We start from the raw sequence: 115,343 nt of genomic DNA, 5'->3' as shown, positions 1-115,343 counted from the left end.
TGAACTTCTGGATAGGCAGGTGTGGGGCGATGATTATAATAATGTACGTGCGCGTACCATAATTATAACGTTCTATGAAACCGGGATGCGACTGTCGGAACTCGTGAATCTGGATGACTGTGATGTCAGCTTCGTGAATTCGGAGATCAAGATAACGGGTAAGGGAAACAAACAGAGAATAGTGCCATTCGGTGACGAGCTTAAAAATACGCTCCGCGAATATCTTAAGTTGAGGGATGCAAGCGTTGAAGCTTCTTCTCCGGCATTCTTCCTTTCTGATAAAGGTGAAAGGATGCAGCCTGAAAAGGTAAGGGATATCGTGAGAACGAACCTCGCAAGGGTTTGCTCGTTGAAGAAAAAAAGTCCTCATGTGTTGAGACATTCGTTTGCTACGGCAATGCTGAATCATCACGTAGGAATTGAAAGTTTGAAAAAGCTGCTTGGACATGCGAATCTCTCGACAACCGAGATTTATACGCATACTACGTTCGAGCAATTAAAACGAGTTTATAATATTGCCCATCCTAGGGCGTAACCTTTTTAAAATTGGAGGTCACTATGGAAATTAAGATTCAGTCGATTCATTTCGACGCTACCGAGAAGTTACAGGCGTTTATCGAAAAGAAAGTCGCCAAGTTGGAGAAAACTTATGAAGATATACAGAAAGTAGAGGTGCAATTAAAGGTCGTTAAGCCTGCTACCGCTCTTAATAAGGAAGTTCACCTTGAAGTTGCTGTCCCTGGAACGACATTGTTCGTTGAGAAGACATGCGATACTTTTGAGGAAGGAATTGACCAAGCAGTGGACTCAATGAAGGTTCAATTGACCAAATTTAAAGAAAAAACAAGAAATCGATAAAAAATATTCCGAAAAATTTGGTGGAATGAAAAAATAGTTGTATCTTTGCAGCCGTTTTCCGATAGGTCGAAAACTTAGTCGCATTGCGGCTGTAAAGATTGCCTCTTTAGCTCAGTTGGCCAGAGCACGTGATTTGTAATCTCGGGGTCGTTGGTTCGAATCCGACAAGAGGCTCAGAAAAAGAAAGACCATGGGTAGTTACCAGAGTGGCCAAATGGGGCAGACTGTAAATCTGCTGGCTATGCCTTCGGTGGTTCGAATCCATCACTACCCACTTTCTTTGATAAGCGGAAATAGCTCAGTTGATAGAGCACTAGCCTTCCAAGCTGGGGGTCGCGGGTTTGAGCCCCGTTTTCCGCTCGATGTTGAAATGCTGTAATAGCTCAGTGGTAGAGCACTTCCTTGGTAAGGAAGAGGTCCTGAGTTCAACTCTCAGTTACAGCTCTGCTTCAAGCGGAAGTGAGAAGTAGAAAGCGTGGAGACAATATATTAATTAATTGATTATTCATTTATATAAATAAAAAGAAAAAGCTATGGCTAAAGAAGAATTCGTGCGTACCAAACCGCATGTAAACATTGGTACAATTGGTCATGTTGACCATGGTAAGACTACTCTTACTGCAGCTATCTCTAAGGTATTGAATGAGAAGCTCGGTACATCTGAGGCAGTTAAGTCATTCGATCAGATTGATAATGCTCCTGAGGAGAAAGAGCGTGGTATCACTATCAACTCTGCTCACATCGAGTATGAGACAGCAAAGCGTCACTATGCACACGTTGACTGTCCTGGACACGCTGACTATGTAAAGAACATGGTTACTGGTGCTGCTCAGATGGATGGTGCTATCTTGGTTTGTGCTGCTACTGATGGTCCTATGCCACAGACACGTGAGCACGTACTTCTTGCACGTCAGGTAAACGTTCCTCGCTTGGTCGTTTTCTTGAACAAGTGCGATATGGTTGACGATGAGGAGATGCTTGAGCTCGTTGAGATGGAGCTTCATGAGATCCTCGAGCAGTACGGTTATGAGGAGGATACTCCAATCGTACGCGGTTCTGCTCTCGGTGCTTTGAATGGTGTTGAGAAGTGGGTTAAGTCTGTTGAGCACTTGATGGACGTTGTTGATGAGTGGATTCAGGAGCCTGAGCGTGAGGTTGACAAGCCATTCTTGATGCCTATCGAGGATGTATTCTCAATCACAGGTCGTGGTACTGTTGCTACAGGTCGTATCGAGACTGGTCGTTGCAAGGTAGGTGACGAGGTTCAGTTGCTCGGTCTTGGTGAGGATAAGAAGTCTGTCATCACTGGTGTTGAGATGTTCCGTAAGGTTCTCGCTGAGGGTGAGGCAGGTGATAACGTAGGTTTGCTTCTCCGTGGTATTGATAAGGCAGAGGTTAAGCGTGGTATGGTAGTTGTACACCCAGGTGCTATTACTCCTCACGATCACTTCAAGGCTTCTATCTATGTATTGAAGAAGGAAGAGGGTGGTCGTCATACTCCATTCGGTAACAAGTATCGTCCTCAGTTCTATCTCCGTACTATGGACTGTACAGGTGAGATCAAGCTTCCAGAGGGAGTTGAGATGGTAATGCCTGGTGATAACGTAGAGATTGAGGTAGAGTTGATCTACAAGGTTGCTTTGAACGAGGGTCTCCGTTTCGCTATCCGTGAGGGTGGTCGTACAGTAGGTTCTGGTCAGATTACATCAATTCTTGACGATATCAAGTAATTTAGAATTTTCTAGATTTACTATATATGACTTCCGTTTCTGCGGAGGCGGAAGTCAACTTACGGGTTTAGCTCAGTTGGTAGAGCACTGGTCTCCAAAACCAGGTGTCGAGGGTTCGAGCCCTTCAACCCGTGCTAAATAGAAGATAATATGAATAAGATAGTAAGTTATTGCAAGGCATGTTACGATGAACTTGCGCATAAGACTACTTGGCCATCACGTGCCGAACTAACTCATAGTGCAATGGTTGTATTATCTGCTTCCCTAGTCATTGCATTGGTGGTGTTCGCGATGGATTCTGTATTCAAAGCCTTTATGGGTGTAGTTTATCCAGGTTAATTTTTAGAGGAAATGGCAGACACAGGAAATAAATGGTATGTGCTGAAGGCCGTAAGCGGCAAGGAGGCTAAGGTGAAGGAATACATCGAAGCTGAGATGAAGCACAATGATTTACTTGCAGCAAATGTTTCTCAGGTGTTAATACCACTCGAGAAGCATGCATCTGTACGTAACGGTAAGAGAGTCGTTAAAGAAAAGGTTTCTCTTCCTGGTTATGTTTTTGTAGAAGCTAGACTGAAGGGCGATGTTGCGCATACTCTGCGTTTCATGCCTAATGTTTTAGGTTTCCTTGGTGGTTTGGATGAACCAACTCCTGTACCACAGCGCGATATCAATCGTATGTTGGGTACTGTAGAAGAGACTGAGTTTGAGGAGAATCTCGATTGTCCTTACTTGGTTAATGATACTGTTAAGGTAATGGAAGGTCCATTTAGTGGCTTTAGCGGCGTTATTGAAGAGGTTAACTTGGAGAAGCGCAAGCTTAAGGTAACGGTTAAGATCTTTGGACGTAAAACTCCATTGGAATTAGGTTTTATGCAAGTAGAAAAGGAATAAGGCTCTGTTACGAGAACTTGATGTCCTTTTATAAGTTTCAATTTTAAATATTAACAAAAAAATGGCTAAAGAAGTTGCTGGATTAATCAAATTACAGATTAAAGGTGGCGCTGCAAATCCTTCACCTCCAGTAGGACCTGCATTGGGTTCTAAAGGTATTAATATCATGGGATTCTGCAAGGAGTTCAACGCCCGTACCCAGGACAAGGCAGGTAAGGTATTGCCAGTTGTTATTACATATTACACTGACAAGTCGTTCGATTTCGTAATCAAGACTCCTCCTGCTGCAGTACAGTTGAAAGAGGCTGCTAAGATCAAGAGTGGTTCTGCTCAGCCTAATCGTCAGAAGGTTGCTTCTCTTACTTGGGATCAGGTAAAGGTAATCGCTGAGGATAAGATGAAGGACTTGAACTGCTTCACTGTAGAGTCAGCTATGAAGCTCATCGCTGGTACTGCAAGAAGTATGGGTATTACTGTAAAGGGAGACTTCCCTGGTAAATAATTTAAAACTTCAATTAGAAAAATGAGTAAACTGACAAAAAATCAAAAATCAGTAGCTGATAAGGTTGAAGCAGGGAAGATGTACACTTTGAAAGAGGCTGCAGAGTTGGTAAAGGAGATTACTACTACCAAGTTTGACGCATCTCTCGATGTTGATGTACGTTTAGGTGTTGACCCACGTAAGGCTAACCAGATGGTTCGTGGCGTTGTTTCATTGCCAAACGGTACCGGTAAGGTTACTCGTGTGCTCGCACTCTGTACTCCTGATCAGGAAGCTGCTGCTAAGGAAGCAGGCGCTGACTACGTAGGTCTCGACGAGTATGTTGAGAAGATTAAGGGTGGTTGGACAGATATTGATGTCATCATCACAATGCCATCTTGCATGGGTAAGATTGGTCCTTTGGGTCGTGTTCTCGGTCCTCGTGGATTGATGCCTAACCCTAAGAGTGGTACTGTAACTATGGATGTTGCTAAGGCAGTTAAGGAAGTTAAACAAGGTAAGATTGACTTCAAGGTTGATAAGGCTGGTATTATCCACACATCAATCGGTAAGGTCAGCATGACACCTGAGCAGATCTACGGAAATGCTAAGGAGTTCATCAATACAGTTATCAAGTTGAAGCCTGCTGCTGCTAAAGGTACATATATCAAGAGTATCTTTATTTCAAGCACTATGAGTAAGGGTATCAAGATTGATCCTAAATCAGTTGAATAACTCTAAAAGTTTTGTAAAATGAAGAAAGAAGTTAAAGATACTATCATCACCGAACTTGGACAGAAGATTCAGGAATTCCCTCACTTCTATCTTGTAGATGTTACAGGATTGGACGCTGAGAAGACTAGCAATCTCCGTCGCAAGTGCTTTAAGAGTGAGATTAAGATGGTTGTTGTTAAGAACTCCTTGCTCCACAAGGCATTCGAGGCTTCAGACATCGATTTCTCTGAGCTTTATGGCAGCTTGAAGGGTACTACTGCAGTATTGTTCACAAATACAGCTAACGTACCAGCTAAGTTGTTGAAGGAATACGAGAAGGAAGGCGTTCCAGCATTGAAGGCAGCATACGCTGAGGAAAGCTTCTATGTAGGCGCTGACAAGCTCGCTGAACTCGCATCTCTCAAGAGCAAGAACGAGGTTATCGCAGAGATTGTTGCTTTGCTGCAGTCTCCAGCAAAGAACGTTCTTTCTGCTCTTCAGTCAGGAGGCGACACTATTCACGGTGTGCTTAAGACTTTGGGTGAGCGTCCTGAGTAAATACAACATTTCATATATTAATAGTATAAACAAATAAAATTTTTAGAATAAAATGGCAGATATCAAAGCTATTGCAGAAGAGTTAGTAAATCTTACTGTTAAGGAAGTTAATGAGTTGGCAACAGTCCTCAAGGACGAGTATGGCATCGAGCCTGCTGCTGCAGCTGTAGCTGTAGCTGCTGGTCCTGCTGCTGGTGGTGCAGCTGCAGCTGAGGAGAAGTCTTCTTTCGACGTAGTCCTCGCTGAGGTTGGTGGCGCTAAGCTCCAGGTTGTTAAGGCAGTTAAGGAGGCTTGTGGTCTCGGTTTGAAAGAGGCTAAGGATCTCGTAGACGGTGCTCCTTCTACTATCAAGGAGGGTGTATCTAAGGACGAGGCTGAGAACCTTAAGAAGGCTATCGAAGAGGCTGGTGCTAAGGTAGAGCTCAAGTAATTAGATTAATTACATCTCTTACATAATGGTTAGGATTCTCCTAGTAGGCGAGTCCTAACCTTTTTGTGTCTTTTATTATCATGTTAATAAAACCCCCATTTAATAACTTCTAATGGCTACAAAAATTGTTGATAACAGAGTAAATTTTGCCAGCGTGCATAATCCGTATCCATATCCGGATTTTCTCGATGTGCAGTTAAAGTCTTTTAAGGACTTCTTACAGTTGGATACTCCGCCTGAGGAACGCAAGAATGACGGTTTGTATAAGGTGTTCTCTGAGAACTTCCCTATCACCGATACTCGTAATAATTTCGTTCTTGAGTTCTTGGATTACTATATTGACCCTCCTCGCTACACCATCGATGAGTGCTTGGAGCGTGGTCTTACATATAGCGTACCTTTGAAGGCTAAGATGAAACTGTATTGTACTGATCCTGATCATGAGGACTTCGGTACTTTTATCCAGGATGTATTCTTGGGTACAATCCCTTATATGACTGATAATGGTACATTCGTCATCAACGGTGCTGAGCGCGTTGTTGTTTCTCAGTTGCACCGTTCACCTGGTGTGTTCTTCGGACAGGGTGTTCATGCCAATGGTACTGTGCTTTATTCTGCACGTATCATCCCATTCAAGGGTAGCTGGATTGAGTTTGCTACTGACATCAACAATGTGATGTATGCTTACATTGACCGTAAGAAGAAGTTGCCTGTTACTACCTTGCTCCGTGCCATCGGTTATGAGCAGGATAAGGATATTCTCCAGATTTTCGATCTCGCTGAAGAGGTGAAGGTGAACAAGAAGAATATGAAGGCTGCTATCGGTCGCAAGTTGGCTGCTCGTGTCTTGAAGAGCTGGAATGAGGACTTCGTAGATGAGGATACAGGTGAAGTTGTATCTATCGAGCGTAACGAGGTGATCATGGAGCGTGAGACAGAGCTTACTGCCGACAACATTGAGGAGATTGTAGAGAGTGGTGCTGCTTCTGTGCTTTTGCATAAGGATGTAGATGCTGCCAGCAAGTACACAATCATCTTCAATACTTTGGCCAAGGACCCAAGTAACTCTGAGAAGGAGGCTGTGAACTACATCTATCGCCAGTTGCGTAATGCAGATCCTGCTGATGATGCAAGTGCACGTGAAGTTTTCCAGAACTTGTTCTTCTCTGACAAGCGTTATGATTTGGGTGAGGTTGGTCGTTACCGTATTAATAAGAAATTAGGTCTCGATACCGATGTTGATGTCCGCGTTTTGACTAAGGATGACATCATCGAGATTATCAAATATTTGATTCAGCTCATCAACTCAAGTGCTACTGTCGATGATATCGACCACTTGTCTAACCGTCGTGTTCGTACCGTAGGCGAGCAGCTGGCTAACCAGTTCTCTATCGGTTTGGCACGTATGAGCCGCACTATCCGTGAGCGTATGAATGTACGCGACAATGAGGTGTTCACTCCAACAGATTTGATCAATGCCAAGACCATCTCTAGCGTTATCAACTCATTCTTTGGTACCAACCCATTGTCACAGTTCATGGACCAGACTAACCCATTGGCTGAGGTAACCCACAAGCGTCGTCTTTCTGCCCTTGGTCCTGGTGGTTTGTCTCGTGAGCGTGCTGGTTTCGAGGTTCGAGACGTACACTATACTCACTATGGTCGTCTTTGTCCTATTGAGAGTCCTGAAGGTCCAAACATCGGTTTGATTTCTTCACTCTGTATGTATGCAAAGATCAATGACCTCGGCTTTATCGTAACTCCTTACCGTAAGGTGAACGATAGCAAGGTTGATATGAACAACGATGATGTTGTTTACTTGACAGCTGAGGATGAGGAGGCTAAGATCATCGGTCAGGGTAATGCTCCTTTGACAGAAGATGGTGCATTTATCCGCGACGTGGTTAAGTGCCGTCAGGATGCTGATTATCCAGTTGTTCCACCTTCAGAGGTTGACTATGTGGATGTTTCCCCACAGCAGATTGCATCTGTTTCAGCAGGTTTGATTCCATTCTTGGAGCATGATGATGGTCACCGTGCGTTGATGGGATGTAACATGATGCGCCAGGCAGTTCCTTTGCTTCACAATGATGCACCTATCGTAGGTACTGGTCTTGAGAAACAGGTGTGCGAGGATTCTCGTACCATGATTACTGCAGAGGGCGAGGGTGTTATAGAGTATGTAGATGCTACAACCATCCGTATCCTCTACGATCGCACTGAGGATGATGAGTTCGTAAGCTTCGAGCCAGCCTTGAAGGAGTACCGCATTCCTAAGTTCCGTCGTACCAACCAGAATATGACCATCGACTTGCGTCCTATCTGTAACAAGGGTCAGCGCGTCAAGAAGGGTGATATCCTGACAGAGGGTTATGCTACTGAGAATGGTGAGTTGGCTTTGGGCCGTAACTTGCTCGTAGCTTACATTCCTTGGAAGGGTTACAACTATGAGGATGCTGTCGTTATCTCAGAGCGTATGGTTCGCGATGATGTTTTGACATCTGTTCACGTTGATGAGTATTCACTCGATGTACGTGAGACCAAGCGTGGTGTTGAGGAGTTCACTTCTGATATTCCTAATGTCAGCGAGGAAGCTACCAAGGATCTTGATGATAATGGTATTGTTCGCGTTGGTGCTCGTATCGAGCCAGGCGATATCATGATTGGTAAGATTTCACCTAAGGGTGAGAGCGATCCTTCTCCAGAAGAGAAGTTGCTCCGTGCCATCTTCGGTGATAAGGCTGGTGATGTGAAGGATTCTTCATTGAAGGCTAACCCATCATTGAGTGGTGTTGTTATCGACAAGAAGTTGTTCTCTCGTGCCGTTAAGACTCGTGAGTCTAAGAAACAGGATAAGATTATCCTTGCCAAGATTGATGAGGAGTACGAGGCAAAGGGCGACGATTTGAAGGATATCTTGGTTGATAAGTTGCTCACCTTGACTGAGGGCAAGACTTCTCAGGGCGTGAAGGATTACTCTGGTGCTGAGATCATCACCAAGGGTAGCAAGTTCACAACAACAGCTTTGAAGAACCTGGAGTATGATGGCGTACAGTCTAATGGTTGGACAGAGGATGATCATACCAATACTTTGATTCAGCGCCTGATCATGAACTATATCCGCAAGTATAAGCAGCTCGATGCTGAGTTGAAGCGTCGCAAGTTTGCTATCACTATCGGTGATGAACTTCCATCAGGAATTCTCCAGATGGCTAAGGTTTATATCGCTAAGAAGCGTAAGATTCAGGTTGGTGATAAACTTGCTGGTCGTCATGGTAACAAGGGTATCGTTTCTAAGGTAGTACGTCTTGAGGATATGCCATTCATGGCAGACGGTCGTCCTGTAGATATGGTATTGAACCCATTGGGTGTGCCTTCTCGAATGAACCTCGGTCAGATCTTCGAGTGTATCCTGGGGGCTGCAGGTAAGAAGTTGGGTGTTAAGTTTGCTACTCCTATCTTCGATGGTGCTCATCTTGAGGACCTCTCTGTATGGACAGACAAGGCAGGTCTTCCACGTTTCTGCTCTACTTACCTCTATGATGGTGAGACTGGTGAGCAGTTCGACCAGCCAGCTACCGTCGGTATGACTTACTTCTTGAAGTTGGGTCACATGGTAGAGGATAAGATGCACGCACGTTCTATCGGTCCTTACTCTCTGATTACTCAGCAGCCACTTGGTGGTAAGGCACAGTTTGGTGGTCAGCGATTCGGAGAGATGGAGGTTTGGGCCATCGAGGCATTCGGTGCTAGCCACGTATTGCAGGAGATTCTGACCATCAAGTCAGATGATGTTGTAGGACGTAGCAAGGCATACGAGGCAATCGTGAAGGGTGATCCAATGCCTACACCAGGTATTCCTGAGTCACTCAACGTATTGCTCCACGAGCTTCGCGGCCTTGGCTTGAGCATCAAACTTGATTAATTTTGAGAACCCCTAATTAAGATATAGAAACATGGCTTTCAAAAAAGATACAAAGGTAAAGAATAATTTTACGAAGATTACCATCGGTCTCGCTTCACCAGAGGAGATCCTGGAAAATTCGTATGGTGAGGTTACTAAGCCTGAAACCATTAATTATCGAACATATAAGCCGGAGCGTGATGGTCTCTTCTGCGAGCGCATTTTTGGTCCTACCAAGGACTATGAGTGCGCCTGCGGCAAGTACAAACGTATCCGTTATAAGGGAATCGTCTGCGACCGATGCGGTGTAGAGGTTACTGAGAAGAAGGTTCGTCGCGAGCGTTCTGGTCACATTGAGCTTGTTGTACCAGTGGCTCACATCTGGTACTTCCGTTCTCTCCCTAACAAGATTGGTTACCTTCTCGGTATGCCAACCAAGAAGCTTGATGCTGTTATCTACTACGAGAAGTATGTAGTGATCCAGCCTGGTATTCTTGAGGGTAAGACTGATGCTGACGGCATTGAGCTGAATGGTTCTCATAAGCTCGACCTCTTGTCAGAGGACGAGTACATGGCTATTCTTGATCAGTACGACCCAAATGGCGACAACGAGCGTCTGGAAGATACAGACCCTAATAAGTTTGTTGCCAAGATGGGTGCCGAGGCTATCTATCAGTTGTTGCAGAATGTGGATCTCGACTCTTTGTCATACGAACTCCGCGACCGTGCCAACAATGACTCTAGCCAGCAGCGCAAGACTGAGGCATTGAAGCGCTTGAACGTAGTAGAGGGCTTCCGTGCAAGCAAGGGAATCAACAAGCCTGAGTGGATGGTCATGAAGATCATTCCTGTTACTCCTCCAGAGCTTCGTCCTTTGGTACCACTGGATGGTGGTCGTTTTGCAACATCAGACTTGAATGATCTTTATCGTCGTGTAATCATCCGTAACAACCGTTTGAAGCGATTGGTAGAGATTAAGGCTCCTGAGGTGATCCTCCGTAACGAGAAGCGTATGTTGCAGGAGGCTGTTGATAGCTTGTTCGACAACTCACGCAAGAGCTCTGCTGTAAAGAGCGAGAGCAATCGTCCGTTGAAGTCTCTCTCAGATTCTTTGAAGGGTAAGCAGGGTCGTTTCCGTCAGAACTTGTTGGGTAAGCGTGTTGACTACTCTGCTCGTTCGGTAATCGTTGTAGGTCCTGAGTTGAAGATGGGCGAGTGCGGTCTTCCTAAGTTGATGGCTGCAGAGCTTTACAAACCATTCATCATCCGTAAGTTGATTGAGCGTGGTATCGTAAAGACTGTCAAGAGTGCCAAGAAGATTGTTGATCGTCGTGAGCCAGTTATCTGGGATATTCTGGAGAATGTGATGAAGGGTCATCCGGTTATGTTGAACCGTGCCCCTACACTTCACCGTCTCGGTATCCAGGCATTCCAGCCTAAGATGATCGAGGGTAAGGCTATCCAGTTGCACCCATTGGCATGTACAGCGTTCAATGCCGACTTCGATGGTGACCAGATGGCTGTTCACCTTCCATTGAGCAACGAGGCTATCTTGGAGACTCAGATCCTGATGCTCCAGAGCCACAACATTTTGAACCCTGCTAATGGTGCGCCTATCACCGTTCCTTCTCAGGATATGGTGCTTGGTCTCTACTATATTACAAAGATTCGTCCAGGTGCTAAGGGCGAGGGCTTGACATTCTATGGTCCTGAGGAGGCTTTGATCGCTCGTAATGAGGGGCGTTGTGATCTCCATGCCTTGGTAAAGGTGATCGTTGACGACTTGGTTGACGGTAAAATCCAGAAGCGTATGATTGAGACCTCTGTAGGTCGTGTTATCGTGAATGGTATCATCCCTGATGAGGTAGGCTTCTTCAACGACGTTATCTCTAAGAAGACACTCCGCGGCTTGATTTCTAATGTAATCAAGGCTGTTGGTATGGCAGAGGCTTGTGCCTTCCTTGATGGTATCAAGAATCTGGGTTATCGTATGGCATACGTTGCTGGTTTGTCATTCAATCTTGGTGATATCATCATCCCACCTGAGAAGGAGGAGATTGTTGAGCGTGGTCGCAAGGAGGTTGAGGAAATCACCAACAACTATAATATGGGTTTCATCACCAACAAGGAGCGTTACAACCAGGTAATCGATGCGTGGACTCACGTAAATACCGATTTGGGTAATATCCTGATGAAGGAGATGACAGAGGCAGATCAGGGATTCAATGCCGTTTACATGATGCTTGACTCTGGAGCCCGTGGTTCTAAGGATCAGATTAAGCAGTTGTCTGGTATGCGTGGTTTGATGGCTAAGCCTCAGAAGGCTGGTGCAGAAGGTGCGCAGATTATTGAGAACCCTATCCTTTCTAACTTTAAGGAGGGTATGTCTGTGTTGGAGTACTTTATCGCTTCTCACGGTGCTCGTAAGGGTCTTGCTGATACCGCGATGAAGACTGCCGATGCTGGTTACTTGACTCGTCGTCTTGTTGACGTATCTCATGATGTCATCATTACTCAGGAGGATTGCGGTACCTTGCGTGGCTTGGTTTGCACCGCTTTGAAGAATGGTGATGAGATTATCTCTTCTCTCTACGAGCGTATCTTGGGTCGTGTATCTGTACACGATATCATCCACCCTACAACAGGTGAGTTGATCGTTAAGTCTGGTGAGGAAATCACTGAGGCTAAGGCTAAGATCATCGATGAGTCTCCAATCGAGAGCGTTGAGATCCGTTCAGTACTCACTTGTGAGAGCAAGAAGGGTGTCTGCATGAAGTGTTACGGCCGTAACTTGGCTACAGCTCGTATGGTTCAGCTCGGTGAGGCTGTGGGCGTCATCGCTGCACAGGCTATCGGTGAGCCTGGTACTCAGCTTACTCTCCGTACCTTCCACGCCGGTGGTATTGCGTCTAACGCAGCTGCCAATGCTAAGATTGCTGCGAAGAACAAGTCTCGCATCGAGTTTGATGAGTTGAGCACTGTTCCATTCGTAGAGGAAGATGAGGAAGGCAACGATATCAAGTGCGAGAAGGTAGTAAGCCACTTGGCTGAAATCCGTTTCGTTGATCCAAATACAAACATCGTCCTGGCTACATTGAATGTACCTTACGGTTCTTCTTTGTATCACAAGGAGGGTGAGATTGTTGAGAAGGATACTGTGATTGCTCGTTGGGACCCATTCAACGCCGTTATCGTCAGCCAGTACGCTGGTACCTTGAAGTTCAACGACGTTCAGAAGGATCAGACCTACCGTGCCGAGGTCGATGAGACTACTGGTTTGGAGGAGAAGATCATCACCGATTCTAAGAATAAGGCGATGGTTCCTTCTTGTGATGTTATTGATGCAAACGGTGAGATTGTAGGTACATATAACTTCCCTGTAGGTGGTCACCTCGTTGTAGAGGATGGTCAGACTATTAAGACTGGTGAGGTCTTGGTTAAGATTCCTCGCGCCGTAGGTGGTGCTGGTGATATCACCGGTGGTCTTCCACGTGTAACCGAGCTTCTCGAGGCTCGTAACCCATCTAACCCAGCTGTCGTATCTGAAATCGATGGTGAGGTAACTATGGGTAAGGTAAAGCGTGGTAACCGTGAGATCATCGTAACCTCTAAGACTGGCGACCAGAAGAAGTATCTCGTATCACTCTCTAAGCAGATCCTGGTACAGGAGCATGACGCCGTACGTGCTGGTACTCCTCTTTCTGATGGTAGTGTAACTCCAGGCGATATCCTCGCTATCATGGGTCCTACCGCTGTTCAGGAGTACATCGTTAACCAGATCCAGGACGTTTACCGTCTCCAGGGTGTGGCTATCAACGATAAGCACTTCGAGGTGGTTGTTCGTCAGATGATGCGTAAGGTTCGTATCGACGATCCAGGAGATACTACATTCTTGGAGCAGGAGTTGGTTGATAAGCTCGACTTCGCTGAGGAGAATGACCGTATCTGGGGTAAGAAGGTTGTTACCAATGCTGGTGACAGCACTGAGCTCAAGCCTGGTCAGATCATCACAGCCCGTAAGTTGCGTGATGAGAACTCTGCATTGAAGCGTCGCGATATGAAGCTTGTTCAGGTTCGTGATGCCGTAGCTGCAACATCTACTCAGATACTCCAGGGTATTACCCGTGCCGCTCTTGGTACTAAGAGCTTTATGAGTGCCGCTTCCTTCCAGGAGACCACTAAGGTCTTGAACGAGGCTGCTATTCGTGGTAAGGTAGATTACCTTGAGGGAATGAAGGAGAATGTTATCTGCGGTCACTTGATTCCAGCAGGTACCGGTCTCCGCCAGTGGGAGAAGCTTGTTGTTGGTTCTAAGGAAGAGTACGAGCGCATGCAGGCTAACAGAAAGAATGTACTCGACTATGCAGATTCTCCAATCGTGGACTAATCTGAAGGTTAGAGTAACATATATATAATAAGGTATAAGAGCCATAGGTGAGTCATCATCTATGGCTCTTTTCTTGATATTGCCTGCCTGTTGATGATATCAAATCAACTTTTTAATATTTTTTCTTCTTTTGGGGTTGGGAATTTGATACCTTGATGTGTTCTTGGGATAAACAATACAGATAAAAATAGAAATGGAAAAGATAGAACAACTTTTTCGCCAGCATTATTCAAAGATGTTTCTCGTTTCGAGGATGATTCTAGGGGATGAAGAGACCGCAAGGGATGTGGTGAGCGATGTTTTTGCAGATATGCTTAGTGGAAAGCTGCGGATTCCGCCCAATAGTACGGAAGGTTACTTTGTCGTTCTTACTCGAAACCGATGTTTGAATTCTCTCAGGAAGATGACCCTTCATGAAAAGGTCAAGGCTGGTCTTAAGGTGGATCATGCGGTAGATATCGTGCATGATGAAAACCGAATCATTCGCGAGATAGACCATGAGATGAGCAAGGCTGATCAGATGCTTCGTTTTATAGACCGGGAATTGACGCTCCAAACACGTCGGGTAGTCAATATGCATTATTGCCAAAAGCTCACTTATCGTGATATCTCTGAAGAGTTAGGCATCAGTGAGGCTGCCGTCTATAAGCATCTTGCTCAAGGCATCAAACGAATAAAAGAACATTTTAATCCCAAGAACAATGGATAAGTTAACACAGGTAATCGACATGATTGAGCACCCAGAGCATTATTCTGAGTCTCAGATTAAGGAGATTCTTCAAGATGAGGAATCTCGCCAGACCTATCTCACAATGATGGAGATGCGTATGGCTTTTGATAAGGAAGCGACGGAGAAAGATTTGGATGTAGACAAGGAATGGCAATTGTTTGCAGAACAGCATCCGGTAGTGAAGTCCCGTTTTGATTGGCACAAACTCGCAGCTTCCTTTATTGGTGTATGTTTGCTGTCTGGTATCGCCTTTGCTGCCATTCATACATTCAGTTCGCATCGTCAGGTAGAAAAAACATCGGCAGGGGATACGTCTCAAGTAAAAATAGCATCCTGTCCAAATACTGCTGTTGTCAGTGATAAAGCTACGTCAACTGATGTCAAAAAGGAAATTGTGCATAAGACTTTCGACAATGTTTCCTTAGAAACGATGCTCGGAGAAATGGCAGAGTATTATGGAGTGAAGGTAGTGTTCCAGAACCAGGAAGCCAAGCAGCTTCGTTTCTATTATGAATGGAACAGCGAGAACTGTCTGCAGAGTGTAGTGGATGAATTGAATCATTCACAACAGATAATTCTCTCTTTGGACAATGAGCAACTTGTTGTAGAATAATCCTGTCGCTGACAGGTCTGTTTGCAAGTTGGCTTATTTGTAATATGTATCAAATCAATATAAAAAATATGAAGAAATATATGTTCGCTTTCCTGATGTGTCTGTTGGTACAGGCATCGTTTGGACAGCGCATCTCTCGAAGCTATAACAACCGTTCCATGTCTGAAGTTCTGAAGGATTTAGACAAGGCTACCCGTCGATATAAAATCAGTTTTATCTATAATGAACTGGAAGATTTCACCGTCACTACCTCTTTCCGTAATCTCGATTTGCAGGAAGCTTTGGGGCGGGTCTTTGGATTTTATCCGATGAAGGCTACGATAGAGGATAGCTTGATATTCGTGGAATGCACCCAAAAGGAACCTACTAAATTGATGGGACGGGTGATTGATGAACGTCATCGACCAGTGGAGTTTGCCAATGTGGCTTTGCTCAATCCCAGGGATTCTTCCTTTCTCACAGGTGGTGTGACCAATGCCAGCGGCAATTTCGTGATACCTTGTGGCATGAAGAAGGTTCTCGCCAAAGTAAGTTGCGTGGGTTATCACACCTTATATAATATATATAATGTGGGAAAAGTCGGAAATGTTGTGTTGAAGGAGAGTACGATGCATATCAATGGTGTTACGGTGAAGGCGAAATTGCCTTCTTTCAAGATGGGACGTGAAGGAATGCTCATAGACATACAGCATTCTGATTTGTCAAAAGTAGGAGATGCCGTTGATGTACTCCGACAATTACCTCGCATCAATGTAAGTAGTACCGATGTCATCAGCGTTTATGGCAAGGGTACACCTATTATATATATCAACAATAAGCAGGTGAGAGATTCCAGGGAATTGCAGCGCCTGAAGTCTGATGCCATCAAGAATGTGGAAATCATTACTTCGCCTGGTGCCAGATATGATGCCACGGTTAGCTCTGTCATACGTATCCGAACCGTCAAGAAGCAGGGCGAAGGGGTGAGTGAATCCTTGAATTCCATGGTATGGTATAATGGATATCTGGGAGGGTCAGAACAGCTTAGTCTCAATTATCAGAGTGAAAAACTCAACTTGTTTGGGTCTCTTTTGGGATATACAAGAGGGCATAAGGAGGCTACTTCGCTAATTCAGCATATTGAAGGAACGAAGAATGTTACCGTAAACCAGTATGATCCCTTATCCTATCGCAATACAATGGGAGAAGTAAACTTTGGTTTCAATTATGACCTCAATGATGAAAACTCTATCGGTGCTTCTTATGATTTAGAATGCGAACCCTATGCGAAAGGGCATGCTGATGGACAGCAGGAAATATTTAATGAGGGACAACCTGTGGATATCATCAAACAGAAAGTATTGGCCGATGATATAGGTGGACCTACCCATGAGTTGAATGCTTACTATGTGGGAAAGGTCAATAAACTGGGAGTAGATTTTAATGGAACCTATCTCTGGCAAAAAACTGGGCGGGATATGTTGGAAACAGAAGAGGCTACCGTATTGGAAAGTCGGGAAATCCATACTGCGAGTCGCCGCCATAATCAGTTGCTTGCAGGCAAATTGGTTCTTTCTTATCCCATAGCCAAGGGTCAGTTGGAGTTGGGAAGCGAAGTGAGCCATACCCACAGTAGCGGAGAGTATAGCAATGCTGAAGGCATTGTGGCAGATGCTTCCACCGATATGAAGGAAGATAATTTGGCGGGATTTCTTGCCTTTTCATATCCTTTAGGCTCGTTTTCAATGGATGCAGGATTGAGATACGAGTATGTGTCTGCCAAGTATTATTCTTTCGGAAAGTATGAAGAAGAGCCTAGCAGGAATTATAGCAATTGGTTTCCCAACCTGACCCTGTCATGGAATAAGGAACCATGGGCTGCATCTCTGGCATATACCTGCAAGACTAAGCGTCCTTCTTATAGTTCCTTGCGCAATGAGGTGCAGTATGATAATCGCTATATGTATGAAGGTGGCGATCCTTATCTTCGTCCTACCATTGCTCATGATGTATCATTGGATGTGATGTGCAACTGGATTTCGTTTGGTGTGGAATATCTTTATGAGGATAATCCCATCATCTGGTATGCTACCCTTTATAAACATCAGGATATAGCCTTCTTGAGGAATATGAACTTTTCCAGCAAGCAGACTATGACTGCGTATGTCATAGCTGCTCCCAAGTTCGATTGGTATCAGCCTACATGGCAAGTCTTCTTTCAGAAGCCTTTTTTTGATGCGGAAAAATATGGTGCTCCTCGTGGCTTGTCGAAGCCTGCCTTGGGTATTACATGGAACAACAAGTTTAAGGTGAGTTCTACTTGGACTTCATGGGTGACCCTTCATGCCAATACGACATCCTATAATGCCTTCCGCCGGTATCGCTCTGGTTATTTTGCCTCTATGCGAATGGTTAAGACATTCTTTGATGAAGCCTTGACTGTTAATTTCTATGCTGATGATATCTTCAGAAGTCAGAAAGACCAATGGACCATGTATGGCGACCATGCAACCTTGACGAAGGATAGTTATAATAGTGCCCGTGAAATTGGTGTCAGGGTGGTCTATAAATTCAATTCTGGTCATAGAAAGTATAAGGGTTCTGGTGCTGGTAATGCAGAAAAGAGCCGTTTCTGATAGCCCGGTTCTTCAGATAAAAAAGAAATTGTATTTCAAAAGTCCTTTCACACTAAGCTTATGTCTTTGTATTAGAAGCATTTTAGTGTGAAAGGACTTTTAACACAAAATAATTGGCAAATTATTCTTTTTTTTCAGATATTATGTGTAAATTTGCACTATCATTTAAAGTTTAATCCTATTAACTTAATAAAATTATGGAAGAAAATAAGAATAATCAACAGCAGCAGAATCAGTTCCAGATGGGCATCAGCCCAGAAGTAGCAGAGGGTACATACTCTAACTTGGCACTGATTACTCATTCTAGTTCAGACTTCATCTTGGATTTTGCATGTGCACTTCCAGGAATGCCAGCACCTCAGATCAAGAGCCGTGTCATCATGGCACCTGAGCATGCCAAGCGTTTGCTCCAGGCATTGCAGAGCAATGTTTATAACTACGAGCAGGCTTTCGGTAAGATTAAGTTGGCAGACGAGCCAGAGCGTACTATCGCTCCATTTGGCACACCAAAAGGTGAGGCTTAATGCATAACCACATACATACTAAGACTAAATTTCCTGCTAAAAGCCGCTTTTTCTTTATAATATTTGTTTTTAATAGTTATATAAAGTTAAAACTAGCCCTCGTTTTTTAAAAGTCTCCTTAATATTTAGGTAGTTTGCCGAAAAAGTCGTAACTTTGCACCCCGAAAAGCCCCATAAGGTGGTGGCTTATACGGAAATAAGACAATAATAAAAATAAAATAATAAATTAAAAAGTAAAATTATGCCTACTATTTCACAGTTAGTAAGAAAAGGCAGACGAGTATTGGTAGACAAGAGCAAGTCACCAGCTTTGGATTCATGTCCTCAGCGTCGTGGTGTTTGTGTTCGTGTTTACACAACAACTCCAAAGAAGCCTAATTCGGCAATGCGTAAGGTTGCCCGTGTTCGTTTGACAAACTCTAAGGAGGTTAACTCTTACATCCCAGGAGAGGGTCACAACTTGCAGGAGCACTCAATCGTGTTGGTTCGCGGTGGTCGTGTTAAGGACCTCCCAGGTGTACGTTATCACATCGTTCGTGGTACTCTTGATACCGCAGGTGTTGCAAACCGCACACAGCGTCGTTCTAAGTACGGTGCTAAGCGTCCAAAGGCAAAGAAGTAATTCTAATCCGGACAAAATTAAAAGAAATCCGAAAACTCACGGTCGGAGAAGGTCGAGAGTTTAGGTAAAAAGATTATTTTATTAAACGTTTTGCTGGAGAAGTAACAGGTTGAGTAAATACTCGGGTGCGAGTGTTGAAGAACGATATACAGCCCCATGCAGAATTTAAATTTTTTCGATTAAAAAATGAGAAAAGCAAAACCAAAGAAGAGAGTGATCCTCCCAGATCCAGTCTTCAATGACCAGAAGGTCTCTAAATTCGTAAATCATTTGATGTATGATGGAAAGAAGAATACATCTTATGAGATTTTCTACAATGCACTCGATACCGTAAAGGCTAAGATGGCTAACGAGGAGAAGTCTGCACTTGAGATTTGGAAGCAGGCTCTCGACAATATTACTCCACAGGTTGAGGTTAAGAGCCGCCGTATTGGTGGTGCAACCTTCCAGGTTCCTACAGAAATTCGTCCTGATCGCAAGGAGAGTATCTCTATGAAGAATCTTATTATCTTCGCTCGCAAGCGTGGTGGTAAGACTATGGCAGATAAGCTCGCTGCAGAGATTATGGATGCTTATAACAACCAGGGTGGCGCATTCAAGCGCAAGGAGGATATGCATCGTATGGCTGAGGCTAACCGTGCATTTGCTCACTTCAGATTCTAATTTAATTTATAAAATAGGTTTAAAAGAAAATGGCAAATCGCGATTTACATTTGACACGTAACATCGGTATCATGGCGCACATCGATGCCGGTAAGACAACAACATCTGAGCGTATCTTGTTCTACACAGGTAAGACTCATAAGATCGGTGAGGTACACGATGGTGCTGCTACAATGGACTGGATGGCCCAGGAGCAGGAGCGTGGTATTACTATCACTTCTGCAGCTACAACTTGTAACTGGAACTATCTCGGTAAGTCTTATAAGATCAACTTGATCGATACTCCGGGACACGTTGACTTCACTGCAGAGGTTGAGCGTTCACTCCGTGTACTCGATGGTGCTGTTGCTACATATTCTGCAGCTGACGGTGTACAGCCACAGTCAGAGACAGTATGGCGCCAGGCTGACAAGTACAATGTACCTCGTATCGGTTATGTAAACAAGATGGACCGTTCTGGTGCTAACTTCTTTGAGACAGTACAGCAGATGAAGGATATCTTGGGTGCTAATCCTATTGCTATTCAGATTCCTATTGGTGCTGAGGAGAACTTCAAGGGTGTAGTTGACCTGATCAAGATGAAGGCTATTCTCTGGCACGATGAGACTATGGGTGCTGAGTATGATGTAGAGGATATTCCTGCTGACTTGGCTGATGAGGCTGCTGAGTGGCGTGATAAGCTCCTCGAGGGTGCTGCTAACTTCGATGACGAGGTTATGGAGCTTTACCTCGATGGTAAGGATATTCCAGAGGAGAAGATCCTCGCTGCTATCCGCAAGGGTTGCTGTGCTATGGAGTGCTGCCCAATGTTGCTCGGTTCTTCATACAAGAACAAGGGTGTTCAGCCATTGCTCGACTATGTATGTGCATTCTTGCCTTCACCAATGGATACTCCAAATATCATCGGTACTAACCCTGATACTGAGGAGGAAGAGGATCGTAAGCCATCTGAGGATGAGCCAACATCTGCTCTCGCATTTAAGATTGCTACCGACCCATTCATGGGCCGCTTGGTATTCTTCCGTGTTTACTCAGGTAAGGTTGTTGCTGGTTCTTACGTTTACAACCCACGTTCTGGCAAGCGCGAGCGTATCAGCCGTCTGTTCCAGATGAACTCTAAGCAGGAAATTCCAATGGAGTCTATCGACGCTGGTGATATCGGTGCAGGTGTAGGTTTCAAGGATATCCGTACAGGTGATACACTCTGTGATGAGGATCACCCAATCGTATTGGAGTCTATGACATTCCCTGATACTGTGATCTCTATCGCAGTTGAGCCAAAGAGCCAGGCAGACATCGCTAAGATGGATAACGGTCTTGCTAAGTTGGCTGAGGAGGACCCAACCTTCACAGTTCGTACAGACGAGCAGAGCGGTCAGACTATCATCTCTGGTATGGGTGAGCTCCACTTGGATATCATCATCGACCGTTTGAAGCGTGAGTTCAAGGTTGAGTGTAACCAGGGTAAGCCTCAGGTTAACTATAAGGAGGCTATCACTAAGACAGCTCAGAGCCGTGAGACTTACAAGAAGCAGTCTGGTGGTCGTGGTAAGTTCGCTTGTATCGATGTAACCATCGGTCCTAAGGACGAGGATTACAAGGAGGGCGACTTGCAGTTCATCAACGAGGTTAAGGGTGGTAACGTTCCTAAGGAATTCATCCCATCAGTACAGAAGGGCTTCGCTGACTGCTTGTCAAATGGTGTACTCGGTGGCTTCCCAATGACAGGTTTGAAGGTAACTTTGACCGATGGTAGCTTCCACCCAGTTGACTCTGACCAGTTGTCATTCGAGTTGGTAGCACATCAGGCATTCAAGGTACTTTGCCCTAAGGCAGGTCCTGTTTTGATGGAGCCTATCATGAAGGTAGAGGTTGTTACTCCAGAAGAGAACATGGGTGATGTAATCGGTGACTTGAACAAGCGTCGTGGTCTCGTTCAGGGTATGGAGGAAGGCCGTAGCGGTGCTCGCATCGTAAAGGCAATGGTTCCATTGGCTGAGATGTTCGGTTATGTAACAGCTTTGCGTACTATCACTTCTGGTCGTGCAACAAGCTCTATGGAGTATGATCACCACGCACCTCTCTCTTCAGCAATCGCTAAGGCAGTGTTGGAGGAGGTTAAGGGTCACGCAGAACTCCTTTAATTAAAAAGAATAACGGTAAGATGAGGCGCTGCTTAGCGAATGACTCTTAAGCAGCGTACCTCTTCTTCCATTAGACTAAAATAATTCATATTAATAATAACTTAATTTTAAAAATGAGTCAGAAAATCAGAATTAAGCTGAAGTCTTACGACCACCAGTTGGTTGACAAGTCAGCTGAGAAGATTGTGAAGGCTGTTAAGGCAACAGGCGCTATCGTTAGCGGTCCTATTCCATTGCCAACACACAAGCGTATTTTTACTGTAAACCGCAGTACTTTCGTTAACAAGAAGTCTCGCGAGCAGTTCCAGCTCTCAGATTTCAAGCGCCTCATCGACATCTACAGCTCAACAGCTAAGACCGTTGATGCCTTGATGAAGCTTGAATTGCCAAGTGGTGTAGAAGTAGAAATCAAAGTCTAATTATTAAAAATTAAATTGAAATGCCAGGATTAATTGGAAGAAAAATCGGAATGACATCCGTTTTCAGTGCCGACGGTAAGAATATTCCGTGCACTGTTATCGAAGTAGGTCCTTGTGTTGTAACCCAGGTTAAGACCGTAGAGAAGGATGGTTACAAGGCTTATCAGTTAGGTTTCGGCGAGGCTAAGGAGAATCGCACTTCTCAGCCTATGATGGGAATCTTCAAGAAGGCAGGCACAACACCTAAGAAGCACTTGGCCGAGTTCAAGTTTGATGAGGAGTACAACCTCGGTGACACCATTACAGTTGATATCTTCAACGGATGCAAGTTCGTTGACGTGATTGGTACATCAAAGGGTAAAGGCTTCCAGGGCGTTGTTAAGCGTCACGGATTCGGTGGTGTAGGTCAGTCTACTCATGGTCAGGATGACCGCGCTCGCAAGCCGGGATCTATTGGTGCATGTTCTTACCCTGCAAAGGTATTCAAGGGTATGCGCATGGGCGGCCAAATGGGAGGTGATAGAGTAACAACTCAGAACCTTCAGGTGTTAAAGGTAATTCCAGAACAGAATCTCCTTATCGTTAAGGGTTCTTTCGCTGGATGCAAAGGTTCAACTGTTTTAATTGAGAAATAATGGAAGTTAGCGTATTAGATATCAAAGGTCAGGAGACCGGCCGCAAGGTAGCTCTTAATGATGCAGTCTTCGGCATTGAGCCTAACGATCACGTTCTCTACCTCGACGTAAAGCAGTATCTCGCTAACCAGCGTCAGGGTACAGCTAAGTCTAAGGAGAGAAGCGAGATGAGCGGTTCTACTCGTAAGCTTGGTCGTCAGAAGGGTGGCGGCGGTGCTCGCCGTGGTGATATTAACTCACCTGTACTCGTAGGTGGTGCTCGCGTATTTGGTCCTAAGCCACGTGATTACCGCTTCAAGCTCAACAAGAAGGTAAAGATTCTTGCTCGTAAGTCTGCATTGTCTTATAAGGCACAGGAGAGCGCAATCGTGATGTTGGAAGATTTCACTTTTGAGGCTCCAAAGACTAAAGAATTCTTAAGTGTTCTTAAGAATCTTAAAATCGAGGGCAAAAAGGTACTCTTCGTTTTGCCAGAATCAAATAAAAACGTATATTTGTCTGCACGTAACTTACAGCGCGCTGAGGTTATCCTCGCATCTAACGTTAATTCGTACAAAGTTTTGAACGCTGATGTAGTAGTGATTACTGAGAAGTCGCTTGAGACTATCGACCAGATCTTAACAAAGTAAAAAGGAGATATTAGAATATGGCATTTATTATCAAACCATTGGTTACTGAGAAGATGACCAAGATTACAGACAAGCAGCCTAACCGCTATGGCTTCGTTGTTCGTCCTGAGGCTAATAAGCTCGAGATTAAGAAGGAAGTTGAGAGTCTGTATAATGTTACAGTAGTTGACGTGAACACAATTCGCTACGCTGGCAAGCGCTCTGCTCGTTACACTAAGGCAGGTCTTGTTAAGGGTCAGAAGAATGCGTTCAAGAAGGCAATCGTTACTCTGAAGGAGGGCGATACAATTGATTTTTACAGCAATATTTAAAATAAAAAATGGCAGTACGTAAATTAAAACCGGTTACTCCGGGTCAAAGACACAAGGTTATTGGCACGTTCGAGGATATTACTGCATCCGTGCCAGAGAAGTCTCTCGTTTACGGTAAGCGTTCTACCGGCGGTCGAAACAACACCGGTAAGATGACCGTTCGCTACATTGGCGGTGGTCACAAGCAGAAGTATCGTTTAATCGACTTCAAACGTGAGAAAGATGGTGTTCCAGCAGTTGTTAAGACAATCGAGTACGATCCAAACCGTTCGGCTCGTATCGCGTTGCTTTACTACGCTGATGGTGAAAAACGTTACATTATTGCTCCTAACGGACTTCAGGTAGGCGCTACTTTGATGTCAGGTGCAGAAGCTGCTCCTGAGATTGGTAACTGTCTTCCTTTGGCAAACATCCCTGTAGGTACAGTGATCCACAACATCGAGTTGCGTCCTGGTCAGGGTGCTTTGTTGGTTCGTTCGGCTGGTAATTTTGCTCAGTTGACTTCTCGTGAGGGCAGTTATTGTGTAATTAAGCTCCCTTCTGGTGAAACACGCCAGATTTTGAGTGCTTGTAAGGCTACAGTTGGTAGTGTTGGTAACTCAGACCACGCACTTGAGCAGTCTGGTAAGGCTGGTCGCTCTCGCTGGTTGGGTCGTCGTCCACACAACCGTGGTGTTGTTATGAACCCTGTTGATCACCCAATGGGTGGTGGTGAAGGTCGCCAGAGTGGTGGTCACCCACGTTCACGTAAGGGCTTGTACGCTAAGGGTCTTAAGACTCGCGCACCTAAGAAGCTTTCTAACAAGTATATTATCGAAAGAGCTAACAAAAAATAAAGAGTAAATTATGAGTCGTTCACTTAAAAAGGGTCCATACATCAACGTTTCTCTCGAGAAGAAGATTCTCGCTATGAACGAGAGTGGCAAGAAGAATGTTGTTAAGACATGGGCTAGAGCTTCAATGATATCTCCTGATTTCGTAGGACATACTGTTGCAGTTCATAACGGTAATAAATTTATCCCTGTTTATGTTACAGAGAATATGGTTGGCCACAAGCTTGGAGAGTTCGCTCCAACACGTCGCTTTGGCGGTCACTCTGGTAACAGAAAGTAAGCTAAGGGTTAAACCATTTAAAAATTTAAGTAAATAATGGGAGCAAGAAAACATATTGCGGCTGAGAAATTGAAAGAAGCCCGTAAAAACTTGTACTTCGCTAAGTTGGTAGGCGTTCCTTCTTCTCCACGTAAGATGCGCTATGTAGTAGACATGATTCGTGGTATGGAGGTTAACCGTGCACTCGGAGTACTTCGCTTCTCTAAGAAGCAGGCATCTGCTGACGTTGAGAAATTACTTCGTTCAGCTATCGCTAACTGGGAGGCAAAGAATAATCGCAAGGCTGAAGACGGTGAGCTTTATATCAGTAAGGTCTTCGTTGACGAAGGCGTTACAATGAAACGTATGAGACCTGCACCACAGGGTCGTGGTTATAGAATCCGTAAGCGTTCTAACCATGTTACTCTCTTTGTTGATGCAAAAACTAATGACGAAAAATAATTAAGTAGAATGGGACAGAAAGTTAATCCGATTAGTAACCGACTTGGTGTAATCCGTGGTTGGGATTCAAATTGGTTCGGTGGTAAGAACTTCGGTGACAACCTCGTAGAGGATCAGAAAATCCGTAAGTATCTTAACGAGCGTCTTGCTAAGGCAAGTGTTTCTCGTATCGTTATCGAACGTACATTGAAGCTTGTTACCATTACTATTTGCACAGCCCGTCCAGGTATTGTCATTGGTAAAGGTGGTCAGGATGTAGATAAGTTGAAGGAAGAGTTGAAGAAGCTTTATAAGAAAGATATTCAGATCAACATCTTCGAGGTTAAGAAGCCTGAGCTTGATGCTACCATCGTAGGTAAGAACATCGCGAGCCAGATTGAGCACATGATTGCTTATCGTCGCGCTATCAAGATGGCAGTTGCTAACACTATGCGTGCTGGTGCTGAGGGTATCAAGATTCAGATTACAGGTCGTCTGAACGGTGCTGAAATGGCACGTAAGGAAATGTACAAGGAAGGTCGTACACCTCTCCATACATTCCGTGCAGACATCGACTACTGCCAGTGCGAGGCACTTACCAAGGTAGGTTTGCTTGGCATCAAGGTATGGATTTGCCGTGGTGAGGTTTATGGTAAGGCTGATCTTACTCCAAACTTCTCACAGGACAACAAGAGCAACAACCGTGGTAACGGCCGCTCTAACAACCGTGGTGGTAATCGTAAAAGAAACAATAACCGTTAAATTTTAGAAAGCTATCATGTTACAGCCAAAAAGAGTAAAATATAGAAGACCTCAAGATGGTCGTGGCAACAAAGGCAACGCTCACAGAGGTACACAATTGGCATTCGGTTCTTTCGGCATCAAGACTCTTGAGTCAAAGTGGATCGATAGCCGTCAGATTGAGGCAGCTCGTGTGGCATTGAACCGCTACATGAACCGTCAGGGCCAGGTCTGGATTCGCATTTTCCCTGATAAGCCAATCACTCGTAAGCCAGCCGATGTCCGAATGGGTAAAGGTAAGGGTGATCCAGCAGGATGGGTTGCACCTGTTACACCAGGTCGTATTCTCTTCGAAGTAGAGGGTGTAAGCTTCGACATTGCAAAGGAGGGACTCCGTCTTTGCGCTCAGAAGCTTCCTGTGAAGACTAAGTTTATTGTTAGACGTGATTACGATAAAAACGCTTAATTATGAAGATTGCAGAAATTAAAAATATCGAGACCAAGGAATTGGTTGAGAAGCTGGAGGCAGCAGTTGACGCTTTGAACAAGAAGAAGATCAACCACAACGTAACTCCACTTGAGAATCCATCAGAGATTAAGGTTGCTCGTCGTGATATCGCACGTATGAAAACTGAACTTCGTCAGAGAGAACTTAACAAATAATAATGGTCCAGATGGAAACAAGAAATTTAAGAAAAGTAAGACAGGGTGTTGTTATCAGCAACAAGATGGATAAAACCATTGTTATTGCAGCTAAGTTCAAGGAGATGCACCCTATTTATGGTAAGTTTGTCCAGAAGACAAAGAAGTACCATGCACATGACGAGAACAATGAGGCTAACGTAGGTGATACAGTTATGATCATGGAGACTCGTCCTCTGTCTAAGACAAAGAGATGGAGATTAGTACAAATTGTAGAAAAAGCTAAGTAATTATGATACAGGCAGAATCAAGACTTACAGTATGTGATAACAGCGGTGCTCGCGAGGCTCTTTGCATTCGAGTTCTCGGTGGTACAGGCCGTCGTTACGCTAGCGTTGGTGACGTGATTGTCGTTGCTGTCAAGAACGTTATCCCATCAAGTGATTTGAAGAAGGGTGCAGTATCAAAGGCTTTGATTGTTCGCACAAAGAAGGAGATTCGTCGTGCAGACGGTTCATATATCCGTTTCGACGATAACGCTTGTGTATTGCTCAACAATGCAGGTGAGCTTCGTGGTAGCCGTATCTTCGGCCCTGTTGCTCGTGAGCTTCGTGCAGTTAATATGAAAGTCGTTTCTTTGGCACCTGAGGTTCTTTAATATTTTAAAAGTATAAAGTAATGAGTAAGTTACATATTAAGAAAGACGATACCGTTATCGTTATTGCCGGTGCTGATAAGGGCAAGACAGGTAAGGTGCTCAAGGTCCTCGTTGACGAGAACCGTGCCATCGTAGAGGGTGTGCACATGGTATCTAAGAGCACTAAGCCATCTGCACAGAATCCTCAGGGAGGCATCGTAAAGCAGGAGGCTCCTATTCATATCTCAAATTTGAGTTTGATCGATCCTAAGAGTGGCAAGGCTACTCGTGTTGCTATCAAGCATGAGGGTAAAAACGTTGTTCGCATCGCTAAAAAGTCAGGGGAGGAAATCAAGTAATGGATACAGCACAGTTAAAGAAAGTATATAAGGAGACAATCGCTCCTGCTCTTCAGAAGCAGTTCAACTATTCTTCAGCAATGGAGATTCCAGTTTTGAAGAAGATTGTCATCAACCAGGGTCTCGGTGACGCTACACAGGACAAGAAGATTGTTGACGTAGCTATCAACGAGATTACTGCTATCACCGGTCAGAAGGCTGTTGCTACATATTCTAAGAAGGATATTGCAAACTTCAAGCTTCGTAAGAAGATGCCTATCGGTGTTATGGTAACATTGCGTCGTGAGCGTATGTACGAGTTCTTGGAGAAGCTCGTTCGTGTTTCTCTTCCTCGTATCCGCGACTTCAAGGGTATTGAGAGCAAGTTCGATGGCCGTGGTAACTACACATTGGGTATCACAGAGCAGATCATCTTCCCAGAGATCAACATCGATGAGATTGACCGTATTCAGGGTATGAACATCACCTTCGTTACAACTGCCAAGACAGACGAGGAAGGTTTTGCACTTCTGAAGGCATTCGGTCTTCCATTCAAGAACGCAAATAAAGATTAAGAGATATGGCAAAAGAATCAATGAAAGCTCGCGAGATTAAGCGTGCAAAGCTTGTAGCTCGTTACGCTGAGAAGCGCGAAGCTCTGAAAAAGATTATTGCAACTTCTAATGATCCAGCCGAAGCATACGAGGCAGCTCGTAAGCTTCAGGCTATCCCTAAGAATGCAAACCCTATCCGTCTTCACAACCGTTGCAAGATCACTGGTCGTCCAAAGGGTTATATCCGCCAGTTCGGTCTTTCACGTATCCAGTTCCGTGAGATGGCTTCTGCAGGTTTGATTCCAGGTGTTAAGAAGGCAAGCTGGTAATCTTTACAGGCAAGGAATTTTTTATTATTTAATATTGTCGGGGTAGTCCCGATTAATTAAACATTTATATTTTATGACAGATCCAATAGCAGATTATCTGACAAGACTCAGAAACGCAATCATGGCTCATCACCGTGTTGTAGAAGTTCCTGCGTCTAACTTGAAGAAAGAGATTACAAAGATCCTCTTCGAGAAAGGTTACATCCTCAACTACAAGTTTGTAGAGGATGGTCCTCAGGGCTCAATCAAGGTTGCCTTGAAGTACAACCCAACTACAAAGCAAAACGCTATCAAGTGTTTGAAGCGCGTGTCTACTCCAGGTTTGCGTAAGTACACTGGTTACAAGGACATGCCAAGAGTTATTAACGGATTAGGTATTGCTATCTTATCTACATCCAAAGGTGTAATGACAGACAAAGAGGCTTCTGATCTTAAGATCGGTGGCGAGGTTCTTTGCTATATTTATTAATTGGAGGCTTTTATATGTCTAGAATAGGAAAATTGCCAATTAGTATCCCTGCAGGTGTTACTGTAAACTATGACAACGATTCACACGTTTGTACAGTAAAGGGCCCTAAGGGTGAACTTTCTCAGTGGATTGATCCATCTATCAAGTTTATCAACGCAGATGGTCAGATTAGCTTTGAAATCGATGAAAATAGTCCTGTAAATGTTAAGCAGAAGCAGGCTTTCCACGGTTTGTATCGCTCTCTCGTTCACAACATGGTTGTTGGCGTTAGCGCTGGTTATACAAAGGTTTTGGAATTGGTAGGTGTTGGTTATCGTGTTTCTAACCAGGGCAACTTGATTGAGTTCGCTTTGGGTTACACTCACCCTATTTTCATCCAGTTGCCTAAGGAGATTAAGGTTGAGACTAAGTCTGAAAGAAACCAGAACCCAATCTTGACATTGGAGTCATGCGACAAGCAGTTGTTGGGACTCGTTTGTGCAAAAATTCGTTCTTTCCGCAAGCCTGAGCCTTATAAGGGTAAGGGTATTCTCTTCAAGGGTGAAGTTATTCGCAGAAAGTCTGGTAAGAGTGCTTCAGCTAAGTAATTTTAATTATTTACGATTATGACAACAAAGAAAGTAGAAAGACGAATTAAGATAAAGTTCCGCATTCGCAAGAATGTTAACGGAACAGCTGAGCGTCCACGTCTCAGTGTATTCCGCTCTAACAAGCAGATTTACGCTCAGGTTATTAATGATTTGACAGGCACTACACTTGCATCAGCTTCTTCACTCGGTTTGGAGAAGATGCCTAAGCAGGAGCAGGCAACCAAGGTTGGCGAGCTCATCGCAGAGAAGGCAAAGGCTGCTGGCGTTGAGTCAGTAGTTTTCGACCGTAACGGTTATCTCTACCACGGTCGCGTAAAGCAGTTGGCTGACGGTGCTCGTAATGGTGGTCTTAAATTTTAAACGATTATGGCAATGGATAAAGTAAAGGTAAATAACGAAGAAGTACTTAAGGATCGCTTGGTTGCAATCAACCGTGTAACTAAGGTTACCAAGGGTGGTCGTACTTTCACATTCGCTGCTATCGTCGTTGTAGGTGACGGTAACGGTGTTATCGGTTACGGTCTTGGTAAGGCAGGTGAGGTTACAGCTGCTATTGCTAAGGGTACTGAGGCTGCTAAGAAGAACCTGGTTAAGGTTCCTGTACTCAAGGGTACAGTTCCTCACGAGGTTGAGACAACTTTCGGTGGTGCTAAGGTTCTCATCAAGCCAGCTGCTGCCGGTACTGGTTTGAAGGCCGGTGGTGCTATGCGTGCTGTTCTTGAGAGCGTAGGTATCAAGGACGTTATTGCAAAGTCTAAGGGTTCATCTAATGCCCACAACCTGGTAAAGGCTACTATCGCTGCTCTCGCAGAGATGCGTGATGCTTACACTGTAGCAGGTGAGCGTGGTATCAGTATGGATAAAGTATTTAACGGTTAATTAGGATTTATCGAATATGGCAACAATTAAAGTCAAGCAGATTAAGAGTAAGATCGGTGCTCCAGTTGATCAGAAGCGTACACTCGCTTGTCTGGGTCTCCGCAAGATTTCTCAGGTTGTTGAGGTAGAGGATACTCCTAGCAACCGTGGTATGATCCGTAAGGTTCATCACCTCGTAAGTGTAGTTGATTAATTAATCTCAAAAAATTAGGAACGATTATGAAATTAAATAATTTGAAACCTGCTGCAGGTTCTACCCATTCACGTCGTCGTATTGGTCGTGGTCCAGGTTCTGGTCTCGGTGGTACTTCTACACGTGGTCACAAGGGTGCCAAGGCTCGTTCTGGTTATAAGAGAAAGATTGGTTTCGAAGGTGGTCAGATGCCATTGCAGCGTCGTGTTCCAAAGGCTGGTTTCAAGAATATCAACCATAAGGAGTACTTCGCAGTAAACCTTTCAACTCTTCAGGCTCTTGCAGAAGCAAAGAACCTTACAAAGATCGGTATTGAGGAACTCAAGGCAGCTGGTCTTACCAATGGTAAGGAGCTCGTTAAGGTTCTCGGTAACGGTGAACTTACAGCAAAATTGGAAGTTGAAGCTAATGCTTTCTCAAAGACTGCCGAAGAAGCAATCAAGGCAGTAGGTGGTAACGCAACTATAATCTAAGTAATGAAAAAGTTTATTGAGACACTAAAGAACTGTTGGAAGATTGAGGACCTCCGTCAGAGACTTCTCATTACTCTTCTGTTTACGGCTATTTACCGTTTTGGCTCGTTTGTGGTACTTCCGGGTATCAATCCGAGCATGTTGGAAAAATTGCAGTCGCAGACCTCAGGCGGTCTTATGTCGCTTTTGGACATGTTCTCTGGTGGTGCATTTTCTAATGCGTCTATCTTCGCATTGGGAATTATGCCTTATATCTCAGCTTCAATTGTTATGCAGCTTCTTGCTGTCGCTGTACCTTACTTCCAGAAGATGCAGCGCGAGGGCGAGAGCGGCCGCAAGAAAATACAATGGTACACTAGAGTCCTGACTGTAGCCATCCTGGTCTTTCAGGCTCCTAGTTACCTTCTGAATTTGAAGATGCAGGCTGCTAACGCTTTGGCAACGGGTATTAGCTGGACCGTCTTTATGATTCCAGCTACTATCATCCTTGCAGCAGGAAGTATGTTTATTCTCTGGCTTGGTGAGCGTATCACGGATAAGGGAGTAGGTAATGGTATCTCTCTCATCATTATGATTGGTATCATCGCTCGTTTGCCTCAGGCATTCGTGCAGGAGATGACCTCTCGTTTGCAGGCTATCTCTGGTGGTGGTTTGATCATGTTCATTGTAGAGATCCTTATTCTCTACGCTGTAGTTTGTGCCTCAATTCTTCTGGTACAGGGTACACGTAAGATCCCGGTTCAGTACGCTAAGCGCTTGGTTGGTAACAAGCAGTATGGTGGTGCACGTCAGTACATCCCATTGAAGCTTTTCGCAGCCAACGTAATGCCTATCATCTTTGCGCAGGCTTTGATGTTCATTCCATTGGCAGTAGTTCGCTACCAGTCTGAAAATGCAAGTAGCGTTGTTCAGCAGCTGATGGATAACCGCAGTTTACTTTATAATGTAATTTATGTAATCCTCGTGATTGCGTTTACATATTTCTACACTGCTATTACATTGAACCCAACTCAGATGGCGGAGGATATGAAGCGTAACAATGGTTTCATTCCAGGTGTTAAGCCAGGTAAGGATACCGCTGAGTACATTGATACCGTAATGTCTCGTATTACTTTACCAGGTTCATTATTTATTGCATTTATTGCGATTATGCCAGCTCTTGCAGGACTTCTTGATGTGCAGCAGGCCTTCTCACAATTCTTCGGAGGTACTTCTCTGTTGATTTTGGTAGGTGTTGTGATTGACACATTGCAGCAGATCGAGAGTCATTTGCTTATGCGCCACTATGATGGTCTTCTCAATTCAGGCCATACTCGTCAGGGTGGTGTTGCTGCATATTAATCTTTATCTTTTGAAATGCAGATATTTCTGAAGACAGAGGATGAAATTAACCTGATGCGCAAGGCTAACCAACTCGTTGGTGCAACGCTTGCGGAATTAGGTAAACATATAAAACCAGGTGTAACGACTCTCCATTTGGATAAGGTAGCTGAGGAGTTCATCCGTGATCACGGTGCGATTCCAACGTTTAAGAATTTTCCTAATCCTTATGGAGAGCCTTTTCCCGCTAGTATATGTACTTCCATCAATGATGTAGTAGTACATGGTATTCCTAGTGAGAAGGACGTGCTGAAGGATGGTGATATTATCTCCATCGACTGCGGCACCCTTTTAGAAGGTTTCAACGGTGACAGTTGCTATACTTTCGCTGTTGGAGAGATAACTTCCGATGTTCAACAACTCCTTAAGGTAACTAAAGAATCTTTGTACCTGGGTATCGAACAGGCTGTGGCAGGAAAGCATTTGGGTGATATTGGTTACGCCGTACAGACTCATTGCCAGCAATATGGTTATGGAGTAGTACGAGAGCTAACAGGTCATGGCATTGGCAGGGCTATGCACGAGGATCCTCCCGTTCGTAATTACGGCAGTCGAGGTTCCGGCATTCTGTTAAAGGAAGGTATGTGCTTGGCTATAGAGCCGATGATAACAATGGGCGACCGTCAAATTGGCTTGCTCCCCGACAAGTGGAGCATAGTTACTAGAGATCGTCAACCAGCTGCTCATTTTGAGCATACAATCGTTGTTCGAAAAGGTAAAGCTGAAATTTTATCTTCATTCGTAGAAGTTGAACATTTAGAAGGACAAAAAATTTAATTATGGCAAAACAGGCCGCTATTGAGCAAGATGGAACAATTGTAGAGGCATTATCAAATGCTATGTTCCGCGTTGAATTGGAGAATGGTGTTGACATTACTGCCCACATCTCTGGTAAGATGAGAATGCATTACATCAAGATTTTACCTGGTGATAAGGTGAAGGTGGAAATGAGTCCATACGACTTGACTAAGGGTAGAATTGTTTTTAGATACAAATAATTATCACATATAAGGTTATGAAGACAAGAGCATCATTGAAGAAGCGTTCAGCTGATTGCAAGATCGTACGTCGTAAGGGTCGTCTCTTCGTTATCAACAAGAAGAACCCTAAGATGAAATTGCGTCAGGGCTAATGTTAAAGTTCTGTAAAAGTATGGCTGTTTCAAAAAAAAGTTGTACTTTTGCACCGCTTTTAACGCAAAGTATTAATTTTTTAATTTTTTATTAAACAATGGCAATAAGAATTGTTGGAGTAGATTTGCCCCAGAATAAGCGTGGCGAAATCGCATTGACCTATATCTATGGTATCGGTCGAAGTAGTTCAGCAAAGATATTGGATAAGGCAGGTGTAAACCGTGACCTGAAAGTCAGCGAGTGGACTGACGATCAGGCAGCCAAGATCCGTGAAATTATCGGCGCTGAGTTCAAGGTTGAAGGTGATCTCCGTTCTGAGATCCAGATGAACATTAAGCGACTGATGGATATTGGTTGCTATCGTGGAGTTAGACATCGTAATGGTCTTCCAGTTCGCGGTCAGAGCACAAAGAATAATGCTCGTACTCGCAAGGGTAAGAAGAAGACTGTTGCTAATAAGAAGAAGGCTACTAAGTAATTCTAAGGAGGAAATTAATTATGGCAAAGCAAAAAGCAACATCTAAGAAGAGAAACGTACGCGTTGACGCAATCGGTCAGCTCCACGTACACAGCTCATTCAACAACATCATTGTATCTCTTGCTAACAACGAGGGTCAGGTTATCTCTTGGTCTTCAGCTGGTAAGATGGGTTTCCGTGGTTCTAAGAAGAACACTCCTTATGCTGCTCAGATGGCTGCAGAGGATTGTGCAAAGGTAGCTTTCGACCTTGGTCTTCGCAAGGTTAAGGCATACGTAAAGGGTCCAGGTAACGGTCGTGAGTCTGCTATCCGTGCCGTACACGGTGCAGGTATCGAGGTAACTGAGATCGTTGACGTAACTCCATTACCACACAACGGATGTCGCCCTCCAAAGCGTCGTCGTGTATAATAGCATTCATTGATACAAACATTATAGCATTTTATAAATATTATGGCTAGATATATAGGTCCGAAATCTAAAATTGCGCGTCGTTTTGGTGAGCCAATCTTCGGCGCAGACAAAGTTTTGTCCAAGAGAAACTTCCCTCCTGGACAGCATGGCAACAACCGTCGTCGCAAGATGTCTGAGTACGGTGTCATGTTGGCAGAGAAGCAGAAGGCTAAGTACACTTACGGTGTATTAGAGCGTCAGTTCCGTAATATGTTTGAGAAGGCTGCTAAGGCTGAGGGTATTACTGGTGAGGTTCTTCTCCAGAATCTCGAGTGCCGTCTCGACAACGTGGTATTCCGTCTTGGTATCGCTCCTACTCGTGCTGCTGCACGTCAGTTGGTGGGTCACAAGCACATCACTGTTGATGGCAAGGTAGTTAATATCCCTTCATTTGCAGTTAAGCCAGGTATGGTAGTTGCCGTTCGTGAGAAGTCTAAGTCTCTCGAGGTAATCGAGGCAGCACTTGCTGGTTTCAATCATAGCAAGTACCCATGGATTGAGTGGGACGACAATTCTAAGAGTGGCAAGTTCTTGCACAAGCCAGAGCGTGCTGACATTCCAGAGAATATTAAGGAGCAGTTAATCGTTGAGTTGTACTCTAAATAAATCATTAAATTAATGGCGATATTAGCATTTCAAAAACCTGATAAAGTAGTAATGCTGGAGGCTGACAACCAGTTCGGAAAGTTCGAGTTCCGTCCGTTGGAGCCTGGCTTTGGTGTTACCATCGGTAACGCCTTGCGCCGCATTCTCCTTTCATCATTGGAGGGTTACGCTGTGAACACCATCCGCATCGCGGGTGTTGAGCACGAGTTCTCTTCAGTTCCTGGTGTAAAGGAAGATGTTACCAACATTATCTTGAATCTCAAGCAAGTTCGATTCAAGCAAGTAGTAGAAGAATTCGAGAATGAGAAAGTTAGTATCACCGTTGAGAATTCTACAGAATTCAAGGCTGGTGATATAGGCAAGTATCTGACTGGATTTGAAGTGTTAAACCCTGATTTGGTGATTTGTCATTTAGACTCCAAAGCTTCGATGCAGATTGATCTGACAATTAATAAGGGACGTGGATACGTTCCTGCTGATGAGAATCGTCAATTCTGCACAGACGTTAACGTTCTCCCAATCGATTCCATCTACACCCCTATCCGTAACGTAAAGTATGCGGTTGAGCCATATCGTGTTGAACAGAAGACCGACTATGACAAGCTCGTACTCGAAGTTACAACAGATGGTTCCATTAGTCCTAAGGATGCGCTGAAAGAGGCTGCGAAGATCCTTATCTATCACTTCATGCTCTTCTCTGATGAGAAGATTACCCTGGAGAGTCCTGATCAGGATACCAACCAGGAGTTTGATGAGGAGGTTCTTCACATGCGCCAGTTGCTCAAGACTCGTCTCGTAGATATGAACCTCAGTGTTCGTGCGCTCAACTGCTTGAAGGCAGCTGATGTAGATACCTTGGGTGATTTGGTTCAGTTTAACAAGACTGACCTCTTGAAGTTCCGCAACTTCGGTAAGAAATCGCTCTCAGAGCTTGATGATTTGCTCGAGAGTCTGAATCTGTCTTTTGGAACTGATATTTCAAAGTATAAATTAGACAAGGATGCGTAATGCATCCTTTGTCCAAAAAGAACAAAAATTAAAATGAGACACAATAAGAAATTCAACCATTTAGGTCGTACTGCTTCTCATCGTAACGCGATGTTGGCTAACATGGCTGCATCACTTATCTTGAGTGAGCACAAAAGAATCACTACGACCCTCGCAAAGGCAAAGGCTCTTAAGAAGTATGTTGAGCCACTGATCACACGTTCAAAGAATGATACAACTACATCACGTCGTGTTGTTTTCCGTTATCTTCAGAACAAGTACGCTGTGAAGGCTCTCTTCGGTGAGGTAGCTGAGAAGGTAGCTAACCGTCCTGGTGGTTACACTCGCGTTATCAAGTTGGGTACCCGTCAGGGTGACGCAGCTGAGATCGCTTTCATCGAGCTCGTTGACTTTGATGAGAACATGGCTAAGACTCCTAAGGCTGCTGCTAAGAAGACTCGTCGTAGTCGCAAGGCAACAAAGGCTGAGGAGGCTCCTGCAACTGAGGCACCTGCAACTGAAGAGGCTGCAGCTGAATAAGTTACAACTGATCTCACTATATATAAGCGCTTCTGTCGTTAGACAGAGGCGCTTTTTTGTTTGACTAGCTCTGCTTTTCCCTAGGATAGTTGATGATGTCTTTCCGGATTTAGGGGATTCCCTAACGTTATTTAGGGATTCTTTCTTCATGTTTTCAATAAATAGTTGTACTTTTGCAGTAGAATTTAATGATTGGGTTATGAAAAAGGTGATACTTTTGATGCTCTGCTCTTCCCTTGTGATGGGCAGTTGCGATACATATACTGGCAGTGGAGCCTATGCTGGAGGTTCCATCGGCTCCATTCTCGGTTCCGCCATCGGTGGATTATCCGGTGGACCCAGAGGCTCTGATATGGGAACCATCATCGGAATGGCTGGCGGTGCTGTTGTTGGTGCTGTTATCGGAAGTCAGGCAGATAAAGCGCAGGCTGACCGTGAAGCAGCCTACCAGCAGGATAGAGTAGAGCGACGCTCAGGAAGTGATTACAGCAATGCTCCCGTAACTGATAATCCGGAGATCTTTGATTCCAACAATGGGGGAGATGACCGTCTCTATGATTTCAAGGGCAAGGACTATACCGGCGATTACAGTGCTCAGCAGCCTACTACTTCTATGCCTACTGCTACCGTAGAGGAGCTTGGTGCCCGATTCTCCTATTCTCCTACTTTGGAGATTGTGAATGCCCGGTTTGTTGATGACAACGAAGATAATTGTTTGAATCGCAATGAAACCTGCAAGGTGATATTCGAGATTGTCAACCGAGGTCATGAGCCGGTTTACGATGTTGTTCCAACCGTGGTTGAAACCACCGGAAACAGGCATATCTTCATCTCGCCGAGTATCCATGTCGAGAAGATTTCCCCAGGATCGGGTGTTCGATACACCGCAATGGTGAAAGCGGATAGAAAGTTAAAGGATGGAATGGCACGGTTCTGTGTGAGTGTGATTCATGAGGGCAAATCCATTTCCAAGGTCAATGAATTCAATATCCCTACCAAGAGATAATAATCCCCTAGTAGTTGCAACATAAAATCAAAAAAAGCAAGAAACAGCTTGATTGCTGGTTCTTGCTTTTTTCTTTTTGGGGGAGTATAAAGCTTTTGCCCTTTCAGGGCGTATTGTACATAGCTGGATTACCCAGGGTGTTGCCCTGGGCTGGGAGCTTCTGCCCTTTCAGGGCGTATTGGTGCTGGGAGCTTCTGCCCTTTCAGGGCGTATTGTACATAGCTGGTTTACCCAGGGTGTTGCCCTGGGCTAGGAGCTTTTGCCCTTTCAGGGCGTATGGCGGTGATGAGGGGCTTTTTCCTTTGCTTCGACCTTGGCTTTAGCTTTTTCCTTTGCCTCGATCTTGGCTTCAGCCTTCTCCCTTGCCTTTTCCTTCTTTTCGAAATAATGTTTTGGTTCAAACTCAGCCATTTCGAAATCTATCTTCGGGAGCTTGCTATCCTCAGGCTTGAAAGGAACAGGGTTATCCAGTCTTTCTACCTTCACCGTAGCCACACCCTGCGAAATCATGTCGATTTCTTTCGCGGCAGCCCAGGAAAGGTCAATGATTCTTCCCCTTCCGAACGGACCACGGTCGATCACTTCAACGATTACACTCTTGTCATTTCTCAGATTCGTAACCTTCAGCATCGTGCCGAAGGGATAATAACGGTGTGCACACGTCAGACTGTCATGGTGGATTCTCTGTCCACTTGCTGATCTGGCACCCGTGGCACGTTTAGAGTAATAGGATGCCTTGCCACGCTGATGCTTCTGACCGCAGCATGGTATGCATGATAATGTACTCAGAAATGTACTCAATAATGCTATGATAAATAATCTTCTTTTCATAACTTCTCGATATTTTGTTTGCAAATATATAAAAAAACGATGAAAAATGCAAGAAAATCTCAGAAAATCAGTATCTTTGCACTATAATTCGCTACACATATGGAAAATAATGTACCTCAAGAGTGGAATAAATTCTATTTGAAAGACGTATCATTTGTCAATCTCATGATGCGACGTATCTACAATGTCTTGATTGTAGCCAACCCTTACGATGCGTTCATGCTAGAAGATGATGGACGCATCGAGGAGAAGATATATAATGAGTATATGGAGCTGGGACTCCGTTATCCCCCAACCTTCACCCAGGTCTCAACCACCGAAGAGGCAGCCCAGGTACTGCGCTCCACTGTCATCGACCTCGTCATCTGTATGCCGGGCAATGCCGACAACGATGCCTTCGATGTGGCGCGCGATATCAAGGGCAAGTTCCCGAATATCCATTGCGTGGTACTCACCCCGTTCTCCCACGGCATCACCAAGCGAATGGAGAACGAAGACCTCAGCATCTTCGATTACGTATTCTGCTGGCTGGGTAACACCAACCTCATCCTCTCCATCATTAAGCTCATAGAGGATAAGATGAACCTGGAGCACGATATCCGGGAGGCAGGCGTGCAGATGATTCTCCTGGTAGAAGATTCTATCCGTTTCTATAGTTCTATATTGCCTAATCTCTATAATTATATATTGGAGCAGAGCAAGAACTTCTCCAAGGAAGCCCTCAACCGCCATGCTGCCACGATGCGAATGCGTGGCCGTCCGAAGGTGGTGCTCGCCCGTACCTACGAAGAGGCGCAGAAACTCTACGATAAGTATTCCAACAATACCCTGGGTGTCATCAGCGATGCCCGATTCCCGTTGAAGAGTGCCGCCAAGGCTTTCGGCAACGAGGTGGAGCAGGAGGCGAATCCCGAGCACGGCACCGATACCTTCGGACGTGAGAAATGTCCTGATGCCGGATTGCGTCTCTTCCGTTACATCCGCAAGACCGATCCGTTCGTGCCGCTCATCATCGAGAGTTCCGAGAGCGACAACCGTGCCAAGGCAGAAGCCGAGGGATTCCGCTTTGTAGATAAGAACTCCAAGAAGATGAGTGTGGATCTCCGTCGCCTGATGGAGGAGCACATGGGCTTCGGCGATTTCATCTTCCGCGATCCGAAAACCCACGAGGAAATCATGCGCATCCGCAGTCTGAAGGAGTTGCAGGATAACATCTTCAACATCCCCAACGATTCGATGCTCTATCATATCAGCCGCAACCACATGAGCCGCTGGCTCTGTGCCCGTGCCATCTTCCCGGTTTCCGCCTTCCTGAAGCACGTCACCTGGGAGAAGCTGCAGGATGTGGATGCCCACAGACAGATCATCTTCGATGCCATCGTGCAGTACCGTCACATGAAGAACCTGGGCGTGGTTGCCGTGTTCGACCGTATGAAGTTCGATAAGTATGCCCATTTTGCCCGCATCGGCGAAGGATCGCTGGGCGGAAAGGGCAGGGGACTAGCCTTCCTCGACAACATCATCAAGCGCCATCCTGAGTTCAACCAGTATGAGAATGCCACCGTGCAGATTCCGAAGACCGTGGTGCTCTGTACCGATATCTTCGACGAGTTCATGATGAGCAACAATCTCTATCCGATAGCTTTGAGCGATGCCAGCGATGATGAAATCCTGAAGCACTTCCTCCATGCGCAGCTGCCCGATTCGCTGATAGCCGACTTCTTCACCTTCTTCGAGGCAACGAAGAGTCCTATCGCCATCCGTTCCAGTTCGCTGCTCGAGGATGCCCACTATCAGCCTTTCGCCGGCATCTATTCCACCTATATGATACCTTATCTCGCTGATAAGTATCAGATGCTCCAGATGCTCGCCTGCGCCATCAAGGGCGTGTATGCCTCGGTGTTCTATCGCGATTCCAAGGCATACATGACCGCCACCCGCAACGTCATCGACCAGGAGAAGATGGCGGTAATCCTGCAGGAGGTGGTGGGCAAGGACTACGGCACCCGCTATTATCCTACGATGAGTGGCGTGCTCCGTTCGCTCAACTATTATCCTATCGGCGATGAGGAGGCAGAGGAGGGTATAGCCAGTCTTGCCCTCGGATTGGGTAAGTATATCGTGGATGGTGGTCAGACCCTCCGCGTCTGTCCGTATCATCCGCATCAGGTGCTGCAGACTTCCGAGACGGAGATGGCGCTGCGCGATACCCAGACCCAGTTCTACGCCCTCGACATGAAGCACGTGGGCGATGACTTCAAGGTGGATGACGGATTCAATATCCTCAAGCTCCGTGTGAAGGATGCGGTAGAAGACCAGAGTCTCAACTACATCGCCTCTACCTTCGACCCTTACGATCAGGTCATCAACGACGGTGTGTATGAAACCGGCCGCAAGCTCATCACCTTTGCCGGAGTGCTCCAGCACGATGTGGTACCCCTGCCGGAACTCATGCAGATGTCGATGAAGTGCGGTTCCGAGGCGATGCGCCGACCGGTGGAGATTGAGTTTGCCTGCAATATCCATGCCGACAAGACCTGCGATTTCTATCTCCTCCAGATCCGTCCGATCGTGGATGCCAAGGAGATGCTCGACGAGGATGTCAGGGCGATACCGGATGCCGACTGTCTGCTCCGTTCCCACAACTCCCTGGGCCATGGCATCAGCGAGGATGTCACCGATGTGGTGTATGTGAAGTACGATGACCACTTCTCGGCGATGAACAACTTCTATGTAGCCGATGATATCGAGCGCATCAACCGCAAGTTCCTGGCAGATGGCAAGAATTATGTGCTGATAGGTCCGGGCCGCTGGGGATCGAGTGATCATTACCTGGGCGTACCGGTCAAGTGGCCGCATATCAGTGCCGCCCGCATCATCGTAGAGGTGGCATTGAAGAATTACAACATCGATCCGAGTCAGGGCACCCACTTCTTCCAGAACCTCACCTCTTTCGGCGTGGGCTATTTCACGGTAGATACCAATATCGAAGAGGGAGGCTTCGTAAACAAGGAGATGCTCGATGCGATGCCAGCCGTAGAAGAGACGCAGTATGTGCGCCATGTACGCTTCGACCGTCCGCTCAGAATCCTGATGGATGGCAAGAAGCAGGAGGGAGCTGTCCTGTATCCGCAGGAATAGGCTCCCGGCACTGCCGGCATCAAGAATAAAAAGTGTTCAGTAAAAAAGAAATAGAATAAAAAAATGTTGAACCAAGAAACAGAAAACCATTCAGTGAGCGACAAGAAATATCTTGTCCCGTTCATTCTCATCACGTCGCTCTTCTTCTTGTGGGGCTTCGCGCGTGCCATTCTCGATGTGCTCAACAAGCACTTCCAGAATGCCCTGCACATCAGTATCACCCAGTCTGCCCTGATCCAGGTAACTACCTATCTGGGTTATTTCCTCATGGCTATACCGGCGGGCATCTTCATCAATAAGTATGGCTATCGCCGGGGCGTGGTGTTCGGCCTCCTGCTCTTCGGTCTGGGAGCCATCTTCTTTATTCCGGGGGCATCGATAGGCAGCTTCTCAGCCTTCCTCTTCTGCCTCTTCGTCATCGGATGCGGACTGGTGTTCCTCGAAACAGCCGCCAATCCATACGTTACCGAACTGGGTGCCAGGGAGACCGCTACCAGCCGATTGAACCTCTCGCAGTCGTTCAATGGACTGGGCAGCATCTTTGCCACCTTCTGCATCGGTCAGTTCCTCTTCAATGATACGCAGCAGGGCGGCAATGTGGTCATACCTTATGCCATCCTGGGTGTTCTGGTGCTTGCCATCGCCGTGGTGTTCTCCCGTGTCGATCTCCCGGAAATCCAGCACCAGCAGACGACGGAAGACAAGGCGAAGGGCAGCAATATCGCCAAGCTCTTTGCCAACCACAGGATGTTCGTCTTCGGCCTCTTCGCCCTCCTGAGCTACGAGGTAGCCGAGATTTCCATCAATTCCTACTTCATCAATTTCGTCACCGGTATGCATTGGATGAGCGACCGCACCGCCTCTCTCGTCCTCACCCTTGCCCTGGCGTTCTTCATGGTAGGCAGATTCCTGGGCAGCTGGATCATGCGCCATATCCAGGCAACCACCATGCTCCTCATCTGTGCCGTGGGCAGCGTGGTCTGCATCGGACTGGTGCTTTGCGATCTGGGCATCGTGTCGCTGGTAGCCCTGGTGGGCAACTATCTTTTCGAGGCAATTATGTTCCCTACCATCTTCAGCATCGCCCTCACGGGATTGGGCAATCTCACCAAGTCGGCATCCTCGCTCCTGATGATGACTCCGATAGGTGGATGCGGCTTCCTGCTGATGGGAATGATAGCCGATACCACCCATGTCACCCTGCCTTTCGTGGTACCTTTTGTCGGTTTCCTCATCGTCTTGGCTTATGCCGTTCGGGAGTACAAATTGCAAAGTGTAATTAGCAAATAAAGGGTTTTAGGCGGCTAAAAAGGGGGAATTAACTTTTTTAACTCGCTTGTAACACGAAAAAGTAAGCATATTTTTTGCTGTCTCAAAAGAAAAAGTTAAATTTGCACTCGGTTATGGTGGGGGCGTTTAGAATCCACCAGATAAAAATGAATAGAATGTTTCATTAAACAATAAAATTAATAACAATTATGGCAGTAGATTACAAGAAAATCGGTCTTGTGAACACTAAGGAAATGTTCGCAAGAGCTATCAAGGGCGGTTGGGCCGTTCCTGCTTTCAACTTCAACAACTTGGAGCAGCTCCAGGCTATCATCCAGGCTTCTTCAAACTTGAAGTCACCAGTTATCCTCCAGGTATCTAAGGGTGCTCGTAAGTATGCTAACCCTACTTTGCTCCGTTACTTGGCAGAGGGTGCTGTAGAGTATGCTAAGGAGTTGGGTTGCAACCATCCTGAGATCGTTCTCCACCTCGATCACGGTGATAGCTTCGAGACATGTAAGAGCTGTGTAGATTTCGGCTTCTCTTCTGTAATGATCGACGGTTCTGCTCTTCCATACGAGGAGAACATTGCATTGACAAAGAAGGTTGTTGATTACGCTCATCAGTTCGGTGTAACTGTAGAGGGTGAGCTCGGTGTCCTCGCTGGTGTTGAGGATGACGTAGTAGCTGAGGAGTCTCACTATACAAAGCCTGAGGAGGTTGTTGATTTCGCTACACGTACAGGTGTTGATTCATTGGCTATCTCTATCGGTACTTCTCACGGTGCTTACAAGTTCAAGCCAGAGCAGTGCACACGTGACCCTAAGACTGGTCACCTCGTTCCTCCTCCATTGGCATTCGACGTATTGGCAGCAGTTGAGAAGCAGCTTCCTGGTTTCCCTATCGTTCTCCACGGTTCTTCTTCAGTTCCTCAGGAGTATGTTGATATCATCAACAAGTTCGGTGGTAAGTTGCCAGATGCAGTTGGTATCCCAGAGGAGCAGTTGACTAAGGCTTCTGAGAGCGCTGTTTGCAAGATCAATATCGACTCTGACTCTCGTCTTGCTTTCACAGCAGGTGTTCGTGAGACATTGGCTGAGCACCCAGAGTACTTCGACCCACGTCAGTACTGCGGTAAGGCTCGTGAGTATATGGTTGACCTCTATAGCCACAAGATCAAGGATGTTCTTCATTCTGACAACAAGTTGGCTAACCTCGACTAATCTTCGAGATTTATCAACCCAAAATAATAGCGGGAATCCTTCGGGGTTTCCGCTTTTTTAATGCCCTTTTCTTTCATCTTTTTTTCGCTTTTCTTTCATTTTGTTATGTAACAGGATTGTTGTGTACGTAAACGTTGCGTTTCTTTACATAATTTAACTTAAAATATTTGGAGCGTATTACTTTTTTCTCTAATTTTGCAGCCGAACAAATGTAAGAACTACATTTAGAGATTCTTGTATATCATTTGTATATTGTAAAAGATGATTTAGGCCGAAAGGTTATTTTTGGAAGTCTTCCTGAGTACTGCCTTAGGGCAGGTGCTTGTAAGAGGAGACCAGGTTTAAATGATTGAATAACAATTAGTAAATGATAAAATATGAAAAAGTTTTTTGGAATGGTCATCACTTGTATGATGGCATTGGGTTTAGTAAGCTGCAGTGCGGCTGACGATGATTTGACGGGCGATACAACAACACGTGTCAACACCGTTACAACAAAGTCAAACTTCTCACTGCTCAGTTATTCACAGACAACCGGTGCTGAGGTAAATGAAACCTCTAACATCAATGGTGAGAACAACGAGAAGCTGGTATGCAAGGTTCTTTCTGGTGGTCAGTTGCAGTTGACTCACAAGAATGTAATCTTTGATGAGGGCACAAATATCAAGTTTGACTCTCAGTTAGTTGGCAACAAGATTATCATCACCGAGACAGGCGATTACGGCAAGTCTGGTAAGTATGGTTATTTCACACTTGTTGCGAAGGTTGGAATAGTTAAAGATGGTGACTATGTGATCGTAGTGAAAAGAAACGACCACACTCGCGAGGAGTTCAATATGCATTACGACTCAACAAAGGCGAAATAAGATAGGGTATATGATTAATACAATACCTTACGATTATGATTCAATATAAATAGGTAGAATAGAAAATATAATATAGAAAGTGAATTTAAAGTGTGATTAAAGAATGTAAATTGAATAATTAAATAATGTAATTGAATAATAGTAAATGTAAATGTAAATGATAATAAGTTGAGCGTCGCTCAGACGACCAGTCTAGTTTTTTTTATTAATTGTTATTGATTACGCTGATGAGCAGTTCCGGCGTACAGTCCTTTAAAACCACGATGTTGCCTTTATCTAATAAGTAAATCGTAGGCATCGCCTTGATGCTGTAAGTAGCACTAATCTGATCATCTGCAATGATTCTGAGCATTCTGTATTCAGCAGGAATGGTCTGTTTTTTCAGCCACGCCGTTACCTTGTGGCAATTCTCGCATTCCGGATCATGGAAGTAGAGTATCACCTTTTCATTCTGATAGTCAGTCAACTGATGCATTTTTCCATCTTCCAGCTTGAAGGAGAGGTTGGTAGCCTTGGTGCCTGGCAGGTTTTTCCGTGCCGCCTTCCACTTGAAGTCGATGCGTTCCTTTTCCGCTTCATCGAAGTAAGGCGACTTCTTCATTTCCGCCAGGAAGAAGCTATATACCCTGTCGTTTCTCATCGGCGACTGTGGGTCGTCGAAATAATGCTCTATCAGGCTCTCGAATTTCTCCTTGGCAGGCTTCTGTGCGTAAGCCTTGGCAGTGAAGGCGCTGATGCCTTTCTGGGCGATCTCGTCGTTGAAACGGGCGAGGATATCGATGAAGTTGACGAATCCCTGTTCTGTAATCTCCTCGTTTTTCAGTTGGGTAGTATCAGCAAACTGATAGTTGTCCCAGTAGTGCTCGCTGAGGTAGGTAGCGCGCTGTTCTACGCTGCGCAGCGTATCAGGCAGCGCAGGGTAGGGGAATGCATTCTGCGCCTGAGTATTCAGGCAGCATAACATAAGCATGCATGCGATAAGATAAGAGATATGTCTTGCTTTCATCATTTTATCATTTTATTATTTGTTGAATCTGTTATTCTTCTCCGGTAATTATATCTCCTCGCAAGCCACCATTTCCGCTCCGCGGTAGATGACCACCAGCTTGTGGAGCTTTGTAGTCTTTACCGCCTCTCTGACCATATCACTTTCCGCATAGCGGGAGATTTGAGCTGAAGCCTCCTCGAAGAGCTTTTTCACTTGCTCATCGGTGGTTTGGCTCTTGCAATATTTCAGCTCAATGATGTATGAATCCACCATGTCCTTGTAGATGTCACAGAGTGGAGAGAGGAAGATGTCGGCATAGCCGCCGTCATTGTCCAGCTCAGAGATAGGGCGATAGAACTTGTTCTGGCTCGTCATCGCCAAGGTGAAGCCATGCACGAAAGCCTCTCCCTTCTGCTTGTCTCGCTGTGAGGAGTACTTCTTCAGGCAGTCGGCGATATACTCAAAGTATGGCTTGAATTGTCCATCGTATGCCAGTTTGCTCTCCAGTTTACCCTTGCTATATCTATCATATACCAAGTCATTCTCCTTGTAGGTGTCGAGCAGGTAGGTGTACATCTGGTCACGCACCACCTCATTCGGGATGATGAACTTGGTCTCACCCTTGTATGTTCCGTCTATCGTCACCATGCCGAAGTAGAACAGCAGGCTGAGGAAGTTGTCCGGATCGTTGATTCGCTCGGCAGGGAAGTTCTCGTTGAGCGCGCCTATCACGAATCCCTGGGTCACCAACTGCTGGATGATGCTGGCGTCATGGGCGAACTCCTTGTCGTGGCGGATGAGCATTCGCATCTTGTCATAGTCGATACGGATGTTGGTCTCCACCATGGAGTCGGGGATGTCGTACTCATTATCGATATAGTTGCTAATGAAATTGAGCACCATCACGGAGTTGTACATCGTGGTCTTGCCATAGCTCTTGACGGCAAAGCAATAGTTGTCGTACCATGGCTTCATCACCTTGATCAGCTCATCGGTGGTGTGATTGAACGGCAGGACGCTGCTGTAATAATCCAGCATCTCTCTGACTTCTTCTTCCGTGAAGCCCGTCATCTCATTGAATTTTGGGCTTAGGGAGTAGTTGGTTCCGATGTTGAATCCGCTGGTCAGGTCATCCATGGTCACAGGGCTTACTCCCGTGACGAACACTCTGCCCAGGGTATTGCCAGCCGCACCCTTGATGGTGTTGAAGAACTGGCGCAAGTATCCCTCTCCGTGGGTCTGGTTGCGATACCTCACGAGATGCTCCTCATGGGCGAGAATCATGTTGGTGAAGTTGTCGTACTCATCGATGAAGAGATAAATCTTCTTTCCTACCTCCTGGCATTTCTGGCAAAGAAACCTCAACTTGGATACCGCATCAGGCTCCTGTTGCAATCCTTCCTTGGTACCAGCAGGAAGAATATGTGCATAGATGTCACAAAAGAAATTGAATACAAGGCGACAATGGTTGTCCAGTCCATCCTTATAATCATCCAATCCTGCTGCCACCTCGGCGAAATTGAGGTGGATAATGAGATATGTACTATGCTCTGGTGTAGGATTCTGCCCGATGTAAAGCTTGCCAAAGATTTCCTCAAACTTGTCTTTCTTGTTGATGTCATAGTAATTCTCAAGCATGGAGAGGGTAAGTGTCTTGCCGAAACGGCGAGGGCGAATGAAGAAGAAATACTTGTTGGATTCTTCTATCTGCTCGATGAAAGGAGTCTTGTCCACATAGTAACAATCCTCTTTGATGACATCCTCAAAATTCTGCATGCCGTATGGTATGCGCTTGCGATAAATGCGCTTTGGTCTTACTATCATAACTCAGTTTGATTATTCGTTTTTGAATCTGATGGCAAAGATAATACTTTATCTCCTAATCTCCAAAACTTTTCCCGAAAAACTTTGACCGTACAGCTTCAAAAACACTCTTCACTCTTCACAGAAATGGCATAAATATCTGTAGCTAAGGAATTTGCACGGGTGAAGAGTTGCGCTCGACTCTTCACCACTCTTCACCCACCCTTCACCCGTAAGATCGGGCAATGTTTGAAATTCCGTAAGCGAAGCTCCATTTTTGGCAATTAAAAAGATGTAATTTGATACTTAATAAGAGAAAATATAGTATCATGCATCAGAAAAATGCAATTTATTTTTGTTTATCCACAGAAAAATCTTACTTTTGCACAGCAAATAAAGGAAAATTATAATAATAGAGGTGGAATGATTTACTCACCACCATAAAATTTAAAATCCGATAAGTTATGATAGTAGATATAAATTCATTGACATACGATAGCTTTATTTGCGGTGTAAAATGTGATACCAATATCAAAAATAGTACTCTAAATAGCCAATACCTTTCAATCTGCACAAGGGATAACCATAAAAAGAGACACCATAAAACAATATATTGACTATCTGAAAGACTCTTTCTTGATAGAAGAGGCCTTACGTTATGATGTGAAAGGCAGAAAATATATCGGTACTGAGACGAAATACTATTTTGCAGACATAGGCATTCGTGCAGCCATTCTCAACTATCGGCAACAAGAGGAAACGCACATTATGGAAAATATTATCTATAATGAGCTTCGTAGTCGTGGATATAATGTGGACGTAGGATTGGTTGAACTTGGTGGTAAGGATGAGAACGGCAAGTTTATCAGAAAGCAGTTGGAGGTTGATTTTGTGGTAAACCGTCCTCCATACAGAGTGTATATCCAGTCGGCTTTCCACATGCCGACGCCAGAGAAGGAACAACAAGAGCGACGCCCGTTATTGTCAATCAATGACCACTTCCGTAAGATTGTTATTGTTGGTGATGACATCCATCGCAAGGAGGACGAACTTGGAGTATTGACTGTTGGACTCTTAGATTTCTTGACAGACAAGAAAATACTTGAACAGGGTTAAACGCAATCGAGTAAATAAAAAGATGTAAATCGTTTCCGATAGGGGGGATTGCAAATCCCCAGGTTTGATAGGTCGAACCTTTTTATACGACGGATTGCAAATCCGTCGGAACAGCAAGCCACTTTCAAAAACACTCTTCACCCTTCACCGAAAGGATGTAAATATCTGTAGCTAAGGAATTTGCACGGGTGAAGAGTTGCGCGCCACTCTTCACCACTCTTCACCCGGAAAATCTGTGAATTGAAAATCGGCGGCCGAAGGGAAAGCCAAATCTGCGTGACCTTCTTCAAAAACCGAACAGGTCGATCTTCCGTTTAAAATCTGTGCGTAATCCGTGGAACAAGAATGCTCTGTTAACTCAGCGTAATCCGATGAATAAAATATCCAGGTGAAGAGTAGTGAAGAGAGGTGAAGAGTGGTGCGTCACTCTTCACCTCTCGCAACCCCAGTGTTTATCGGGGTTTCAGCCGATTTGGTGAAGAGTGAAGAGTAAAAAGCAGAGTGGTGCTTTTATAAAAAAAGCTCCCGACGTATCGTTTTGTGCCTGGCAATGGCAGATTATTGCCCTGGTAAGGGGCAATGTTGTGCCATAGTGAGGCAATAAGCGCTACAAGCCGCTTTACGCATCGTCAGTACTATCATAGCGACCACTCAGTGACGTCTTTGCAGTTTGTAAGTACTATCGCTGTTGCTTGTAAGTGCTATCATCGTGCCTTGTAAGTGCTATCTTTGTTGCATCGGTTTTACGTAAAAAGTCTTCGGAGTAACCTTTACTTGTTGCCAGAAGAATTAATATTATAAGCCGGGGAAGCCTATATCTTCAGCCGCCCAACACCTGTTGTGCGCTTGCATAACAGCTGATATGCGCTCGCCCAACACCTGTTGTGCAAGTGGATATCAGCTGGTGGGCGATATTTTTTAGATAACCTCCCTATCCTCCGTCAGACGTTTCGACGGATTTGCAATCTCCCTAACCTCCGTCAGGCGTTCCGACGGATTTGTAATCCGTCGTTAAAAAATGACCTAACCTATTTATGTTCTGCGGATTTGCAATCCGCAGCAGGGAGATTGTAATATGTTATGGATTAGGGGGATTACAAATCCCCTGGTTTGATAGGTCGAACCTTTTTTTACGACGGATTTCAAATCCGTCGGGACGCCTGGCGGTGTATGGGACGCCTAGCGAGGGGGTGGGATGCCTAGCGGTGTGTGTTGGATGCCTGGCGAGGGTGTGGGACGCCTGGCGGGGGGATGAACGACATATCCGGTGAGGCGGAATAGTTTTATTATCCAATAGAGGTAAATTAGATGGTTTTTCAAATTTTTGCATTTTTTTCTTGGAGTTTTCAGAGAAAAATCGTAAATTTGCCATCAGATATCAATTATCTCAATATTTTGCCATGGGTAAATATATTAACCCCTTCACCGATTGGGGATTCAAACGCCTCTTCGGACAAGAATTCAGCAAGGATTTGCTGATTAGTTTCTTGAACGACCTGTTGGTTGACGAAATGCATATCAGGGATGTCACCTTCAAGGATAAAGAGCAACTGGCAGATTCAAAAGATTTGCGTGGCTGCATCTTTGATATTTATTGTGAAACCGATGATGGAAATCATTTCATTGTCGAGATGCAGAACAGATGGGTGCCGTTTTTTGTCAATCGCTCCATCTATTATGCCAGCAAGGCTATTGTCGGGCAGCGAAAAAAGACAATCGAGCAGAAACCTGCTCTCTATCAGTTAATGCCCGTCTATGTCGTCTGCCTCATGAATTTCATGCCAAAGGACAATGCAGTGTCGAAATTCAGAACCGATGTAGCCTTGTATGAAAAAGGAAGTCAAGATGTCTTTTCCGACAATCTTCACTTCATCTACTTGTCTCTTCCTTTCTTTGACAAGAAGGCTGAAGAATGTGAAAGTGATTTTGACAAATGGATTTATGTATTAAAGCATATGGAAGCATTAGAGAGAATGCCGTTTACGGCACAGAAGAAGATTTTCAAGCGTCTTGCTGAACTGGCAGATTCCCGCTGTCTGAGTCAGGAAGAGCAAGAGAAATATGATGAAAGCTTAAAGGCTGCCGATGATTACTATGGTGTCTTAATGAGCTATTACATGAATGGTATTGATGAAGGTGTTGCCAAAGGTGAAGCCAAGGGTTTTGCCAAAGGTGAAGCTAAGGGCTTTGCCAAAGGTGAAGCTAAAGGTTTTGCCAAAGGTGAAGCAAGAGGTAGTTATCACAAAAGTCTTGATATAGCGAAGAAAATGCTATTAAAGGGTATGGATGATGACTCTATCATGGAACTGACGGGCTTAACCCATGAGCAATTGCATCAATTGAAATCATAAAATTATCAGATACAAGTTCTCCCCATAAGCCAGGCGATAGATGCCTGAACTTATAGGGAGTTTTTTTGTTTGAAAGTTATTACAACCAATACGCCCTGAAAGGGCAGAAGCTCCTAGCCCAGGGCATCGCCCTGGGTAGATATGTTTGCAAACCTGTCGCCCTGTAAGGGCAAAAGCTTCAAAGAACCAGATGATTACAAAGCTTCTGCCCTTTCAGGGCGTGTATGCCTTGAATGAGGTGTTCTTTCAGGGCACAAAAAAGTCGTGGAATCTTAGAAGGTGAGTCACCTCGGCAACTAAAATTCCAACGACCAGTCTAGTCTAGTCTTCGCAATTTTTGTATAATAGTAAATGATAATAATGTCTTATAATAACTAAAACAAGGGGGGAGGAAGTATTCCCAACTTCCTTCCCTCCTCTCTTACTGATATATGATTCTTAACTTTTGTATTTTGCTAACTATTTTTGTGCCTTTATACAGCGGACAGAGCCGGTAGCATTCCACTTGCTAACATCCATTGAAAAATTCCCATTATATGTCCAAGACTTTCTGAAGCTTGTATTGGAGAAAATAGTTCTACAGTAGGTGTTTGTAATCTTGTCTTTATCAACAAGAAACATTACTGATAATTCTCTTTGGTTTGGAACTCTCCATTTTTTGTCACCTTCCTCATAGTTGTTGTAACATTTAAATGTACCATCTACTACATGCTCCTGAGTTGGCGTAACTCCTGTCCAATACCAGTTGCCCCGCCAGTCTTTAGATCTTTCACCATAATATTTCTCTTTTGAAATCTTGAACTTTTTGGCAGGTTTATTGAGTGCAGAACGTTCTGTGTGCGCATTCAATTCACCTTGTTCTCCTGATGTGTTCAATGCTTTTTCATCAACATTGTTCAGTGTTACCACAGAACTTTCGTACGTGTAGTACTTGTCTGGAGTTTTGTTATATCCCACATCGTTTGATTTCAAATTGCGAAGGCAGCGTACCAATTTTGGAGGATAGGCAGAATTGTTATGATTGGTTGCCAAACCTTCTTCAGAGAAGTAAGTGTTCTCATTGTATGTTGAACTATAATACAACATACGACATCCAGGATCATTGCTAGTGCTGAGTGTAGATGTGGCTTTATTGAAGAGTTTAGACTCACCGCTCATAATCTCCTCACCAATCCAGATACCAATATACTGAGAAATAGTAGGGGCATACCAGCGAATTTCATCATCACTGATTTTGCCATCTCCATTCAGGTCTCGGTTTCTAGACATACACGCTTTGATCAGAGAACTGTTGTCTTTAAGAGTTTTCCAGGTGTCTGTACTCTTATTTATGTCCGCAACCATATTGCTACGTCCATTCCATGTATCGGTACCTGAAGAATTATACTTGCTTCCACCACCATTGACAGAAAAATCTTTACCTTCCTCATCATTAATAGTCTCACAACCATAGGCAGTGATGCTTCCAGCTTTGCTTCTGTCATAGAAGGTCTGAATGTTATACTGGGTCAAACCATATTGAGTCTGAGCGTAAACGCTTCTGCCATCATTACTGGTTTTAACCTCATTAGCAACATAGAAGGCACGCTTATCAACATCATTCACATATTGATTCCATGTGAGATTCTTGTAATAGTTCTCACTGATAAAGCATGTTGCATCGATATACTTTCCTTTACTGTCACTTTTTGTCCAGATACTTGATTCTGCATTATCATAGAGATATTTCAAGAATTCCTCTACAGTGTAGAGATCACTAGAATATTCCGTGCCAGGATAACTGCATGCAGTACCTCTGCTCGTTTTATCTATGCTGTATTTACTGCTAGATTCGTCTCTGCTGCATTTGATTGCAAACTGAATCCAGCTTGTATCTACACCGTTATCTTTACCAACAGTTGTTGCGCCCACGTTGATTACGTCGGTATGATTACCCAGGGCATAAACCTGATAGAAATAGCCTTTACCAGCTCTTTTCAACTCTTGGATATCTTCCTGATAGAAGCGCATGACCATATACTCGTAGTGACTATCGAGTGTCATATTCTTACCAGTAGCACCATATTCCAAAACTACGCCTTCGGCACCTGGCTGATCTGCTCCTGATTCTTTCTTGGCTTCTACGATGATTTTATCTACACCTGCTACTGTGATGTTGTAGGTGTATTTGCAGTTACGCTCTACATCATAGTTGTTTTTATCTTTAGTACAGTCGCCCAGATGAACATAGTAGGTAACGTCGGCACTCTTAGTAGAACTACTTGTTGTTTCTTCATACTTACCTTTTAATACTACGTATGTACCATTAGCAGGTGCATTGGTGAATTCTTTCGGAATACTCTGACTGTCATCCTCACGTGCTGCTTGGGTGGTTACGTTGTGAACTGCATCCTGAAGATTTTCAGGCAGATAGACTTCGAAAAACTGAGCATCATTTTCCACATCGTTTGGTCGAACTGTGTTGCCGATGTTGTTGTTTACGTTTGTCGTCTTATTCCTGTTGTTTCCATCAATCTTTCCTACCAGCGATCCATCTACAGCAATATTCATAATGTCGTAAGTATCCAGCTTAAATGAACGGGTAACTCCTGTTGTCTTAGCAGCCTTGATGGTAAACTTCACCTTGGATACGATGCGGCTCAATCGAATGGCATTGTCGTCATTGGCAATTTTTCCTGCGCTTGTGATGTTCACTGGATTTCCATCTTGTACCGCACCACTCATTAAGAATGCACTTGTAATATCAATGGAAGTGTTGTTGCGCTTGAAAGTCAAAGCTTTCAACTGGTCGAGAGTGAAATTATATTCACCAGCACGGGCTTTGTCTTCTTTCAAGTTAATAGGCAACTTGTTTGCTTCAACAGTACCGTTGCTGGTCTCAACTGGGTATATACCCGTAGAAATGTTGGCTACTGCATAGATGTATGATTCGCCACTTCTTGTCTTGATGCCAGTTATTTCTGCTTTAGTGGTGCTGCTGGTATTTTGATTCAGATTTACTTCACCTTCAATACCTTTGTAGCCCTTCAAATTACCATTGCCATCAAATATATAGATGTAGAGGTTGTCGAGATGACGCTCCTCTGCATCTGTTGCTCGGGAGTTGACCACGATGTCTCTTGGGGAAACATCAGAATAGGCCAACGAAATGGTAACATCCTCGTTGCTCTCGCTGCCGCCCGGGAAGATGTCTTCCGAGCAACTGCTGAGTAAGAGTGCTACTCCCATGAGCAGGTATGCTAATTTCATTACTTTCTTCATATTATGATTCCTCCAATTGTTTAATTAAATTTGATATCTGTAGCAGCCTTCTCATTCCAGTTTGCTACGTAGTACTGTAACTTGAAATTATCCAGAAATGCTTCTCCAGAGAAGTAGCCATATACAACCAATTCATGATTGCGATAGGCATCTGGAATCTTGAATTCAACCGATCTTTCTGCAAGCGAAGCATTTGACTTGAAGTAAATTTTACCAGTTATGGTCTTGTCTGTCTCACGAAGATAGCTTCTGCAACCTTCCTTTACACCAGTGCTGAGACGAGTCATATACTTCTGAGCTTTTTCTCCGTCTTTTCGAATATATATCTTAGGATCGGCAACAGGGTTGATCTTATTTGTTGCAATAGCTCCGAATCTCAAATTCTTGGTGAGGTATTTGAGACCATTGAAACTTCCTTTCAATCCTTTAGTATCCTTTTCGGCATTTGTTGCAGCTTCTGGGAATACTGGGCTTGCTGCTGTCAGGGTCACTCCGTTTACTTCAATCCTGGTGACGGTTACACTTTCTGTATCCTTGCCAGTCTTACGGGCAAAAAAGAAGTGGAGCTTTGAAACGGCTCTAACCAATGGAACACTTACAGGTTTGGTAGCTGCTATGGCTGCATTATCTGCAATGTTGTTTTTTACATTGATGTTTGTAATGACACGTGAGATTGGTAAACCTGTAGCAGGAACTGCTTTAGCCTGAGCGCTGCCATCTGGGTTGATGCCGAAGTTTGAGTTAAAAGTTGCAGCATTCAATTCCTTGCGCGTCATTCTGTTGCAATTGTTATTGTTCAGAACTCCAATGCTTTCTGCATTGAGCAGGATGAAAAGGTCGATATTTTCCAAATCACCTGCTGCTTTGCGCAACAATTTCATACTTACCTGATGTGAACCGGTTTCGTTGAGGCCGGTTTCAGCCTTGAATCCTATTGGTGCTGCATTTTCATCTGTGTCGCTCTTGAAAGCCCAAACTCTGATACTGTATATTTTCTCCTCTTCTGTTGGACTTGGGGAAGTTTCGTCTTGCCCGAGCGTTCCGCTGGTACCTGCTGTGTTGGCAGGAGCGTTGGCTCTGGCCTGAGCTGTAGGAGTTGATACATTCAGGTTGATGTAGGTATCACTCTTTCCAGCAGCTGTATCTGTGTAACCGTCCGACATACATGATGTTAGTATCAGGGTAAGCAGCAAGGTGGGTGCCAATGCTGCTATTCCCTTCATTATGCTAGTCAGTTGATTCGCACAGATTTTTCTTTTTGCGAAATCGAACATAACTTGTATCTCCTATCTTTTACTTATACTTTTACTTTGTTACTGTTTTATGATCATTTTACTTGGATCCTAAATCTACGTCCTGCAGATTGAGAACCCAGCCGTTCACCTTGATTCTAGCATCCATGTGGTAGTCGGAACCTGGACTTGGAACGTAGAATACGAGGGTGTAGTGATCCTGGCGGTCGAGGTATTCCTGATCCTCCCAGCCCTTGTCGGTGCGCTCGCCGCAGAGAGCGAGGAACCATGGCAGTGAGTGGTTGAAGATGACCTTGCCTGTGCGCTTGTCGGTGATTACGATTCGCTTGTCGTCGTACTCCTTGCTTTCGGTGTTGCGGGTGCTTACATCGTCCTTGCGCTCGAACATTCTGGAAGAAGACAGGTCGTAAACCAGAGCCTTGTCGATTTCTTCACCTTCTACCTGGGTATTTCCGCTGGTGTTCACCACCAGTTTCTCGTTGTAAGGCACGTAGGTAATCGGCTTGTTCTGTTCTACGCCGTTTTCATCCTTTACCTTGTCGCCCTTGTAGTCGAGGAGGGCAGCCGAACCCTTGATTCTTACGTCGAAGTTTTCTGCCACGAATCCCTGCTGGTCGTTATCGTAAGGAAGCATCACGATGCGATAGGTCTTGGTACATTTCATCAAGCTCAGTTTGCCGGATGTGTCCTTCTTGCCCTTGAAGTCGAGAGATGTCTGGGCAGTGTAGAGAGCGGTGAACTTCTTGTTGTTGACAGAAGCCTCTCCGTCTTTCTTTCCCATTTCCTCCTGCAGGTCGTTGATGGTAGAAACACCTGGTGTGAGTTGGGTGAAGCTGAACTCCATCTCGTCGTCACCGTCGGCTCTGCTACCTGTAGGTTTCTTGTCACGAGCGAGGCAGACGAAGGTGTATTTGCCTTCCTGTAAGTCTGTGATGTCCATGCTGTGACCCGTTTCGAATTTGTCGGCTGACTGCGTATAGGTATCGAAGTATTTACCGTTTTTATCGAAAACATAGACGTTGAGGTTTTTCACTTCCTGGGAGAAGGCATCAGCGTTCTCAACATTATATGTATAATCGAACTTGAGCGACACCTTAGGTGCAGGACAATTCGTCAGATCGTCTTTCATGCATGATGAAAGCGAAGAGAGTGCGATGGCTGAGATACAAACCACTTTGCAACCGTTTTTGATGATGAAATGTTTCATATCGTTTGTATTTTATTAATTCTTTTACTTATACTTATATCTAGTGTGCCGTAGGGCGTAAGAAGTGGGGTAGCCTCCGGCATCTTTTTTTTCTTGTTGAGTGGTGCTGATTCAGCACGATAGGGGTTCCCGCCATCTGTTGGCGGCAAAAATCATCTTTTGTTTTTGTAATCTCCCGGAGGCGGGATAGCCCCCGGGAGATTGAGAGTATTGTTGTTTCAAGAATTATCTTGAGAGCGGGGGATGGGGTACATCCCGTATTCATCTTTTCCTATCAATTGAAGTTCTGATTACTTCAACTCGATATCCTTTGTATTGAGAACCCAAGGGTTGATCTTAACTGTTACATTCATGTAGTAGTTAGGGTTCTTGTTAGGATCGTCTGGATCTGGTCCATTAGGAACGTCCTTACCAATCTCGTTAATCTTTGTAACATTCAAGCGATAGATGCTGTTACGCAATACAGAATATGTATGAGTTGTCGCACTTTCTACAAATGGCTTGTAAACATTGTCAGAGATAGCCCAGCGGTAGTACATCATACCTTCGCGGTAAACCTCAATCTTGTAGGTCTCACGGAATTTTGCCAATTCCTCTTCTGTGGTAAGCTCGCCTGTAGTTGCGTCTTTAATCTTAGCTAAAACCTGATCAACTGTTAAAAGGTTAAATGGGTTGACAATAGCACCTGTTGCTGCATCATCGAAAATAGCCTTAATGCTGGTGTAAAGTCTTCCGTCATAACGATAGAATGTACCATTATCGAAGTCTGCTTTAGCCTTTTCTGCATCTGTCAAGTTTGCCTTAATCTTGAAGTAAACTGCTGTAGCCTCGTTTACGTCATTTGTGGTATTCTCGAAAGCATACGTATTGTTTGTGCCGAACTTGGTAAGGTTTTCTGCTTTGTACAATGTACCAAAGTCACTCTTTGGCTGAAAATACTTTGGAGCAGTCTCTCCCCATTTCACGTTCAAAGTCTTGAACTCAGTATCCCAGTTCTGCTTGACATAAGAGTTGTTATTCAAGTTGGAAGCAGCATAACCCATTAAATCGAAGCTTGCTACAACTTTAGCAACATTCGTAGTTGTACCGGCTGCAGCATCATCTACGACTTTTGCAGTCTCGGCGAACAATGGGTTATCGATACGAGCAACTACACGATCCAGCTTAATCTCGTCAGCAGGGGCTGGAGTATCTGCAGACTTAGCTGCGTCTGTGAATGTAACGGTGCTGTGAGCAGCCGCTCTTGTTCCATCATTCTGGTTGAACATAACAAACTTCTTAGCTGTAGCATAATTTGCACCACCTGTAGTAGAGGCTGTAAAGATTGCCTCTGCTGCTAATGGGTCATTTATAGATGTATTGTTTGCCAAGAAGTAAACATTGTACGGCTTATTAGTTTTAATAGCTCCTGTTACAGCAACCTTGATAGGATTTGTAACACCTGCTGCTGTCTGAGTAGGAGGAGTTTTGAACATATCTTTGGTGATGACCTTCTTGAATACGCAGGTATTTCCATCATAGATATACATCATACCTTCTGTTATTGTACTCTCGTCCACGGTACCATTCTCTTCGGTATTAGGGGTTGCAACACCAGTTCTGGTTCCATGGCTTGTAGCACCAGAAATCTTCAATGTCATATAGACACCGTCAGCCTGTGACTGAGTTCCACCACCTGTCAAATCATCATTGCTGCTGCAGCTTGAGAAAGATAACGCTGCTGCTGATACCAAGCTCATAACGAGCAAATTCATTTTCTTCATAATCTTTTACTTATTAAGTGTTATACAAAATTTTTAGTTTGAGTTGCGAAATGGACGGGTCTCTCAGACCTCATCACTGTCTTCGCCCGGGGGTAATCAAATACTATTCTTTCTTTTCTTGTTCTTAAATTAAATTTTTTAGTTTATATTATTGTTTATGTTTATTCTTTTACTTATATATAAATTACATCAAGCGTTTATGAAGCTTTTGCCCTTTACCTTTCCCTTCGGCCGGTGACCGTTGGTTCAGGGCGCTTTGCTTTCGGCTTGTTTACCCAGGGTGTTGCCCTGGGCTAGGAGCTTTTGCCCTTTCAGGGCGCTTAGCTTACTCCACAATCTTGTTCAGCTTGTTGAGATTCTCCTGAGCACCCTTCAAGCCGCCGGCTACTGCCTTCTGGAAGTACTGCTTGGCAGCTTCGTAATCCTCATTGAGAACGGCGAGGCAACCACGGGCATTATCTACTTCGGCACCGGTGCCAGCCTTCTTCAGGTACTTCTCTGCGCTTACCTTGTCACCTCTGTCGATGGCTGCAAGGGCTGCATTCAGATTGGCGAGCTTATCTTCTGGGAACATCTTCACGGCTGTGTCGAATACATTGTTGTACTCTTCGCTTCCCTTCGGATAACTGTTTGCCACCATGTACATCTCCTGGAGAGAGAGCTTCTGCGGACGGGTGTTGATCACTCTGCGAGCCTCTTCGAGGTTGAATGCCTTCACGTCGTACTCGATGGTGTAATCTGTGCGGCGCAAGCCTGGCCAAACCTTGTCAACGAGGAATCGGAATGCCTCACCAGCCTTGGCTGCGAGCGTCTGTTCCTTCTGGTCAGGAGTCATATCGCTGTTGATGATCTTGAGAGCAGCTTCCTTCTGAGGGATGTTGTGACTCTTGATGTACTCCAGTGTTCCTTCCCAATCCTCAGCTGTAGATTCTACCTTGAAGAGCTTCTTGTCGATAGGGTAGGTCTTCAACAGATAGTTGTAGAGAGCCTGGGTACGGTTGCGGGAAAGCTTGTTGTTGTTGGCATAGCTGCCGTCTGGAGAAGCATATCCGTGGAGGGTAATGGAAGTGATGGTTACATCAGGGTCGTTCTTCACGAGGTCGAGCGTCTGCTTGATGGTAGCCAACTCATTGGTATTGTTACCGAGATCCTTCACAATATCCCACTTGTTGATGCGGAAGTTGAGTCTAGCCGAACCGTTTTCCTGTCTGATCTTCACTGCCTCCGCCTTTGGCTGCTGATAAGCCTGATAGAGCTGCTGAGGAGTAACGAGCGCCTCGCCATTGTTGGTGAGCAGGTTTTCTGCCAGCAGTTTCTGGTTACATCCGCATGCATCATTGCTGATGGCGAAGTTGGAGTTTTTCATCCAGTCCTGGTAAGGAGTAGAGTAAGCGTATCGGAGCGTCTGTGGCTCCTTGTTTTCACGCTTGGCAACGATGAGCGGGTTCTGGGTAGCGGTCTTCTTGGTACGCTGGTAGTAGATGTATCTCTTGTTACCCATCACCTCCACAGCCGGGAGTTTGAGCGTATCCTCACCCTTATATAGAATAGGTGTAAAGATGAGACCCTTGTTGCTTGCCAGTTTCACGTCATCGAGATTGAGGTCCATATAGACGTTCACCTTATTGCCTTTCTTCTTGATTTCCTTGTTGAGGACTTTCATATCCTTGGCAGCCTGTTCCTGAGCGATAGCGTTAGTGCTAAACAGAATGCTGAGGGCGACGGCTCCAAGTGTCTTGTTTAAAATCTTATATGTATTCATAATCTTCAGTTTTTACTTATTAATATAATAATGTATCATGAATTAGAAGACATACACCAGATTGAGTGCCGCCTTGGTAGGTCCTACGTAGTGATGCGCCTTGTCTTTCTCGAGTTTCTCACCACACTGTGGGCATTCATATTTATCCGATTTCGAATAAACGTATCCCACTCCGAGTTCAGCCTCGAAGTTCCAATGCTTGGAGAGAGCCCAGGTATAACCGTATGCAACACCTGCACCTACGAACCAACCTTCGTATCTGTAATCTTTCAATTTGGAGAAGTCGGTACCGAGGAACTTGAAGTCAAGATCTACGTTACCTATGTTATGAGAACCTCCGAGGGCGTGGAAGCCGATGAAGGAGCCCATCATCTTATTGCAGAACCAGTATCTAGCTTCTGGTTGAACAAGCCAGTGCTGCCACTTCTTGTTCTTGGAAAATGTCCACGGGTTGTAGTTGCCGGATACATCCAAGGTCCATTTTGGGGAAAGGCCAAATTCGAAGCCGAGGTTCATGGTGCTTGTAGCATCATAAAGGAGGTTCGTCTTCAAGGCCACCTTCTGAGCGACGGCTGGGCAGATGAAGCTACCTACAGCCAGTAGCGCAATTAAAATCCTTCTGTTCATACTTAAAATCTTTTAATGATTTAAGAATGACAAATGGTCTCTCTAGAGAAACGCATCATCATCTTTTACTTATACTTATACTTTTTCTTTTTCTTAATTTCCTTTTCCTTCCATTCAATAGGCTTGAAACTAGACTTTATTTATTAAAGAATAGTAAGTCTATCATTTACTCTTCTTCTACTCATCATCATCTTTATCATCTACTCCTCTGTTCTTAGATGCCTGTTGGCAACTTTGGGGTTTGATTGGAAGCTCGGGCTTGAAACCGCGAACTTTGTTTTTACGATTGCAAAGATAGCGTCTTTTTCGATTGCTGCCAAGAAAAATGCGCCTAAAAATGCTGATACCGAATAAAAACCGCATAAATGAAACACTGAAAAACCCTGAAAAATGCTTTTTCTCATCTGTTTTTTGCTTTTTTAGCCACTTTTTATCTGTTTTCTTAGAGTTTTTCGATTTTTAGTTGTAATTTTGCAGCTGAGAAGAATAAGTTAGTAAATCAACAATGAATTCAGGACTCAGAGGTTCTGAAAGGAATGCAAAGAGCCCCAAGTGGGCAAGACTTTGATGATGTATAAGTATCAACGATTGTTTAAACTATAAGTAAATTGAAAGCAAGAAATGAAAGCTAAGAACAAACTTTGGGATTGGTGTTTGCGCTTGGAACATCATTTATGCCCTGACTATTGTGGAGTGGTGGATCGCCGAAGGGTGATTGCCTTTGTCCTTTTGACTCTGATAGAGATACTCATTATTCCCTATCACTTCCTTTTGTTTTACATGATGAAAGCATGGGGGGGGCATGTTCTATAATATAGTCCATACCCTTGCACTGGCGGTGCTGACGTATGTGGTGTTGAAGCGCAAGGTGGTATTCAAGACCGGCATCTCCCTGCTCTATATCCTCGTATTCGTCAAGCTGGCAATAGACAGTATGCTTTGTCTGCACTATCAGGGTGACCGGGACAACCTGAGCGTGATGAGCAATATCTTCATCATGTTTATACTCGCCATTACCGCCCAGAGCCAGCAGCTCCACCGAACCACGCTCGGCTTTACCGTCGCTCTGCTGCCAGTGGTAGCGGTAGCCATCTCGCATACGCAGATCTCCGTGCTGCTCTTCAGCATCAAGGCTGTTCTGGTAGGTTTCCTGATGATTCTTTATGTATGGCTCTATAATTCGGAACCAGTCATGGTCAAGGAACTCAGACAACCCAAGCAGATGAGGGAAGAAGAGAGGAAGGCTCTGCACATGCTTGCCGACCTGAAGGATGAAGAGAAGGATATGGCGGTAAACCTGCTGAGCCGACTGAGTCCGGAGCAGCAGCAGAATATCCTGGACCGTGCCGCAGAACAGTTGAAGACCAGCGAGCTGAGCAAGAAGGCATGGGATCTGGTATGTGCCGACCTCACCAACAGTGAGAGGGTGATCTGCCAGATGGTGCTGGAAGGTAAGATGCTGAAGGAAATCTGCATCGAACTGAACAAGAGTGAATCGAACATCACCAGCCAGCGCAGCCATATCCGCAAGAAGCTGAATATGGACCGCAAGGACGATTTGCGACGCGAGCTGGAAAAACGCTTCTATGAAGCCAGAAATTCATTGGAAGCCTAGTATAAATAATAGCATATAAGAATGCAGAAAGGGTGTGCTCACACGAGCACACCCTTTCTGCATTCTTATACTTTTCCAATCTTACTCTTCCAATCTGAGGAATGCCTTCGGCAGGTAATCGATGAGATCGCTGGCGATAAGGCTTTCCTTGCCCAGGTCCTTGATGGCGAGGTCGCCGGCAAGACCATGAAGGTACATACCGATGCGGGCAGCATCTGCCTGCTTGTAGCCGCGAGCCAGAAGAGCGGTGATGATGCCTGTAAGCACATCGCCACTGCCCGCCGTAGCCATACCGCTGTTGCCCGTAGAGCAGAACTCCACCTTACCATCCGGATGACAGAGGGCAGAGAAATGTCCCTTCAGCAGGATGTAGCCGTGCAGACGGTCGGCAAGCTCGCATGCCTTGAAGAGGCGCTCGGTGCAGTTGCTGCTGGTGATGCCAGCCAGGCGGTCAAGCTCCCTAGGATGTGGAGTGAAGATGAGGTTCTTAGGCAACTGCTGCATCCAGGCACGGTGACTGGCAAGGATGTTGAGTGCATCGGCATCCACCACTACCGGACAGGTGCATCTTCTGAGCTGGGCAATCAGGGCGATGGCTGTCGCCTCGCTGGTTCCCAGTCCCGGACCGATGCCCATGGCGTGGTAATCTTCCGTATCTACCGGTTCGCTGAAGATGGTTTCCTCTGTATCCATCTGCAGTACCGCCTCGGGCACGGAAATCTGCATGATTTCGTAGTTTCTCTTAGGCGTATGGGTAATCACCTTTCCCACACCCGTTCTGAGGCAGGCTCTGGTGGCAAGGACCGAAGCGCCCGACATGCCGTAGCTGCCTGCGATGAGGAGTGCCGTGCCCATGCTGCCCTTGTGGGCGAAGTCGCCGCGAGGCTTCAGGAGCTGGCGGATGTCCTTCTCCTCAAGGATGCTGCAACGGCTCTCGGTGCGCTGGATGAACTCTGGAGAGAGTCGGATATCAAGTACCTTGATTCTGCCCAGGTACTGCTGGTTGTCTGCCATCATCATCGACAGCTTCTTCTGCTGCAGGGTGAGGGTGAGGTCGGCACGGATGATGTTGGCGCTGATGTTGTAGGAATTGTCCTCGCTCATCAGACCGGAAGGCAGGTCGATGCTCACAATCTTTGCCGCACTCTGGTTGATGTATTTCACCATGGCAGCGAATCCGCCCGCCAGCGGCTTGTTGAGTCCGCTGCCGAAGAGACCATCCACCACGAGCATTCCCGCTTCGAGCTGAGGAGGGTCGAAGTTGACGGTGACCTCTGTAAACTGCTTGACGCGCTTACCCTCGATGAGTCGTTTCTTGTTGGTGGCACAGTCGGCAGAAAGCTTGTTGTGCACATTGAACAGGAATACACTCACCCCATATCCGTCTTCGCTGAGGAGGCGTGCCACGGCAAGTGCATCACCACCATTGTTTCCCGGACCGGCGAAGACCACGACCGGCGTTCTGTTAGACCATTCCTGCTCGATGGCACGGGTGAGCGCCTTTGCCGCCCTTTCCATCAGGTTGAGCGATGTGATCGGCTCATGCTCAATGGTGTATTTATCCAGCTCATGTATCTGAGCACTAGTGAATATTTTCATATATTAATGTATGTTATGTCCGATTATCTGATTAATTTAATGCAAAAGTACTAAAAAAAGTCGATGAATGGATGAAGTTTCACGATTTTTTCGTAATTTTGCAGAAAATATTATATCATCAAGACTATGGGCATAGTAAAAATCAAGGATAAGACCTTCAAGACCTCCATTCCAGAGGCAGATATTCTGAAGAAGGTACAGGTCGTTGCCGACCGATTGAACCAGGATTATGCGGACAAGACTCCGGTGTTCCTGGCTGTGTTGAATGGTTCGTTTATCTTCGCTGCCGATCTGATGCGAATGATTACGGTACCAAGCGAGATTTCTTTTGTGAAGTATGCTTCCTACGAGGGCACCAGTTCTACCGGCAGCATGAAGACCCTGATGGGGCTGAACCAGGATCTTACCGGTCGCCACGTGGTGATCGTGGAGGACATCGTGGATTCCGGCTTTACCATGGCTCACATGATCGAGGATCTGAAGAAGAAGAATCCAGCCAGCATCGAGATCTGCTCGCTCCTCGTGAAGCCGGGCAATCTGAAGGTGGATCTGGACATCAACTATGCCGTAATGGAAATCCCTAACGATTTCATCGTAGGATATGGATTAGATTATGACCAAGAAGGCAGAAACCTCCGCGACATCTACACGATTGTAGAAGAATAGGGGGTGAAGCATGTGGGAGAAAATTAGTGATTATTGCTTGGATGTCTCCAAGTACTTCTTGACTGCTGTATTTGTTACTTCGATGATGCAGGATCTCAATGATGTTCGTTGGATGCTGTATGTTATCAGCGGATTAATAGCAATTATATTGTTTATAGCAGGTATTTATATTAGGAAGAATAAAAAAGATAACGATAAAAAGAAGAAATAATGGCAAATTTAAGTTTGATGGCTTTTAATAGCCTATTATTGGATATTCCTTTTTTGGGTACATACATTATTTTGGCTATGGTGGGAATCCCTGCTATAGTATTCTTGTTATTTGTTATGACTCCCAAAGGAAAGCAATGGTTTAACAGTATAAATTAAGTTTCTGACACAACATAAAACAATTTATATATATTAAGGTAAAAATGAAAAATATCGTAATTTTCGGTGCTCCAGGTGCTGGTAAGGGTACACAGAGCGACAAGATGATCGAGAAGTATGGTCTCGGTCACATTTCAACAGGTGACGTTCTTCGTAACGAAATCAAGAATGGTACAGAGCTCGGCAAGACTGCCAAGGGTTATATCGACAATGGTCAGTTGATTCCAGATGAGTTGATGATCGACATCCTCGCAAGCGTATATGACAGCTTCGGTAAGGATCACGCAGGTGTGATCTTCGATGGTTTCCCACGTACCACTCCACAGGCTGAGGCTTTGAAGAAGATGCTCTCTGAGCGTGGTCACAAGATTGCTGCCATGATCGAGCTTGCCGTTCCAGAGGATGAGTTGATGGCTCGTCTGCTCAACCGCGGTAAGTTGAGTGGCCGTTCTGATGACAACGAGGAGACTATCAAGAAGCGTCTCAACGTATATCATACACAGACTGCTCCTCTCATCGACTGGTATGAGAAGGAGGGTATCCATCATCACATCGAGGGTCTCGGAACAGTAGATGAGATCTTCGCTCGTGTGTGCAATGTGATCGACAACTTGTAATCAAGATATAATAATCTTCCCCGCAAGGCTGCGGGGAAGATTTATTCGTTAAATAATAAAAGAAAAATCAATGGCTGAATCCAATTTCGTAGATTATGTAAAGATCAACTGCCGCTCTGGTAAGGGTGGTAAAGGCTCCATGCACCTGCGCCACGTGAAGTACCAACCGAATGGTGGACCTGACGGTGGCGATGGCGGACGTGGAGGAAGCATCTATCTTCGCGGCAACCACAACTACTGGACCTTGCTGCATCTGAAGTATCAGCGCCACTTCTTCGCCGAGCATGGTGGCAATGGAGGACGTGACAAGTGCCACGGCACTGATGGTAAGGACATCTATATCGATGTACCTTGCGGTACCGTGGTGTATAATGCCGAAACCGGTAAGTTCGTCTGCGACGTGGCTTACGACGGTCAGGAAGTACTGCTCCTGAAGGGCGGACGCGGCGGACTGGGCAACTTCCAGTTCCGTACCTCTACCAACCAGGCTCCACGCTATGCGCAGCCAGGTGAGCCGATGCAGGAGATGACCATCATCATGGAGCTGAAGCTCCTTGCCGATGTGGGTCTTGTGGGTTTCCCTAATGCCGGAAAGTCAACCCTGCTCTCTGCCGTATCCAGTGCCCGTCCAAAGATAGCCAACTATCCGTTTACCACCCTTGAGCCATCGCTGGGAATCGTGGATTACCGCGACCATCAGAGTTTCGTGATGGCAGATATCCCGGGTATCATCGAGGGAGCGAGCGAAGGAAAGGGCTTGGGACTGCGATTCCTGCGACACATCGAGCGCAACTCGCTGCTCCTCTTCATGGTTCCAGGCGATACCGACGACATCAAGAAGGAATACGAGGTGCTGTTGGGCGAATTGAAGAACTTCAACCCAGAGATGCTCGACAAGCATCGCGTGCTCGCCATCACCAAGTGTGACCTGCTGGACGAGGAACTCATTGAGATGCTGAAGGAGACTCTGCCAACCGATCTTCCGGTGGTATTCATCTCATCAGTTACCGGACAGGGCATCCAGGAACTCAAGGATGTGCTCTGGAAGGAGTTGAATTCAGAGAGCAACAAGCTGCAGGAGATTACTTCAGAAGATACCCTCGTTCACCGTGACAAGGATATGAGCCGCTTCCAGCAGGAACTCGAGGCTGAGGGCGAGGACATCGTGGAGTATATCGACGAGGATGAAATCGAGGATGTAGATGACTTAGATGATTTCGAATATGAATAAGGAATATCATATCGCTGAGGGCGTCACTGCTTTCTCTACCACCCGAAAGGGAGGAGTAAGCCAGGGCAACTACAGCGAATTCAATATCAATGACTATTGCGGCGACTGCGCCGAACACGTGGCAGAGAACCGCAGGAAGCTGGCGGATGAGCTGGGCATAAGCATCGACCATATCATCCTGCCGCATCAGGTGCATGGAGTAGAGGTCCGTCAGGTGGCAGGAGATTATTTCTCAATGCCTGAGAACATCCGCAAGATGATTCTCGAGGGCGTAGATGCCGTGATGACCAATGAGAAGGGCGTATGCATAGGTGTTTCCACCGCCGACTGCATCCCAATCCTGCTCTATGACGAGGAGCACCATGCCGTGGCAGCCATCCATGCCGGATGGCGAGGCACGCTGGCACGCATCGTCCACAAGACCATCCAGGAAATGGCTTTCGCCTATCATACGGAGCCAAAGAAGCTGAAGGCAGTGATTGGTCCGGGTATCTCGCTGGAGCATTTCGAGGTAGGCGATGAGGTGTATGAGGCTTTCGAGCAGGCAGCCTTCCCGATGGAAGAGATTGCCGAGCAGCGCCCCAATGCCGCCTTCTCGGTAGATATTGCCGAGCGTGAGCGCCTGGCTGCAGAAGGAAACATCGTGCAGCCGCTGAAGTGGCACATCAACCTGCCGCTCTGCAACAAGCAGATCCTGCTGCATTGCGGTGTGGCTGAGGAGAATATCCAGGATTGCGGCATCTGTACCTTTGCCCATAGCGACGAGTTTTTCTCGGCAAGAAAGCTGGGCATCGAGAGTGGCAGAATCTATACCGGCATTCTGATGAAGTAAGTTTTCAAGATAACATCCATTTTTCTCTTTTCTATGAACGAAGAGGGAAAAATGGATGTTTTTATGTTTTAAGATTTAATGGTTAAATTTAAAAAATGAATCTAAAAGAATAGAGAATGATTGTAAACAGAAGATTAAGAAGAAGAATCGGGCTGGTTGCCGTCTCGGGAATGCTGATGCTTTCGCTGAGCAGTTTCATGCCCGCCAAGAATGAGTTTACTGCCGCCGAGCAACAGCAGGTGAGCATCGCAACGCCAGGTCTCTTTGCCCAGAGTCAAGCCTTCAATGTTGACTTTGAGATATTCCGTGCCAAGGAATATTCATTCCCGCTTCCTGTGGGCAAGGCTAGCCTTATCAATGGCAACAGCGTGATGCGCATCTCTACTGCCAAGGGCGATGCAGTGAAGGCGATGTTTGATGGTTATGTGCGTCTCTCGCGCAAGACCGAGTCGATGGGCAACGTGATCGTGATCCGCCATGACAACGGTCTGGAAACCGTGTATGCCAACAATGCCGAGAACCTGGTGAAGGTGGGACAGTCGATAGATGCCGGACAGACCATCGCCATCGTGGGCACCCGAGAGGGAGAGACCTATTGCGATTTCTCCATCATGGTGAACGGTGCGCGCATCAACCCGGAAACCATCATCGAACTGAAGAGCCATAAGCTCCGCCGACAGACCGTGCAGTTCCGCAAGGAGGGCAACCGCATCGGCATCAAGGTGATTGGTGGCAAGGACTCCTCCGTTTCCAAGAACGATAAGAATGATAGAAACAATAAGGAAACAAATAAGAAATCGGGAAGCAGCCGTGGCGATCATGCCATGACTCTCGACCCTGACGAGGTGTACGACCCGTTTACCATCACCAACACCTTCCGTCTCGATTTGGAGAAGATAGAGGAGAAGGCATGGGCATATCCATTGCCTGATGCCCGTGTCATCAGTCCATACGGAGGTGCCCGCCGTCACTCGGGTGTGGATTTGAAGACCAAGCCTAACGACGAGATTTATGCCGCCTTCGATGGTGTGGTGGTTGCCTCGGGACCTTACTACGGTTATGGCAACTGCATCCGCATCAAGCATGCCTACGGCTTGGAAACGCTCTATAGCCATCAGAGTAAGAATATGGTGAAGAAGGGTGATAAGGTGAAGGCAGGTCAGGTAATCGGTCTTACGGGCCGCACTGGCAGGGCCACCACAGAGCATCTCCATTTCGAGGTGTCTTTCGGCGGCAAGCGCCTGGATCCAGCCATCATCTTCGACCACAGCAATCACAAGCTCAAGGCTGCCACCCTGCATCTTACCAAGGGCAAGGGCGTAAAGAGCGTGAAGAACTAGAAATAGCGAAAATTACTCCTGTTAATCGAAAAAATCCACCCGTTTGGATGATTAAAAGCCGGTAACTGCAAGTTTTTACGAATTGCACCATGGGTTTTTATCATCTGAACGGGTTTGTATTTTAAAAAATGCTATCTTTGCAGCATCACTTAAAATATAAATGATAATATGAAGAAATATCTTATAGCACTCGTTCTCTGCGTGCTTGCCCTTACGGCAAGTGCACAGGTCTTTACAGCCGAACAGATCGAGAGATACGCCAAGGACAAGTATGGCGATAACTGGACAGAGGCTGCAGGAAACCTGAGCAAGGAAGTAGCCCTGGACAACAAGAACCGCCTGAACTATCAGGAGGTCATCGCCTGCGCTGGTCAGTCGAAGGCAGAAATCTTCAAGAAAGCCATCGAATGGTTCAACCGCGCATTCAAAAGTAAGGATACCCACGGCGTGATCCGAGAGCAGAATGCCGAACAGGGACTGATCATCACCCAGGCTTATATCGAGAACATCGCCCGACAGAATGCCGGAGTCAACCATTATCAGGTGGATATGATGCCGTATATCCGTGTGGACGTGAAGGAGGAGAAGGCAAGGGTGAGCGTCTATATGGACAGCTACGAAGTGACCGTAAAATCGGGCGGCGGATGGACAAGTGCCATCGCCAGTGTGCTCGCCGCGGCTGCTACCGGTGAGGCGGATGATGACGAGGTGGTGAGCAAGGATGAGGTGTGGAACATCAGTTCCTGCTATCCTTATGTAGAAAAGGACAAACACAAGCTGGCGTCGAGCAAGGCTTTCGTGATGGCTTCGGCTTTCCAGAACTCCATTATCGACATTCTGAAAGAGGCGCTTCTTGCTGATTCTTCTGACGGATTCTCGGACGACTGGTAAATGGGGAGTTAGAGGGAAGTTAAGGAAAGTTAGAGGGAAGTTAAAGGAAATCTATCAAACTCTATATATATAAAAGGTGTAAACATCAAAACCGCTAGTGTATGAAATGGAAGAATATCATGATGATGGTGATGATGGCAGCAGGATGTTGGTTCTCGCTACCTGTCCACTCTCAGAGAATCTCTGTGGGCAAGAAAGGACTGGTGAAGGTAATGAGAACCGACTCCACCTGTGCCCAGGAATTTGTAAGGGATGAACATCAGTCTGTTGCTACCCGGAAGACGGCGAAGGCAGCGGGAGCCGCTGAAGGCGTGAACACGCTGGCAAGCTATCTGAAATCGGACGTGGATCTGAACATTCCCGTTTCGAAGGTGAAGCAGGAGAAGACCTTTGCCGTAATCATCGCCAACGAGAATTACCAGGAGGAAGTGAACGTGGAGTTTGCCCTCAACGACGGTATGGCTTTCAGGGAATACTGCATCAATCTGCTCGGCATTCCGGAAAGCAACCTGCATATCCGCAAGGATGCCACCCTCAACAATATGCTGGCGGAAATCAACTGGATGCAGAACATCGCCAAGGCTTATGGAGCTGAGGCGAGATTCATCTTCTATTATGCCGGACATGGAATGCCCGATGAGAGTAACGGCACCTCCTATCTCCTGCCCGTAGATGGCAAGAGCAATATTCCGGCAACGGGTTACAGTATGAGCAGGCTGTATGCTGAACTCAACGGTCTGAACGCAGCCTGCGTAACGGTGCTGATGGATGCCTGCTTCAGTGGCAGCAAACGAGGCGAGGGTATGCTGGCTTCTGCCAGAGGCGTGGCACTCAAGGCGAAGGCTGAGGCTCCGAAGGGCAACATGCTCGTGATGACGGCTGCCCAGGGTAGCGAGACGGCTTATCCCTACAAGGAGAAGAAGCACGGACTCTTTACCTATTTTCTCCTGAAGAAACTGCAGGAGAGTAAGGGCAAGGTTACCTATGGCGATCTCTTCGACTATGTGAAGACGAATGTGGCGCAGAAGTCGGTAGTGGTGAATGTGAAGAGTCAGACGCCAACCATAGCCGTATCGGGCGACCTGGTTTCCACCTGGCAGGGCATCAGGCTCAATGAAGACTGATGTCTAAAATACGAAAAAATCCCCATTGACTGGACTGCTCCTGTCGATGGGGATTTATTTTTTATTCTCTGGAGAAAAGAATTACTTCTTCTTCTGCGATTTACGGTTGGCTCTCTGTTGGCGATACTTTGCCTTCTGACGGGCAGAGCCGCTTCCGTGAGCACCCGTAATGTACTTCTTCTTCTTGGCCTTGGTCTTCACCTTGTCGTCGTCGTCCTTCTTCGGACCGCCGCCGCCCTTGAAAACCATGCCACCCATGATAATATCGTCAATATCGCTCATATACCTTTTATATTATATAAATTAATGATGGAAGAGGCGAACGTGAGTAAACGCCATGGCGATGCCGTACTTATCGCATGTATCGATAACATTATCGTCACGGATGCTACCGCCTGCTTCTGCTATGTATTCTACACCACTCTTGTGAGCACGCTCAATGTTGTCGCCGAATGGGAAGAAAGCATCGCTACCTAAAGATACACCCTTGTTCTGGGCAATCCAAGCCTTCTTCTCCTCGCGGGTCAGTGGCTCAGGTTTCTCAGTGAAGAACTGCTCCCATACGCCATCCTGCAATACATCTTCCCACTCATCAGAGATATAGACATTGATGGTATTGTCGCGGTCGGCACGGCGAATCTTCTCCTTGAAAGGCAGGTTCATCACCTTAGGACACTGGCGCAACCACCACTCATCAGCCTTGGAACCAGCCAGACGGGTACAGTGGATACGGCTCTGCTGACCGGCACCGATACCGATAGCCTGACCATCCTTCACGTAGCATACAGAGTTACTCTGGGTATATTTCAGGGTGATGAGCGAGATAATCAGGTCGCGCTTAGCCTCTGCTGTGAAGTTCTTGTTCTTGGTAGGGATATCCTCGAAGAGAGCTGGATCATCGAGCTTCACCTCGTTGCGTCCCTGCTCGAAGGTAACACCGAATACCTGCTTGTGCTCGATAGGAGCTGGCACGTAGTCAGGATCAATCTGGATGACGCAGTAGGTACCCTTGCGCTTCTCCTTCAACACCTTGATAGCCTCAGGAGTAAAGCCTGGAGCAATCACGCCATCGCTCACCTCACGCTTGATGAGGAGGGCAGTAGCCTCATCGCATACATCGCTCAGGGCAACAAAGTCACCGTAAGAGCACATGCGGTCTGCACCACGAGCACGAACATAAGCGCAAGCCAAAGGAGAAAGTTCAAAATCTACGTCATCGCAGAAGTAAATCTTCTTCAATGTGTCGCTCAGTGGCAAGCCGATGGCAGCACCAGCAGGAGAAACATGTTTGAAACTAGCGGCAGCAGGCATTCCTGTAGCTGCCTTCAGTTCCTTGACCAATTGCCAAGAGTTGAAAGCATCCAGGAAGTTGATGTAGCCAGGACGGCCGTTGATAACTTCGATAGGCAGTTCCCTTCCGTCATCCATATAGATGCGAGAAGGCTTCTGATTCGGATTGCATCCGTACTTAAGTGCTAATTCTTTCATCTTAATTAAGAAATGTATTTAGAATTTGGTTGCAAAATTACAAAAAAAATATGAGAAAACCATTTTTTTCGTGCGAAATTCAAAAATAATCTCCCAAACATGACTCCGTTTCAAAAATATTGTGTACTTTTGCCCGCAGTTAGGAATGAAAAATGTAAATTTGAGAAATTAAAGGAATTGAGAATTTGAGGAAGGATAATCACAATGAAAAATGATTTGAAAATCCTCGCTGTAGCTTTGGAGAAGAAGCTAGGCAGGGAACACCTGCAGCACGAAGAGAAGCATAGAAACAACAAGTTGCTGCACAAGGTGTGGGAAATAATGAAAGGAAAGGAGAAACCTTCACAGCAGACACTCAACCGTCTGGCATTGCTTGCCGGATTCCAGAGCTGGGCTGATCTGCAGGGCGCATTGCACGGCACCGATGACGGGCTGACCAATTACAGCGCCGGAGAATAAGGAAATGCAGAAAGGGCATCCAATCGTGAGATCGGATGCCCTTTTTCTGATTCTAATTTTTAATAGGTAACTAAGAAAATTACTCAGCGCTCTTAGCGATGGTCTTCTTCTCAGCGATACGAGCCTTCTTACCTGTGAGCTTACGCAAGTAGTACAACTTAGCGCGACGTACCTTACCGTGCTTGTTCACCTCGATAGAATCGATAGCTGGTGACTCGATAGGGAAGATACGCTCTACACCTACAGTACCTGACATCTTACGAACAGTGAAACGCTTCTTGTCACCATGACCAGAGATCTTGATAACTACACCACGATAGAGCTGGATACGCTCCTTAGTACCCTCGACGATTTTGTAAGCGACTGTGATAGTGTCACCTGCCTTGAACTCAGGGAACTTCTTGCCGGTTGCAAATGCTTCTTCAGCAACTTTAATCAAATCCATTTTTTTGTATAAAATTAAAAATTGTTTGTCGTTCCAACGCAACATGGCCGGGCAACACTTCTGCCCAGACAACAGCGGTTACGCCGAAAAGCGGGTGCAAAGTTACGACTTTTTCTCGTATCTCGCAAATTTTCAGTGGGTTTCTTCTCTTTTTCCCCTTCTTTTTTTGTTTTCTTTACTAAAGAAACGTTTTTTTCTCGCCTTTTTCGTCTTTTTCGCCGATTTATTTTGTATCTTTGCATCCCGAAATTAGAATATTGTAAAAGGTATGAAGAAAAAGAATAGTATGCAGATGATGCTTGCCTCCATGGCTCTGATGCTGATGGCAAGTCCAGCCTTTGCCCAGAAATTCAAGGTGGCAAAGGTGGAGAGAACCCGTATTTTGATAGACCGGAAATGGGATGCCCAGCCGGATGCTGAGGCTGCGAAGTTCATTGCCCCTTATCAGCACAAGGTGGATAGTATCATGGGACCTGTAGTGGGATCCGTGGCTCATGATATGACCCGCCATCGCCCTGAGAGCGAGTTGAGTAATCTGCTTTGCGATATCCTGGTATGGGGTGGCAGACAGTTTAATGAGCAGCCAGTCTTCTCGGTGTATAACATGGGTGGCATCCGTGCTGACTTTGCCAAGGGCGATATCAACGTAGGCGATGTGAGCGAGGTGGCTCCTTTCGAGAACAAGATCTGTTTCCTCACGCTTACCGGCGAGAAGGTGCTTGAACTCTTCCAGCAGATAGCCCACCGTGGCGGCGAGGGTGTGAGCCATGCCGTAAGAATGGTTATCACCCGCGACGGAAAGCTGAAGGGCGTAACCCTGAACGGCGAACCTGTCGATCCAGCCAAGAGCTATCGCATAGCCACCCTCGATTATCTTGCCGAGGGCAACGACCAGCTTGTTGCCTTCAAGAGCGGTACCGATGTGGTGGCTCCTAAGGCGAAGGAGAACAATGTGCGCTACATCATCATGGACTATCTCCGTGAGATGAAGGCTCAGGGCAAGGTAGTGGAGTCAAGAGTAGAAGGCCGCTGCGTAGTAGAATAGGGGGAACGAAGGTTTCCGGGGATTTGCAATCCCCGGCAAGCAGATAGACTAACTAAATAAGTACAGAAATGAAACATACATTATTATATATAGCGCTGGCGCTGGCATCATTCACGCTGCAGCCGGCAACAGTACAGGCTAAAGTCCTGAAGGATTCAAAGGTCAAGAAGGAGGCAAAGGCGCAGAAGACTCCAAAGGTAGTGAAGCAGCTCGTGGTGCTTCATACCAACGATACCCATTCCTGCGTGATTCCTTACAATCCGAATCTCGCAGATACAGCCATAGCAAACCGTGGAGGCTACCTCCGCCGTGTGGCAATGATCAAGCAGGAGCGCAGTCTGAATCCAGATCTTCTGCTCTTCGACAGTGGCGATTTCTCTCAGGGATCTCCTTACTATTCGCTCTTCAAGGGGGATGTAGAAGTGGGATTAATGAACGAGATGAAGTATGATGCAGCCACCATCGGAAACCATGAGTTTGATTACGGCATGGACAATATGGTGCGTCTCTTCAAGATGGCAAAGTTCCCGATCGTTTGTGCCAACTACGATTTCACCGGCACTGAGCTGGCGGATATTGTGAAGCCATACGTGATATTGCATCGCAAGGGACTCAAGATTGGCGTCTTCGGACTGGCTCCGCAGCTTGCCGGCTTGGTGATTGAGAAGAACTACGGTTGCATCCAGTACCTGGATCCTATCCAGAAGGCGAACGAGATGACAGAGATCCTGAAGAAGAAGGAGAAGTGTGATGTCATCATCTGCATCTCTCATCTGGGCTGGAATATAGACGGCACGGATGATACCGAGGTGATTGCCGCATCCCGCAATATCGACCTGGTATTGGGAGGTCACAGTCACAGCCTCTTCCAGACGCTGAAGTACAGAACAGATCTCGATGGCAAGCAGGTGCCTGTAGATCAGAATGGCAAGGGCGCCATCTGGGTCGGCAAAATGACATTGGATATTGTGAAGAATAAATAAGACTCCCCGAAGGAAGGTATAAAACAAGAAAGGCTCCTCATTGCGAGGAGCCTTTTTTTGTTTTATACCTTTCTTCAAGGAGTTTTTTCTATTTTGATATTTAAAAGTTCTTATTCCTTGTTGGAAGAAGCATAGAGTCCGATGCAGGCACCGATGAAGCCACCGCTCTTCTGGGTGCTCAGGTTGCTGGCATCAACGCCTTTGGCGAGCAGCTGCCAGTCGCCACCTTCCTCTGCATAATAGAAATCGTAATATCTATCATGACCTTCAATCTTCAGCTTCAGTTTGCCTGCCTTGATAGGAGCTGAGGCGATAGTGGCGTTGTTCTTCTCGGCACGGGTCAGGGTAATCATCAGCTTGTCCTTCTTCATGGTCTTGCCCAGTACAAAGTTGTGGTCTTCCTTCTGGAGAAGTGCCAAACCTGCTATCTCCTTGTCGTTGCGAGGAGTGAAGTTGATTTCTGTCTCGGCAGTGAAAGTTCCGTGCTGCTGACGTGCCCAGATGGCTGACATAGGTTCACGCTTGTAGATATTGCCCGGCAGGAGATTGAACTTCAATTTGCCGTTTTCTACCTTATAGCAATCTGTAAAGTCGCGGAGGAACATCCAGCGTGGGTTCAAATCCTTCAGACCAATGCCGTTGTCGGCTGCATCGAAGTTATCCACATAGCTGAAGTTGCCCGAGAATTCGTTCTTCCCGGCTGGCTTCAAACCAGCCTTTTCGCCTACCGTAGAAATAGGGGTGTTCTTGGCGAGAATCTCTGGCCATCCGTTTTTCCATTTTACCGGCAGGAGATAGGTGTCGCGACCTGTGTTGTACATATCTTCCTCGTAAGGGCGGCAAGCCAGGAACACTGCCCACCAGTTACCCTTTCCATCTTCTACTATGTCTGCATGACCAGCACTGGATACGGGGTCCTTGCGGTTTGGATCCAAGCCTGTGCGTTGGGTGAGGATAGGGTTGTTAGGGCATTCCTCCCAAGGACCCATTGGATTCTTGGCGCGGAGAATCACCTCGCTATGCCAACCGCCTGTACCACCTTCTGCACACATCAGATAATAGAACTTGCCCTTCTTGAAGAGATGAGGACCTTCAATCCAGATAGGACGAGCCTCTACATGGGTTCCGCCACGCAAAATCTCCTTGAAGTCGCCCTTGATGCTGTCGCCCTTTACGTCGAATTCGAAGCAGCGGATGGCACGCTGACCCTCATAGTCGGCACCACCAACTACTGGACCGTTATGCACGATATATCCCTTTCCGTTGTCATCGAAGAAAAAGCTAGGGTCAATGCCGTCAATCTTCTTCAGATAGATAGGTTCGCTCCAACCCTTGGATGGATCCTTGGACTTGACGAAGAAGTTTCCGGCTCCCACGTTGGTGGTAATCATATAGAAGGTCTTGTTCTTCTTGTTGTAGCTGATGGCTGGTGCGAAGATACCGGCTGATACTTGCTGACCCTTCAGGGGCACCTGCGATTGGCGGGTGAGCACATGACCGGCAGGAGTCCAGTTTACCAAATCCTTGCTGGTAGAGAGAGGCACACCAGGGAAGAAGGTGAAGGAAGAATTCACCAGATAATAGGTGTCACCTACGCGGCAGAGAGATGGGTCGGGATAGAATCCTGCCAATATTGGGTTGTAGTACTGATGCGTCTTGTCTATCTGGACATTGAATCGGGCATCATTGCCGGCATACTTGAAGTAGTCGAAGTCTGCTGTCTGTGCCTGCGCTCCTGCAGCAAGCATCATCGAAAGCGATAAGATTGCTAATTTCTTCATTATGATAGTTGATTTTTAAAGATTATACAATAAGATAAAAAAATGCAGCGGAAAGCCAGGGATGAGAATCCATACTGGTTTTTCCGCTGCAAAGTTACGGCTTTATTTGCAATCTTTCATTGTGAAATGTAACCAAGACTTTTTTCAAAGTTTCATAAAGCTTTGTTTTTGTTACATATTCTTTTTTCTATTGTGTATCATCTTTATTTCTTCATGGCATTCTGCATGTATTCTCTAGGTGAACAGCCATAGAGGTTCTTGAACATGGTGCTGAAACTTGCGGAATTGGAGAAACCGCAAGCGTACATCACTTCTGTGATGCTTTGCTTGCCATCCTTGAGCAATTTGGCTGCCTGCTGCAGACGGATGTTGCGGATGAAGCTGTGTGGCGTCTGATTGGTCAGCTCCTTCATCTTGCGGTGCAGGTGTACACGACTGATGCCCACCTTCTGTGCTATCATGTCCACACTCAGGTCGGAATCGTTGATGTTTTCGTTGATAACCTCCATCACCCGTTGCATCAGGGAATTGTCAGGTGTCTGCATTTCTATCTGCTCTACCTGGTGATTCTGGCTTTCATTGCCCGTAAACTTATTGCGCAAAGTGCGGCGCACGGTGAGCAGGTTGATGATGTTGCGGTGCAGAATGTCCATGTTGAACGGCTTCAGGATGTAGGCATCGGCACCGGTCTGCAATCCTTCCAGCTGGTCTTCCTCTCTACTCTTGGCAGTGAGCAGGATGATAGGCTCATCGTTGGTGTTGATGTTTGATTTCAGCTTGGCGCAGAGGGTGGTTCCATCCATTTCCGGCATCATGATGTCGCTGATGACAAGGTCTGGCTTATTCTTCAGAATCTCGTTCAGCGCCACCTTTCCGTTAGGGTATGTGCGAATCTTGAAGTCGCTGGAGAGCTGTGCTTTCAGGTATTCCTGAATATCCTCTTCGTCTTCCACAATCACGATTTCTGCCTTGGCTCCCTTGGCAGAGGCTGGGGTAGTATCGGAATTGTTCAAGGTTTTGGCTGGTTGGTCATTGTTTTCAGCCAGCTGTTCTTCCTGTTCTGCTTCAGCAAGTTCATTATTCTGCTCTTTCTTCATCTCTTCTTCCTCGATGATCTCTTCTGGTTTGAGATGATCCTTGCCCAATGGAATGCGGATGATGAACTCGCTTCCGTGCTCAAACTTGCTTCCCTTTTCGCCCTCGTTGTTGCGGGCAGAGATGGTGCCGTAGTGCAGTTCTACGAGCGAGCGGGTGAGGTCGAGACCGATGCCCGTACCGACGTTGCGTTCGTTAGGGTCGGCAGGGGTCTGGTAGAAGCGCTGGAAAATGGTTTCCAGCTTATCTTTTGGAATACCGATGCCACTGTCCTTGATGCTTATGTAGGCATGGTGGTCGGTGTGGGTGAGCGAGAGGAGGATGTGGCCTGCCGTAGGAGTAAACTTGAAGGCATTCGAGAGGGTGTTAATTATCACCTTGTCGAAGTTGTTGCGGTCTATCCATACTGGAAGCTCTTCGCAGTCATGCTGATATTCGAAGTCGATGCTCTTGGCAATGGCTTGCTGCTTGAAAAGGTCGTATTCTTCATTGATGAACGAAACCATATCGGTCTTGCACATACGCATTACCATCTGTCCCTTGTCAATCTTTCTGAGGTCCATCATCTGGTTGATGAGGTGAAGGATACGTTCCGAGTTCTTTCGGATAATCTCGTAGATGCCTTGACGATGAGGCTCCTTGTCTTCCTTGATCAGGGAGAGCAATGGGGTGATAATCAGTGTCAATGGCGTACGGATTTCGTGGCTGATGTTCATGAAGAACTTGATCTTCGCCTCGCCCATCTCTTCGGCGTGGATGTGCTGCTGCAGGATGAGCTGGTCTTCCATCTGGCGCTTGCGGTGGCGCAGGTAGAGCATGATGGCTGCTATGAGGAGCAGCAGATAGAAGAGCTTTGCCCAGATGCTGGCATACCAAGCTGGGTGAACGATGATGGTGAACTCCTTCACCGGTGTTTCGTAGCCGTTGCAGATGGCCTTGATGCGGTATTTGTATCTGCCTGGAGCCATGTGAGAGAAGGCAAGTTCGTTCTGTCCGGCTGGCACGGTGCGCCAGGCATCGCCGTTGATGCTGTACACATAGCTTATCTGCTCCACATCATTATAGGTGAGGGTAGAGAGCTGCAGGGTAAAGGTGTTGTCTTCGTGAGAAAGCTGGAAATCACGGGAAAAGGTTGACCAGTTGTCCGTGATGGTATAGCTGCCCGACTTCATGCCCGGAGTCACCATCTTGTTGTTCAAGATGAAACCCGAGATAACTACCTTTGCCTGCCATGGGTGCTGTCTTACTTGGTCTGCCTGGAACCAGTTGAGTCCGCCCGAACCGCCCATCAGGATGGTTTTTCCATCCTGTGTGGTGCATACGGAAGCGTCGCTGAACTCGTTACTCTGCAGTCCGCTTTCAGCATAGAAATTGGTGATTGTTCCGCTCTTGAGAGCCAGTTTGTTGAGTCCCTTGATGGTTCCTAACCATATATTGCCCTGGTAGTCCTCGGTAATGCTTGCCACGCTGTTGTCGGTGAGTCCGTTGGCTGTGGTATACAGTTTTGGCTTGATGCCTTTCCTGAAGTCGAAGCAGAAGGCTCCATCCTCGGTGCCATACCATACGTGGTCTTTGCTATCTACAAACACGCAGTGCGAAAAACTGTTCTTGTTCAGGCAGTTGACGCCCTTGAAGGTGGAAACCCAGCTGTTTCGCTTGCGGTCGAGGCACGCCAGTCCCACAGAGGTGGCTATATACACGTGGTTGCCATCCTTTGATAAGGCCATCTTGATGAGGTAATCGTTGGGCAGGCTGTTGACCTTGAGGTTGTTATCTGCACCATATTTAGCCTTGTAGTTTCTTCGGCTTCCGTCTTTCTGCAGGCAGAAGAGACCTTTGCCCATGGTGGCTATCCAGATGTTGCCCTGTGGGTCTTGCTTGATATCTAAGATGCCCACCGACTTGCTGATGCCCAAATCAACAGGGTGGAAGCTTCCGGCTGCATCCATATAGCCCAGACCGTCGGTATAGGTTCCCACCCAAGTTCTGCCCTGCTGGTCCTTACAGAGGGTGAGCACGGTGTTCTGGTTCAGGAAATGCCCCTCTACGCTGCGGGTTGCTATATTAAATAGGTATAGGCCATCCTTGTCGGTACCCACCCACACCTGGTTGCCCTGGTTGATGCAGAGGCTGGTAACGCAGTTTTCGCCAATCACGTTGCGGTTGCCCAGGCGGAAGCCCATATAGTTGAAGTCGTTCTGTATGTTGCTCTGCATGAACACACCTTTCTGCAGCATGCTCACCCAGATGTTGCCCTGATAGTCTTCTATGATGCTGGTTACCTTGCTCTTGGCCAGGTTCACCAGTCGGCTGAAGAGAGGGTTATCCTGCAGGAATCCGGTCTGAGGGTCATATACATAGATGCCCAGTCCGTCGCAGCCGATATAGAGCTTGTTGTTGCGGCTGATATAGATGTTGTCGATGGGCAGGTTTCCGATGCAGCTGATTCGGGTAAAGACGTTGCTTCCTGCCCTGAGCAGATGTACGCCCTGGTTCTTGCTGGCGAGATAGATGTTGCCCAGGGCGTCCTGCTGGATATCCTGTGCGTCCACGCCTTCGGTACCGGCAAAGTGGGAGGTGACTCTACCGTTTGTTTCCTTGCGGTAGAGTTTTCCGTCTTCGGTGATGATCCAGAGTCTGCCCCGTTTATCTTCCAGGAGTTTGTGGATATATTTCAGTTTTTCCACCTCTCCCTTCATGGCATGGCATTCCTGGGCATCTTTCTTCTTAATCATGATGCCATAACCGGATGTAGCCACGGCTACGTCTTTATTCTTTAGGGGATATACCTGCTTTACGTAGGTGGCGAGTTCTTCGCCTTTGGAATCGAGCATAGGGATTTTTAGGAATTCGCTTCCCGTAAATTCCAATAGAGAGTTGTTGGTACCTAGCAGGATATGTTCCTTCTCGTCTTGAGCAAGGCTAATGATGTAGTTGCTGTTGAGACCTAAAAAATTTGACATATCCTTCTTTATTACGTTGATGTGGTAACCATCATAGTTGTTCAAACCGTTGCGGGTGGCTATCCAGATGAATCCGCTCTTGTCCTGGAACACCTGCGTGGCGAGGTTGCTCGAGAGCTGATTGTCCGTGTTGAAGAGTTTGCCGCTCTGTGCCCATGCCTGGATGGAGAAGAGGCAAATCATCATCGTGATGATTAATTGGCTTATAGTTTTCATGTTTCTTGTTTGTATTTATACTGTTATTTTCTGCTTGCAAAAGTACAATTTTTAGTTGGAATATCCCAATAATTCTTTCTTTTTTTGATTACAGGAAACAAATAATATGCCTTTTGGTGTTCATTATCGGGTGATGTTACATGACGGAAAGTATATGTTGCACGACTAAACTCTTCATAAACTATCGGTTACGCAGGATAAAGCCTGTTTCTCGATTTTCTGATACCTTTGCACCATCAAAAAAAGTCAATTTTGCATTGGCATTAGGTTATGTTTATTATGAAATATGCGAAACAGCAGTTTTTTGAATGATTTTAGTTAGAATGGTTTTAGTTAGTTTGATGTTTTTTTAAGAAAATTAGGTTGATTGGATTTGAGTTCAATTTAAAAATGAACATATTTATGATTGAAAAGATCATGATTAATTGGTTTTCTAGGAATGGTGCGTAGGGATACGCGCCATTCTCTTTAAAGGTAACTGAGATTGTTTTTCGGGCTTAATAATTAATTGACAATTTGGAAAAGTGATAAAATCTAAAAATAAAATAACATGAACAGAACGATTTTTTTCATATCCCTGGCTCTTGCGATGTTTGCAATGGTGGGGAATGCGGCTGCCAGCCAGGCTGACCCGCAAGCTGACGGAAATTTGCCGGCTCTGCGTGTAGAAGGCAAGAATCTGGTTGATGCCAACGGCAAGACCGTGGTGCTGCATGGTGTGATGGATACGCCCAACCGCTACTTCAACGGCTGGCGATGGCAACAGTGGAAGGCTGACTATTCGGAAGCCGACATCCAGCCTTGCCTGGAATATTTCTCCAAGCAGTTTGCTGCCATCACCGACAAGGAGCAGGGTGCTTACTGCACCGTGTTCCGTCTGCACATGGATCCCTGCTGGACCAACGATCCATCGAAGAAGGCAGAGAACGAGGCCGATATCTCGGCATTCAACATGGCGCGCTATCGCCTCTATCTCCAGAAACTCTATATTCCATTAATTAAGGATGCCATCGCCCACGGACTCTACGTCATCGTGCGTCCACCGGGTGTATGTCCTGGCGACATCAGCGTAGGCGATAAGTACAACAGCTACCTGAAGTCGATATGGAAGGCCTTTGCTGCCGATGAGTATATCCGGCAGAATTCGGGTATTATCTCTATCGAACTAGCCAACGAGCCGGTGAGGGTTCATCTGAGTGATGGCTCTAATTCGGATAAAGCACTGCATGATTACTTCCAGCCGGTGGTTGACGAGATTCGCGCGCAGGGCTTCAAGGGCATCATCTGGGTGCCGGGTGCGGGCTATCAGAGCCAGTATCAGAACTACGCCAAGTATCCTATCACCGACAGTGAGGATAATTTCTCGTATGCCGTACATGTATATTCCGGCTGGTATGGCAACATGACCGACAAGAACTGCAATCACGATACCTTTATCCGCAACTTCAAGAGTCAGGTGCCGATGGTAGAGACGAAGCCTATCATAGTAACGGAGATAGACTGGAGTCCGGAAGATCCTGACAAGGCGAGCGAAGGTCACTACAACGAGTGGGGCCAGTGGACTCAGCCTAACCTGGGCAGCTGGGCAACGGCATCTACCTCGAAATGGGGAATGGCATGGAAGGCTGTGCACGACCATTACGGCAACATCGGTATGACCCTTACCCATCCGCAGGAGTATTATGACATAGACGAGTATCTGAAGACCGGCAAGGTAATACCGGGCTTCCAGAATGCCAAGAAGCACAAACTCTTTGAAGAGTGCTGCGGCTATGCCTGCATGAACTGGTACAAGGAATGGTACATGAAACAGACGGATACGGGAATTGAGCAGAATGTGAACGATGAAGAAGTTATCGCCACCTATTATTATAATATAGCTGGTGTAAAAGTGAATAAACCTGAAAAAGGTCTTTATGTAGTAAAACAATTGTTAAAGGGCGGAAAGACTCGTTCTTACAAAGTTTGTTATTAACGACAAAGTATCTGTTACAAGAGACAAAGTGTATCTGAAATGAAACAAGTATCTTTGCACCCGCGAATAGACAATCATATAAAATATGTGAATGCATAAACTATAAAACATAAATCAAAAATGAATAGAACATGATTGAACAAGTGTTAACAATGAAACGGACAGCAGCCTTATGCTTGGTGGGAGCTTTCTGCAGCCTGAATGCTCAGGCACAGAAGATCCAGGTCAAGGGTAATCTTGTTGACGGTACAGGTGAGCCTCTGATAGGTGCCACTGTAAAAGTAAAGGGAAATCCCGGTGTCGGTGCTGTCACCGACTTAGATGGTAATTTCAGTATCAGTGTTCCTTCAGAGAATTCTATCCTCGTATTTACATACGTAGGTATGAAGACCAAGGAAGTAAAGATTGGTACGAAGAGAGAGTTCAAACTTACCCTCGAAGACGACAATGCCATTGGCGAAGTTGTAGTCGTTGGTTATGGTCAGCAAAAGAAGGCATCTGTCGTAGGTTCCATCACCCAGACTACTGGTGAGGTTTTGGAGCGTGCAGCTGGTGTCAGCGACGTTGGTTCAGCCTTGACAGGTAACCTCCCAGGAGTTGTTACAATCCAAGGCAATGGTATGCCTGGTGAGGAGGAACCTCAGATTATCATCCGTGGTTCTAGTTCATGGAACAATTCCGACCCTCTCGTTCTCGTTGATGGTATTGAACGTCCTCTGAGCAGCGTGGACATCTCTTCTGTGGAGAGCATCTCTGTACTGAAGGATGCTTCTGCTACTGCAGTCTATGGTGTGAAGGGAGCTAATGGTGTCATCTTGGTTACCACCAAGCGTGGTCAGGAAGGCAAGGCTAAGATTGACGTTGGTTTCAATGCTACGTTGAAAGCTCCTTCTAAGTTGCCTAACAAGTACGACTCTTATGATGCGTTGATGCTTCGCAACCAAGTGGTAGAGCGTGAACTGGGCATTTATCCTGAAGGTGTTTCATATCTTCGTCCTCAGTCTTTTATAGACAACTATCGAAACCAGACTACGCAGGAGCAGCGTGAACGTTATGCCAATGTGGATTGGCAGGATGCACTTTTCAAAAAGTCTGCTATGTCTTATAATGCCAACGTGAACGTGAGTGGTGGTACAAAATTCGTTAAGTACTTCGCTTCTGCTGATTTCGTGCATGAGGGTGACCTCTTCCGTGTGTATGACAATGGTCGTAATTACAATTCTGGCTATGGATACAATCGTATCAATGTTCGTAGTAACTTGGACTTTGCCATCACTAGTAGCACTACTTTGAAGGTAAATGTGGCTGGTAGCAATGGCGTAAGAAAAGCTCCTTGGAGTAACATGAGCAATAGTGAGTGGCAGATTGGTCAGCAGTGGGCTGGTGCTTATAACATCGCTCCAGATGTGTTCTTGCCACAATATTCTGACGGCACATGGGGATTCTATCCAGCTGCTTCCAATGTAAGTAACTCTGCACAGAATCTTGCTATCGGTGGTACAGCACAGGCTACAACCACTCGTATCAATACAGACTTTACCCTTGAGCAGAAATTGGATTTCATAACCAAAGGCTTAAATTTCCGTGGTACTATCTCTTGGGATAATGTTTTTGTTGAGACAGGACGAGGTATCAATGACTTGAATAATGAAGCCCAGACTAAGTATATTGATCCTGAAACAGGTCAGATTACTTATGGTAAAGAACTTGAGGGACAGAATAAGTTTGATTGGCAGCAAGGTGTGAACTGGTCAACGGAAGGTGGTTCTGTAGATAATAACCAGACTGTTCGCAACCTCTACTATCAGTTGCAGCTCAACTGGGCTCGCAAGTATGGACAGCATGATGTATCAGCCATGGGCTTGTTCTCACGTCAGGAGAATGCACGTGGTAGTGTGATGCCAAGTTACCGTGAGGACTGGGCGTTCCGTGCTACCTATAGCTATGCAGGTCGTTACAACATCGAGTATAATGGTGCCTATAACGGATCAGAAAAGTTCAGCAAGGACAATCGTTTTGCCTTCTTCAATTCAGGTGCTATCGGATGGACCATTACTGAGGAAAACTTCATGAAGTATCTTCGTGACAAGCACATCGTCGATATGTTGAAGTTCCGTGCTTCCTATGGTGAGATTGGTGATGACAACATAGGTGACCCATTTGATTCTACTCGTCGCTGGTTGTATATGAGTCAGTGGGCGTATGGCGGCAAGAGTACTATGGATCTCGACCATACAGAGAGCATCTATACATGGTATCGACAGAACACTCTTGGAAATGAGAATGTGAAATGGGAAACAGTTAAGAAAACCAACTTCGGTGTCGATTATGGTTTCTTGGGAGGCTTGATTACTGGTTCTTTGGATTTCTTCTGTGATCGTCGTAATGACATCTTGATTTTCGGCTCCAACCGTTCTGTTCCTTCTTATTTCGGAACGACAGCGCCTACTATTAATAAAGGTAAGGTTCGTACCAGTGGTTACGAGTGGGAATTGAAACTTAATAAGGTGTTTGCTAATGGCTTGCGACTCTGGGGTAATTTCAATATGACCCATGCCAAGAATAAGGTAATTTTGAAGGATGATGCCATCCTTACTCCAAGTTATCAAAAGGAGGCAGGATTTGCCATGAATCAGTATCGCTCTTATATAGATAGGGGCTTTATCAATAATATTGATGATTTGATAGGTTCTCCGGCGCACGACTCCAATGACAATCACCGTTTGGTTGGTGACTATTACATTGTTGATTTCAATGGTGATGGTGTTGTTGATAGCAAGGACTCGGCTCCTGTAGGTTATAGCAGTAATCCGCAGAACACCTATAATGCTACTATTGGTTTCGAATGGAAGGGATTCTCTGCTTTCGCTCAGTTCTATGGAGTAACTGATGTGACCCGTGACGTATCATTGACAAGCTTTGGTAATATGCTTGATAATGTTTATGATACTGGTACTTGGTGGAATAAGAATCAAAGCAATGCAGAATGTATCCTCCCTCGTTGGGGTGCCACTGCTTCAAGTTACACCTATGGTACACAGTTTATGTATGATGGCTCTTACATTCGTTTGAAGAATGTCGAGATTGCTTATACCTGGACCAAGGGTTGGATTAAGGCATTAGGCGTAAACTACCTCAAGGTTTACTTGAATGGTAATAACCTCTGGCTCTGGACTCGTATGCCTGATGACCGTGAGGCAAACCTCGGTGGTGGTGGCTGGATGGGAGCATACCCTACGGTTCGCCGCTTCAACTTAGGTGTTAAATTCTCATTGTAATTATAAAAAAAAATATTCAGATGAAAAATAAGATAAAGACATTATTGTTGACGGGATGCGTCTCGCTGGCTCTCGGTACTTCGCTGAGTTCTTGTCAAGACTACTTGGACAAGGAGCCAGACTCAACAGTTTCTGCAGACGATGCCTTTGCCAATTTCCGTAATTTCCAAGGTTTCGTTGAGGAAATATACAACTGTATCCCTGATAAAGAGAAATGTAACTGGTGTCCTTCATGGAACTGGGGTGATGATGAAATCTTCAATCCTGAGGCTGATAATAGAATGACCCATCAGGTTGATTTAGGTAACTTCCGTGCATGGGAATCTACTGGTAACTGGCTAAAGCGTGATGGTTCTTCTACTTCCACAGATAAGTTCGCACACGGTATTTGGAACCATGCGTGGTATTGCATCAGAAAATGTAATCTCGGTTTACTGAATATCGACAAGTTTGTGACTGGAAGTGCTGAAGAGAAAAAACTGATAGAGGGTCAGCTCTATTTCTTCCGTGCATGGTGGCATGAGGAAATGATGGAGTATTTTGGTGGTATGCCTTATGTGGATACTTATCTCGATGCCAATGCCGAGCTGAATTTACCACGCCTTTCTTATCAGGAATGCGCTGATAAAGCGGCAGCAGATTTCCGCAAGGCTGCCGATTTGTTGCCTATTAATTGGGATAAGACTTCTGCAGGTGCTGCCACACAAGGTAAGAATGATCTTCGCATCAATAAGATCATGGCTCTTGGTTATCTTGGTAAAACCTATCTTTGGGCTGCTAGTCCTTTGATGAAGAATGGTGCGCAGACTGGTGCCAGCAAGAATGGCAAGACTTATGATTATGATCAAGAATATGCTAAGAAGGCAGCTGAGGCTTTTGGTGAACTGCTCTCTCTTGTGGAAGCTGGTCAGACACAATATGCATTGGCAGAGTTTAAGTACAAAGACATCTACAATCATGAGAAATCTGATGATGCCAATAGCTGTTTTTCTGATATATTCTATACCAAGAAGCAGAACTGGAAAATGCCAGGAACGGTTGAAGCTATCTTCCGTGGTCCATCTGCTGATTTCAATGGCTCTAACTGGAACACCTCTAAGGTCTTTGGCCCTAAGGTACAGAAAGTCGTTGATCGTGATAATGTCATTCACCAACCTACGGCCAACCTTGTAGAGGCTTATGGAATGGCTAACGGAGAACCAATCTATTTGGTTGAGAATGGTCAGTATGTACTCAATCCAAAGTCTGGTTTCGACCCTACCCATCCTTTCAAAAATCGTGATCCCCGTTTCTACCACGATATCGTCTTCGATGGTTTTAAGTATTTGAACGGAACACCTGGTCAGTATGCAGATTTACAGTATTGCCAATTATATACGGGTGGTAATATGCGCCCTGTAGCAAATGCAAGCCGTACGGGTTATTTCATTCAGAAGTTGGTGCCTCATACTTGTAATGAAGTGGATAAAGATTACGACTGGGGGGCAGCTTTACACTGCTATTTGCCATATATGCGTCTTGCAGACATATACTTGATGTATGCAGAGGCTTGTGCTGCATTCGGTGGTGCTACTGGCAAGTCTTCAAACTTTGGTAAGACCGCAGAAGATGCAATTAATACACTTCGCGACCGTTGTGGTGCTGGTCATGTTGCTGCAGAATTTGTTGCAGACAGCCATAAGTTCATGGACGAGGTCCGTCGTGAGCGTGAGGTAGAACTTTCTTTCGAAGGATTCCGTTTTTGTGACTTGCAGCGTTGGTTGCTTCTGACAGAGGCGCCATATAATCAAAAATTCTCACAGGAGTTTGACCGTGTGGAAAGTCCAGACTTCTATACGGAGAATGATCCTAAGGACGCTGAGGTTGCCAATTATCGCAGAGAGTTGATATTGACTCGTAATTTCGAAACCAAGCACTATTGGTTCCCATTGCCAATCAAGGATACTCAGCTCTATCCAGAGTTTAGTCAAAATCCTGGCTGGTAAGGTTTAAAATTATAAATTAGTAATACTAAATGAATAATGATAGTATGAATTCAAGATTCAAATCATATAATTATAAGCTTTTTGTAGCAAGTCTCGTGGCTTTGGCTCCTCTTGGTGCCAATGCCAAGACTGCACAGACAAGCGAATCCGACACAGCCAGTGCCGACAAGGAGATGGTTCAGGTGGCTTACCGAAAGGTAGCCAAGGATGACATCTTGGGCGGTGTGTCTGTAGTCGATGTAGAGAACTTGATGAAGAAGAACTACCATACTTATAGCCTCGACAATATGCAAGGTTATGTAGGTGGTTGGAATGGCAATTCTCTCTGGGGTATGGATGCCGACAACGCTGGTTATCTCGTCTTGGTAGATGGTGTGCCTCGTGAAGCTAACAACGTTCTACCAAGTGAGATTGCACAGATATCTTTCCTCAAGGGTGCGCAGGCTGTGGTGCTCTATGGTAGCAAGGCTGCCAAGGGTGCTGTAGTCATAACCACCAAGCGTGGTCATAATGATGGCTTGAAAGTCGAGGTGCAGGCTAATGCAGGTTTGAATGTAGCAATGTCTTATCCTGAGTATCTTAGCAGTGCAGAGTATATGACTCTCTATAACGAGGCTCGTCGTAATGATGGTCTGTCTGAACTTTATTCTACTGAGGATATCTATAATCATGGAGCAGGTTTGAACCCTTATCGTTATCCTAATCTCGATTTCTATTCTTCTGATTATCTCAGAAAGGTGAACAGCCGTTATGAGGCTACTGCAGAAATCAGCGGTGGTGGTAAGCGAGCTCATTTCTATAGCAATATCAACTATTATCGCCAGGGCGATTATTTCAAGTTTGGTGAGGCTAAGAATAATAATACCCAGCGCTTCAGCGTTCGTGGTAATGTGGATATAGACATTACTGATGATATTAAGGCTTGGGTCAACTCCAGTGCAACCTTCTATGATTCTCATTCTGCAAAGGGTAATTACTGGGAAGCTGCTTCTACTTGGCGTCCTAATTTTCCACAGAATGCAGCTCCTCTTATCTCCACAGATATGATAGCCCCTAATGCTAAGGCTGCTTGGGACTTGATGAGCGTTGCGAAGTTGGTAGATGGCAAATACTTCCTTGCTGGTACTCAGGCAAACTCCTCTAATGTTTTTGCTGATATCTATTCTGCAGGAAGTAGTAAATTTACTAGTCGTCAATTCCAGTTTGATACGGGTGTCAATATCAACTTGCACAAGGTGTTGAAGGGCTTGTCTTTCGAGACTCATTTCGCAGTTGACTATGCCACCTCTTATAATACTTCTTTCGATAATAGCTATGCTGTTTATATCCCAACATGGGCTAACGTCGATGGCAAGGATATGATTGTCGCATTGAAGAAGGAAGGTGAGGATAAAAAGTCTGGCAACCAGAACATCAGCGGAAGTACAGATAACCAGACCATGTTTTTCTCTGGTCAGTTCAACTACAACAATACTTTCAACAAGGTTCACAATCTGTCGGCAATGTTGATAGCTTCTGGCTTCCAGCAGTCGAAGTCTGGACAGTATCATAAGAACTCTAGTGCTAATCTTGCATTCGATGCTTCTTACAATTATGCCCAGAAGTATTACGCAGATTTAGGATTAGCTGCCATTCACTCTGCCCAGTTGGCTCCAGGTCATCGTGAGGCTCTCTCACCATCACTTTCTTTGGGTTGGAGACTCAAGAATGAGTCTTTCTTGAAGAATTCCAAGGTGGTAGATGACATGATGATTAGTGTATCAGGTAGTATTATCAATGAGGATATTGATATAGCAAGTGGTGACAATCGCTACTATCTCTATCAGAGTATTTGGACTTCTGCTTACGGCTATGGATGGTATGATGGATCTAGCGATAAATACACCTATTCATTAAGAGGTGAGAACAAAGACCTTGATTTTATCAAGCGCAAAGAGTTGTCTCTGAATTTCAAGACATCCTTGTGGCAGAAATTGGTGACATTGGATGCAAGTTTCTTCATCAATTCGATGGAGGGTTATCTCATCACTTCGCCAACATTCTATCCATCTCATATGAATACTCCTTATCCAGTGGCTTCGTTTATGCCTGTACTTAATTACAACAATAATCGAAGAGTTGGATTTGATTTCGCTGCCAACTTCAATAAGAAGGTAGGTGATGTGGATCTCTCACTTGGTGTGACTGGTACTTACTATACAACCAAGGCTACCAAACGAGATGAGAACAACGTAGAGCAGTATCAGAACAGACAAGGAAAGGCACTTGATGGCATTTGGGGCTACAAGAGCGCAGGTCTCTTCCAAAACGAGGAGGAAATCAAAAATTCTCCAGACCAAAGCTATTTTGGTGGAACAGTTAAACCTGGTGACATAAAGTATGTGGATGTAAATGGTGATAATAAAATTGACCAATACGACCAAGTCTTCTTGGGTAAGGGTGGTTGGTACGGAGCACCATTCACGCTTGGTGTCAATCTTACAGCTAAGTGGAAGAACTTTACCTTCTTCGCTCTTGGTACCGGTAACTTCGGTGCTTGGGGTGTCAAGAACAATTCTTATTGGTGGGTAAAGGGCGATAGCAAATATTCTGCTGTAGTTCGTAACCGATGGACTGAGGAAACCAAAGAGACTGCAACCTATCCTCGTTTGACATCTCTTGATGGTAACAACAACTTCCAGACATCAGACTTCTGGATGTACAAGACAGATGCATTCCGCTTGGCTAAGGTCCAGATAACTTACGACTTGCCTAGTACTTTGTTCCAAAAGACATGGCTTAAGGGGTTGTCGGCATACGTAAGCGGAGCTAACTTGCTTACCATTTCAGGAGAGCGCGAAGTCTTAGAGATGAACGTTGGGTCTGCGCCTCAGACACGCTATTATAATATAGGTGTAAAGGCAACATTCTAATCATTTTAAAATGTAGAAAGAAATGAAAGTAAAAAATATATTTATATTAGCAGCAATGTCGCTTACTTTGGCTTCTTGCTCAGATCTTTTCGAGCCTGCAGAGGAAAACAACCGTGGCTTGGATGAGATTTACAATGAGCCAACATACGCTCAGGGACTATTGGGATATGGTTATTCGATGCTTCCTTACAATACCAAGAGTGTTACTGATATTGCTACAGATGACGCTGTAACCAATAACTTGACAGATAACTGGCTCAAGATGGCTACAGGTTCTTGGACAGCTAATAGCGATCCTATGTCTAAATGGACAAGTGGTCGTGCTACTATCCAATATCTCAATATCTTCCTTCAGGAGGTAGATAAGGTAAACTGGGCAAAGGACGAGAATGCCCGTAAGATGTATTGTGATAGCCGTAAAGGTGAAGCTTATGCTTTGAGAGCTCTCAACTTGTATTATCTTTTGATGAATCATGGTGGATGGACAGCCGATGGCAAATTGCTTGGCGTTCCTAATTTGACAGAACCAGAGACTTCTACTGATGATTTCAACAAGCCACGTAATACATTCCAGGAGTGCTTGGATCAAATCTATAGCGATTTGGACGAGGCTGCCAAGCTTCTCCCTCTTGATTACAATGATTTGACTGATGATAACGCTGTTCCTGCCAAGTATAAGGAAATCGGAGTAAAGACCGCAGGAGACTACAACCGTGTGTTTGGTTCCATTATGCGTGGTCGTATCAGCGGTCGTATCGCTGAGGCTATTCGCTCACAGGTATCTTTGCTTGCAGCTAGTCCTGCTTTCTCAGAAGGTACAAACGTGGATTATGCTAAGGCTGCTGACGATGCAGCTACCGTTCTTGACCGTATCAATGGTGTGAGTGGTTTGTCTGCTACAGGTAATAATTGGTTTATGCAAACCAAGGAAATCGATGCGCTCGGCTCAGGTGCTTGTCCTGCTGAAATTCTTTGGCGTGGCAGTCGTACCAATGGTGCTGATGACTGGGATTTTGGTCTGAACCAAGAGTCTGATAATTTCCCTCCGTCTCTTTATGGTAAGGGTAGAATCAACCCAACTCAGAATCTGGTCGATGCATTCCCTGCTGAAAATGGTTATCCTATCAACGATGCCCGTTCTGAGTATGATAAGTTGAATCCTTACAGCAATCGAGATCCTCGTCTTGATCTTTATATCATTCATGATGGTAGTACTTATAAGGGAAAGACCATTCATACAGACATTACGACGGCTAATAACAATGATGGTTTGAATAAGATTTCCAATTCTACTCGTACAGGCTATTACATGAAAAAGCTGTTGCGTGAGGATTGTAATCCTGACCCTAATTCAAAGAATGCTCAGTATCATTATCCTGTGTATATTCGCTATACTGAGATATTCCTCGATTACGCTGAGGCTGCCAACGAGGCTTGGGGACCACAGGGTAAGGGAACTCACAACTACTCAGCTTACGATGTAATCAAGGCAATCCGTCATCGTGCCGGAATTGGCGAGTTTGGCGAGGATCCATACTTGGATGAGTGCGCTGGTAGCAAAGAGAAAATGCGTGAGTTGATTCGCAACGAGCGTCGTTTGGAACTTTGTTTTGAAAATAAGCGCTTTAGTGACCTTCGCCGTTGGAAAGCTCCTCTAAATGAGGCTGCGCGTGGTGTAGAAATCACTTCAGAGGCTGGTGTTCCATCATACAAAGAAATGAAGGTTGAGGATCGCAGCTATAAAGATTACATGTATTACGGTCCTATACCACAGAGCGAAATGTTGAAGTGGAGCAACTTGCAGCAGAATGAGGGCTGGGAAGTAAAAAATAACGACTAATATTTAAAATGATGAAAACAATGAAGATAAGCAAATATTTGTCCATGGCTGCATTGGGAATCTTGGCTTTAGGCTTTAACTCTTGTGAGAATGGCAACCAAGAATTTCCTGATTATGAGGGCGGTACTACTGTATATTATCCTTATCAGTATATCGAACGTTCTGTAGTTTTAGGCAATGATGAGAATCGCGATAATACGGATGATAACAATCATGTATTGTATATCGTATCTACAATGGGTGGAGCATATAATGGAAAAAACATCACATTGAATGTAGATGTTGATAATTCATTGTGTGACAATCTGTATTTTGAGGATGGAGTCACTCCTGTAAAGCCAATGCCTAGCAATTATTATACAATTCCTACCAAGACGGTTGCGTATAATGGAAAATTGCAGGGACGTCTTCAGGTTAAGTTGGAGGATGCTTTTTTTGCTGACCCTGATTGTGCAAAGAATACCTATGTAATCCCAGTTCGCATCAAGGAAATGGTGGGAGCCGATTCTATTCTTTCGGGTTCTCCTTTCGTTGCAGGTACAACTCCTGTTCGTACTGATGCTTCAGCTTGGTCTGTTGCTCCTAAGGATTATATCCTTTATTGCGTTAGGTTTATGAATCCATGGGATGGCTATTATTTCCGTAGAGGAACTGACAAGATTACAGAGAATGGACAAACTCATGAGGTAAAGCGTGAAGGTGCAACTCTTGAAAAGGATGAAGTGAGTCACATTACAACCAAGAGTTTGAAGGAATGTAATTTCGTAGTCTCTGTAAATAAAGCTGACGGCTCAAAGGTCTCTTGCAACTTGAAACTTACGTTCGATGATAATGGTAATTGTACCGTTACTTCTGATACAGAGGGCATGACTGCTTCTGGTTCAGGAAAGTTTGTAGAAAAGGGAGCTAAGTTGGCTTGGGGTAACAAGGATCGTGACATCCTGACTCTCAATTACAAGGTTGATTTCGGTTCTGGTATTGCTTTGGAAACATCCGATCAGTTTGTTGCCGAGACTCGTGGTAACACCAATGGTGTTGTTCAATTCAGTCCTCAGTATATCAAGAAGTAATATTCTTGATAGATAAGTGTCATTCTAATAATTTGATTATTATGAAATTGAAAAATATTAATTTAGGTTTAGGCTTGGTGGCTCTCTTGGCTTTGTCTTCTTGTGCTGATGACAAGTTCTCGGAGTACAGAACTGATATGACCAAGAATTTGAAGGATTATCAGTATCTGAATAACTACGAGCCTTTGAAGAAATACGTGGAAGATATGAAAGCTGCCGGCAAGTGCAATCCCGACTTTAAGTTGGGCATTGCGCTCGAAGCAGCCGAATTCAACAAGCAGGAACTTGTATATTGCCTTGCTGGTAGCAATTTCAATGAAATGACTGCTGGTAATGCCATGAAAATGTCTTCTTGTGTGAAAGATGATGGCAGTACGGATTTTTCGTTAGTCAAGGAGTTCGTCAAGAATGCGCAAGATGCAGATATGACGATTTATGGTCATACGCTGGCTTGGCATTCTCAGGCAGCCAATAAGTACCTCAAAAATCTTATCAAGGATAAGGAGTTGCCACCTGATCCAAATGGTGGAAACAAGTACTTGGAGATTGCTTGTGGCGAAGCTGGTGCCAACAAATGGGATAAACAGATTAGTTATGTGTTGCCTAAGGCATTGGTTAAGGGACAAAGTTACGTGATGACCGTTAAGGTAAAGGCTTCGGATGGTGGAACTTTTGCTGCTTGGCCTATTTGGGAAGCAAGTGATAATAAAAACCAATGGGGTGGTAGTAATGATGTTCAGTATATGGAAGATTATGACATCACTAACGATTATTCTACTTTGAAGTGGGAGTTTACAGCCAATTTCCCTATTGATAAGCTCCAGTTTGTGTTCGGTAACGTAGGAGGAACCATTTCTTGCGATGACTTTAAGTTGACGAAAGCTGGTTCTGATGAGAATCTTATTGAAAATGGAGACTTTGCAAAAGAGTCGGCTCATGGTTGGAATCCGACTGGCTGTACCATCAAGGTGGCTTCTGCAGCCGCATCTAAAGAGGTAGAACAACTAGTTCATGAGAAAACCTATACTGATGGACCTTTCCCATTCTTTGCTATGGGATGCGAACCACCTGTTGTGAATGGTGCTATCCATTTTGTTCCAACAGGAGATTGGTCTCAGTTCTTTGTTATGCCAGGTGGCGAAAATACGCTTTCTGAGGAGGGTAATTATGTGGTTTATCTTGACTTGTCTGCTTCAAAGGATGCTAGTGGAGTAGAATTGACTATGCAGAATGGTTGGGGTGGCAGTGACCAGCAAATTACTGTAAGTGTACCTGTTTCTGCTGGTCGTCATACCGTAAAACTTCAGATGCCTAATATTGTTGGAGGTAATTATGATATTATCTTGAAACCACAGACAGCAGATGCTACTTTGGATGTACATTCTGTTAAGGTTTGTCAGGTCAAGAATCTCAACTCCATTCCTCTCACCGATGAAGAGAAGAAAAATGCTCTTACCACTGCCATGGGAACTTGGATTGATGGTATGATGGAGGCTACTGATGGTTATGTTACTACATGGGATGTCGTTAATGAGGCGATCTCTGGTAAGGTTGGTGCTGATGGATTCAATGAGTTGCAGCATGCAACTAATGCTCCTGCTTCTGATGTAGCCAATAGCTTCTACTGGCAGGATTATCTCGGTGATATCGACTATGTTCGTACAGCCGTAAGAGATGCACGTAAGAGCTTTGCTGAGCACAATGGTGATCCATCTAAGTTGAAGCTCTTTATCAATGACTACAACTTGGAAGGTTACGGGGATCAGCACGCTAAGCTGAAGAGCTTGATCCACTGGATTGGTCTGTGGGAAGATCCTAATGCAGAGGAGCCTGTTGTTATCGATGGTATTGGTACACAGATGCACGTAACATGCTATGGTGATGCAACTAAGCAGGCTAAGCTTCAGAGCGACATCGAAGAGATGTTTAAGTTGATGGCTAAGACAGGTAAGCTCGTCAAGATTTCTGAGCTTGATATGGCTTATGAGGATGAGGCTGGTACTTCTGTTACCTTCGACAAGATGACTGAGGAGCAGCACAAGCAGATGCGTAGTTTCTATACATTCATCATCCAGAAGTACTTCGAGCTGATTCCACAGGCTCAGCAGTATGGTATCACTCAGTGGTGTGCTACTGATTCTCCTAAGGATTCAGGTTGGCGTCCAGGTTGCCCTACAGGTCTTTGGGATAGCAACTATCTCCGCAAGCACACATACGCAGGTTTCGCTGCTGGTCTTGGTGCTCCAGAATATTGGAAGGAAGCCAAGTAATTACTCTAAAAGACATTAGTTTTAGGTTTTATCATACATAGATTAACCGAAAAAAAATGTTAGTCGTTAAGGTTGGTCGTGTCGTGATGACATGACCAATTTTTTTATCCAAAAGCATCTTTATAATTGATATTTAACATATAACAAATGAGACGTTTAATAATTATCGCATCTCTTTTCATGAATCTGTGCCTTCCTATGGGGACACAGGCAAGTAATGGGGGCAATGTAAGCCCCGATCCTAATTTTCAAATTTATCTCTGTTTCGGACAGTCGAACATGGAGGGCAATGCCGCCATTGAAGACATCGACCGAACAGGTGTGAATCCAAGATTCATGGCAATGTATGCCGTGGATGATGAAAAGGCAGGATGGAAAAAGGGACAGTGGCATACCGCTGTCCCTCCGCAGGCAAGACCTACCACTGGCCTCACTCCTGTAGATTATTTCGGAAGAAAGATGGTGGACAATCTGCCCGACAGCATCAAGGTGGGAACCATCACCGTGGCTGTGGGCGGTGCCAGCATCGACCTCTTCGACAAGCGTACCTACAAGGCTTACCTGAAGAAGCAGCCCGACTGGATGAAGAACTTCGCTTCCCAGTATAACGGCAATCCATACGCCCGACTCATCGAGCTTGCCAAGATTGCCCAGAAGCAGGGAGTCATCAAGGGAATCCTGCTGCATCAGGGAGAAACCAACAATGGTGATGCCAACTGGCCTAACCGTGTGAAGACCGTGTATAACGATATTCTGAAAGAGTTGCACCTGAAGGCAGAAGATGTACCTTTGCTCGTGGGTGAAACCGTTCAGAAAGACCAGGGCGGCAGCTGCTGGCAGCATATCGCCATTGTGGATGATATCGCCAAGACCATTCCTACTGCCCACGTCATCTCTTCCAAGGGATGTCCGCAGCGTGGCGATGGTCTGCATTTCATTGCCGAAAGCTATCGCACCATGGGTAAGCGTTATGCCAACATGATGCTCTCGCTGCTCGGCATCATTCCGGATGCCAACTATCCGCGTGTGGATAAAGACCGCCGTGCCTACGTCAAGCTCCATGCTCCAGAGGCAAAGCAGGTTATCTTCGATATCTGCGGAAAGAAGTATCCGATGAAGAAGGATTTCGACGGCGACTGGTATGGTGTTTCAGACCCATTGGTAGTGGGCTTTCACTATTATTTCCTGAACGTAGATGGTGTACAGGTAGTAGATCCTGCAAGCGAAACTTATTTCGGCTGCTGCCGAGAGGCGAGTGGTCTGGAGGTTCCTGAGGGAGCCGAAGGCAATTACTATCGTCCTCAGCAGGGAGTAGCACAGGGTCAGGTTCGTTCGGTATCTTACTATGCTGCATCTCAAGGCAAGTTCCGCAGAGCCATGGTTTATACGCCTGCAGAATATGAAACCAATCAGAACAAACGCTATCCTGTGCTCTATCTGCAGCACGGAATGGGAGAGGACGAGACGGGCTGGAGCCATCAGGGCTATATGCAGCACATCATGGACAATCTCATTGCCGAAGGCAAGGCAGAGCCAATGATTGTGGTGATGGAGAGCGGCGATGTAAAGCAGCCTTTCGTGCCACGTCCTGGCAAGGATGTAGATGAGGAGCGCAAGCATTATGGAGAATCTTTCTACGATGTCATCATCAAGGATCTGATTCCGATGGTAGATAAGAAGTTCCGAACCTATACCGACAGAGAGCATCGTGCGATGGCTGGCTTGTCATGGGGCGGTTGCCAGACTTTCAACACCGTGTTGCCGAACTTGGATAAGTTCTCAGCCCTGGGAACCTTCAGCGGAGCACTTTTCGGTGTGGATGTCAAGACCTGCTTCAACGGTGTCTTTGCCGATGCAGAGAAGTTCAACAGCCAGATAAACTATATGTTCATGGGCTGCGGTTCAGAAGAGAACTTCGGCACGGAGAAGATGGCGAAGGAATTGAAGGACCTGGGCATCAAGCTTGATGTCTATGTTTCACCTGGTACTCATCATGAGTGGCTCACCTGGCGCCGCTGCCTGAAGGAATTTGTGCCACATCTGTTCAAGTAACAAGACAGGAAATCAATAAGATAATATAAAAGAAATCCCGACACTGCCAGGCAGTTTCGGGATTTCTTTTTGTTATATTTCTAATATCTTATGTTTCTTTTTGCTTTTTTTTTATGTTTCGCAAAGTAATTGTAACATAAAAGAAAGTCATTATGCGAAATAGTTATTAATTTTGCAGCGTGCTTTGCAAAAAGAAAGTTTTTACTGAACACGTACAATCATGAACTAATAAAATAACAATTTTAATCTATTCTCTTATGAGGAACTTAAAAAAGATTGAAAAGCCGTTAGCATTGCTATCCTTTCTCTGTTTATTCCCAGCAGGAATGTCGGCTCAGAGTATTGTAAAAGGAGTAGTTACAGATCCAAGTGGTGAACCTGTCATTGGTGCTACAGTGAAAGCTGCAGGCAGCAAGCTGGGTGTGATTACTGATTTGGATGGTAAGTTTAGCATTGATGCTGCACCTGATGCAACATTGACTATTACTTATGTGGGTATGGAGCCTAAGACCGTGAAAGCTCAGGCTGGTAAAACGCTTACCATTACCTTGAAGGATGATGCTAAAGTTCTGAATGATGTCGTTGTCATCGGTTATGGCGTTCAGAAGAAGAGCGACCTGACAGGTGCAGTTGCATCTATCAAGAGCGATGACATCAAGGGCTTGTCAGCTACCGATGCCGGTGCTGCCCTCCAGGGTAAGGCTGCCGGTGTACAGATTATCAACTCGGGTGGTCCGGGTGAGGCTGCCGATATCCGTATCCGTGGTTATTCTTCCAATAGTGGTAATATCGGTCCGTTGCTCATTGTCGATGGTCTGAAGGTGGATAACATCCAGTATCTGGATCCATCTATGATCGAGAGCATTGAGGTATTGAAGGATGCCGCTTCTGCTGCCATCTATGGTGCACAGGCTGGTAATGGTGTCGTTATCATTACTACCAAGAGTGGTGCTGCCAATGGCGGTAAGGCTGAGATTTCTTACAGCAGCAAGTTTACCATCCAGTCTATTGGTAGAAAGGCTAAGCTCTTCGACGCTCCAGAGTATATTTCATACCATAAGTACTTGGGCGACTTGACGGATGATAAGTTGAAGGCTGAGGGATATAATGGAGAGAACACCGACTGGTATGATGAGGCTTTTGAAAATAGTTTGGCTCATCAGCACAGCCTTACCATCCAGGCTAGCAATGGTAAGGGTCGTTTCCTTGCCAACTTGAATATCCTCAATAACAATGGTATCGTCAAGGGAGATAAGGATGTTTACAAGCGCTTTACAGGTCAGATTAATGCAGACTACGATGTATATAAGTGGTTGAACATCTCGACAAACACCTCTTTCGAGAAGTGGAAGACCAAGGGTGTGAACAAAGGTTATGGTTCTGTGTTGAACTCTGTAGTTTCTGTAGATCCATTGACACCTTGCTACGTAAGCGACCCTGCTAAGTTGCCAACCAATGTTTATAACGCTTATCAGAATGGCGCCCCTGTGATGAGAGATGCTGACCATAATAATGATTTCTATGGTACATCTCACTATGTGGAGGATGCTACTGGTAACCCATTGGCACAGCGCGACCGTGTAGGCTCTTACAACCAGGGTATCAATGTACGTGGTACCGTTGCTGCCAACATCAAGCCATTCAAGGGCTTCACCTATACATCTCGTTTGGGTTACCGCATCACGCAGAGCAACTACCACAACTATGAGCAGCCATATTACATCAATTCCCTCTCTAACTCCTCACAATACAAGATAGAGGCTCATACCAACAATGGTCTTTACTATCAGTGGGAGAACTTTGCAAACTATTTGAATACATTTGGCAAGCATACAGTAGGAGCCATGGTGGGTATGTCGTTCACCAAGAATCATTGGGACAATGCTACTATTGGTTCTGAGGGTACGAATATTCTTTCAAACTATGCTCCTAACTATCGTTACATCGACTATTTGCTCGCTGATGCTACAAAGAGCGTAGGCAATGCTCCTAACGACGCTACGGAACTTTCATACTTCGGTCGTTTGTCTTATAGCTACGATAATCGTTATTTCTTGCAGTTCAACTTCCGTCGTGATGCATTCGATTCATCTAAGCTTTCAAAGGATGCTCGTTGGGGTAACTTCCCATCAGTATCTGCTGGTTGGACTATCAGCAATGAGAAGTTCTTCAAGGACAACATCAGTCGTGATGCCATCTCTTTCTTGAAGCTTCGTGGATCTTGGGGTAAGAATGGTAATGTCAATGTATTGAGCAACTACCCGTATACTTCTCCTATTGCCATGAACCAGAGCTTCTATCAGTACAATCCATCTAGCGGTGATGGTAAGTTGTCTTATGGTTCTAAGCCAACAGGTCTTGCTAACCCAGATTTGACTTGGGAGACTTCAGAACAGGTAGACTTGGGTCTTGATGCCCGTTTCTTGAACGACCGTTTGACATTCTCTCTCGACTGGTATCGCAAGAACACCAAGGACCTCTTGGTAGAGATAAATCTTCTTCCGGAAATTGGTGTAAGCAAGTATATCATCAACTCTGGTAAGGTGCTTAACACAGGTTTCGACTTCGAGTTGGGTTGGAGAGATCATATCCGTGATTTCAAGTACTCTGTTTCAGTCAACGGTTCTACCTTGAAGAATGAGGTAAAGGATCTTTCTTCATCCATCAGCCGTATCGAGGGTATAGGTATCGATGGCTTCAACAGCCGTTTGAAGCCAACATTCGAGGTGGGGCACTCTATCTGGTACTTCCGTGGTTACAAGTATGCAGGTGTAGCTGAGGATGGAAGTGCGTTGTATTATGACAAGAATGGTAATACCACCAATGCGCCTACAGATAATGATAAGCAGGATTTGGGTGTGGGTATTCCTAAGTTTACTTACGGTATCACCCTCAATGCTGAGTACAAGGGCTTTGACCTCACCGTATTTGGAACAGGCTCTGCTGGCAACAAGATTTACAACTTGATGGTATCGGCCGACCGACCACTCTTGAATGGTATCGATGAATATTGGAAGAATTCTTGGACAGAGAGTAATACCAACGCCAAGTATCCTGATATGAAGAAGGTGGCAACTGACTGGACATTCTTCAGTTCTAGCGCAGCTGTCTTCAGCGGTTCTTACTTCAAGATTAAGCAGATTCAGTTGGGTTACACATTGCCACGTCTCATTACGAGCAAGATTGGTCTGAATGGTGTGCGTGTTTACTGCTCTTTGGATGACTTCTTCACAATCACCAAGTATCCTGGAGCCGATCCTGAGACAGCTTCTATGAACAGCGCTCAGTCTCGTGGTTTTGATAATGGTACTTATCCTACTTCTAAGAAGATGGTATTTGGTATCAATGTAACATTCTAATTATTAAATGATACAGCAATGAAAAAGTATTTATTATATTCTAGTATATTAGCCCTTGCGTTGACAGGAACAGTATCTTTTACTTCCTGTGAGAGTCAGCTCGATATTGAGCAGAAGGGTACTACTTATGAGGAACAGTTCTATAAGACTGATGCCGATGCAGAGGCTGCTTTGGTGGCAGCATACGAAGGCTTTATGTGTAATGTAGTAGGACGTCAGCCAGACGTCCAGGGAAGTTTGGGTATCTATACTCCTCACAAGTTGATTCTGAACATGTGTGGTGATGATGTTTACTATGCCAGTGGTAACTATGGAGACCATGAGGACGCTGGTTGCCTCAATGAGTTCCGCTATGATACTGATGCCTTGGTTCCAAAGTTGATGTACTCAGGTCTCTATTCTTCAGTGTATACTTGCAACTTGGTCGTTAACAAGTTTGCTAATCCAGATACACCAGTCAAGAAGCGTTGTGTGGCTGAGGCTCGTGTGCTTCGTGCTTACGACTACTTCTTGTTGGCAAACTTATGGGGCACTCCTCCATTCGTCTTAAAGCAGTTGACAGCTGATGCGCTTCCATACAACAGCGATAAGGATCCTGAGAATCCTATGACCCACGAACAGTTGATAGAGTGGGTTGCTTCTGAATGTGAGGCAGCTGCGCCCGATCTTGATGAGCGCAAGAGCAAGGGAGACAAGGATGGAGCTGTAAAGGTAACCAAGGGCTTTGCTAATGCATTGGCTGGTAAGGCTTACCTCTTCGCTGGCAAGTATGACAAGGCTAAAATTGCCCTCAAGAAGGTTATCGACTCAGACAAGTATGCCCTTGTTCCAGGCGACAAGTATATGGACAACTTCCATATTGAGGGTGATGGCAACGAGGAAAAGGTCTTCGAAATCAACTTCGAGTACAATGCGGGTAAGGGTAAATGGAGCGGTATGATTCAGCGTTCTAGCTGGATGGAGTCTAATGCAATGAACTGGCGTGCTGGTAACTTCGTAGTTTCTCCTCAGTCTGTATATAGTGGCATCGATGGTTGGGGTGGCTTAGGTGTACCTCAGTGGTTTGGTGATGAGTTCCATAAGAACGATGGCGACTCTTACCGTTTCAAGGCAACCTTGAAGCACATTGATGATGCTGTTTATAAAATGAAGTATGCTAATGATTCGCTAAACAATCTGACGGTTGAGCAGAAGAAGGTAAGCACGGCTGTTGGTATTAAGGATCAGGTTCAGGGACTTTATGGTAACTCTACTTGGTTGGCATTCAAGACAGTGATGCGTGCAGCTGACTCTGATGGTAAGAAATATGATGCCAACGTCCGTTTGAACAACTATCTCGTGATGCGTTATGCCGAGGTTCTTTTGAACTATGCTGAGGCTTGTCTCCAGACTGGCGATCAGGGTGAGGCCAAGAAGTATATTAATATGATTCAGGAGCGTGCAGGTTCCCAGACCATCAGCCAAACCGTAGATATGGATGTGCTGAAGAAGGAGAAATCATACGAGTTGTGGATGGAAGGTTGTCGTTGGTTCGACATCAAGAGATGGAGGGATGCCACTGCCATCAATCGCATCAAGAATGCGGGTTCTGATGTACCTCACCTCTTTGACAAGTTGTTCCGCGCACCTCAGCCTTCTGACGAGAAGTTGCACTGGGAGCATGGTACAGAGGCAAATAGCCGCTTCTATACAGTTTCTTCTCATGCAGCAAAGGATGCTGGTTTCACTGTTGGTTACCAAGAGGGAAAACATGATTACTTCCCTTATCCACAAACAGTGAAGAACATGAACCCTAACCTGGAGCAGAATCCTGGTTGGTAATCATGAAGTTGTTTTGTAAATAAAACGTTTTAAGTTTAAAGAACTATAGATTAGTTTGATAATTAGGGGGTGTTTTGAAAAGAAGCACCCCCTTTTTTCTTCTTTAAAGGAATTTGTGTATGAAAACATGGATGTGTGCCTTGATGCTGGCGTTATCGACAGGAGCTTCGGCTCAAAACCCGATTATCAGCGGACAGTATTCTGCTGACCCTACGGCTCGCGTATTCAACGGGAAGATGTATCTTTATCCTTCTCATGACATTCCGAGTCCTATCGAGAAACTGAAGGAATGGTTCTGCATGGCAGATTATCACGTTTTCTCTTCTACCAATCTTACTGAATGGCAGGATCATGGAGTCATCGTTTCGCAGGACAAAGTACCTTGGGTACAGGATGGAAGCTATACGATGTGGGCTCCAGATTGTGTGGAGAAAGACGGGAAGTATTACTTTTATTTCCCTGCCGCTCCGAAAGGGGAGGAGAAGGGATTCGGAATAGGTGTGGCGGTTGCCGACCATCCGGAAGGACCATTTATGCCGATGTGGAAACCCATAGAGGGTGTGCATGGCATAGATCCTTGTGTGTTGATAGATAAAGACGGACAGGCTTATATCTACTGGGCGGGAGCAGGTTTGCACATGGCTAAGCTGAAACCAAATATGACGGAACTTGCCTCGGAACCAAAACAGGTAGAGGGCTTGCCTGAGGGATTCAAGGAAGGTCCGTTTGCTTTCGAGCGTAACGGCAAATATTATTTCACCTTCCCTTGGGTACGTGAAAAGGATGGTACCGAAACGCTGGCTTATGCCATGGCTGACCATCCGATGGGACCTTTCACATTCAAGGGCATCATCATGGATGAGTCGCCTACGAAGTGCTGGACCAATCATCATAGCATCGTGGAATATCAGGGACAGTGGTATCTCTTCTATCATCATAATGATTATTCGCCTAAGTTCGACAAGAACCGCTCGGTGCGAATCGACTCTCTGAACTTCAATCCTGACGGAACGATACAGAAGGTGATACCTACACTAAGAGGTGTGGGATTGACGAAGGCACGTTCGCATATTCAGATTGACCGTTATTCTGCGCTGCAAGGCAAGGGTATTGGTATTGAATATCTGGATAAAAACAATTGTTTTGCCGGATGGAAGACTCTCTTCTCTAAATCGAATACTGCTCTTATATATAATAAGGTGGATTTCGGTAATGAGAAGGTGGAAGAAATCACCGTTCGTGCCAAGTCTTCAAAGGGCGGTGTGCTCGTAGTCAGAGCCGATGGCAAGAAGGGTAATATCATCGCTAAGGTGAAGATTCCGAAGTCGACAGCCTGGAAGAATGTCCGTGCTCAGGTGCTCCATGCTCCTCAGGGCGTTCATGCTCTCCATGTATCTTTGCAGAGTGGAGCCGATGTAGAGGTTGACTGGCTGGGCTTTATCAGATTATCGAACCTCAAAAATAAAAAGAATAGTCTATGAACAACTTTTTCAATAAAATAGTAAGATTGTTTTGTTTATGTGTATTCCTTTTTGGGCATTCCTCTGCGGATGCCCAAAATAAGGAATTACCTGTAGACATCGATCCTTATTTCGGACCTGTCGGCAAGCAGCCCGTCGTGCCCAATGCGGCTGGCTTTATTCAGAGATGGTTGCTCTTGGAGCCAATCTCTGTGCCGGTCAAGAGCAATGTCGTTTTTACTGATTCTTATCTGAAGGAGATATTCCATACGCAGTATTTCCCTAAACAGATGGAAACAGTTCCTAAGGATGGAGCCTTCGTGAAGGTGGGCAAGGAAAAACTGAAATGGCATGCGCTGGATAGTAAACTGTTTAATGTGAAGCTCTTCCGTTTCGCTACTTCGTTTAAGAAGTCCAAGTATGGTGTCTTGTTCTGGGCGGTTACCATTATCGATTGCCCTGAGGAGATGAAAGATGTCCGCTTGTCTGTTGGCTCGAATGGTGCCTCCATGTGGTGGCTCAATGGTGAGGAGGCGGTGATGCTCGAAGGCGACCGAAGAATGGTTCGCGATGATGTGGTTTCTAAGAAGCTTACCTTGAAGAAAGGTAGGAATATCCTTCGTGGTGCAGTCATCAATGGCCCTGGCATGAGTGACTTCTGTGTCCGATTCATCGACGGACAGGGCAAGCCTGTCAGAAACCTGTCTATTCACGTGAAGTAGTGCAATCAATAAAGAAAGTTATGAAACAGAACAATATATTTTTCAGATATTTTAGCCCGGTTGCTGCTCAGCAGAAACTTTATGTCGCTGCTTTGGTTGCCTTGTTGTCTTCCTCTGCTTACGAGGCAGAAGCCCAGGTGTGTGAACCTTTCATTCATGACCCTTCTACCATTGCCCTGTGTGATGGAAAGTATTATACCTTTGGAACGGGTGAAGGTGGAATCTGGTCGGAGGATGGCTGGACCTGGCAGGGTGGTGCTGTTCGTCCCGGCAGAGGAGCGGCTCCTGATGTGTTGAAGATTGGCGACCGTTTTCTTGTAGCCTACAGTGCTACGGGTGGTGGATTGGGAGGCAGTCATCGCGGTGATGTCCTGACGATGTGGAACAAAACGCTCGATCCGAAATCGCCTGATTTCAAATATACTGAACCGGTGGTGGTAGCTTCTTCATTGGATGATGAAGACTGTGATGCCATTGATGCGGGCTTGTTGCTCGATCCTACTACCGGCAGACTCTGGCTCAGCTATGGTACCTATTTCGGATTTATCCGTCTGGTAGAACTTGATCCGAAGACAGGTAAGCGGATGGAAGGCAACGAACCCGTCAATATCGCTATCGACTGCGAAGCTACTGATTTGATTTACCGCAACGGCTGGTATTATCTTCTCGGCACTCATGGCACCTGTTGCGATGGTCCTAATTCTACCTACAATATCGTGGTGGGACGTTCGCGAAAGATAACCGGTCCATACGTAGATAATGTGGGCAGAGAGATGTTGCAGGGCGGTGGAAAGATGGTGATTGCTGCCAATAATCTGAAGACGGGTCCCGGTCACTTCGGACGCTATATTGAGGAAGAAGGTGTAGAAAAGATGTCGTTCCATTATGAGTCTGATTTCAGACAGGGAGGACGAAGCGTGTTGGCTATCCGTCCTTTATTGTGGAAGAACGACTGGCCTGTGGCTGGTGATGAATTTCATGCCGGAACCTACGAGATAGAATCGGAACGAAGAGGCTATGCCCTGGAGATTGCCGTAGATTTCGTGAGAATGCAACGTGATATCGAACCTTTCTGGATCAAGCCGACCAAGCCTCTGAAGAATATCGAGCCTCAGACCTTGAAGGAGGTAGAGGCAGAATGGCCTAAGGGCGAGGTGAAGGTGAGAATGAACGATTACATGTTCCGTCCTCATCAGAAGTGGAGTATCATGCCTGCCGGAAAGGGTGGTTATCTGGGTGGTCCTTATTATAAAATCTGCATAGAAGGCACTACTCGCTACCTAACCGCAACCGCTCAGCATGATGTCATTGCCAAACCTGAGTTTACGGGTGAAGATGCCCAGCTTTGGCGCATCGAACAACTCACCGATGGCACTTATCGCATTATGCCGAAGGCAGTGCCAGGCACAGAAGAGAAACTGGCATTGGTTTCACTCGGCGACTGTACCCCAGGCTTGGCTCCCTTCGATTTCAACAGCGATAATTCTAAATGGAATTTCAGGCAACAATAAATTCATGATGAATAACAATTTAATATATTAATAGCTTAATAGTAATTACAATGAACAAGAAGGTTATATACGCAGCTTTGATGTTTGTGGTAACTATGTCCTCCGGCAATGCCTCAGCGCAGCAGTTGCCTTATCAGAATCCAGCCCTCTCGGCTCATGAGAGAGCGGTAGATTTATGTGGTCGTCTCACTTTGGAAGAGAAAGCTTCTTTGATGCTGGATGATTCGCCGGCTATCCCACGATTGGGAATCAAGAGATTCCAGTGGTGGAGCGAAGCACTGCATGGTGTGGCGAACATGGGAGATGTAACCGTCTTTCCGGAACCTATCGGAATGGCAGCATCGTTTAACGACGGAATGGTGTATAGAGTCTTTGATGCAACATCTGATGAGATGCGTGCCAAATGGAATGAACTGCAGCAGAAGGGAGGAGATGTAACCCGTTTCCATGCTTTGTCTGTCTGGACTCCAAACGTGAATATCTTCCGTGATCCTCGCTGGGGACGTGGACAGGAAACCTATGGTGAGGATCCTTATCTTACCAGTAGGATGGGATGTGCCGTGGTGCGCGGATTGCAGGGACCTGAAGATACGAAATACCGCAAACTCTGGGCTTGTGCCAAGCACTATGCAATTCATAGCGGACCAGAATGGGCTCGCCATACAGACAATATTACCGATGTTACACCGCGCGACCTTTGGGAAACTTATATGCCTGCCTTCAAATCACTGGTGCAGGATGCCAAGGTGCGCGAGGTGATGTGTGCCTATCAGCGTTGGGATGATGAACCATGCTGCGGCAACACCCGCCTTTTGCAGCAGATTCTCAGGGATGAGTGGGGATTCAAGTACCTGGTAGTTTCCGACTGTGGCGCTGTTACTGATTTCTGGGAGAATCATAAGGTTTCGAGCAATGCCAGAAATGCAGCAGCTAAGGGTGTATTGGCTGGAACCGATGTAGAATGTGGATTTAATTATGTATATAAATCGGTGCCTGAGGCTGTGAAGTATGGTGCCCTGACTGAAGAAGAAGTTGATAAGCATGTGATTCGTCTGCTCGAAGGTCGTTTCGACTTGGGTGAGATGGATGACAACAAGATAGTATCATGGTCGAAGATTCCTGTATCTGTGCTTTGCAGCAAGGCGCATCGCCAGCTCTCGCTCGATATGGCTCTGCAGACCATGACGCTGCTCCAAAACAAGAATGAGGTATTGCCTCTCGATAAAAAGGTAAAGAAGATTGCTTTCATCGGACCAAATGTGGATAACGAACCGATGATGTGGGGAAACTATAATGGTACTCCACGACAGACAATTACCATCCTGGATGGTATCAAGAGTCGTTTGAAGAAAAACCAGGTCGTTACCTTTAAAGGGTGCGACCTGGTGAACGACCAGACTTTGGATTCTTACTTTGACCAGTGTAGCATGGATGGCAAGATGGGCTTTAAGGGCACTTTCTGGAACAATCGTGAAATGGAAGGTAAGCCTGTTACCATCACCCAGGAAAAGAATCCTGTGCAGGTAACTACCTATGGTCAGCATTCGTTTGCATCCAATGTGAAGTTGACGGGCTTTTCTGCCAAGTATGAAACCGTATTTCGTCCTAAGCAGAACGCCAAGGTATTGCTCGATGTGGCTGCCTGCGGTCATTATGAGGTTTATCTGAATGGTGAGAAAAAGTCAGAGAAGAGCGATTGGCGTACTGCAGAATCCCGCATCGAGTTTGAGGGCGTGAAAGGCAAGGAGTATCAGATAGAAATACGATATGCTGAGATGCCTAACTATAATGCGGATATGAAAATCAATATCGGTCATGAGAATCCTATCGACTATCAGGCTTCGCTCAAGCAGTTGAAGGATTGCGAGACAGTAGTCTTCGTAGGTGGCATCTCTCCACAGTTGGAAGGTGAGGAAATGCCTATCGAGATTTCTGGCTTCAAGGGTGGTGACCGCACCAACATCGAATTGCCTAAGGTTCAGCGCAATTTCCTGAAGGCTTTGAAGGAGGCGGGCAAAAAGGTTGTCTTTGTCAACTGTTCGGGTTCGGCTATCGCCTTGACTCCAGAGACAGAGAGTTGCGATGCCATTCTCCAGGCCTGGTATCCTGGTCAGGAAGGTGGTGAGGCTGTGGCTCGTGTACTCTTCGGAGAGTACAATCCTGCCGGCAAGTTGCCTGTTACGTTCTATAAGAATTCAGAGCAGTTGCCTGATTTCAAGGATTACAGCATGAAGGGCAGAACCTATCGTTATATGAACGATGCGCTCTTCCCATTCGGATATGGTTTAAGCTACACTTCTTTCCGTATGGGTGATGCTACACTTTCCAACTCTATCCTGAAGAAGGGTGAAAAGATTACCTTGAAGGTGCCTGTAAGCAATGTAGGAAAGAAGGATGGAACCGAGATTGTGCAGGTGTATGTGAAGGATCCTGCCGATACCGAAGGACCATTGAAGAGCTTGAAGGCTTTCGAGAGAGTGGAGGTGAAGGCAGGAAAGACTGCTGAGGCTGTCATCACGCTGGATAGCAGAAACTTCGAACTCTTCGATGCTGCAACCAATACCGTGCGTGCCAAGGCAGGTAACTATGAGGTATATTATGGCAATAGCTCGGCAGATAAGGACTTGAAGAAGATAATGGTAAATTATGAATATTAAGAAAAATCTGACTAAGAAGGCAGGCTTGAAAGTATTGTAAATTGAAAGAACTTTAAGTATCATGTTGTTTCTTTGTGCCTTGGCCATTTCAGTCAAGGCACAAAGCAGTACATCATTTTGATGGAAATATCGAAACAAATGGATATCTTAAAGAGTGTTCAATTAAGGCTAGAAAAGAAACTGTTAAAAATTTTGCCAAATGAAAAGAATTTTGGTGTTGTTTGTGTTTTTTGGGTATTTTTTGCTCACATATAGTTTAGAATACCATGAGCAAGTTTATTATGTTGCTCATGGAACGTTAGATCGTGATACGATAAGATGTGTGTCTTTTGATGTCGTGAATAGTAACATGGAACCAATTGTAATTCTTTTTACAGAGGATGATTTGGAAAAAATGAATTTTGAAGAAGTGTTATATAGAAAGTGCTATCGTCGTTATGGCGATTTTTCGTTATCTTGTTGGGCATATGATAATGTGATAAATTGTGGAGAGCCATATTCTTTTATCTTTCCTCAGACATTTATAAAAATTGTATATCCTATGAAAAGGTTTAAGTTTACTATAATCTCTTCGAATATCCCTTTTGAAAAGATAAAAAGTTATGTTTCACGGCATATGATAGTTTGTAAAGAATCAGATATTAATAAATATATTTCAAGTTTTATAACTAGTGTCGAAGAGAATAAGGTTACTTGCATGTATGATTCTTTAGTAGTAGAATGGGAGTGCATGCGAGTTTTGGAAGAATAAAAATTAAGTCTTAAATGGCAATATGAAATTGTTTGCAATAGTATTTGGAATAGCAAAAATGGTTATGTTTTTATGTATAATGGCTATCTTATGTTCTTGTAAGGATATAAAGAAAATTCTTACAAGAAATAGTTATCAATATTGGCATTATATAGATAGTAAGCAGAATGAGGACGAAACAAGACACCCTTATTTTTGTAGGGAGGATTCTTTCTATTTTTATGTCGATAGCAAAGGTGTTTTTATCGAGTTTCGAGCAAATTGGCGTTTTAGGGAATATAATGGTTTTCTTGTTTCTCATTATCTTTATGAACCAAGTTGGAATTTATTAAACCGTAACACAATCCGTTTTGGACGCTTTCGCTATAAAATTATTTCTGTTTCCGATAATAGAATCTTGATTCGTAATGACATTGATCCCCAAAACGCTGTAGACACTTTAGAGTTGGTTCCCAAGTCTCATATACCTAAAGATTATAGAGATTTTCAAAAACCATTTCAGTACAAGGAAGAAAAAAAAGATAGAGAGAAAGGTAAATATTTCTTTATATTTTAGGATAGTAAAAAAATAATTTGTGCTTAGGAAAAACAACTATATGTTCTATCTCTATGACAATGTCAAGAGAATGGTGGCGTCATATAGTTATGATGACATCGGAAGACTGGTCTCCTTGAAGCGAAGCGGCAATGTGGGTATGGTAAACTATGCCTACAACATCCGCAATTGGCTGAATGAGACGAAATCAGATTTTATATTCGAAGATGGCAAACTGGATAAGTATCTCTTTGATGGTGGCTATTGTTCTTTCGACAATAATCAGAATCCTACCTTCCATTATTACGAGAAAGACCATCTAGGCAGTATAAGAATGGTTGTGAATGAGAATGGCACGATAGAGCAAGTGAATCATTACTATCCATTTGGTGGAGTATATGGCGATTTGTCATACAATGCCGAGTTGCAAAGTTTGAATTTCGCAAAAAAGGCAGTAAACAAGAACATTTAGAGATGGAAAATAAGAAATACGAAAAAGTTAATCTCTATCAACAAGTTATGAATCAGATAGAACAATTTTTTAAGCATAAATGACATGAAACATATTATTTTTTATATTGTTGTAAGTATTTTGTTTGTAAGTGTATTCTCTTGTAAGCAGAGAAAAAATATGCAGTACTTACCATTTTTCTATATGAAGAATTATGAAGTGATGCATTCTAAAAAGTATATATCAATTCGAGAAAATGAATATAGTGACATTGATGATACTGGTTTTGTTTGGAATTTATACAACAAAAATGGAGAGTATTATCTTAAAGAATATGGTAAGTCTATGATTTTTATGACAACCAAAAGAGAAATTGATACAACATTTCTAATTGGTGGTCGTCAAAAACGAGTTATATCAGCTAAACTTAATGATTCTCTATTTGTATCAGCTCTACATAATATTGCCATTTATGAAACAGTAGACTTAGAATTAGTTTACGATATCAAATATAATATCAAGCAAATTCGTTGCCAAACTTTGTGGGTGGATTATCTTCAAAAAGGAAGTAAACGGATAAATTATAAACCTTTGTATCTTCAAAAACCATATAAAAGGAATAATGTATCTTGTAAAGAATAGTCTTTAGATAGTTTTTTAGCAAATAAATTTAAGGTGTTATGAAGACAATATTATTTCTAAGTTTAGTGTTTGGGTGTAATTTGATTGCAAATGCCCATCAAACAGTAAAGTCAAGTGATATAGATAACTTGCACTTTGGCGATTTTATATTCGAAGATGGCAAACTGGATAAGTATCTCTTTGATGGTGGTTATTGTTCCTTCTACAATAGCCAGAATCCGACTTTCCATTATTACGAGAAGGACCATCTTGGCAGTGTAAGAATGGTTGTGAATGAGAATGGCACAATAGAGCAAGTAAATCATTACTATCCATTCGGAGGGGTATATGGAGACTTGTCATATAATAGCGAATACCAAAAGAGCAAGTACATCGGCAAGGAGTTCGACCACATGCATGGGTTGGATTGGTATGACCATGGTGCAAGAATGTATGATGCAGCTAGGGTAGCTTCAACATCTGAAAATTACGAAATTGATGCTGATGCATTAAGAAGAATGATAGATAAATTATTGCGTTTAAATACTAATAGCCATTTAATATTCAAGTGATATGACAAAGTCAAATATAATTTGGGGGCTAATCTTTGGATTTTTGTCTTCTGTAACTTATTTTCATTTTGTTTCAAATGATAGCGTTTATCAATCGGAAAAGTTGTTTAAATATGTCGGTTTTGTAGATTATAGTGAGGATGTAATCTCACATGAGCAACTGATGAAACTTATTGAAGAAAATTATCAGAGAATTCCAAAATGTAATTATGGCGTTGCAATTGTCAAAACTCCTGAAACTGCAGCAAATATTGGATTGTCGATACTGTCTTCTAAATTTGGTGAGGAGTTTGTGGATGCTCAAAAACCTTTTCGGGTTTATTTGCTTAATGGTAAGGTCTGGATGTTACAAGGAAATGTTGCTGATAATAAAGGTTCCGTAATCTTAATTCAAAAGTTTGACGGAACAATTCTTTCTATAAAAAAATAATAAGATTATGAATGGAAAAAAACATTATTTATTTTTAATCATAAGTATTGTTGTGGGGTGTTGCTTTGGCTATGCATTTCATATAAAATATGACCACACGCAGATTAAAGCATATTGTTATCAAGGTCTAAAATCGTGCAATTTGAAATTGCCTGTTGTGAATGGTTTTTACAAACCTGATAGCAGTGTTTTGAATCTAGAGGGTGGTGTGCTCTCGGATTTTAAAGTGGCCGGAGAAGTTGGTTTTATGATATTGAAAGATATTTATGGGTATGATAAAATATATAAGCAAAAGCCATTCTTAATAGAGAAGGATTTTGAGTCTTGGACTGTTTCTGGTTCTGGTGAGGATTTCTCTCCTTATCAGTTGGGAGGAGTTTCCTATATTGTCATAGATAGAAAAACGGGTATGGTGATTGATTTTTCATTTGAAAAGTAGTATAACTGAGCCAAGTGGAAAAAATATGGAAGGAGATTCCGCAGCCTTATACTCTGTTTCGTGACTATAATATGCTGACAAAAGATCTCATCGACCAGGAATAAAGTACAGTACACCCATGGGGAAGACCTATAGCTGATAGCATGGGATGCAACCTGCAGCAGAAAGATGTCATCATCTCCAAAGCCATTCTTCATGTGTTGGAAAGACTAGCTATGCCACTCAATAGTTATGGGCTTGACTTGGCAGAACATTGTATCAGTTGCCCGCCAGCTTGACAAACTGGAGAAAATCATCAAGGAGCTGAGTAAATAAAAAAAAGATGACCTCGCAAAATGCGGGGTCATCTTTTCTGTAATCAAGGATTATCTATCAATAGAGCATGCCAAACATCCATAACGGAATGATGTTGCCATAACCCTATGATGATGCAAAAAAGAAATAATCCTCTTTTTCGCACACGTATATATTTTTTTAGAAAAAAGTCTCATAGTCTCATTTTTAGCCGCAAATATCACGTTATATCGTTGATATAAAGATGTTTATAACTAATGAGACTTCTTGCAAAAAGTAGAAAGAAGTATCATAGAA

General features: G+C 45.1%; 105 protein-coding genes, 5 tRNA genes and 1 pseudogene (1 of these 111 running past the window's edge). 95 read left to right on the top strand and 16 right to left on the bottom strand.

Annotation, left to right across the window (positions count from 1 at the left end):
- The 55 genes from CFT61_RS08130 to CFT61_RS16945 all read left to right on the top strand — a co-directional run.
- Positions 1-535, top strand: the 3' portion of a protein-coding gene (locus CFT61_RS08130; protein ID WP_176425547.1) for a tyrosine recombinase XerC. The gene continues 350 nt to the left of window position 1, outside the view; only the last 535 of its 885 coding nucleotides appear in the window; its start codon lies beyond the left edge, outside the window; it ends in the stop codon at positions 533-535.
- 23 nt (positions 536-558) lie between these two features.
- Positions 559-858 carry a ribosome hibernation-promoting factor, HPF/YfiA family gene (hpf, locus tag CFT61_RS08125; RefSeq protein WP_089543942.1) on the top strand — a complete coding sequence of 100 codons (300 nt, stop codon included), beginning with the start codon at positions 559-561 and terminating at the stop codon, positions 856-858.
- Between the two features lie 100 nt (positions 859-958).
- A tRNA-Thr gene (locus CFT61_RS08120) sits at positions 959-1,032 on the top strand.
- Positions 1,033-1,050: 18 nt separating this feature from the next.
- Positions 1,051-1,132 (top strand) — tRNA-Tyr (locus tag CFT61_RS08115).
- 13 nt (positions 1,133-1,145) lie between these two features.
- Positions 1,146-1,218, top strand: a tRNA-Gly gene (locus CFT61_RS08110).
- Positions 1,219-1,230: 12 nt separating this feature from the next.
- A tRNA-Thr gene (locus tag CFT61_RS08105) sits at positions 1,231-1,302 on the top strand.
- Positions 1,303-1,391: 89 nt separating this feature from the next.
- Positions 1,392-2,588 carry an elongation factor Tu gene (gene tuf, locus CFT61_RS08100; protein WP_089543941.1) on the top strand — a complete coding sequence of 399 codons (1,197 nt, stop codon included), beginning with the start codon at positions 1,392-1,394 and terminating at the stop codon, positions 2,586-2,588.
- Between the two features lie 61 nt (positions 2,589-2,649).
- Positions 2,650-2,722: transfer RNA gene (locus CFT61_RS08095), tRNA-Trp, on the top strand.
- A gap of 16 nt (positions 2,723-2,738) precedes the next feature.
- Complete coding sequence (gene secE, locus CFT61_RS08090) at positions 2,739-2,927, top strand: preprotein translocase subunit SecE (protein ID WP_089543940.1); 189 nt, start codon at positions 2,739-2,741, stop codon at positions 2,925-2,927.
- 12 nt (positions 2,928-2,939) lie between these two features.
- Entirely contained in the window at positions 2,940-3,482 is a 543-nt protein-coding gene (nusG, locus tag CFT61_RS08085; RefSeq protein ID WP_089543939.1) for a transcription termination/antitermination protein NusG, read from the top strand.
- 61 nt (positions 3,483-3,543) lie between these two features.
- Entirely contained in the window at positions 3,544-3,984 is a 441-nt protein-coding gene (rplK, locus tag CFT61_RS08080; protein ID WP_089543938.1) for a 50S ribosomal protein L11, read from the top strand.
- A gap of 21 nt (positions 3,985-4,005) precedes the next feature.
- Positions 4,006-4,698 carry a 50S ribosomal protein L1 gene (gene rplA / locus CFT61_RS08075; protein WP_089543937.1) on the top strand — a complete coding sequence of 231 codons (693 nt, stop codon included), beginning with the start codon at positions 4,006-4,008 and terminating at the stop codon, positions 4,696-4,698.
- An 18-nt stretch (positions 4,699-4,716) separates the two neighbouring features.
- On the top strand, positions 4,717-5,235 hold the full coding sequence (rplJ, locus tag CFT61_RS08070) for a 50S ribosomal protein L10 (protein ID WP_089543936.1): 519 nt from the start codon (positions 4,717-4,719) through the stop codon (positions 5,233-5,235).
- Positions 5,236-5,287: 52 nt separating this feature from the next.
- On the top strand, positions 5,288-5,665 hold the full coding sequence (gene rplL, locus CFT61_RS08065; protein ID WP_089543935.1) for a 50S ribosomal protein L7/L12: 378 nt from the start codon (positions 5,288-5,290) through the stop codon (positions 5,663-5,665).
- A 112-nt stretch (positions 5,666-5,777) separates the two neighbouring features.
- Positions 5,778-9,590, top strand: a complete 3,813-nt coding sequence (rpoB, locus tag CFT61_RS08060) for a DNA-directed RNA polymerase subunit beta (RefSeq protein WP_089543934.1) — start codon at positions 5,778-5,780, stop codon at positions 9,588-9,590.
- A 31-nt stretch (positions 9,591-9,621) separates the two neighbouring features.
- Positions 9,622-13,956, top strand: a complete 4,335-nt coding sequence (gene rpoC / locus CFT61_RS08055) for a DNA-directed RNA polymerase subunit beta' (RefSeq protein WP_089543933.1) — start codon at positions 9,622-9,624, stop codon at positions 13,954-13,956.
- Between the two features lie 193 nt (positions 13,957-14,149).
- Positions 14,150-14,665: a sigma-70 family RNA polymerase sigma factor gene (locus CFT61_RS08050; protein WP_089543932.1), complete on the top strand. Its 516-nt coding sequence runs from the start codon at positions 14,150-14,152 to the stop codon at positions 14,663-14,665.
- Positions 14,658-15,299: a DUF4974 domain-containing protein gene (locus tag CFT61_RS08045; protein ID WP_089543931.1), complete on the top strand. Its 642-nt coding sequence runs from the start codon at positions 14,658-14,660 to the stop codon at positions 15,297-15,299. Before CFT61_RS08050 ends, CFT61_RS08045 begins: the two co-directional genes overlap by 8 nt.
- A 68-nt stretch (positions 15,300-15,367) precedes the next feature.
- Complete coding sequence (locus CFT61_RS08040; protein WP_176425546.1) at positions 15,368-17,914, top strand: TonB-dependent receptor domain-containing protein; 2,547 nt, start codon at positions 15,368-15,370, stop codon at positions 17,912-17,914.
- Positions 17,915-18,111: 197 nt separating this feature from the next.
- On the top strand, positions 18,112-18,438 hold the full coding sequence (locus CFT61_RS08035) for a DUF3467 domain-containing protein (protein WP_089543929.1): 327 nt from the start codon (positions 18,112-18,114) through the stop codon (positions 18,436-18,438).
- Between the two features lie 241 nt (positions 18,439-18,679).
- The gene (rpsL, locus tag CFT61_RS08030; RefSeq protein WP_006848839.1) at positions 18,680-19,060 is read left to right on the top strand and encodes a 30S ribosomal protein S12; all 381 of its coding nucleotides are present in this window, start codon (positions 18,680-18,682) and stop codon (positions 19,058-19,060) included.
- Positions 19,061-19,246: 186 nt separating this feature from the next.
- Entirely contained in the window at positions 19,247-19,723 is a 477-nt protein-coding gene (rpsG, locus tag CFT61_RS08025; protein WP_022110377.1) for a 30S ribosomal protein S7, read from the top strand.
- 29 nt (positions 19,724-19,752) lie between these two features.
- Positions 19,753-21,867: an elongation factor G gene (gene fusA, locus CFT61_RS08020; RefSeq protein WP_089543928.1), complete on the top strand. Its 2,115-nt coding sequence runs from the start codon at positions 19,753-19,755 to the stop codon at positions 21,865-21,867.
- 113 nt (positions 21,868-21,980) lie between these two features.
- A complete protein-coding gene (gene rpsJ / locus CFT61_RS08015; protein ID WP_006283658.1) occupies positions 21,981-22,286 on the top strand; it encodes a 30S ribosomal protein S10 in 306 nt (101 codons plus the stop codon).
- Positions 22,287-22,306: 20 nt separating this feature from the next.
- Positions 22,307-22,921: a 50S ribosomal protein L3 gene (rplC, locus tag CFT61_RS08010; protein ID WP_089543927.1), complete on the top strand. Its 615-nt coding sequence runs from the start codon at positions 22,307-22,309 to the stop codon at positions 22,919-22,921.
- Entirely contained in the window at positions 22,921-23,550 is a 630-nt protein-coding gene (gene rplD / locus CFT61_RS08005) for a 50S ribosomal protein L4 (RefSeq protein WP_089543926.1), read from the top strand. The genes rplC and rplD overlap by 1 nt, the downstream gene beginning before the upstream one ends.
- A gap of 17 nt (positions 23,551-23,567) precedes the next feature.
- Positions 23,568-23,861, top strand: coding sequence for a 50S ribosomal protein L23 (rplW, locus tag CFT61_RS08000; protein WP_006848834.1), 294 nt, complete (start codon positions 23,568-23,570; stop codon positions 23,859-23,861).
- 8 nt (positions 23,862-23,869) lie between these two features.
- Positions 23,870-24,697, top strand: coding sequence for a 50S ribosomal protein L2 (gene rplB / locus CFT61_RS07995; RefSeq protein ID WP_089543925.1), 828 nt, complete (start codon positions 23,870-23,872; stop codon positions 24,695-24,697).
- Positions 24,698-24,707: 10 nt separating this feature from the next.
- Positions 24,708-24,974 carry a 30S ribosomal protein S19 gene (gene rpsS, locus CFT61_RS07990; RefSeq protein ID WP_006848832.1) on the top strand — a complete coding sequence of 89 codons (267 nt, stop codon included), beginning with the start codon at positions 24,708-24,710 and terminating at the stop codon, positions 24,972-24,974.
- Positions 24,975-25,010: 36 nt separating this feature from the next.
- Positions 25,011-25,415 (top strand): 50S ribosomal protein L22, encoded by a 405-nt coding sequence (gene rplV, locus CFT61_RS07985; protein ID WP_006848831.1) that lies wholly within the window; start codon positions 25,011-25,013, stop codon positions 25,413-25,415.
- Positions 25,416-25,424: 9 nt separating this feature from the next.
- Positions 25,425-26,156, top strand: a complete 732-nt coding sequence (rpsC, locus tag CFT61_RS07980; protein WP_089543924.1) for a 30S ribosomal protein S3 — start codon at positions 25,425-25,427, stop codon at positions 26,154-26,156.
- Positions 26,157-26,172: 16 nt separating this feature from the next.
- The gene (gene rplP / locus CFT61_RS07975; RefSeq protein WP_006848829.1) at positions 26,173-26,601 is read left to right on the top strand and encodes a 50S ribosomal protein L16; all 429 of its coding nucleotides are present in this window, start codon (positions 26,173-26,175) and stop codon (positions 26,599-26,601) included.
- 2 nt (positions 26,602-26,603) lie between these two features.
- The gene (gene rpmC, locus CFT61_RS07970; protein WP_006848828.1) at positions 26,604-26,798 is read left to right on the top strand and encodes a 50S ribosomal protein L29; all 195 of its coding nucleotides are present in this window, start codon (positions 26,604-26,606) and stop codon (positions 26,796-26,798) included.
- Between the two features lie 2 nt (positions 26,799-26,800).
- Positions 26,801-27,067: a 30S ribosomal protein S17 gene (gene rpsQ / locus CFT61_RS07965; protein ID WP_006848827.1), complete on the top strand. Its 267-nt coding sequence runs from the start codon at positions 26,801-26,803 to the stop codon at positions 27,065-27,067.
- 2 nt (positions 27,068-27,069) lie between these two features.
- On the top strand, positions 27,070-27,435 hold the full coding sequence (gene rplN / locus CFT61_RS07960) for a 50S ribosomal protein L14 (RefSeq protein ID WP_089543923.1): 366 nt from the start codon (positions 27,070-27,072) through the stop codon (positions 27,433-27,435).
- Positions 27,436-27,455: 20 nt separating this feature from the next.
- Positions 27,456-27,773 carry a 50S ribosomal protein L24 gene (rplX, locus tag CFT61_RS07955; RefSeq protein WP_089543922.1) on the top strand — a complete coding sequence of 106 codons (318 nt, stop codon included), beginning with the start codon at positions 27,456-27,458 and terminating at the stop codon, positions 27,771-27,773.
- Entirely contained in the window at positions 27,773-28,327 is a 555-nt protein-coding gene (rplE, locus tag CFT61_RS07950; RefSeq protein WP_022122149.1) for a 50S ribosomal protein L5, read from the top strand. The genes rplX and rplE overlap by 1 nt, the downstream gene beginning before the upstream one ends.
- A 5-nt stretch (positions 28,328-28,332) precedes the next feature.
- Positions 28,333-28,635: a 30S ribosomal protein S14 gene (gene rpsN / locus CFT61_RS07945; protein ID WP_089543921.1), complete on the top strand. Its 303-nt coding sequence runs from the start codon at positions 28,333-28,335 to the stop codon at positions 28,633-28,635.
- A 73-nt stretch (positions 28,636-28,708) separates the two neighbouring features.
- Positions 28,709-29,104: a 30S ribosomal protein S8 gene (gene rpsH, locus CFT61_RS07940; RefSeq protein ID WP_006848822.1), complete on the top strand. Its 396-nt coding sequence runs from the start codon at positions 28,709-28,711 to the stop codon at positions 29,102-29,104.
- Between the two features lie 14 nt (positions 29,105-29,118).
- The gene (gene rplF, locus CFT61_RS07935; RefSeq protein ID WP_089543920.1) at positions 29,119-29,691 is read left to right on the top strand and encodes a 50S ribosomal protein L6; all 573 of its coding nucleotides are present in this window, start codon (positions 29,119-29,121) and stop codon (positions 29,689-29,691) included.
- Between the two features lie 18 nt (positions 29,692-29,709).
- Positions 29,710-30,054, top strand: a complete 345-nt coding sequence (gene rplR / locus CFT61_RS07930) for a 50S ribosomal protein L18 (RefSeq protein WP_089543919.1) — start codon at positions 29,710-29,712, stop codon at positions 30,052-30,054.
- A gap of 6 nt (positions 30,055-30,060) precedes the next feature.
- Positions 30,061-30,573, top strand: a complete 513-nt coding sequence (rpsE, locus tag CFT61_RS07925) for a 30S ribosomal protein S5 (RefSeq protein WP_089543918.1) — start codon at positions 30,061-30,063, stop codon at positions 30,571-30,573.
- A gap of 16 nt (positions 30,574-30,589) precedes the next feature.
- Positions 30,590-30,766: a 50S ribosomal protein L30 gene (gene rpmD, locus CFT61_RS07920; protein WP_089543917.1), complete on the top strand. Its 177-nt coding sequence runs from the start codon at positions 30,590-30,592 to the stop codon at positions 30,764-30,766.
- A 26-nt stretch (positions 30,767-30,792) separates the two neighbouring features.
- Entirely contained in the window at positions 30,793-31,239 is a 447-nt protein-coding gene (gene rplO, locus CFT61_RS07915) for a 50S ribosomal protein L15 (protein WP_089543916.1), read from the top strand.
- 3 nt (positions 31,240-31,242) lie between these two features.
- Positions 31,243-32,580 carry a preprotein translocase subunit SecY gene (gene secY / locus CFT61_RS07910; protein ID WP_089543915.1) on the top strand — a complete coding sequence of 446 codons (1,338 nt, stop codon included), beginning with the start codon at positions 31,243-31,245 and terminating at the stop codon, positions 32,578-32,580.
- A gap of 15 nt (positions 32,581-32,595) precedes the next feature.
- A complete protein-coding gene (map, locus tag CFT61_RS07905; protein ID WP_089543914.1) occupies positions 32,596-33,396 on the top strand; it encodes a type I methionyl aminopeptidase in 801 nt (266 codons plus the stop codon).
- Positions 33,397-33,398: 2 nt separating this feature from the next.
- Positions 33,399-33,617 carry a translation initiation factor IF-1 gene (gene infA, locus CFT61_RS07900; RefSeq protein ID WP_006848815.1) on the top strand — a complete coding sequence of 73 codons (219 nt, stop codon included), beginning with the start codon at positions 33,399-33,401 and terminating at the stop codon, positions 33,615-33,617.
- Between the two features lie 17 nt (positions 33,618-33,634).
- Positions 33,635-33,751, top strand: coding sequence for a 50S ribosomal protein L36 (gene rpmJ / locus CFT61_RS07895; protein WP_006848814.1), 117 nt, complete (start codon positions 33,635-33,637; stop codon positions 33,749-33,751).
- Positions 33,752-33,849: 98 nt separating this feature from the next.
- A complete protein-coding gene (gene rpsM / locus CFT61_RS07890) occupies positions 33,850-34,230 on the top strand; it encodes a 30S ribosomal protein S13 (protein ID WP_004371766.1) in 381 nt (126 codons plus the stop codon).
- A 20-nt stretch (positions 34,231-34,250) separates the two neighbouring features.
- Positions 34,251-34,640 (top strand): 30S ribosomal protein S11, encoded by a 390-nt coding sequence (gene rpsK / locus CFT61_RS07885; RefSeq protein ID WP_089543913.1) that lies wholly within the window; start codon positions 34,251-34,253, stop codon positions 34,638-34,640.
- Positions 34,641-34,682: 42 nt separating this feature from the next.
- Complete coding sequence (gene rpsD / locus CFT61_RS07880) at positions 34,683-35,288, top strand: 30S ribosomal protein S4 (protein ID WP_089543912.1); 606 nt, start codon at positions 34,683-34,685, stop codon at positions 35,286-35,288.
- Between the two features lie 12 nt (positions 35,289-35,300).
- Positions 35,301-36,296 carry a DNA-directed RNA polymerase subunit alpha gene (locus CFT61_RS07875; RefSeq protein WP_089543911.1) on the top strand — a complete coding sequence of 332 codons (996 nt, stop codon included), beginning with the start codon at positions 35,301-35,303 and terminating at the stop codon, positions 36,294-36,296.
- A 33-nt stretch (positions 36,297-36,329) separates the two neighbouring features.
- Positions 36,330-36,815, top strand: a complete 486-nt coding sequence (gene rplQ / locus CFT61_RS07870) for a 50S ribosomal protein L17 (RefSeq protein WP_089543910.1) — start codon at positions 36,330-36,332, stop codon at positions 36,813-36,815.
- 199 nt (positions 36,816-37,014) lie between these two features.
- The gene (locus CFT61_RS07865) at positions 37,015-37,821 is read left to right on the top strand and encodes a hypothetical protein (protein WP_089543909.1); all 807 of its coding nucleotides are present in this window, start codon (positions 37,015-37,017) and stop codon (positions 37,819-37,821) included.
- 76 nt (positions 37,822-37,897) lie between these two features.
- Positions 37,898-38,074, top strand: a complete 177-nt coding sequence (locus tag CFT61_RS16945) for a hypothetical protein (protein WP_176425545.1) — start codon at positions 37,898-37,900, stop codon at positions 38,072-38,074.
- A 14-nt stretch (positions 38,075-38,088) separates the two neighbouring features.
- Here the strand turns inward: CFT61_RS16945 and CFT61_RS07855 are convergent, their stop codons facing one another.
- Positions 38,089-38,652, bottom strand: coding sequence for a septal ring lytic transglycosylase RlpA family protein (locus CFT61_RS07855; protein ID WP_089543907.1), 564 nt, complete (start codon positions 38,650-38,652; stop codon positions 38,089-38,091).
- 99 nt (positions 38,653-38,751) lie between these two features.
- Between CFT61_RS07855 and CFT61_RS07850 the strand changes: the two genes are divergently transcribed.
- The 4 genes from CFT61_RS07850 to CFT61_RS07835 all read left to right on the top strand — a co-directional run bounded on the left by CFT61_RS07850 (position 38,752) and on the right by CFT61_RS07835 (position 45,151).
- Entirely contained in the window at positions 38,752-41,793 is a 3,042-nt protein-coding gene (locus CFT61_RS07850) for a PEP/pyruvate-binding domain-containing protein (RefSeq protein WP_089543906.1), read from the top strand.
- Between the two features lie 63 nt (positions 41,794-41,856).
- A complete protein-coding gene (locus CFT61_RS07845; RefSeq protein ID WP_089543905.1) occupies positions 41,857-43,083 on the top strand; it encodes a sugar MFS transporter in 1,227 nt (408 codons plus the stop codon).
- A gap of 188 nt (positions 43,084-43,271) precedes the next feature.
- Positions 43,272-44,285 carry a class II fructose-bisphosphate aldolase gene (locus CFT61_RS07840; RefSeq protein WP_089543904.1) on the top strand — a complete coding sequence of 338 codons (1,014 nt, stop codon included), beginning with the start codon at positions 43,272-43,274 and terminating at the stop codon, positions 44,283-44,285.
- A gap of 377 nt (positions 44,286-44,662) precedes the next feature.
- Positions 44,663-45,151 (top strand): hypothetical protein, encoded by a 489-nt coding sequence (locus CFT61_RS07835; RefSeq protein WP_142990595.1) that lies wholly within the window; start codon positions 44,663-44,665, stop codon positions 45,149-45,151.
- Positions 45,152-45,356: 205 nt separating this feature from the next.
- On the opposite strand, the gene CFT61_RS07830 is transcribed toward CFT61_RS07835, so the two are convergent.
- Positions 45,357-46,160: a DUF5106 domain-containing protein gene (locus tag CFT61_RS07830; RefSeq protein ID WP_089543902.1), complete on the bottom strand. Its 804-nt coding sequence runs from the start codon at positions 46,158-46,160 to the stop codon at positions 45,357-45,359.
- 45 nt (positions 46,161-46,205) lie between these two features.
- On the bottom strand, positions 46,206-47,963 hold the full coding sequence (locus CFT61_RS07825; protein ID WP_254918910.1) for an ATP-binding protein: 1,758 nt from the start codon (positions 47,961-47,963) through the stop codon (positions 46,206-46,208).
- A 528-nt stretch (positions 47,964-48,491) separates the two neighbouring features.
- Between CFT61_RS07825 and CFT61_RS07820 the strand changes: the two are divergent.
- Together CFT61_RS07820 and CFT61_RS07815 are read left to right on the top strand one after the other, a co-directional pair.
- A pseudogene (locus CFT61_RS07820) lies at positions 48,492-49,058 on the top strand (DUF4143 domain-containing protein); the annotation flags it as partial.
- Positions 49,059-50,458: 1,400 nt separating this feature from the next.
- Positions 50,459-51,409, top strand: coding sequence for an Rpn family recombination-promoting nuclease/putative transposase (locus CFT61_RS07815; protein ID WP_089543968.1), 951 nt, complete (start codon positions 50,459-50,461; stop codon positions 51,407-51,409).
- Positions 51,410-51,868: 459 nt separating this feature from the next.
- On the opposite strand, the gene CFT61_RS07810 is transcribed toward CFT61_RS07815, so the two are convergent.
- The 7 genes from CFT61_RS07810 to CFT61_RS16580 all read right to left on the bottom strand — a co-directional run bounded on the left by CFT61_RS07810 (position 51,869) and on the right by CFT61_RS16580 (position 61,686).
- Positions 51,869-54,658 (bottom strand): fimbrial protein, encoded by a 2,790-nt coding sequence (locus CFT61_RS07810; protein WP_176425544.1) that lies wholly within the window; start codon positions 54,656-54,658, stop codon positions 51,869-51,871.
- Between the two features lie 32 nt (positions 54,659-54,690).
- Positions 54,691-55,893, bottom strand: coding sequence for a hypothetical protein (locus CFT61_RS07805; RefSeq protein ID WP_142990594.1), 1,203 nt, complete (start codon positions 55,891-55,893; stop codon positions 54,691-54,693).
- 109 nt (positions 55,894-56,002) lie between these two features.
- Entirely contained in the window at positions 56,003-57,130 is a 1,128-nt protein-coding gene (locus CFT61_RS07800; RefSeq protein WP_089543899.1) for a FimB/Mfa2 family fimbrial subunit, read from the bottom strand.
- Between the two features lie 290 nt (positions 57,131-57,420).
- Positions 57,421-58,893 (bottom strand): Mfa1 family fimbria major subunit, encoded by a 1,473-nt coding sequence (locus CFT61_RS07795; protein ID WP_089543898.1) that lies wholly within the window; start codon positions 58,891-58,893, stop codon positions 57,421-57,423.
- Positions 58,894-59,218: 325 nt separating this feature from the next.
- Positions 59,219-60,655 carry a DUF3868 domain-containing protein gene (locus tag CFT61_RS07790; protein WP_089543897.1) on the bottom strand — a complete coding sequence of 479 codons (1,437 nt, stop codon included), beginning with the start codon at positions 60,653-60,655 and terminating at the stop codon, positions 59,219-59,221.
- 42 nt (positions 60,656-60,697) lie between these two features.
- Positions 60,698-61,282, bottom strand: coding sequence for a DUF3575 domain-containing protein (locus tag CFT61_RS07785; protein WP_089543896.1), 585 nt, complete (start codon positions 61,280-61,282; stop codon positions 60,698-60,700).
- Between the two features lie 200 nt (positions 61,283-61,482).
- Complete coding sequence (locus CFT61_RS16580; RefSeq protein ID WP_142990593.1) at positions 61,483-61,686, bottom strand: hypothetical protein; 204 nt, start codon at positions 61,684-61,686, stop codon at positions 61,483-61,485.
- Positions 61,687-62,084: 398 nt separating this feature from the next.
- On the opposite strand from CFT61_RS16580, the gene CFT61_RS07780 reads away from it, so the two are divergent.
- Entirely contained in the window at positions 62,085-62,897 is an 813-nt protein-coding gene (locus tag CFT61_RS07780) for a LuxR C-terminal-related transcriptional regulator (RefSeq protein ID WP_089543895.1), read from the top strand.
- 81 nt (positions 62,898-62,978) lie between these two features.
- On the opposite strand, the gene CFT61_RS07775 is transcribed toward CFT61_RS07780, so the two are convergent.
- On the bottom strand, positions 62,979-64,496 hold the full coding sequence (locus CFT61_RS07775) for an NAD(P)H-hydrate dehydratase (protein WP_089543894.1): 1,518 nt from the start codon (positions 64,494-64,496) through the stop codon (positions 62,979-62,981).
- A gap of 126 nt (positions 64,497-64,622) precedes the next feature.
- On the opposite strand from CFT61_RS07775, the gene hpt reads away from it, so the two are divergent.
- From hpt to CFT61_RS07735, 9 genes are all read left to right on the top strand, one after another.
- Positions 64,623-65,162 (top strand): hypoxanthine phosphoribosyltransferase, encoded by a 540-nt coding sequence (gene hpt, locus CFT61_RS07770; protein ID WP_089543893.1) that lies wholly within the window; start codon positions 64,623-64,625, stop codon positions 65,160-65,162.
- Positions 65,163-65,172: 10 nt separating this feature from the next.
- Positions 65,173-65,373 (top strand): DUF6722 family protein, encoded by a 201-nt coding sequence (locus CFT61_RS17415; protein ID WP_089543892.1) that lies wholly within the window; start codon positions 65,173-65,175, stop codon positions 65,371-65,373.
- Positions 65,373-65,531, top strand: coding sequence for a hypothetical protein (locus CFT61_RS16940; protein ID WP_176425543.1), 159 nt, complete (start codon positions 65,373-65,375; stop codon positions 65,529-65,531). Before CFT61_RS17415 ends, CFT61_RS16940 begins: the two co-directional genes overlap by 1 nt.
- A gap of 44 nt (positions 65,532-65,575) precedes the next feature.
- Complete coding sequence (locus tag CFT61_RS07760) at positions 65,576-66,148, top strand: adenylate kinase (RefSeq protein WP_089543891.1); 573 nt, start codon at positions 65,576-65,578, stop codon at positions 66,146-66,148.
- 70 nt (positions 66,149-66,218) lie between these two features.
- Positions 66,219-67,379 carry a GTPase ObgE gene (gene obgE, locus CFT61_RS07755; RefSeq protein ID WP_089543890.1) on the top strand — a complete coding sequence of 387 codons (1,161 nt, stop codon included), beginning with the start codon at positions 66,219-66,221 and terminating at the stop codon, positions 67,377-67,379.
- The gene (gene pgeF / locus CFT61_RS07750; protein ID WP_089543889.1) at positions 67,372-68,211 is read left to right on the top strand and encodes a peptidoglycan editing factor PgeF; all 840 of its coding nucleotides are present in this window, start codon (positions 67,372-67,374) and stop codon (positions 68,209-68,211) included. The genes obgE and pgeF overlap by 8 nt, the downstream gene beginning before the upstream one ends.
- Positions 68,212-68,327: 116 nt before the next feature.
- Positions 68,328-69,551: a peptidoglycan DD-metalloendopeptidase family protein gene (locus tag CFT61_RS07745; protein ID WP_176425542.1), complete on the top strand. Its 1,224-nt coding sequence runs from the start codon at positions 68,328-68,330 to the stop codon at positions 69,549-69,551.
- A 168-nt stretch (positions 69,552-69,719) separates the two neighbouring features.
- Positions 69,720-70,442 (top strand): DUF4468 domain-containing protein, encoded by a 723-nt coding sequence (locus CFT61_RS07740; protein WP_089543887.1) that lies wholly within the window; start codon positions 69,720-69,722, stop codon positions 70,440-70,442.
- A 101-nt stretch (positions 70,443-70,543) separates the two neighbouring features.
- The gene (locus CFT61_RS07735) at positions 70,544-71,566 is read left to right on the top strand and encodes a caspase family protein (protein WP_089543886.1); all 1,023 of its coding nucleotides are present in this window, start codon (positions 70,544-70,546) and stop codon (positions 71,564-71,566) included.
- 81 nt (positions 71,567-71,647) lie between these two features.
- On the opposite strand, the gene CFT61_RS07730 is transcribed toward CFT61_RS07735, so the two are convergent.
- Positions 71,648-71,848 (bottom strand): hypothetical protein, encoded by a 201-nt coding sequence (locus CFT61_RS07730; protein WP_006848784.1) that lies wholly within the window; start codon positions 71,846-71,848, stop codon positions 71,648-71,650.
- Positions 71,849-71,869: 21 nt separating this feature from the next.
- A complete protein-coding gene (locus tag CFT61_RS07725; RefSeq protein WP_089543885.1) occupies positions 71,870-73,054 on the bottom strand; it encodes a phosphoribosylaminoimidazolecarboxamide formyltransferase in 1,185 nt (394 codons plus the stop codon).
- Between the two features lie 204 nt (positions 73,055-73,258).
- Between CFT61_RS07725 and CFT61_RS07720 the strand changes: the two genes are divergently transcribed.
- Entirely contained in the window at positions 73,259-73,513 is a 255-nt protein-coding gene (locus CFT61_RS07720) for a hypothetical protein (RefSeq protein ID WP_089543884.1), read from the top strand.
- A 79-nt stretch (positions 73,514-73,592) separates the two neighbouring features.
- Here the strand turns inward: CFT61_RS07720 and rplS are convergent, their stop codons facing one another.
- Positions 73,593-74,003, bottom strand: a complete 411-nt coding sequence (gene rplS, locus CFT61_RS07715; protein ID WP_089543883.1) for a 50S ribosomal protein L19 — start codon at positions 74,001-74,003, stop codon at positions 73,593-73,595.
- A gap of 223 nt (positions 74,004-74,226) precedes the next feature.
- On the opposite strand from rplS, the gene CFT61_RS07705 reads away from it, so the two are divergent.
- Together CFT61_RS07705 and CFT61_RS07700 are read left to right on the top strand one after the other, a co-directional pair.
- On the top strand, positions 74,227-75,003 hold the full coding sequence (locus CFT61_RS07705; protein ID WP_176425541.1) for a 5'-nucleotidase C-terminal domain-containing protein: 777 nt from the start codon (positions 74,227-74,229) through the stop codon (positions 75,001-75,003).
- A 68-nt stretch (positions 75,004-75,071) separates the two neighbouring features.
- Positions 75,072-75,986 (top strand): bifunctional metallophosphatase/5'-nucleotidase, encoded by a 915-nt coding sequence (locus CFT61_RS07700; protein WP_089543881.1) that lies wholly within the window; start codon positions 75,072-75,074, stop codon positions 75,984-75,986.
- A gap of 110 nt (positions 75,987-76,096) precedes the next feature.
- On the opposite strand, the gene CFT61_RS07695 is transcribed toward CFT61_RS07700, so the two are convergent.
- Both CFT61_RS07695 and CFT61_RS07690 read right to left on the bottom strand, forming a co-directional pair.
- Positions 76,097-77,767, bottom strand: a complete 1,671-nt coding sequence (locus CFT61_RS07695) for a glycoside hydrolase family 43 protein (protein ID WP_089543880.1) — start codon at positions 77,765-77,767, stop codon at positions 76,097-76,099.
- A gap of 203 nt (positions 77,768-77,970) precedes the next feature.
- The gene (locus CFT61_RS07690; RefSeq protein ID WP_089543879.1) at positions 77,971-82,041 is read right to left on the bottom strand and encodes a hybrid sensor histidine kinase/response regulator transcription factor; all 4,071 of its coding nucleotides are present in this window, start codon (positions 82,039-82,041) and stop codon (positions 77,971-77,973) included.
- A gap of 550 nt (positions 82,042-82,591) precedes the next feature.
- Between CFT61_RS07690 and CFT61_RS07685 the strand changes: the two genes are divergently transcribed.
- From CFT61_RS07685 to CFT61_RS07585, 21 genes are all read left to right on the top strand, one after another.
- Complete coding sequence (locus CFT61_RS07685) at positions 82,592-84,016, top strand: cellulase family glycosylhydrolase (RefSeq protein WP_089543878.1); 1,425 nt, start codon at positions 82,592-82,594, stop codon at positions 84,014-84,016.
- 152 nt (positions 84,017-84,168) lie between these two features.
- The gene (locus tag CFT61_RS07680; RefSeq protein ID WP_437176824.1) at positions 84,169-87,294 is read left to right on the top strand and encodes a SusC/RagA family TonB-linked outer membrane protein; all 3,126 of its coding nucleotides are present in this window, start codon (positions 84,169-84,171) and stop codon (positions 87,292-87,294) included.
- Between the two features lie 20 nt (positions 87,295-87,314).
- Positions 87,315-89,279 (top strand): RagB/SusD family nutrient uptake outer membrane protein, encoded by a 1,965-nt coding sequence (locus CFT61_RS07675; RefSeq protein ID WP_089543876.1) that lies wholly within the window; start codon positions 87,315-87,317, stop codon positions 89,277-89,279.
- Positions 89,280-89,323: 44 nt separating this feature from the next.
- Positions 89,324-92,191 carry a SusC/RagA family TonB-linked outer membrane protein gene (locus tag CFT61_RS07670; protein ID WP_089543875.1) on the top strand — a complete coding sequence of 956 codons (2,868 nt, stop codon included), beginning with the start codon at positions 89,324-89,326 and terminating at the stop codon, positions 92,189-92,191.
- 22 nt (positions 92,192-92,213) lie between these two features.
- The gene (locus CFT61_RS07665) at positions 92,214-94,031 is read left to right on the top strand and encodes a RagB/SusD family nutrient uptake outer membrane protein (RefSeq protein WP_089543874.1); all 1,818 of its coding nucleotides are present in this window, start codon (positions 92,214-92,216) and stop codon (positions 94,029-94,031) included.
- A gap of 20 nt (positions 94,032-94,051) precedes the next feature.
- On the top strand, positions 94,052-95,101 hold the full coding sequence (locus tag CFT61_RS07660; protein ID WP_089543966.1) for a DUF5627 domain-containing protein: 1,050 nt from the start codon (positions 94,052-94,054) through the stop codon (positions 95,099-95,101).
- Positions 95,102-95,142: 41 nt separating this feature from the next.
- Positions 95,143-97,371, top strand: coding sequence for an endo-1,4-beta-xylanase (locus tag CFT61_RS07655; RefSeq protein ID WP_089543873.1), 2,229 nt, complete (start codon positions 95,143-95,145; stop codon positions 97,369-97,371).
- A gap of 147 nt (positions 97,372-97,518) precedes the next feature.
- Positions 97,519-99,423: a sialate O-acetylesterase gene (locus CFT61_RS07650; protein WP_437176823.1), complete on the top strand. Its 1,905-nt coding sequence runs from the start codon at positions 97,519-97,521 to the stop codon at positions 99,421-99,423.
- A gap of 257 nt (positions 99,424-99,680) precedes the next feature.
- On the top strand, positions 99,681-102,782 hold the full coding sequence (locus CFT61_RS07645) for a SusC/RagA family TonB-linked outer membrane protein (protein ID WP_254918908.1): 3,102 nt from the start codon (positions 99,681-99,683) through the stop codon (positions 102,780-102,782).
- Between the two features lie 18 nt (positions 102,783-102,800).
- On the top strand, positions 102,801-104,603 hold the full coding sequence (locus tag CFT61_RS07640; RefSeq protein WP_089543870.1) for a RagB/SusD family nutrient uptake outer membrane protein: 1,803 nt from the start codon (positions 102,801-102,803) through the stop codon (positions 104,601-104,603).
- A 119-nt stretch (positions 104,604-104,722) separates the two neighbouring features.
- A complete protein-coding gene (locus CFT61_RS07635; protein WP_089543869.1) occupies positions 104,723-106,084 on the top strand; it encodes a family 43 glycosylhydrolase in 1,362 nt (453 codons plus the stop codon).
- Positions 106,081-106,785: an acetylxylan esterase gene (locus CFT61_RS07630; RefSeq protein ID WP_089543868.1), complete on the top strand. Its 705-nt coding sequence runs from the start codon at positions 106,081-106,083 to the stop codon at positions 106,783-106,785. Before CFT61_RS07635 ends, CFT61_RS07630 begins: the two co-directional genes overlap by 4 nt.
- A gap of 20 nt (positions 106,786-106,805) precedes the next feature.
- Positions 106,806-108,296, top strand: a complete 1,491-nt coding sequence (locus CFT61_RS07625) for a family 43 glycosylhydrolase (protein WP_089543867.1) — start codon at positions 106,806-106,808, stop codon at positions 108,294-108,296.
- A gap of 50 nt (positions 108,297-108,346) precedes the next feature.
- Positions 108,347-110,953: a xylan 1,4-beta-xylosidase gene (xyl3A, locus tag CFT61_RS07620; protein ID WP_089543866.1), complete on the top strand. Its 2,607-nt coding sequence runs from the start codon at positions 108,347-108,349 to the stop codon at positions 110,951-110,953.
- A 199-nt stretch (positions 110,954-111,152) separates the two neighbouring features.
- On the top strand, positions 111,153-111,704 hold the full coding sequence (locus CFT61_RS07615; protein WP_089543865.1) for a hypothetical protein: 552 nt from the start codon (positions 111,153-111,155) through the stop codon (positions 111,702-111,704).
- A 22-nt stretch (positions 111,705-111,726) separates the two neighbouring features.
- A complete protein-coding gene (locus tag CFT61_RS07610) occupies positions 111,727-112,260 on the top strand; it encodes a hypothetical protein (protein ID WP_089543864.1) in 534 nt (177 codons plus the stop codon).
- Positions 112,261-112,279: 19 nt separating this feature from the next.
- Entirely contained in the window at positions 112,280-112,711 is a 432-nt protein-coding gene (locus CFT61_RS07605) for a hypothetical protein (RefSeq protein WP_142990592.1), read from the top strand.
- Between the two features lie 84 nt (positions 112,712-112,795).
- Complete coding sequence (locus tag CFT61_RS07600; RefSeq protein WP_089543862.1) at positions 112,796-113,332, top strand: hypothetical protein; 537 nt, start codon at positions 112,796-112,798, stop codon at positions 113,330-113,332.
- Positions 113,333-113,370: 38 nt separating this feature from the next.
- The gene (locus CFT61_RS07595; protein WP_089543861.1) at positions 113,371-113,883 is read left to right on the top strand and encodes an RHS repeat domain-containing protein; all 513 of its coding nucleotides are present in this window, start codon (positions 113,371-113,373) and stop codon (positions 113,881-113,883) included.
- A gap of 1 nt (position 113,884) precedes the next feature.
- Positions 113,885-114,313, top strand: coding sequence for an NTF2 fold immunity protein (locus tag CFT61_RS07590; protein WP_089543860.1), 429 nt, complete (start codon positions 113,885-113,887; stop codon positions 114,311-114,313).
- 7 nt (positions 114,314-114,320) lie between these two features.
- Entirely contained in the window at positions 114,321-114,752 is a 432-nt protein-coding gene (locus tag CFT61_RS07585; RefSeq protein ID WP_089543859.1) for an NTF2 fold immunity protein, read from the top strand.
- Positions 114,753-115,343 lie beyond the last annotated feature (591 nt).

It is taken from the genome of Segatella copri (assembly GCF_002224675.1).
GTDB lineage: Bacteria > Bacteroidota > Bacteroidia > Bacteroidales > Bacteroidaceae > Prevotella > Prevotella copri_U.
Note: the sequence above shows the minus strand (reverse complement) of the source record. Positions and strands in the feature narration are given on the sequence as shown.

Coding starts and splice junctions, on each gene's coding strand:
- rplO (WP_089543916.1), top strand. CDS start 30,793: ATGAAATTAAATAATTTGAAACCTGCTGCAGGTTCTACCCATTCACGT.
- CFT61_RS07650 (WP_437176823.1), top strand. CDS start 97,519: ATGAGACGTTTAATAATTATCGCATCTCTTTTCATGAATCTGTGCCTT.
- CFT61_RS16940 (WP_176425543.1), top strand. CDS start 65,373: ATGGCAAATTTAAGTTTGATGGCTTTTAATAGCCTATTATTGGATATT.
- rpsM (WP_004371766.1), top strand. CDS start 33,850: ATGGCAATAAGAATTGTTGGAGTAGATTTGCCCCAGAATAAGCGTGGC.
- rplB (WP_089543925.1), top strand. CDS start 23,870: ATGGCAGTACGTAAATTAAAACCGGTTACTCCGGGTCAAAGACACAAG.
- CFT61_RS07615 (WP_089543865.1), top strand. CDS start 111,153: ATGAAAAGAATTTTGGTGTTGTTTGTGTTTTTTGGGTATTTTTTGCTC.
- CFT61_RS07690 (WP_089543879.1), bottom strand. CDS start 82,041: ATGAAAACTATAAGCCAATTAATCATCACGATGATGATTTGCCTCTTC.
- secY (WP_089543915.1), top strand. CDS start 31,243: ATGAAAAAGTTTATTGAGACACTAAAGAACTGTTGGAAGATTGAGGAC.
- CFT61_RS07740 (WP_089543887.1), top strand. CDS start 69,720: ATGAAGAAATATCTTATAGCACTCGTTCTCTGCGTGCTTGCCCTTACG.
- rpsE (WP_089543918.1), top strand. CDS start 30,061: ATGGCAATGGATAAAGTAAAGGTAAATAACGAAGAAGTACTTAAGGAT.
- rplQ (WP_089543910.1), top strand. CDS start 36,330: ATGAGACACAATAAGAAATTCAACCATTTAGGTCGTACTGCTTCTCAT.
- rplP (WP_006848829.1), top strand. CDS start 26,173: ATGTTACAGCCAAAAAGAGTAAAATATAGAAGACCTCAAGATGGTCGT.
- CFT61_RS07600 (WP_089543862.1), top strand. CDS start 112,796: ATGAAACATATTATTTTTTATATTGTTGTAAGTATTTTGTTTGTAAGT.
- CFT61_RS17415 (WP_089543892.1), top strand. CDS start 65,173: ATGTGGGAGAAAATTAGTGATTATTGCTTGGATGTCTCCAAGTACTTC.
- rplJ (WP_089543936.1), top strand. CDS start 4,717: ATGAAGAAAGAAGTTAAAGATACTATCATCACCGAACTTGGACAGAAG.
- CFT61_RS07780 (WP_089543895.1), top strand. CDS start 62,085: ATGTTCTATAATATAGTCCATACCCTTGCACTGGCGGTGCTGACGTAT.
- CFT61_RS07840 (WP_089543904.1), top strand. CDS start 43,272: ATGGCAGTAGATTACAAGAAAATCGGTCTTGTGAACACTAAGGAAATG.
- CFT61_RS08050 (WP_089543932.1), top strand. CDS start 14,150: ATGGAAAAGATAGAACAACTTTTTCGCCAGCATTATTCAAAGATGTTT.
- CFT61_RS07825 (WP_254918910.1), bottom strand. CDS start 47,963: ATGATAGTAAGACCAAAGCGCATTTATCGCAAGCGCATACCATACGGC.
- CFT61_RS07645 (WP_254918908.1), top strand. CDS start 99,681: ATGAGGAACTTAAAAAAGATTGAAAAGCCGTTAGCATTGCTATCCTTT.
- CFT61_RS07760 (WP_089543891.1), top strand. CDS start 65,576: ATGAAAAATATCGTAATTTTCGGTGCTCCAGGTGCTGGTAAGGGTACA.
- rplR (WP_089543919.1), top strand. CDS start 29,710: ATGACAACAAAGAAAGTAGAAAGACGAATTAAGATAAAGTTCCGCATT.
- CFT61_RS07845 (WP_089543905.1), top strand. CDS start 41,857: ATGTTGAACCAAGAAACAGAAAACCATTCAGTGAGCGACAAGAAATAT.
- CFT61_RS07730 (WP_006848784.1), bottom strand. CDS start 71,848: ATGAGCGATATTGACGATATTATCATGGGTGGCATGGTTTTCAAGGGC.
- CFT61_RS07635 (WP_089543869.1), top strand. CDS start 104,723: ATGAAAACATGGATGTGTGCCTTGATGCTGGCGTTATCGACAGGAGCT.
- CFT61_RS08045 (WP_089543931.1), top strand. CDS start 14,658: ATGGATAAGTTAACACAGGTAATCGACATGATTGAGCACCCAGAGCAT.
- rplW (WP_006848834.1), top strand. CDS start 23,568: ATGGCATTTATTATCAAACCATTGGTTACTGAGAAGATGACCAAGATT.
- rpsK (WP_089543913.1), top strand. CDS start 34,251: ATGGCAAAGCAAAAAGCAACATCTAAGAAGAGAAACGTACGCGTTGAC.
- rpoB (WP_089543934.1), top strand. CDS start 5,778: ATGGCTACAAAAATTGTTGATAACAGAGTAAATTTTGCCAGCGTGCAT.
- nusG (WP_089543939.1), top strand. CDS start 2,940: ATGGCAGACACAGGAAATAAATGGTATGTGCTGAAGGCCGTAAGCGGC.
- xyl3A (WP_089543866.1), top strand. CDS start 108,347: ATGAACAAGAAGGTTATATACGCAGCTTTGATGTTTGTGGTAACTATG.
- CFT61_RS07785 (WP_089543896.1), bottom strand. CDS start 61,282: ATGAACAGAAGGATTTTAATTGCGCTACTGGCTGTAGGTAGCTTCATC.
- CFT61_RS07610 (WP_089543864.1), top strand. CDS start 111,727: ATGAAATTGTTTGCAATAGTATTTGGAATAGCAAAAATGGTTATGTTT.
- CFT61_RS07725 (WP_089543885.1), bottom strand. CDS start 73,054: ATGAAAGAATTAGCACTTAAGTACGGATGCAATCCGAATCAGAAGCCT.
- rplF (WP_089543920.1), top strand. CDS start 29,119: ATGTCTAGAATAGGAAAATTGCCAATTAGTATCCCTGCAGGTGTTACT.
- rplK (WP_089543938.1), top strand. CDS start 3,544: ATGGCTAAAGAAGTTGCTGGATTAATCAAATTACAGATTAAAGGTGGC.
- CFT61_RS08040 (WP_176425546.1), top strand. CDS start 15,368: ATGAAGAAATATATGTTCGCTTTCCTGATGTGTCTGTTGGTACAGGCA.
- CFT61_RS07705 (WP_176425541.1), top strand. CDS start 74,227: ATGAAGAAAAAGAATAGTATGCAGATGATGCTTGCCTCCATGGCTCTG.
- CFT61_RS07830 (WP_089543902.1), bottom strand. CDS start 46,160: ATGATGAAAGCAAGACATATCTCTTATCTTATCGCATGCATGCTTATG.
- CFT61_RS07595 (WP_089543861.1), top strand. CDS start 113,371: ATGAAGACAATATTATTTCTAAGTTTAGTGTTTGGGTGTAATTTGATT.
- hpt (WP_089543893.1), top strand. CDS start 64,623: ATGGGCATAGTAAAAATCAAGGATAAGACCTTCAAGACCTCCATTCCA.
- CFT61_RS07875 (WP_089543911.1), top strand. CDS start 35,301: ATGGCGATATTAGCATTTCAAAAACCTGATAAAGTAGTAATGCTGGAG.
- CFT61_RS07790 (WP_089543897.1), bottom strand. CDS start 60,655: ATGAATACATATAAGATTTTAAACAAGACACTTGGAGCCGTCGCCCTC.
- rplS (WP_089543883.1), bottom strand. CDS start 74,003: ATGTTGCGTTGGAACGACAAACAATTTTTAATTTTATACAAAAAAATG.
- CFT61_RS07680 (WP_437176824.1), top strand. CDS start 84,169: ATGAAACGGACAGCAGCCTTATGCTTGGTGGGAGCTTTCTGCAGCCTG.
- rpsS (WP_006848832.1), top strand. CDS start 24,708: ATGAGTCGTTCACTTAAAAAGGGTCCATACATCAACGTTTCTCTCGAG.
- CFT61_RS07835 (WP_142990595.1), top strand. CDS start 44,663: ATGAAAAAGTTTTTTGGAATGGTCATCACTTGTATGATGGCATTGGGT.
- CFT61_RS07640 (WP_089543870.1), top strand. CDS start 102,801: ATGAAAAAGTATTTATTATATTCTAGTATATTAGCCCTTGCGTTGACA.
- CFT61_RS07865 (WP_089543909.1), top strand. CDS start 37,015: ATGAAAAAGGTGATACTTTTGATGCTCTGCTCTTCCCTTGTGATGGGC.
- CFT61_RS07810 (WP_176425544.1), bottom strand. CDS start 54,658: ATGAAATTAGCATACCTGCTCATGGGAGTAGCACTCTTACTCAGCAGT.
- CFT61_RS07735 (WP_089543886.1), top strand. CDS start 70,544: ATGAAATGGAAGAATATCATGATGATGGTGATGATGGCAGCAGGATGT.
- CFT61_RS07670 (WP_089543875.1), top strand. CDS start 89,324: ATGAATTCAAGATTCAAATCATATAATTATAAGCTTTTTGTAGCAAGT.
- rplL (WP_089543935.1), top strand. CDS start 5,288: ATGGCAGATATCAAAGCTATTGCAGAAGAGTTAGTAAATCTTACTGTT.
- map (WP_089543914.1), top strand. CDS start 32,596: ATGCAGATATTTCTGAAGACAGAGGATGAAATTAACCTGATGCGCAAG.
- CFT61_RS07745 (WP_176425542.1), top strand. CDS start 68,328: ATGATTGTAAACAGAAGATTAAGAAGAAGAATCGGGCTGGTTGCCGTC.
- CFT61_RS07720 (WP_089543884.1), top strand. CDS start 73,259: ATGAAAAATGATTTGAAAATCCTCGCTGTAGCTTTGGAGAAGAAGCTA.
- rplE (WP_022122149.1), top strand. CDS start 27,773: ATGGATACAGCACAGTTAAAGAAAGTATATAAGGAGACAATCGCTCCT.
- rpsN (WP_089543921.1), top strand. CDS start 28,333: ATGGCAAAAGAATCAATGAAAGCTCGCGAGATTAAGCGTGCAAAGCTT.
- CFT61_RS07585 (WP_089543859.1), top strand. CDS start 114,321: ATGAATGGAAAAAAACATTATTTATTTTTAATCATAAGTATTGTTGTG.
- CFT61_RS08035 (WP_089543929.1), top strand. CDS start 18,112: ATGGAAGAAAATAAGAATAATCAACAGCAGCAGAATCAGTTCCAGATG.
- fusA (WP_089543928.1), top strand. CDS start 19,753: ATGGCAAATCGCGATTTACATTTGACACGTAACATCGGTATCATGGCG.
- hpf (WP_089543942.1), top strand. CDS start 559: ATGGAAATTAAGATTCAGTCGATTCATTTCGACGCTACCGAGAAGTTA.
- CFT61_RS07685 (WP_089543878.1), top strand. CDS start 82,592: ATGAACAGAACGATTTTTTTCATATCCCTGGCTCTTGCGATGTTTGCA.
- rpsD (WP_089543912.1), top strand. CDS start 34,683: ATGGCTAGATATATAGGTCCGAAATCTAAAATTGCGCGTCGTTTTGGT.
- infA (WP_006848815.1), top strand. CDS start 33,399: ATGGCAAAACAGGCCGCTATTGAGCAAGATGGAACAATTGTAGAGGCA.
- rplA (WP_089543937.1), top strand. CDS start 4,006: ATGAGTAAACTGACAAAAAATCAAAAATCAGTAGCTGATAAGGTTGAA.
- rpmD (WP_089543917.1), top strand. CDS start 30,590: ATGGCAACAATTAAAGTCAAGCAGATTAAGAGTAAGATCGGTGCTCCA.
- CFT61_RS07700 (WP_089543881.1), top strand. CDS start 75,072: ATGAAACATACATTATTATATATAGCGCTGGCGCTGGCATCATTCACG.
- CFT61_RS07630 (WP_089543868.1), top strand. CDS start 106,081: ATGAACAACTTTTTCAATAAAATAGTAAGATTGTTTTGTTTATGTGTA.
- rpoC (WP_089543933.1), top strand. CDS start 9,622: ATGGCTTTCAAAAAAGATACAAAGGTAAAGAATAATTTTACGAAGATT.
- CFT61_RS07800 (WP_089543899.1), bottom strand. CDS start 57,130: ATGAAACATTTCATCATCAAAAACGGTTGCAAAGTGGTTTGTATCTCA.
- tuf (WP_089543941.1), top strand. CDS start 1,392: ATGGCTAAAGAAGAATTCGTGCGTACCAAACCGCATGTAAACATTGGT.
- obgE (WP_089543890.1), top strand. CDS start 66,219: ATGGCTGAATCCAATTTCGTAGATTATGTAAAGATCAACTGCCGCTCT.
- CFT61_RS07655 (WP_089543873.1), top strand. CDS start 95,143: ATGAAATTGAAAAATATTAATTTAGGTTTAGGCTTGGTGGCTCTCTTG.
- rplN (WP_089543923.1), top strand. CDS start 27,070: ATGATACAGGCAGAATCAAGACTTACAGTATGTGATAACAGCGGTGCT.
- CFT61_RS07675 (WP_089543876.1), top strand. CDS start 87,315: ATGAAAAATAAGATAAAGACATTATTGTTGACGGGATGCGTCTCGCTG.
- CFT61_RS16580 (WP_142990593.1), bottom strand. CDS start 61,686: ATGAGAAAAAGCATTTTTCAGGGTTTTTCAGTGTTTCATTTATGCGGT.
- CFT61_RS07855 (WP_089543907.1), bottom strand. CDS start 38,652: ATGAAAAGAAGATTATTTATCATAGCATTATTGAGTACATTTCTGAGT.
- rpsC (WP_089543924.1), top strand. CDS start 25,425: ATGGGACAGAAAGTTAATCCGATTAGTAACCGACTTGGTGTAATCCGT.
- CFT61_RS07850 (WP_089543906.1), top strand. CDS start 38,752: ATGGAAAATAATGTACCTCAAGAGTGGAATAAATTCTATTTGAAAGAC.
- rpmJ (WP_006848814.1), top strand. CDS start 33,635: ATGAAGACAAGAGCATCATTGAAGAAGCGTTCAGCTGATTGCAAGATC.
- rplC (WP_089543927.1), top strand. CDS start 22,307: ATGCCAGGATTAATTGGAAGAAAAATCGGAATGACATCCGTTTTCAGT.
- CFT61_RS07795 (WP_089543898.1), bottom strand. CDS start 58,893: ATGAAGAAAATGAATTTGCTCGTTATGAGCTTGGTATCAGCAGCAGCG.
- CFT61_RS07660 (WP_089543966.1), top strand. CDS start 94,052: ATGAAGATAAGCAAATATTTGTCCATGGCTGCATTGGGAATCTTGGCT.
- rpmC (WP_006848828.1), top strand. CDS start 26,604: ATGAAGATTGCAGAAATTAAAAATATCGAGACCAAGGAATTGGTTGAG.
- rpsH (WP_006848822.1), top strand. CDS start 28,709: ATGACAGATCCAATAGCAGATTATCTGACAAGACTCAGAAACGCAATC.
- rplV (WP_006848831.1), top strand. CDS start 25,011: ATGGGAGCAAGAAAACATATTGCGGCTGAGAAATTGAAAGAAGCCCGT.
- rpsL (WP_006848839.1), top strand. CDS start 18,680: ATGCCTACTATTTCACAGTTAGTAAGAAAAGGCAGACGAGTATTGGTA.
- rpsG (WP_022110377.1), top strand. CDS start 19,247: ATGAGAAAAGCAAAACCAAAGAAGAGAGTGATCCTCCCAGATCCAGTC.
- CFT61_RS07815 (WP_089543968.1), top strand. CDS start 50,459: ATGGGTAAATATATTAACCCCTTCACCGATTGGGGATTCAAACGCCTC.
- pgeF (WP_089543889.1), top strand. CDS start 67,372: ATGAATAAGGAATATCATATCGCTGAGGGCGTCACTGCTTTCTCTACC.
- rpsQ (WP_006848827.1), top strand. CDS start 26,801: ATGGTCCAGATGGAAACAAGAAATTTAAGAAAAGTAAGACAGGGTGTT.
- rpsJ (WP_006283658.1), top strand. CDS start 21,981: ATGAGTCAGAAAATCAGAATTAAGCTGAAGTCTTACGACCACCAGTTG.
- CFT61_RS07695 (WP_089543880.1), bottom strand. CDS start 77,767: ATGAAGAAATTAGCAATCTTATCGCTTTCGATGATGCTTGCTGCAGGA.
- rplX (WP_089543922.1), top strand. CDS start 27,456: ATGAGTAAGTTACATATTAAGAAAGACGATACCGTTATCGTTATTGCC.
- CFT61_RS07805 (WP_142990594.1), bottom strand. CDS start 55,893: ATGAAGGGAATAGCAGCATTGGCACCCACCTTGCTGCTTACCCTGATA.
- CFT61_RS07775 (WP_089543894.1), bottom strand. CDS start 64,496: ATGAAAATATTCACTAGTGCTCAGATACATGAGCTGGATAAATACACC.
- secE (WP_089543940.1), top strand. CDS start 2,739: ATGAATAAGATAGTAAGTTATTGCAAGGCATGTTACGATGAACTTGCG.
- CFT61_RS07625 (WP_089543867.1), top strand. CDS start 106,806: ATGAAACAGAACAATATATTTTTCAGATATTTTAGCCCGGTTGCTGCT.
- CFT61_RS07665 (WP_089543874.1), top strand. CDS start 92,214: ATGAAAGTAAAAAATATATTTATATTAGCAGCAATGTCGCTTACTTTG.
- rplD (WP_089543926.1), top strand. CDS start 22,921: ATGGAAGTTAGCGTATTAGATATCAAAGGTCAGGAGACCGGCCGCAAG.
- CFT61_RS07590 (WP_089543860.1), top strand. CDS start 113,885: ATGACAAAGTCAAATATAATTTGGGGGCTAATCTTTGGATTTTTGTCT.